General features: G+C 65.0%; 104 protein-coding genes, 1 tRNA gene and 2 pseudogenes (2 of these 107 running past the window's edge). 57 read left to right on the forward strand and 50 right to left on the reverse strand.

Translation table 11 applies throughout. The features are described from left to right. The 8 genes from QCE48_RS04070 to QCE48_RS04105 all read left to right on the forward strand — a co-directional run. Positions 1–176, forward strand: the 3' portion of a protein-coding gene (locus tag QCE48_RS04070) for a DUF883 family protein (RefSeq protein WP_309785966.1). Its footprint begins 142 nt before the window's first position; only the last 176 of its 318 coding nucleotides appear in the window; its start codon lies off the left edge, out of view; the stop codon is at positions 174–176. 76 nt (positions 177–252) lie between these two features. Then, complete coding sequence (locus tag QCE48_RS04075; RefSeq protein WP_309785965.1) at positions 253–492, forward strand: hypothetical protein; 240 nt, start codon at positions 253–255, stop codon at positions 490–492. A 307-nt stretch (positions 493–799) separates the two neighbouring features. Further along, positions 800–2,203, forward strand: a complete 1,404-nt coding sequence (locus tag QCE48_RS04080; RefSeq protein WP_309785964.1) for a sigma-54 dependent transcriptional regulator — start codon at positions 800–802, stop codon at positions 2,201–2,203. 251 nt (positions 2,204–2,454) lie between these two features. Continuing rightward, positions 2,455–2,661: a hypothetical protein gene (locus QCE48_RS04085; protein ID WP_309785963.1), complete on the forward strand. Its 207-nt coding sequence runs from the start codon at positions 2,455–2,457 to the stop codon at positions 2,659–2,661. Positions 2,662–2,912: 251 nt separating this feature from the next. Beyond that, on the forward strand, positions 2,913–3,149 hold the full coding sequence (locus QCE48_RS04090; protein WP_309785962.1) for a hypothetical protein: 237 nt from the start codon (positions 2,913–2,915) through the stop codon (positions 3,147–3,149). 190 nt (positions 3,150–3,339) lie between these two features. Next, complete coding sequence (gene otsA, locus QCE48_RS04095; protein WP_309785961.1) at positions 3,340–4,833, forward strand: alpha,alpha-trehalose-phosphate synthase (UDP-forming); 1,494 nt, start codon at positions 3,340–3,342, stop codon at positions 4,831–4,833. Positions 4,834–4,955: 122 nt separating this feature from the next. Continuing rightward, positions 4,956–5,306: a chemotaxis protein gene (locus QCE48_RS04100; RefSeq protein WP_309785960.1), complete on the forward strand. Its 351-nt coding sequence runs from the start codon at positions 4,956–4,958 to the stop codon at positions 5,304–5,306. A gap of 120 nt (positions 5,307–5,426) precedes the next feature. Beyond that, positions 5,427–6,338 carry a YihY/virulence factor BrkB family protein gene (locus tag QCE48_RS04105; protein ID WP_309785959.1) on the forward strand — a complete coding sequence of 304 codons (912 nt, stop codon included), beginning with the start codon at positions 5,427–5,429 and terminating at the stop codon, positions 6,336–6,338. A 60-nt stretch (positions 6,339–6,398) separates the two neighbouring features. Here QCE48_RS04105 and QCE48_RS04110 read toward each other — a convergent pair whose 3' ends face one another. Next, positions 6,399–7,886 (reverse strand): RNA polymerase factor sigma-54, encoded by a 1,488-nt coding sequence (locus QCE48_RS04110; protein ID WP_309785958.1) that lies wholly within the window; start codon positions 7,884–7,886, stop codon positions 6,399–6,401. A 491-nt stretch (positions 7,887–8,377) separates the two neighbouring features. Here QCE48_RS04110 and QCE48_RS04115 point away from each other — a divergent pair, with 491 nt between their 5' ends. Both QCE48_RS04115 and QCE48_RS04120 read left to right on the forward strand, forming a co-directional pair. After that, positions 8,378–8,713 carry a BON domain-containing protein gene (locus QCE48_RS04115; RefSeq protein WP_309785957.1) on the forward strand — a complete coding sequence of 112 codons (336 nt, stop codon included), beginning with the start codon at positions 8,378–8,380 and terminating at the stop codon, positions 8,711–8,713. Positions 8,714–8,889: 176 nt separating this feature from the next. Beyond that, a complete protein-coding gene (locus QCE48_RS04120; RefSeq protein ID WP_309785956.1) occupies positions 8,890–9,165 on the forward strand; it encodes a hypothetical protein in 276 nt (91 codons plus the stop codon). Between the two features lie 188 nt (positions 9,166–9,353). Here the strand turns inward: QCE48_RS04120 and QCE48_RS04125 are convergent, their stop codons facing one another. Beyond that, positions 9,354–9,806, reverse strand: coding sequence for a PA2169 family four-helix-bundle protein (locus tag QCE48_RS04125; protein WP_116562805.1), 453 nt, complete (start codon positions 9,804–9,806; stop codon positions 9,354–9,356). Positions 9,807–10,031: 225 nt separating this feature from the next. Here QCE48_RS04125 and QCE48_RS04130 point away from each other — a divergent pair, with 225 nt between their 5' ends. Next, entirely contained in the window at positions 10,032–10,301 is a 270-nt protein-coding gene (locus tag QCE48_RS04130; RefSeq protein WP_309785955.1) for a hypothetical protein, read from the forward strand. A gap of 46 nt (positions 10,302–10,347) precedes the next feature. Here the strand turns inward: QCE48_RS04130 and QCE48_RS04135 are convergent, their stop codons facing one another. The 6 genes from QCE48_RS04135 to QCE48_RS04160 form a co-directional block, all read right to left on the reverse strand. Then, entirely contained in the window at positions 10,348–10,932 is a 585-nt protein-coding gene (locus tag QCE48_RS04135; RefSeq protein ID WP_309785954.1) for a hypothetical protein, read from the reverse strand. Between the two features lie 42 nt (positions 10,933–10,974). Next, positions 10,975–11,313 carry a DUF1488 domain-containing protein gene (locus QCE48_RS04140; protein ID WP_309785953.1) on the reverse strand — a complete coding sequence of 113 codons (339 nt, stop codon included), beginning with the start codon at positions 11,311–11,313 and terminating at the stop codon, positions 10,975–10,977. Then, complete coding sequence (locus QCE48_RS04145) at positions 11,310–11,843, reverse strand: DUF4142 domain-containing protein (protein WP_309788274.1); 534 nt, start codon at positions 11,841–11,843, stop codon at positions 11,310–11,312. Before QCE48_RS04145 ends, QCE48_RS04140 begins: the two co-directional genes overlap by 4 nt. An 89-nt stretch (positions 11,844–11,932) precedes the next feature. Continuing rightward, positions 11,933–12,487, reverse strand: a complete 555-nt coding sequence (locus QCE48_RS04150) for a type 1 glutamine amidotransferase domain-containing protein (RefSeq protein ID WP_309785952.1) — start codon at positions 12,485–12,487, stop codon at positions 11,933–11,935. A gap of 155 nt (positions 12,488–12,642) precedes the next feature. After that, positions 12,643–14,010 (reverse strand): MFS transporter, encoded by a 1,368-nt coding sequence (locus tag QCE48_RS04155; RefSeq protein ID WP_309785951.1) that lies wholly within the window; start codon positions 14,008–14,010, stop codon positions 12,643–12,645. A gap of 92 nt (positions 14,011–14,102) precedes the next feature. Beyond that, positions 14,103–14,606: a YbhB/YbcL family Raf kinase inhibitor-like protein gene (locus tag QCE48_RS04160; protein WP_116562863.1), complete on the reverse strand. Its 504-nt coding sequence runs from the start codon at positions 14,604–14,606 to the stop codon at positions 14,103–14,105. Between the two features lie 300 nt (positions 14,607–14,906). Here QCE48_RS04160 and QCE48_RS04165 point away from each other — a divergent pair, with 300 nt between their 5' ends. Beyond that, complete coding sequence (locus tag QCE48_RS04165; protein WP_404982798.1) at positions 14,907–16,430, forward strand: diguanylate cyclase domain-containing protein; 1,524 nt, start codon at positions 14,907–14,909, stop codon at positions 16,428–16,430. 15 nt (positions 16,431–16,445) lie between these two features. On the opposite strand, the gene QCE48_RS04170 is transcribed toward QCE48_RS04165, so the two are convergent. After that, entirely contained in the window at positions 16,446–16,865 is a 420-nt protein-coding gene (locus QCE48_RS04170) for a hypothetical protein (RefSeq protein ID WP_309785949.1), read from the reverse strand. Between the two features lie 164 nt (positions 16,866–17,029). Here QCE48_RS04170 and QCE48_RS04175 point away from each other — a divergent pair, with 164 nt between their 5' ends. From QCE48_RS04175 to QCE48_RS04185, 3 genes are all read left to right on the forward strand, one after another. Further along, positions 17,030–17,710, forward strand: a complete 681-nt coding sequence (locus QCE48_RS04175) for a TetR/AcrR family transcriptional regulator (RefSeq protein WP_309785948.1) — start codon at positions 17,030–17,032, stop codon at positions 17,708–17,710. 282 nt (positions 17,711–17,992) lie between these two features. After that, on the forward strand, positions 17,993–19,885 hold the full coding sequence (locus QCE48_RS04180; RefSeq protein WP_309788272.1) for a TIM barrel protein: 1,893 nt from the start codon (positions 17,993–17,995) through the stop codon (positions 19,883–19,885). Between the two features lie 77 nt (positions 19,886–19,962). Next, positions 19,963–20,127 (forward strand): hypothetical protein, encoded by a 165-nt coding sequence (locus QCE48_RS04185; RefSeq protein WP_309785947.1) that lies wholly within the window; start codon positions 19,963–19,965, stop codon positions 20,125–20,127. A gap of 24 nt (positions 20,128–20,151) precedes the next feature. Here the strand turns inward: QCE48_RS04185 and QCE48_RS04190 are convergent, their stop codons facing one another. Further along, entirely contained in the window at positions 20,152–20,484 is a 333-nt protein-coding gene (locus QCE48_RS04190) for a hypothetical protein (protein ID WP_309785946.1), read from the reverse strand. A gap of 210 nt (positions 20,485–20,694) precedes the next feature. On the opposite strand from QCE48_RS04190, the gene QCE48_RS04195 reads away from it, so the two are divergent. Beyond that, positions 20,695–20,769, forward strand: a tRNA-Arg gene (locus QCE48_RS04195). Positions 20,770–20,972: 203 nt separating this feature from the next. Here QCE48_RS04195 and QCE48_RS04200 read toward each other — a convergent pair. Further along, positions 20,973–22,181, reverse strand: coding sequence for a hypothetical protein (locus QCE48_RS04200; protein ID WP_309785945.1), 1,209 nt, complete (start codon positions 22,179–22,181; stop codon positions 20,973–20,975). A gap of 354 nt (positions 22,182–22,535) precedes the next feature. Here QCE48_RS04200 and QCE48_RS04205 point away from each other — a divergent pair, with 354 nt between their 5' ends. Then, positions 22,536–23,336: a hypothetical protein gene (locus QCE48_RS04205; RefSeq protein WP_309785944.1), complete on the forward strand. Its 801-nt coding sequence runs from the start codon at positions 22,536–22,538 to the stop codon at positions 23,334–23,336. 19 nt (positions 23,337–23,355) lie between these two features. Then, positions 23,356–24,099, forward strand: coding sequence for a class I SAM-dependent methyltransferase (locus tag QCE48_RS04210; protein ID WP_309785943.1), 744 nt, complete (start codon positions 23,356–23,358; stop codon positions 24,097–24,099). A 10-nt stretch (positions 24,100–24,109) separates the two neighbouring features. Here QCE48_RS04210 and QCE48_RS04215 read toward each other — a convergent pair whose 3' ends face one another. Next, a complete protein-coding gene (locus QCE48_RS04215) occupies positions 24,110–24,292 on the reverse strand; it encodes a rubredoxin (protein WP_062634664.1) in 183 nt (60 codons plus the stop codon). 243 nt (positions 24,293–24,535) lie between these two features. Between QCE48_RS04215 and QCE48_RS04220 the strand changes: the two genes are divergently transcribed. The 5 genes from QCE48_RS04220 to QCE48_RS04240 all read left to right on the forward strand — a co-directional run bounded on the left by QCE48_RS04220 (position 24,536) and on the right by QCE48_RS04240 (position 32,885). Then, positions 24,536–24,940, forward strand: coding sequence for a DUF4399 domain-containing protein (locus QCE48_RS04220; protein WP_309785942.1), 405 nt, complete (start codon positions 24,536–24,538; stop codon positions 24,938–24,940). 155 nt (positions 24,941–25,095) lie between these two features. Beyond that, a complete protein-coding gene (locus QCE48_RS04225; protein WP_309785941.1) occupies positions 25,096–27,030 on the forward strand; it encodes an ATP-binding cassette domain-containing protein in 1,935 nt (644 codons plus the stop codon). A gap of 225 nt (positions 27,031–27,255) precedes the next feature. Continuing rightward, the gene (locus QCE48_RS04230) at positions 27,256–29,256 is read left to right on the forward strand and encodes a DNA topoisomerase IV subunit B (protein WP_309785940.1); all 2,001 of its coding nucleotides are present in this window, start codon (positions 27,256–27,258) and stop codon (positions 29,254–29,256) included. Between the two features lie 714 nt (positions 29,257–29,970). After that, the gene (gene parC / locus QCE48_RS04235; protein ID WP_309785939.1) at positions 29,971–32,292 is read left to right on the forward strand and encodes a DNA topoisomerase IV subunit A; all 2,322 of its coding nucleotides are present in this window, start codon (positions 29,971–29,973) and stop codon (positions 32,290–32,292) included. 134 nt (positions 32,293–32,426) lie between these two features. Then, positions 32,427–32,885: a CopD family protein gene (locus QCE48_RS04240; protein ID WP_087629008.1), complete on the forward strand. Its 459-nt coding sequence runs from the start codon at positions 32,427–32,429 to the stop codon at positions 32,883–32,885. Positions 32,886–32,888: 3 nt separating this feature from the next. Here the strand turns inward: QCE48_RS04240 and QCE48_RS04245 are convergent, their stop codons facing one another. Continuing rightward, on the reverse strand, positions 32,889–33,857 hold the full coding sequence (locus tag QCE48_RS04245) for a LysR family transcriptional regulator (protein ID WP_309785937.1): 969 nt from the start codon (positions 33,855–33,857) through the stop codon (positions 32,889–32,891). Between the two features lie 64 nt (positions 33,858–33,921). Here QCE48_RS04245 and QCE48_RS04250 point away from each other — a divergent pair, with 64 nt between their 5' ends. Genes QCE48_RS04250 through QCE48_RS04260 form a run of 3 tightly spaced genes read left to right on the forward strand, consistent with a single transcriptional unit; the run spans position 33,922 to position 37,626 of the window. Further along, positions 33,922–35,304, forward strand: a complete 1,383-nt coding sequence (locus QCE48_RS04250) for an MFS transporter (RefSeq protein ID WP_404982792.1) — start codon at positions 33,922–33,924, stop codon at positions 35,302–35,304. Between the two features lie 23 nt (positions 35,305–35,327). Then, complete coding sequence (locus QCE48_RS04255; RefSeq protein WP_309785936.1) at positions 35,328–36,572, forward strand: Zn-dependent hydrolase; 1,245 nt, start codon at positions 35,328–35,330, stop codon at positions 36,570–36,572. A gap of 19 nt (positions 36,573–36,591) precedes the next feature. Beyond that, on the forward strand, positions 36,592–37,626 hold the full coding sequence (locus tag QCE48_RS04260) for a histone deacetylase family protein (protein ID WP_309785935.1): 1,035 nt from the start codon (positions 36,592–36,594) through the stop codon (positions 37,624–37,626). A gap of 61 nt (positions 37,627–37,687) precedes the next feature. On the opposite strand, the gene QCE48_RS04265 is transcribed toward QCE48_RS04260, so the two are convergent. The 6 genes and pseudogenes from QCE48_RS04265 to QCE48_RS04290 all read right to left on the reverse strand — a co-directional run. Next, positions 37,688–40,126: an EAL domain-containing protein gene (locus QCE48_RS04265; protein WP_309785934.1), complete on the reverse strand. Its 2,439-nt coding sequence runs from the start codon at positions 40,124–40,126 to the stop codon at positions 37,688–37,690. A 450-nt stretch (positions 40,127–40,576) separates the two neighbouring features. Next, positions 40,577–41,473, reverse strand: a complete 897-nt coding sequence (locus QCE48_RS04270; RefSeq protein WP_309785933.1) for a PhzF family phenazine biosynthesis protein — start codon at positions 41,471–41,473, stop codon at positions 40,577–40,579. Between the two features lie 101 nt (positions 41,474–41,574). Beyond that, positions 41,575–42,039: a RidA family protein gene (locus tag QCE48_RS04275; protein WP_309785932.1), complete on the reverse strand. Its 465-nt coding sequence runs from the start codon at positions 42,037–42,039 to the stop codon at positions 41,575–41,577. A gap of 22 nt (positions 42,040–42,061) precedes the next feature. Further along, positions 42,062–43,258, reverse strand: a complete 1,197-nt coding sequence (locus tag QCE48_RS04280) for a PLP-dependent aminotransferase family protein (RefSeq protein ID WP_309785931.1) — start codon at positions 43,256–43,258, stop codon at positions 42,062–42,064. A gap of 127 nt (positions 43,259–43,385) precedes the next feature. Then, positions 43,386–44,348 (reverse strand): DMT family transporter, encoded by a 963-nt coding sequence (locus QCE48_RS04285; protein ID WP_309785930.1) that lies wholly within the window; start codon positions 44,346–44,348, stop codon positions 43,386–43,388. Between the two features lie 250 nt (positions 44,349–44,598). After that, positions 44,599–45,285, reverse strand: a pseudogene (locus QCE48_RS04290) (VOC family protein); the annotation flags it as partial. Between the two features lie 203 nt (positions 45,286–45,488). On the opposite strand from QCE48_RS04290, the gene QCE48_RS04295 reads away from it, so the two are divergent. Next, positions 45,489–46,937, forward strand: a complete 1,449-nt coding sequence (locus QCE48_RS04295) for a PLP-dependent aminotransferase family protein (RefSeq protein WP_309785929.1) — start codon at positions 45,489–45,491, stop codon at positions 46,935–46,937. A gap of 18 nt (positions 46,938–46,955) precedes the next feature. On the opposite strand, the gene QCE48_RS04300 is transcribed toward QCE48_RS04295, so the two are convergent. Further along, complete coding sequence (locus tag QCE48_RS04300) at positions 46,956–47,549, reverse strand: Rhs element Vgr protein (protein ID WP_309788270.1); 594 nt, start codon at positions 47,547–47,549, stop codon at positions 46,956–46,958. Positions 47,550–47,746: 197 nt separating this feature from the next. Here QCE48_RS04300 and htpG point away from each other — a divergent pair, with 197 nt between their 5' ends. After that, positions 47,747–49,651: a molecular chaperone HtpG gene (gene htpG / locus QCE48_RS04305; RefSeq protein ID WP_309785928.1), complete on the forward strand. Its 1,905-nt coding sequence runs from the start codon at positions 47,747–47,749 to the stop codon at positions 49,649–49,651. 61 nt (positions 49,652–49,712) lie between these two features. Here the strand turns inward: htpG and QCE48_RS04310 are convergent, their stop codons facing one another. Then, a complete protein-coding gene (locus QCE48_RS04310) occupies positions 49,713–49,970 on the reverse strand; it encodes a hypothetical protein (RefSeq protein WP_309785927.1) in 258 nt (85 codons plus the stop codon). A 149-nt stretch (positions 49,971–50,119) separates the two neighbouring features. Here QCE48_RS04310 and QCE48_RS04315 point away from each other — a divergent pair, with 149 nt between their 5' ends. From QCE48_RS04315 to QCE48_RS04340, 6 genes are all read left to right on the forward strand, one after another. Continuing rightward, entirely contained in the window at positions 50,120–50,764 is a 645-nt protein-coding gene (locus QCE48_RS04315; RefSeq protein WP_309785926.1) for a chorismate lyase, read from the forward strand. Continuing rightward, positions 50,764–51,240, forward strand: a complete 477-nt coding sequence (locus tag QCE48_RS04320) for a DNA-deoxyinosine glycosylase (RefSeq protein WP_309785925.1) — start codon at positions 50,764–50,766, stop codon at positions 51,238–51,240. Before QCE48_RS04315 ends, QCE48_RS04320 begins: the two co-directional genes overlap by 1 nt. Continuing rightward, positions 51,237–52,151 (forward strand): spermidine synthase, encoded by a 915-nt coding sequence (locus tag QCE48_RS04325; RefSeq protein ID WP_309785924.1) that lies wholly within the window; start codon positions 51,237–51,239, stop codon positions 52,149–52,151. Before QCE48_RS04320 ends, QCE48_RS04325 begins: the two co-directional genes overlap by 4 nt. A gap of 268 nt (positions 52,152–52,419) precedes the next feature. After that, entirely contained in the window at positions 52,420–52,665 is a 246-nt protein-coding gene (locus QCE48_RS04330; protein ID WP_062636783.1) for a DUF3311 domain-containing protein, read from the forward strand. Then, positions 52,665–54,215 carry a monocarboxylate uptake permease MctP gene (gene mctP, locus QCE48_RS04335; protein WP_309788269.1) on the forward strand — a complete coding sequence of 517 codons (1,551 nt, stop codon included), beginning with the start codon at positions 52,665–52,667 and terminating at the stop codon, positions 54,213–54,215. Before QCE48_RS04330 ends, mctP begins: the two co-directional genes overlap by 1 nt. A 114-nt stretch (positions 54,216–54,329) precedes the next feature. Further along, positions 54,330–55,433: an FUSC family protein gene (locus QCE48_RS04340; RefSeq protein ID WP_309785923.1), complete on the forward strand. Its 1,104-nt coding sequence runs from the start codon at positions 54,330–54,332 to the stop codon at positions 55,431–55,433. Positions 55,434–55,543: 110 nt separating this feature from the next. Here the strand turns inward: QCE48_RS04340 and tal are convergent, their stop codons facing one another. The 5 genes from tal to QCE48_RS04365 all read right to left on the reverse strand — a co-directional run bounded on the left by tal (position 55,544) and on the right by QCE48_RS04365 (position 60,738). Beyond that, positions 55,544–56,497, reverse strand: a complete 954-nt coding sequence (gene tal, locus QCE48_RS04345) for a transaldolase (RefSeq protein WP_309785922.1) — start codon at positions 56,495–56,497, stop codon at positions 55,544–55,546. A 302-nt stretch (positions 56,498–56,799) separates the two neighbouring features. Beyond that, a complete protein-coding gene (locus QCE48_RS04350) occupies positions 56,800–58,005 on the reverse strand; it encodes a benzoate/H(+) symporter BenE family transporter (protein WP_309785921.1) in 1,206 nt (401 codons plus the stop codon). Positions 58,006–58,076: 71 nt separating this feature from the next. Continuing rightward, positions 58,077–59,252 carry a VWA domain-containing protein gene (locus QCE48_RS04355; protein ID WP_309785920.1) on the reverse strand — a complete coding sequence of 392 codons (1,176 nt, stop codon included), beginning with the start codon at positions 59,250–59,252 and terminating at the stop codon, positions 58,077–58,079. A 17-nt stretch (positions 59,253–59,269) separates the two neighbouring features. Then, positions 59,270–59,860 (reverse strand): GNAT family protein, encoded by a 591-nt coding sequence (locus tag QCE48_RS04360; protein WP_309785919.1) that lies wholly within the window; start codon positions 59,858–59,860, stop codon positions 59,270–59,272. Between the two features lie 35 nt (positions 59,861–59,895). Then, positions 59,896–60,738, reverse strand: a complete 843-nt coding sequence (locus QCE48_RS04365) for a MoxR family ATPase (RefSeq protein ID WP_309785918.1) — start codon at positions 60,736–60,738, stop codon at positions 59,896–59,898. A gap of 332 nt (positions 60,739–61,070) precedes the next feature. On the opposite strand from QCE48_RS04365, the gene QCE48_RS04370 reads away from it, so the two are divergent. Both QCE48_RS04370 and QCE48_RS04375 read left to right on the forward strand, forming a co-directional pair. Continuing rightward, entirely contained in the window at positions 61,071–61,436 is a 366-nt protein-coding gene (locus QCE48_RS04370; protein WP_062636767.1) for a c-type cytochrome, read from the forward strand. Positions 61,437–61,494: 58 nt separating this feature from the next. After that, positions 61,495–61,872, forward strand: coding sequence for a c-type cytochrome (locus QCE48_RS04375; protein WP_309785917.1), 378 nt, complete (start codon positions 61,495–61,497; stop codon positions 61,870–61,872). A 77-nt stretch (positions 61,873–61,949) separates the two neighbouring features. Here QCE48_RS04375 and QCE48_RS04380 read toward each other — a convergent pair whose 3' ends face one another. From QCE48_RS04380 to rsxB, 3 genes are read right to left on the reverse strand one after another with little or no spacing between them, the layout of a single operon-like run. Further along, on the reverse strand, positions 61,950–62,381 hold the full coding sequence (locus QCE48_RS04380; protein WP_309785916.1) for a DUF1841 family protein: 432 nt from the start codon (positions 62,379–62,381) through the stop codon (positions 61,950–61,952). 57 nt (positions 62,382–62,438) lie between these two features. Beyond that, complete coding sequence (gene nth / locus QCE48_RS04385) at positions 62,439–63,083, reverse strand: endonuclease III (RefSeq protein ID WP_309785915.1); 645 nt, start codon at positions 63,081–63,083, stop codon at positions 62,439–62,441. A gap of 11 nt (positions 63,084–63,094) precedes the next feature. Then, on the reverse strand, positions 63,095–63,979 hold the full coding sequence (gene rsxB, locus QCE48_RS04390; RefSeq protein ID WP_404982783.1) for an electron transport complex subunit RsxB: 885 nt from the start codon (positions 63,977–63,979) through the stop codon (positions 63,095–63,097). Between the two features lie 333 nt (positions 63,980–64,312). Here rsxB and QCE48_RS04395 point away from each other — a divergent pair, with 333 nt between their 5' ends. Next, positions 64,313–64,945, forward strand: a complete 633-nt coding sequence (locus tag QCE48_RS04395; protein WP_309785914.1) for a TetR/AcrR family transcriptional regulator — start codon at positions 64,313–64,315, stop codon at positions 64,943–64,945. Positions 64,946–65,019: 74 nt separating this feature from the next. Here QCE48_RS04395 and QCE48_RS04400 read toward each other — a convergent pair whose 3' ends face one another. Further along, the gene (locus QCE48_RS04400; RefSeq protein ID WP_309785913.1) at positions 65,020–66,291 is read right to left on the reverse strand and encodes a polyhydroxyalkanoate depolymerase; all 1,272 of its coding nucleotides are present in this window, start codon (positions 66,289–66,291) and stop codon (positions 65,020–65,022) included. A gap of 298 nt (positions 66,292–66,589) precedes the next feature. Further along, the gene (locus QCE48_RS04405) at positions 66,590–68,476 is read right to left on the reverse strand and encodes a glycoside hydrolase family 15 protein (protein ID WP_309785912.1); all 1,887 of its coding nucleotides are present in this window, start codon (positions 68,474–68,476) and stop codon (positions 66,590–66,592) included. Between the two features lie 448 nt (positions 68,477–68,924). On the opposite strand from QCE48_RS04405, the gene QCE48_RS04410 reads away from it, so the two are divergent. After that, positions 68,925–69,173, forward strand: a complete 249-nt coding sequence (locus QCE48_RS04410) for a hypothetical protein (RefSeq protein WP_087629107.1) — start codon at positions 68,925–68,927, stop codon at positions 69,171–69,173. A 219-nt stretch (positions 69,174–69,392) separates the two neighbouring features. Here the strand turns inward: QCE48_RS04410 and QCE48_RS04415 are convergent, their stop codons facing one another. Then, the gene (locus tag QCE48_RS04415; protein WP_087135003.1) at positions 69,393–69,545 is read right to left on the reverse strand and encodes a DUF3096 domain-containing protein; all 153 of its coding nucleotides are present in this window, start codon (positions 69,543–69,545) and stop codon (positions 69,393–69,395) included. A gap of 252 nt (positions 69,546–69,797) precedes the next feature. Between QCE48_RS04415 and QCE48_RS04420 the strand changes: the two genes are divergently transcribed. From QCE48_RS04420 to QCE48_RS04430, 3 genes are all read left to right on the forward strand, one after another. Continuing rightward, positions 69,798–71,036: a lactonase family protein gene (locus QCE48_RS04420; RefSeq protein WP_404983319.1), complete on the forward strand. Its 1,239-nt coding sequence runs from the start codon at positions 69,798–69,800 to the stop codon at positions 71,034–71,036. 156 nt (positions 71,037–71,192) lie between these two features. Then, complete coding sequence (locus QCE48_RS04425) at positions 71,193–71,759, forward strand: antimicrobial peptide resistance and lipid A acylation PagP (RefSeq protein ID WP_309794086.1); 567 nt, start codon at positions 71,193–71,195, stop codon at positions 71,757–71,759. 37 nt (positions 71,760–71,796) lie between these two features. Next, positions 71,797–72,885: a transporter gene (locus QCE48_RS04430; protein ID WP_309785909.1), complete on the forward strand. Its 1,089-nt coding sequence runs from the start codon at positions 71,797–71,799 to the stop codon at positions 72,883–72,885. A 13-nt stretch (positions 72,886–72,898) separates the two neighbouring features. Here QCE48_RS04430 and QCE48_RS04435 read toward each other — a convergent pair whose 3' ends face one another. Continuing rightward, positions 72,899–76,189, reverse strand: a complete 3,291-nt coding sequence (locus QCE48_RS04435) for a DNA translocase FtsK (RefSeq protein WP_309785908.1) — start codon at positions 76,187–76,189, stop codon at positions 72,899–72,901. 136 nt (positions 76,190–76,325) lie between these two features. Continuing rightward, positions 76,326–76,889, reverse strand: coding sequence for an META domain-containing protein (locus tag QCE48_RS04440; RefSeq protein WP_309785907.1), 564 nt, complete (start codon positions 76,887–76,889; stop codon positions 76,326–76,328). A gap of 215 nt (positions 76,890–77,104) precedes the next feature. Here QCE48_RS04440 and purT point away from each other — a divergent pair, with 215 nt between their 5' ends. From purT to QCE48_RS04460, 4 genes and pseudogenes are all read left to right on the forward strand, one after another. After that, positions 77,105–78,355: a formate-dependent phosphoribosylglycinamide formyltransferase gene (gene purT / locus QCE48_RS04445; RefSeq protein WP_309785906.1), complete on the forward strand. Its 1,251-nt coding sequence runs from the start codon at positions 77,105–77,107 to the stop codon at positions 78,353–78,355. A 52-nt stretch (positions 78,356–78,407) separates the two neighbouring features. Next, the gene (locus tag QCE48_RS04450) at positions 78,408–78,578 is read left to right on the forward strand and encodes a DUF6726 family protein (protein ID WP_309785905.1); all 171 of its coding nucleotides are present in this window, start codon (positions 78,408–78,410) and stop codon (positions 78,576–78,578) included. A gap of 17 nt (positions 78,579–78,595) precedes the next feature. Further along, complete coding sequence (locus QCE48_RS04455; RefSeq protein WP_309785904.1) at positions 78,596–78,952, forward strand: MliC family protein; 357 nt, start codon at positions 78,596–78,598, stop codon at positions 78,950–78,952. A 217-nt stretch (positions 78,953–79,169) separates the two neighbouring features. Then, a pseudogene (locus tag QCE48_RS04460) lies at positions 79,170–79,372 on the forward strand (thiamine pyrophosphate-binding protein); the annotation flags it as partial. Positions 79,373–79,624: 252 nt separating this feature from the next. On the opposite strand, the gene QCE48_RS04465 reads toward QCE48_RS04460, so the two are convergent. Beyond that, complete coding sequence (locus QCE48_RS04465) at positions 79,625–79,759, reverse strand: hypothetical protein (RefSeq protein WP_309785903.1); 135 nt, start codon at positions 79,757–79,759, stop codon at positions 79,625–79,627. A 101-nt stretch (positions 79,760–79,860) separates the two neighbouring features. Here QCE48_RS04465 and QCE48_RS04470 point away from each other — a divergent pair, with 101 nt between their 5' ends. Beyond that, positions 79,861–81,372, forward strand: coding sequence for a DEAD/DEAH box helicase (locus QCE48_RS04470; protein ID WP_309785902.1), 1,512 nt, complete (start codon positions 79,861–79,863; stop codon positions 81,370–81,372). A gap of 55 nt (positions 81,373–81,427) precedes the next feature. On the opposite strand, the gene gluQRS is transcribed toward QCE48_RS04470, so the two are convergent. Both gluQRS and QCE48_RS04480 read right to left on the reverse strand, forming a co-directional pair. Continuing rightward, positions 81,428–82,309 carry a tRNA glutamyl-Q(34) synthetase GluQRS gene (gluQRS, locus tag QCE48_RS04475; RefSeq protein ID WP_309785901.1) on the reverse strand — a complete coding sequence of 294 codons (882 nt, stop codon included), beginning with the start codon at positions 82,307–82,309 and terminating at the stop codon, positions 81,428–81,430. Further along, on the reverse strand, positions 82,306–83,172 hold the full coding sequence (locus QCE48_RS04480; RefSeq protein WP_309785900.1) for a sulfurtransferase: 867 nt from the start codon (positions 83,170–83,172) through the stop codon (positions 82,306–82,308). The genes gluQRS and QCE48_RS04480 overlap by 4 nt, the downstream gene beginning before the upstream one ends. 206 nt (positions 83,173–83,378) lie before the next feature. Between QCE48_RS04480 and dnaE the strand changes: the two genes are divergently transcribed. Next, the gene (gene dnaE / locus QCE48_RS04485) at positions 83,379–86,924 is read left to right on the forward strand and encodes a DNA polymerase III subunit alpha (protein ID WP_309788267.1); all 3,546 of its coding nucleotides are present in this window, start codon (positions 83,379–83,381) and stop codon (positions 86,922–86,924) included. A 12-nt stretch (positions 86,925–86,936) separates the two neighbouring features. On the opposite strand, the gene QCE48_RS04490 is transcribed toward dnaE, so the two are convergent. Further along, positions 86,937–87,698, reverse strand: a complete 762-nt coding sequence (locus QCE48_RS04490; protein ID WP_309785899.1) for a glycosyltransferase family 2 protein — start codon at positions 87,696–87,698, stop codon at positions 86,937–86,939. Positions 87,699–88,000: 302 nt separating this feature from the next. Here QCE48_RS04490 and msbA point away from each other — a divergent pair, with 302 nt between their 5' ends. From msbA to QCE48_RS04515, 5 genes are all read left to right on the forward strand, one after another. Then, positions 88,001–89,719 (forward strand): lipid A export permease/ATP-binding protein MsbA, encoded by a 1,719-nt coding sequence (msbA, locus tag QCE48_RS04495; RefSeq protein WP_309788266.1) that lies wholly within the window; start codon positions 88,001–88,003, stop codon positions 89,717–89,719. Positions 89,720–89,786: 67 nt separating this feature from the next. Further along, on the forward strand, positions 89,787–90,755 hold the full coding sequence (waaC, locus tag QCE48_RS04500) for a lipopolysaccharide heptosyltransferase I (protein WP_309785898.1): 969 nt from the start codon (positions 89,787–89,789) through the stop codon (positions 90,753–90,755). After that, entirely contained in the window at positions 90,752–91,891 is a 1,140-nt protein-coding gene (locus QCE48_RS04505; RefSeq protein ID WP_309785897.1) for a glycosyltransferase family 4 protein, read from the forward strand. Before waaC ends, QCE48_RS04505 begins: the two co-directional genes overlap by 4 nt. 56 nt (positions 91,892–91,947) lie before the next feature. Then, positions 91,948–92,988 (forward strand): glycosyltransferase family 4 protein, encoded by a 1,041-nt coding sequence (locus QCE48_RS04510; protein ID WP_309785896.1) that lies wholly within the window; start codon positions 91,948–91,950, stop codon positions 92,986–92,988. 161 nt (positions 92,989–93,149) lie between these two features. Beyond that, on the forward strand, positions 93,150–94,364 hold the full coding sequence (locus QCE48_RS04515) for an O-antigen ligase family protein (protein WP_309785895.1): 1,215 nt from the start codon (positions 93,150–93,152) through the stop codon (positions 94,362–94,364). A 19-nt stretch (positions 94,365–94,383) separates the two neighbouring features. On the opposite strand, the gene rng is transcribed toward QCE48_RS04515, so the two are convergent. The 9 genes from rng to upp all read right to left on the reverse strand — a co-directional run bounded on the left by rng (position 94,384) and on the right by upp (position 102,610). Further along, positions 94,384–95,853 carry a ribonuclease G gene (rng, locus tag QCE48_RS04520; protein ID WP_309785894.1) on the reverse strand — a complete coding sequence of 490 codons (1,470 nt, stop codon included), beginning with the start codon at positions 95,851–95,853 and terminating at the stop codon, positions 94,384–94,386. A gap of 7 nt (positions 95,854–95,860) precedes the next feature. Next, positions 95,861–96,475: a Maf family protein gene (locus tag QCE48_RS04525; RefSeq protein WP_309785893.1), complete on the reverse strand. Its 615-nt coding sequence runs from the start codon at positions 96,473–96,475 to the stop codon at positions 95,861–95,863. Between the two features lie 54 nt (positions 96,476–96,529). Next, complete coding sequence (rlmH, locus tag QCE48_RS04530) at positions 96,530–97,000, reverse strand: 23S rRNA (pseudouridine(1915)-N(3))-methyltransferase RlmH (protein ID WP_309785892.1); 471 nt, start codon at positions 96,998–97,000, stop codon at positions 96,530–96,532. A gap of 32 nt (positions 97,001–97,032) precedes the next feature. Further along, positions 97,033–97,476, reverse strand: a complete 444-nt coding sequence (gene rsfS / locus QCE48_RS04535) for a ribosome silencing factor (RefSeq protein WP_087628957.1) — start codon at positions 97,474–97,476, stop codon at positions 97,033–97,035. A 2-nt stretch (positions 97,477–97,478) separates the two neighbouring features. Further along, the gene (locus tag QCE48_RS04540; RefSeq protein WP_309785891.1) at positions 97,479–98,249 is read right to left on the reverse strand and encodes a nicotinate-nucleotide adenylyltransferase; all 771 of its coding nucleotides are present in this window, start codon (positions 98,247–98,249) and stop codon (positions 97,479–97,481) included. Continuing rightward, entirely contained in the window at positions 98,240–99,163 is a 924-nt protein-coding gene (gene hemF / locus QCE48_RS04545) for an oxygen-dependent coproporphyrinogen oxidase (RefSeq protein WP_309785890.1), read from the reverse strand. The genes QCE48_RS04540 and hemF overlap by 10 nt, the downstream gene beginning before the upstream one ends. Positions 99,164–99,278: 115 nt before the next feature. Next, on the reverse strand, positions 99,279–100,568 hold the full coding sequence (gene purD / locus QCE48_RS04550) for a phosphoribosylamine--glycine ligase (RefSeq protein WP_309785889.1): 1,290 nt from the start codon (positions 100,566–100,568) through the stop codon (positions 99,279–99,281). Between the two features lie 264 nt (positions 100,569–100,832). Further along, the gene (locus QCE48_RS04555; protein ID WP_309785887.1) at positions 100,833–101,561 is read right to left on the reverse strand and encodes a YebC/PmpR family DNA-binding transcriptional regulator; all 729 of its coding nucleotides are present in this window, start codon (positions 101,559–101,561) and stop codon (positions 100,833–100,835) included. 395 nt (positions 101,562–101,956) lie between these two features. Further along, complete coding sequence (gene upp / locus QCE48_RS04560; RefSeq protein ID WP_087628953.1) at positions 101,957–102,610, reverse strand: uracil phosphoribosyltransferase; 654 nt, start codon at positions 102,608–102,610, stop codon at positions 101,957–101,959. A 386-nt stretch (positions 102,611–102,996) separates the two neighbouring features. On the opposite strand from upp, the gene QCE48_RS04565 reads away from it, so the two are divergent. From QCE48_RS04565 to QCE48_RS04575, 3 genes are read left to right on the forward strand one after another with little or no spacing between them, the layout of a single operon-like run. Continuing rightward, the gene (locus QCE48_RS04565) at positions 102,997–103,776 is read left to right on the forward strand and encodes an SDR family oxidoreductase (RefSeq protein WP_309785886.1); all 780 of its coding nucleotides are present in this window, start codon (positions 102,997–102,999) and stop codon (positions 103,774–103,776) included. A gap of 49 nt (positions 103,777–103,825) precedes the next feature. Further along, the gene (locus QCE48_RS04570) at positions 103,826–104,218 is read left to right on the forward strand and encodes a methylglyoxal synthase (protein WP_087628951.1); all 393 of its coding nucleotides are present in this window, start codon (positions 103,826–103,828) and stop codon (positions 104,216–104,218) included. A 21-nt stretch (positions 104,219–104,239) separates the two neighbouring features. After that, the gene (locus QCE48_RS04575) at positions 104,240–105,214 is read left to right on the forward strand and encodes a quinone oxidoreductase (protein ID WP_309785885.1); all 975 of its coding nucleotides are present in this window, start codon (positions 104,240–104,242) and stop codon (positions 105,212–105,214) included. A 197-nt stretch (positions 105,215–105,411) separates the two neighbouring features. Here the strand turns inward: QCE48_RS04575 and QCE48_RS04580 are convergent, their stop codons facing one another. The 3 genes from QCE48_RS04580 to QCE48_RS04590 are packed head-to-tail and all read right to left on the reverse strand — an operon-like array spanning position 105,412 to position 108,327. After that, the gene (locus QCE48_RS04580) at positions 105,412–106,095 is read right to left on the reverse strand and encodes a hypothetical protein (RefSeq protein WP_309785884.1); all 684 of its coding nucleotides are present in this window, start codon (positions 106,093–106,095) and stop codon (positions 105,412–105,414) included. Then, positions 106,082–108,007 carry a DUF3274 domain-containing protein gene (locus tag QCE48_RS04585; RefSeq protein WP_309785883.1) on the reverse strand — a complete coding sequence of 642 codons (1,926 nt, stop codon included), beginning with the start codon at positions 108,005–108,007 and terminating at the stop codon, positions 106,082–106,084. Before QCE48_RS04585 ends, QCE48_RS04580 begins: the two co-directional genes overlap by 14 nt. Beyond that, positions 108,004–108,327: a hypothetical protein gene (locus QCE48_RS04590; RefSeq protein WP_309785882.1), complete on the reverse strand. Its 324-nt coding sequence runs from the start codon at positions 108,325–108,327 to the stop codon at positions 108,004–108,006. The genes QCE48_RS04585 and QCE48_RS04590 overlap by 4 nt, the downstream gene beginning before the upstream one ends. Before the next feature lie 482 nt (positions 108,328–108,809). Between QCE48_RS04590 and QCE48_RS04595 the strand changes: the two genes are divergently transcribed. Further along, positions 108,810–111,614: a sensor histidine kinase KdpD gene (locus QCE48_RS04595; RefSeq protein ID WP_309785881.1), complete on the forward strand. Its 2,805-nt coding sequence runs from the start codon at positions 108,810–108,812 to the stop codon at positions 111,612–111,614. After that, positions 111,611–112,148, forward strand: partial view of a two-component system response regulator KdpE gene (kdpE, locus tag QCE48_RS04600; RefSeq protein WP_309785880.1) — the 5' portion only. 161 nt of this gene lie beyond the right edge of the window; only the first 538 of its 699 coding nucleotides appear in the window; the start codon lies at positions 111,611–111,613; the stop codon falls past the right edge of the window. The genes QCE48_RS04595 and kdpE overlap by 4 nt, the downstream gene beginning before the upstream one ends.

A 112,148-nucleotide genomic window follows, 5' to 3' on the forward strand; every position in this document is an offset into this window, starting at 1 on the left:
TGCGCGACCACGTCGATACCGCGCGCGGCGCGCTGGAAGACGCGCAGGCGAATGCGCAATCGCGCTACCGCGCGGGCGTCGACTGCACGGAGAAATACGTGCGCGACAATCCGTGGCAATCGCTCGGCATTGCGGCCGGCATCGGATTTTTCTTTGGGATTCTGATTTCGCGCTGATTGTCAGTTCCGCTCGACACGGTTCGCGATACCGGATTTCTTTGATGCAGATTTCAAGCGATAAGGGAGAAACATAATGGCTCGACCAAGAATCGGAATCTTCGGTGCGCTCTTTGCCGTCGGCAGTGTGCTCGCGTGGAAGTGGGTGCAGTCGCAGGACAGCGCGAAAAAGCGTGCGACGCGCGACCTGAATCGCTGGGAAGACGAGGGCGGCAAGGTCGTGACGCCGTCCAGCGCCACGCCGGTGGCGGGGCACACGAACGGCAGCGGCGTGATCGGCGGAACCCCTGAAGCGTGGCATTTTCCGCGCAGCTAATCCGCGCAATTCCTGTTTTATGTCGGCGAAAGCGCACGTCCTCATGGGCGTGCGCTTTATCTTGATAAAGCCTTATAATCAAAGAACGTTCCGCCATTGGTTCGTTGTATGGCAATTTTTGCCAGCTTAATGCGCATAGCCATTTTGTCCTGCGAACGATCGGCAACTTTTTCATTTTCAGCGGGTTTCGGCGGGTAGTTTAAGGACGCCGATCCGCGTTCGGCCTGGCCGTCGCGACGACTGCCCAGAGAAGCCCGCGCCGCCCCAATGGTGCGTGACCTGACAACGCTTTAAACACTCCAGACGCATGCCACATGTATTGATTGTCGATGACGATCCCAGTACCCGCGAGGCACTAGCCGCGATCATCGGCGAAGACGGACTGACGACTGCCACGGCCGGCGACCTGCGCGAGGCGCGCATCCAGCTCGTGCGGCAGACGCCCGATGTCGTTTTCACCGACCTGAAGCTGCCGGACGGCTCCGGTGTCGACCTCTTCGAAGACCTCGATCCGCGTTCCGGTGTCGAGGTGATCGTGATCACCGGCCACGCGACGGTCGAATCGGCGGTGAGCGCGCTCAAGATGGGCGCGACCGATTACCTCGTCAAGCCGATCAACATGCAGCGCGTGAAGGCGATCCTGTCGCGCCTGCCGCGCCCTGGCGACCTGAAGGCGGAAATCGGCACGTTGCGCGGCGAGTTGCGCCGCATGGGGCGTTTCGGCCTCATGCTCGGCAATTCGCCCGCGATGCAGACCGTCTACGACCAGGTCGGCCGCGTCGCGCCGACGGCAGCTTCCGTGCTGCTGATCGGCGAATCGGGTACGGGCAAGGAAGTCGCCGCGCAGACGCTGCATGAGCTGAGCCTGCGCCGCAAGCATTCGTTCATCGCGGTGAACTGCGGTGCGATCTCGCCGAACCTGATCGAATCCGAAATGTTCGGGCACGAGCGCGGCTCGTTTACCGGCGCGGATCGCCAGCACAAGGGCTATTTCGAGCGGGCGAACGGCGGCACGCTGTTCCTCGACGAAATCACCGAAATGCCGATCGAACTTCAGGTGAAACTCCTGCGCGTGCTGGAAACCGGCATGTTCATGCGCGTCGGCACGACGAAGGAACTCGAAACCGACGTGCGCCTGATCGCCGCGACCAACCGCGATCCGGAGCAGGCGGTGCTCGAAGGCAAGTTGCGCCTCGACCTGTATCACCGGCTGAACGTGTTTCCGATCAACCTGCCGCCGCTGCGCGAGCGTGGCAAGGACGTCGAACTGCTCGCGCAGGCGTTTCTCGACGAACTCAATTCGCGTTACAACACGAAGAAGACCTTCCCTGCGGCCGTGCGCGAGATGCTGGCGTCGTACCCGTGGCCGGGCAACGTGCGCGAACTGAAGAACTACGTGCAGCGCGCGTACATCATGTCGGGCGCCGAATCGGACAGTACCGCTACGGTGCCGCTCCAGATCTCGCTCTCGAAGCCTTCGGCGGGAACCGCGGTGACGATCGCGTTCGGCACGTCGCTCGCGGAAGCCGACCGCCAGCTCATCCTCGCGACGCTCGAACAGTGCGGCGGCGTGAAGACGCGCGCGGCGGAGATCCTCGGCATCAGTCTGAAGACGCTCTATAACCGGCTCGTCGAGTACGGAGAGGACGCGAACAAGGCCGCGGTCGGCGAGGCGAGCGAACTCGGCGATACAGGTCCCGGAAGCGCCTAGTCCGTTCAATCGACAGACGAAAACCGCCCGCAGAACCAACGCCCGCGCATGAAAATGCGCGGGCGTTTTCTTTGGCAGTCCGGCGTTTCACGCCGATAATGAGACGAGGACGCGACGTCGGCTGCGTGCTTTGGGCAGCGCGGACGTTGAAGGGCATGCCCCTTGCTGTCGCAGTAGTCAGGCTCGCTCGATGGGCAATGATGCCCTTGCCGCAACGAGTCCGACCATCACTACAACGACCAGGAGCCGCCATGTCCGATTCCGCTTTCGATCGCACGATTCACGCGCAGACGCCGCAGGTGCCCGACCCGCCCGTGACGCCGCCCGACGAGCCGACTCCGCCGCCGCAGGTTCCGCCCGACACGAACCCGGACCCGACGCGCGAGCCGCCGACGCCGCCTGTACAACCGATCGGCGATCCGCCGCCCGGGCCGAACGAGGCGCCGCACGTTCGCTAAACATGGCGGCATTGCACTGAACAACGCGATAAACAAGACGCGATAAACACGACGCATCGACCGCTACAACGCGAAAAAGGGCGCATTCCCCTAAAACGTGCAAGTGTTGAAGAAATTTCCAAGGATGCTGTAGGCATTACAACGAAAGACGTAACAATGACCGGCGCGCGCGAGCGATGCCGGTCGTTTTTTCGCCAGAACACGGGTCGCCGCCGACCCTTTCCTACGACGGCCTTCGCCCTGGAGGCACCATGAGGCACCCCGCACTCCGACGCTCCGCACGTCATTCGTCCAAGCGCGAAGCCCGCGCCGAGGCGGTCAAGGAAACGCCCGCGCCCGCGGCATCCGCCGACGCCCCGCCGCACGATCCGGCCGGCCAGAACCGCCCCGCGCCTGACGCTCCGCCCGATGGCGAGCACAATCAGGGCGGCGTGCGCCGCGAAGGGATCGACTATCAGCGTGATCTCGGCTCGGAGCAGGACGCCTGATCGGGCGACCGTGTCCTTGACCGGACCGATGCAAATTCTTCTCCGCGGCGCGTGGTCGTCGCGTGTTTTCGTTCGTCGGTAACATCCAAATACAAATTTTATTTCACCCATCTCAAAAATCGGCATGGGTTTTGCATCCCTTCTTTCGCCAATTCGAGCATGCAACGACAACTGATGAGGTGACGCTGTAATGAGCAGATTGATCGTGGTATCGAATCGCGTCGCGCCGATCCAGGAAGGCAAGCCCGCCGCCGGCGGCCTGGCGATCGGAGTCCTGGACGCGCTCAAGGAGACAGGCGGCGTCTGGTTCGGATGGAGCGGAGAAATCGTCGGCGAGGCGTCCGCGCCCGTGATCGAAAAGCGCGGCAACGTGACCTACGCGACCGTCGGGCTGACGCGCCGCGACTACGACCAGTACTACCGCGGCTTTTCCAACGCCACGCTGTGGCCGACGTTCCACTATCGCAACGACCTCTCGCGCTTCGACCGCGAGGAATACGCGGGATACGCGCGCGTGAACGCGGGTCTCGCCGCGAAGCTCAAGGCGCTCATCGAGCCCGACGACATCATCTGGGTGCACGACTATCACCTGCTGCCGTTCGCGCAGGAATGCCGCGCGCTCGGCATCACGAATCCGATCGGTTTCTTCCTGCATATTCCGTTTCCCGTGCCCGAAGTGATGCGCACGGTGCCGCCGCACGAGGAACTGATCCAGGCGATGTGCAGCTACGACATCGTCGGGTTCCAGACGCAGGCCGATCAGCAGTCGTTCGTCGACTATATCGAGCGCGGCAAGTTCGGCCACGCGACCGACGACGGCATGGTGCAGGCTTTCGGCCGCATGCTGAAGGTGGGCGCGTATCCGATCGGCATCTATCCGGACGCGATCGCCAAAGCCGCCGAGCAGTTCTCGAATCGAAAGCCGGTGAAGAGCCTGCGCGACGCCTTGCGCGGCCGCAAGCTCATCATGAGCGTCGACCGGCTCGATTATTCGAAAGGGCTCGCCGAGCGCTTTCAGGCGTTCGAGCGCCTCTTGCTGAACGCACCCGGCTGGCATGGCCGCGTGTCGCTCGTGCAGATCGCCCCACCGACGCGCTCCGACGTGCAGACCTATCAGCGCATCCGTCAGAACCTGGAAGGCGAGGCGGGGCGCATCAACGGCCGCTTCGCGCAGCTCGACTGGACGCCGATCCAGTACCTGAACCGCAAATATGACCGCAATCTGCTGATGGCGCTCTTCCGGTTGTCACAGGTGGGCTACGTGACGCCGCTGCGCGACGGCATGAACCTGGTTGCGAAGGAATACGTGGCGTCGCAGGATCCGGCCGATCCGGGTGCGCTCGTGCTGTCGCAATTCGCGGGCGCCGCCGATCAGCTGCCGGGCGCGCTGGTTGTCAATCCGTTCGACCTCTCGCAGATGTCCGAGGCGCTGGAGCGGGCGCTGTCGATGCCGCTCGCCGAGCGTCAGGCGCGTCACGCCGACATGATGGCGCCGCTGCGCGAGAACAATCTCTCCGTGTGGCGCGATTCGTTCCTGAGCGATCTGAGGAGCGTCGCGACGGCGGCGTCGATGACGCAAAAGACCGTGAAGCAGGTCGCCGGCGTTAAACCCGAGGCGAAGTCCGAAGCGAAATCCGATGCGAAATCCGGCGTGAAAGCGCGTCCGGCGAAGGTTTCCGGCTGACTGTCGGCCTTCGCTGCAAAAAGCCCCGCGCCCGGCGATCCGGCGCGGGGCTTTTTCGTTCCTGGGCGGCCCGCGCGGCACGCCCCTTGCGATCGAAGAAACCGGACGATCAACGGAGGTCAATGATGAGCGGAAGCACACTGAACCCGCCCGACGAGGGCGGCGTGGAAATCGGCAAGGGACACGGCACGGGCGCGCTCGGACCGAGCGACTCCTCCGACAGCGGCTCGGACGTGCAGGGCGAGAAGCGCTATCCGGGCGACATCGAAGACGAACTTGACGCGCACGCGCTCGGCCAGTCGCAGGCGGAGCTGGCAAGCGACACCGACCGCTACGGCACGGGCGAAGCGGCATCGGCGGATGGCGACAACAATCTCGAGACCGACGCCGACATCCTGCCCGACGAAGTGCAGGACGAAACGCGCGGCATCGGCGACGAAACCGCCGATCCGGCGGACGACGAGAACGTCTGATTCCGGGCGAACGCAGAGCCGGGCGGCGTCGTTCCTTGCGGAGCGACGCCGCTTTTTATTGAAGTGGCGTTAGGATCGGCGTTTCGAGTAAAACCGCGCACCCCGCGCCGACGCCCACGCATGAACGACGACACATCGCCGAAACCCTCGCCCGTCGCAGTGGGCAGCACGTCGACATGGCGCGGCTGGCTCGCGTGGGCCGTCGACCCGATCGTGCACTGGTCGCAGGATCACTGCCTGATGTTTTCGGCGTCGATCTCGTTCTTCGCCGCGTTTTCGCTCGCGCCGACGCTCGTCATCGTGATCGCGGTCGCGAGCATCTTCTTCGGCGCCGACGCCGTCCAGGGGCGCCTCTTCGACGAAATCAGCGGCGTCGTCGGCGCGGACGCGGCGCGCGCGCTCGAAGCGATCGTTGCGAACGCGTGGCACGCCGACATCGCCCGCAGCACGGCGCTGCTTTCGGGCGCGGGCGTGCTCGTCGGCGCATCGGCGACGTTTTCGTCGCTGCACAGCGCGCTCAACGTCATCTGGCCGACGCCCGCCGTGAGCACGCGGGAGAGCATCGTCGGGCTGCTGCGCGTGCGGGTGATGTCGTTCGGGCTCGTGGTCGGCGCCGGGCTGATGGTCGTCGCGCTGCTGGTGCTGGATGCGTCCGTCGAACTCGTCGGGCATCTCGTCTTCGGCGATGGCAGTCCGTTTCTCGTGCTCGCCGGCGCGACGCAGCGGGCCATCTCGCTCGCGATGCTGACGCTCGCGTTCACGGTGCTGCTCAAGTTCCTGCCGACCGCGCGCATGATGTGGCGCGACGCGCTGCTCGGCGCGGTCGCGGCGGCGCTGATGTTCGAAGGCGGCAAGCGGCTCTTCGCGTTCTACCTGAGCCACGCGGGAACGGCGAACATGTTCGGCGCGGCCGGATCGCTCGCGGTCATCCTGATGTGGCTGTATTACTCGGCGGCGGTGTTCCTGCTCGGCGCCGAACTGTCGGCGACGGCGGCGAGAAAGCGCACGCATCGCGAGGCAGGCTGGCGATAAAAAAATGCCTTCGAGTGCGACCTCGAAGGCATGTTCAGCATCAGGCGACCAAGCGAACGATCACGCCTGCCGGCGCAACTCCGCAGGCGGCACCTTCATCAGATGCCGGTACTTCGCGACAGTCCGTCGCGCGACGATCACGCCCTGATCCGCGAGCATCTTCGCGAGGCTCACATCCGACAGCGGATCGGCCGCGTTTTCCTTCGCGATCATTTCCTTCAGGAGCGCGCGCACGGCCGCGGCCGAGCAGGTGCCGCCGCTCTCGGTGCTGAGTTCGCGCGGGAAGAAGTGCTTGAACTCGAAGATGCCGCGCGGCGTCGCCATGTACTTGTTGCCCGTCGCGCGCGAGATCGTCGATTCATGCAGTTCCAATTCGTCGGCGACATCGCGCAGCACGAGCGGCTTCAGCGCGATCTCGCCGTAATCGAAGAACGCTTTTTGATGCGACACGATGCATTCCGCGACGCGTTGGATCGTGGTGAAGCGTTGCTGCGCATTGCGGATCAGCCAGCGCGCTTCCTGTAACTGCTGCGCGAGCGGCGAACGGCTCGCGCCCGCCGACTGCGCGAAGAGTTCCGCGTACATCCGGTGGATGCGCGCGCGCGGCAGCACCGCCGGGTTGATCGTCACGACCCAACTTTTCTTCACCTGACGCACGATCACGTCCGGCACCACGTAGTTGTCCTCGGCCTGGCCGTAGTTCTCGCCCGGCTTGGGATCGAGCTTGCGCACGAGCGCGCAGGCGATGCGCAGTTCGTCCGCGCTGCAGCCGATCTTCTTCTGCAGTTCGGCCTGTTCGCGTCGCGCAAGGCGCTCCAGATGATGATTGACGATTTCGAGCGCGACCGTGCGTCCCGGCGTGTCGGACGGCATCGCCTCGAGTTGCAGCGACAGGCATTCCGACAGGTTGCGCGCACCGACGCCCGGCTTATCGAGCGACTGCACGAGCTTGAGTGCGATGGTCAACTCGTCTTCGGTGAGTTCGGGCTCGATATCGACGAGCGCCGCGAGTTCCGAGAGGTCTTGCCGCAGATAGCCGTCGTCGTCGAGCGCTTCGATGATCAACTGGGCCGTCGCGCGGTCGCGGTCGTTCAGCGGGTAAAGGCGCAGCGAATCGTGCAGGGTGTCGTGCAGCGAAGGCTCGATGCGGACCCAGTCGGCCGGATCGGAGCCTTCGCCGTCGCCGCTCGTGCGCGACGCTGACGTGCGGCCGAACGGATCGGAGGAGAACTCGCTGCCCGCATCGTCGTGGGACGAGGAATCGCCGCTGTCGACCGAATCGACGGCGCTGTCGGCAGCAAGCGGCGCTTCGGCCGTCTCGCTCGACGCGGCGGGCGTCGTTTCGCTCATCGAATTGCCGTTGTCGTTGCTGAGGGCGTTGTCCTCGGTTTGCGACTCGTCGTATTCGAGGAACGGGTTGGTGTCGAGGGCATTGCGCAGTTCCTGCTGAAACTCGAGCGACGAAAGCTGCAGCAGGCGAACCGACTGTTGAAGACGCGGTGTAAGCGCAAGGCTTTGCTTGGTGCGAAGTTCTAGGGAAGGCGGCATTGCGTGGTAGTCCTCGTTTGTTCTTGAACAGAATCGGCTTTCGTGACGCCCTAATAAGCAACGGTCGTGCCATGTTGTGTTAAAGCCGCATGGCGCCGGGCTTTTGCGATGCGTGCACGCGGATTGCGGAAGGCTGCGAGGGCCGCTTCCACGCAGTTTTTACACGTCGTCCGACAAAACCGCAGCGCATGGACAACTCGTCCGGGCAGATACCCACATGTTGAAAAACGCACGGAACAACACTATCTCGGCGACCTGCGAAACCGCGTCGCGACAGGGCGTCGAGCGCTTTATCCGAGGTCGCGCGCGGTGTGTTTCATATGACCCGGCACGCAAGTTGCGGTAGTCGTTGCACGATCGCGTTGCTACGGGGCGCGACGTACACAAAGTAACGACAGACAGTACCAATGAACCGGTCCCCCGCGCTCTCAAGCGGTACAGGCAGTCAGGGCGAGACCGTACTTTTAAAACTGAAAAGAAGGAGAGTTTCCATGAAGACGACCCAATTCCTGAAGGCAGCCGGCGGTATCGCAGCAGTCGTGTTTGCCCTCAACGCAACCGCTCAGACGACGGCAGCATCGGACTCGACGGGCACGTCCGTCGGCCAGAAGGTCGATGACAGCGCCGTCACCACGAAGGTGAAGGCCGAGCTGCTCGGCGCGAAGAACGTCAAGTCGACGCATGTGCACGTCAAGACGGTGAGGGGCGTCGTTTCGCTGACGGGCACCGTGCCGTCGGCTGAGGACCGGACGGCGGCGGAGGACGTGGTCTCGAAGGTCTCGGGCGTGACCCACGTGAAGAACCATCTCAAGATCGCAGCCGAATAAGCGGGAAGGCCGCGACGCCGGTTTCGACTGGCGCCGCGGCTCGACGATGCAAGCGCCTTCAGCAGCAACGACGCACAAGGAAGTACGACCTCGAAACACGTTGAACAGGGACGTCACTCATCGCGGTTTGGCACGGCATGTCGCCGATGCAACGGCCGCACTACAAGGAGATTCCGATGAAGAACACGAAGAAGTTTGCCTTGATCGGTGCGCTCGCGATGGTTTGCGCGGCGCCGGCGTTCGCGCAGAATGCGGGCGGCGCAGCGGGCGGCGGTCAGTCGAACGGCACGTCGGCGGGCGCCGATTCGATGAACATGGCATCGGGCGCGATGACGAAGCCATCGAAGGGCACGACGCTGCATCAGCAGAACAAGGCGCATAAGCTGAAGGGCGCGTCGGCGGCTGCGGCGGCGTCGTCGCTCGGCACGAACGACAAGGGCCAGCCGCAGTAAGTTGCGCGATTCCCCGACGAAACACGAAGCCCGGCCGCGCAAGCGGCCGGGCTTTTTTGCGTCATTCGCCCGCAGCCGATAAAAAGCCGCCACTCGCTTGCGCGAGCGGCGGCTCTGGGGGAAGCAATCAGCCGGGCCAACGAACGACCGTCGATGACGGCCGCGCCAGGCCCTTCGTCACCGGCGCATTACGACTTTGCAGCGGCGTACTGATCGCGCAGATCGCGGATGCGATCGTGATTCTGGATGACGCCCTGATACTGGCGCTCCACGACTGCGCGCACATCGGCCGGCAGATCCTTGTCGAGCGCATCGCGATAGTTCTTCTTCGCGACGTCCTCGCCGCGCTCGCATTCGGCGAGAATCGCGTGATCGTCGCGGCCCGTGACCGCCGACTTCACGTCGACCCAGCCGCGATGCAGCGCGCCTGCGACCGTGCCGCCGGTTTCGGGCGTGCCGCCCAGGCGCTGCACGACGTCCTGCAGTTCGCGCGCGCCGCGCTGGCAGTCTTCCGCGCGATTCTGGAACAGGAGCTTCAGGCTCGGGTCACGCGTATCTTCGGCTGCCTTGAGAAAGCCCTTTTCACCGTCCTTCGACGTTTCTACGAGATCATTGAGTACCGATACGATATTCGTGCTCATGTAATACCTCCTTGTTGATCGAAGTTCCCCGCAGTCAGATCCCGGTGCGGGATGCGGTCCCTTCCGCTATCGCATGCGGCGTGCCCGGTGCATGCTCATGCAGCCGACACCGCTTGCACGCGATGCGTGTTGCGCGGCACGCCGCTTGCTTTTCCGGTCGTTCGACGAAGCATCCAACAGCGCGCGGCATCGACCGCGACGCGCATAACGACTTGGGAGAATCAGATGAGCATCAACTTTCGCGAGCTGCTGATCTTCGTGGCGATCGTCACGGCAGCGCTCGTCATGCAGGTCCGGCAACACACGATGGACATGCGAGATTCGCGTGGCGAAGCGCAATCCACGCGACCCGTCGAGGGCAAGGCCTGCGATTCCGCCGGCGAGCGCCACTCGACGCACCTGCTACGCGCCACCTGCCACATGCCGCGTGAGGAACAGCCAGTCGACGAACGGAACGCGATGCCGCGCGCGCGGCGCGATCCGCTTTTCGTCTAGGACCGCAGCACAAAAAAACAAGGCCGCCCTCGGGCGGCCTTCGTGTTTATGCGCGTCGCTGCGCATACTCGCCGACAGGATGCGGCGGCTGCAGCGGATCGAAGTCGCTCCAGCGACCCTGCTGCCAGCGTCCCGACGCACGTTCGATGTCCATGCCGCCGGCCTCGCGCAGAATCGACGCCGCGTCGTCCTGCGACTCCGGCGACACATGCACGGCAACCAGCACGCCCGCGTGCCGCGCGTTTTCCTCGTTGGCCGTGGAGGTGGTCGACCCCGGCTTCGACTTGCGCGTATGGGACATCGCGCCCGCGAGCGAGCCGATATACGCACCGACGCCCGCCGCCACCGCCGACACGAGCAACGGCGCCTTGAAGACCGCGAACACCGCCGCGCCGATGACCGCGCCGATCACTGCGCCGATCGTCACGCCGCGACCGGCGCCCTTGGGCGCGGCCTGCGCGCCCGCATCGGTGCCGACGTCGCCGCCGATCGGATGCCGGGCGTGCTGCCCGCTCGGATTGACGAAAAAGAGCGTGACGTCTTCCTCGACGAAGCCGCGGGCGAAGAGCCGTTGCGCGGCGGACTCGGCGGCCGGAAATGTCTGGAAACGGCCCGCGATGATGAGCGACATGGTGCCTCCGTGTTCGAGTGGGTCAGGTAGAGGGCGGTGCGCCTATTTCGGTTCCATGCCCGCGACGCGAAAGAGGCCGCTGCGCAGCACGACCGGCTCTCCGCCGTTCTCGTCGAGCGCTTCGGCACAGACCGCGCGGATGCGCGGCCGGCCCTGTTCGTAGGCAGGCATCAGGTCCTCCTCGCGCGCGGAGGCCGCGGCGAAATGGTCCTCCAGCGCCTCGGCGGAAATCGAGCAGACGACCGGCTGGCCGTCGACGAGTGCGGTGAAATTGATCACCAGGTCGACGCCGTCGAAAACGGGCGGATCTTCCGCGAAGGTGATGTGCATGGTCGAGTCCTCATAGGCCGGACGATGGGAGAAAGCGGGAAGGGCGCTCATGTCTTGGCCTTCGCGAGCTGCTGCGCCATCTGGTAGTGGTGCTCGATGATCGGCAGCGCCTTGGCCGCGGCGCCTTTCAGCTGCGCGTCGTTGCCGTTCTCGCTTTCCTGCTTGAAGAGCTCGACGGCCTTCTGATGGCCGCCGACCGCCACCTTTTCAATATATGCCTTGTCGAAGTCGGCGCCTTGAAGATTTTGCAGGCTGCCGACCACCGACGAATCCGCGCTCGCCGGCGCGGTGATGCCGTGGCGCTTCGCGACGACGTCGAGATTGCGCGCGAGTTTGGTGTGGTCCGCGATCATGCGCTCGGCGAAGCGCTTGACCTGCGCATCGCTCGATTTCGAGAGCGCGAGCTTGCTCGCGGCGATTTCGGTGGCGCCGGCCGTGCCGGCGTCCTGCACGAACTGCTGGTCGGTCGCCGACAGTTTCTCCGATGCCGCGCTCGCCGGGGCGTTCTGCGCGGACGCGAGCGGCACGAGCCCGGCTGCGAGTGCGAGCGCCGCGACGCTCTTCTTCACCCAGCCGCGCATCGACGGCTGCGCCGTGGACGGTGTTTCACGTCGGCGGTTAAAAGCGGAATGGTTCGGCATGCATCCTCCTGTTCCTGCGATTTTCACGCTCACGCGGCCTGTTTAGCCTTTACGAGCGCGTCGATCAGCGCCTTGCTGAAGGCGGGCAGGTCGTCGGGCTTGCGGCTTGTGATCAGATTGCCGTCGATCTGCACTTCCTGATCGACCCAGCTTCCGCCCGCATTGCGGATGTCGTCCTGCAGGCTCGGCCAGCTCGTCATCGTGCGGCCCGAGACGATGCCCGCCGAGATCGGCAGCCAGCCGCCGTGGCAGATCACCGCAATCGGCTTTTTCGCCTGATTCATGGCTTTGACGAAGCCCTGCGCCTGCGCGTCGAGACGGATCGCGTCGCCGTTCACGACGCCGCCCGGCAGCACGAGCGCGTCGTAATCCGACGCCTTGACCTGATCGAACGTGGCATCGACCGCGACGGTGTCGCCTTTGTCGACGTGCTTGAACCCTTGGATCTGTCCCGGTTTTTGCGAGATCACGTGGACCTCGACGCCGGCTTCTTTCAGCGCGCGCTGCGGCTCGACGAGTTCGGCCTGTTCGAAGCCGTCGACCGCGAGAATCGCGACCTTGCAATCATTGAGCGAAGTAGCCATGAAAACACTCTCCTTGTTGCTGGGTAAGCCTGTGGGACGGGTTCCGGGCGTGCGGAACCCCCGACTCGACGGCAGCAAGGGGTGTGCCCAGCAGAGCGGGCAGCCGACGCGGGGTGCGTGGCGTGCGTGTGCGCGTGGGCGGGACGCGCGTGCGCTCAGACGGCTTCAGCGCGGCGTTTGCCCGCGAGCCGCATGAGGCTCACGATCGCGGCCGCCGCCGCGAACGCCGCCGCCGCGTACAGCGTGATGACCGCGCCATGCTGCGGCGCGACGCCGAAGATCAGCGCGACGAGCGCGGCGCCGAGCGTCTGTCCGGAGAGGCGCGCCGTGCCGAGCATGCCGCTCGCGCCGCCGCTGCGATGACGCGGCGCGGAAGACAGCATCTGCCTGTTGTTCGGCGACTGGAAGAGCCCGAAGCCGAGTCCGCAGACGGCCATCCGCCAGGCGATGTCGACGGGCGCCGGATGCATGCCCGTGGTCGCGAGCAGCAGGAGTCCGCCGGTCAGGATCGCAAGCCCGATGCCGCCGAGGATGCCCGCCGAGTAGCGATCCGCGAGCACGCCCGCGAGCGGCGCGACGAACACGATGACGAGCGGCCACGGCGTCATCAGGAAACCTGTCTGGACCTGCGTCATGCCGAAACCGTCCTGCAGCAGGAACGGCAGCGAGACGAACGCTAGCATCTGCGCGACGAACGAACAGAACGACGTCGCGACGGAGAGCGCGAACACCGGAATGCGCATCAGGTCGACGGGCAGAAGCGGCGCGCGCTGCGTCAGCTGGCGGCGCACGAAGAAATAGCCGATCACGCCCGCCACCAGAAATTCGGCGATCACATAAGGGCGGTGCTCGCCGTGACCGAGGCCGTCGACGGCCGTGATCGCGAAGCCGAAGAAGAGCGCATTCATCAGCGCGCTCACGTAGTCGTAAGGTTCGCGATGGCCCGGCGTGCGCGGCAGCGCGTGCGTGCAGATCGCGAGCGCGGCAAGTCCGATCGGCACGTTGATCGCGAAGAGCCACGGCCACGGCGCGACGGCAAGCACGCCCGAGGCGACGGTCGGCCCGATCACCGAGGAAATCGCGACGACCGTCGCGTTGATGGAGACGCCGCGGCCGAGCTGGTCCGGCGGATAGATCATGCGCACGAGCGCCGTATTGACGCTCATGATGCCGGCCGCGCCGAAGCCCTGGATCACGCGCGCGACGGTCAGCGTCAGAAGCGAGTTCGACAGCGCGCAGCCGAACGACGCGAGCGTGAAGAGCGCGAGCCCGGTCATGTAGATGCGCCGGTAGCCGATGCGGTCGCCGAGCGAGGCGAGCGGCAAGAGCGAGATGGTGATCGTGAGCTGGTAGGCGTTGACGACCCAGATCGAATCGGCGGGCGCCGCGTTCAGCGTGCGGGCGATGGTCGGCAGCGCGACGTTGGCAATGGCGCCGTCGAGCACCGCGAGCGTGATGCCGAGCGCGATGACGAGGATCGCCCAGAAGCGTTGCGGATACGGCAGACCTTGTTCTGCTTCCATCGATCGGGGCGTCGGGCGGCGTGGAGCGTGGATGAAGCGCGCGGCAGGCCTCGCGGGCCGCCGCACGTCGCGGATCGCGTCAATTCATCGCGTCACTTCAGTTCGTACAGACCCGTGTAGGTCGCCGAATCGATTTCGTTCAGATGCACCATGAAGCGCGCGACCGCGTTGGTCGCGCCGGCGTCGAGCGCGAGATTGCCCGCCTGCAACGCGTGGATGCGGAAGATGTAGCGATGCGTCTTGTCGCCGCGCGGCGGCGCCGCTCCGCCGAAGCCGACCGTGCCGTAGTCGTTCCTCAACTGCAGCGCGCCCGCGGGCAGGAGGCTGCCGTCCGCCTTGCCGGCATTGCGCGGCAGCGACCGGACATCGGCCGGAATGTTGACGATCACCCAGTGCCAGAAACCGCTGCCGGTGGGCGCGTCGGGGTCGTAGACGGTGAGCGCGAAGCTCTGCGTATCGGCGGGCGGGTCTTCCCACTGCAACGCGGGCGAAATGTTCTCGCCCGCTCCGCCGAAGGCTTGCTGATCGAATTCCTGCGACTTCGTCATGAAGCCGTTCGCGGGAAACTCGTCGGACCAGATGCGGAAATCAGCCATGAGAATCTTGCCTCCATTCAACAGGTTGAAATAAGCGGCGCACGGCGCCCGCCCGGATGTTTCGCGCCCTGCCGCAGCAAACATGCCCGGCGGAGCGCACAGGTGAAGCGAGGCGGGACAGGGCGCGAAGGGCTCGTCGAGTGTAGCATCCGGCCCCGCTTAACGACGCGTCGCGCGACGCACGGCAGACCCGCGGCGGCCACGGAACCGGCGCTGAAAAATGACGGGCTAGAATATTGAGATAAACACGATGAATACGTCGAGATAAATACGGAACCGGCGCGAGCCGGATTAACGACCATGCCTAATGACGAGCGGCGCGCCGTCCGCGCAGCCATCCAGCCATCCGAGCGGCCCAATGCCGACGGGAGCGCCCCCGCCGACGACGCCGACATGTTCGATCTCGCGCCCGTGTCGCTCTGGCTCGAGGACTTCAGCGCCGTGCGCGAACTGTTCGAAAGCTGGCGCGCGGCCGGCGTCACCGACCTGCGCGCGCATCTCGCCGAAGACCCGGCGCGTATCGCCGCGTGTTCGTCGCGCATCCGTGTGATCAAGGTGAACCGGCGCACGCTGTCGCTTTTCGGCGCGAAGGACGTCGATCATCTCATGCAGAACCTCGCCTGCGTGTTTCGCGACGACATGCTCGCGACCCACGTCGACGAGCTCGAACAACTGTGGGCCGGCAAGCCGCAGTTCGTGAGCCAGACGGTGAATTACGCGCTCGACGGCCGGCGGCTCGACGTGCTGCTCAAGGCGGTGATTCTGCCGGGCCACGAATCGCGCTGGGACCGCGTGCTCGTCACGATCGAGGACATCACCGAACTCGAAGGTGTGCGCCGCCGCGCGGCCGAGAGCGAACTCTATGCGCGCGGGCTCTTCGAGCATTCGCCGGTATCGCTGTGGGTGGAGGATTTCAGTTCCGTGAAGGCGCTGCTCGACGACGTGCGCGAGCGCGGCATCGTCGATTTCCGGACGTTCACGAACGTGCATCCGGAGTTCGTCGAGCGCTGCATGCAGGAAATTCACGTGCTCGACGTCAACCAGCACACGCTCAGGATGTTCGCCGCGCCCGACAAGCCGACGCTCTTCGCGAACCTCCAGACCATCTTTCGCGACGACATGCAGCATCATTTCCAGGAACAGCTGATCGACCTATGGGATCACAAGCTGTTTCACCAGCGCGAAGTGATGAACTATTCGCTCGACGGCGCCGAGCTGCACGTGCACCTGCAGTTTTCGGTGTTTCCGGGCCACGAGCGCGACTGGGATCTCGTGCTCGTCGCGCTGACCGACATCACCGCGCGCAAGAAGGCGGAGGCGTACCTCGAATTCCTCGGCAAGCACGACGTGCTGACGAAGCTCAAGAACCGTTCGTTCTGCATCGACGAAATCAACCGGCTGGAGCGCAAGGGCCCGTACCCGGTGACGGCGATCGCGGTCGACGTGAACGGACTGAAGAGCGTGAACGACCAGCTGGGCCACGCCGCCGGCGACGCACTGCTGCGCCCCGCAGGCGAGGTGCTCGGCAAGGCGCTGGAAAAGCCGTTCCAGGCGGCGCGCATCGGCGGCGACGAATTCGTCGTGCTGCTGCCGGGCACCGACGAGCGCGGCGGCGAGGCGGTCATGGACAGCATCCGCCAGCTGGTGGAGGTGAACAATCAATTCTACTCGGGCATGCCGCTCAGTTTCGCGATGGGCGCGGCGACCGCGCAGGAGGGCGAGCGGCTGGAAGCGATGCTGCATCGCGCGGACACGGTCATGTACGCCGAAAAGCGCGCCCATTACGACAATTCGCAGAACGACCGGCGCGCGCAGCGGGACTAGCCGGGCGCGTGTTCGCTACTTGCCGTTCGTCACTTCGTCGATGCCGCGGTTGAGCGCCGGGCAGGCTTCGTGGATTTCTTTCGCGTATTCGGCGGGATCGGTCGACTTGAGGCGCGCGAAGCGGTCGACGGCCGATTGCGCTTCGGTGTAGCCGAGCTTCCAGGCGCCGTCGAAGTCGGGCGCGGCGGCGAAGTTCTGCCGGGCCGCCGTCTTGAAGCGCTCGATTTTCGCGGCATCGATATGGCAGACGTCCGCGGCGCCGCGCGCGATATTGCCGCAGGTGCGCGCGCCTTCCATCGCGAGGCTCTGGGGCGAGGGTGCCTGCTGTTGCGCCTGCTGCTGCACGCGTTCATGCGCTTCTGCGCACGCCGCGAGCGGCGCGGCGAAGGCGCTGGCGGCAACGATCACGCCGGTCAGAACGGTCTTGAGCGTCATGCGATTCCTTGTGGTTTGCCGCGCGAATTATAGGCGAACGGCCGGGCGGGCGAGGGCGTCTGCGTGGCCGGAAAGGGCGGCTGAAATCACGGCCGGACGTGCGTTTTCACCGTGCTAGAATCGATTTTCACATGCCGCTTTCAGCTAAAAATTTGACCAGAACAATGAAAAAAGCAAGTAAGGCTGCGACGCCCGGCAGTGCTGCGCCTTCGCCGGAGACGCGGCGCAAGTACGATCCGGAGGAGACCAAGCGCAATATCCTCGAAATCGCCAAGCAGGAGTTCTCGGCGATGGGGCTGGCAGGCGCGCGCGTCGACGCCATCGCGGAGCGCACCAACACCACCAAGCGGATGCTGTATTACTACTTCGGCAGCAAGGAAGGGTTGTACGAAGCCGTGCTGGAGCAGGTCTACGGCGACATCCGCGCGCTCGAGCAGGAACTGCAGCTGGGCGAGATGGAGCCCAAAGCGGCGCTGCGCCATTTCGTCGAATTCGCGTTCGACTATCACGACAAGCATCGCGATTTCGTGCGCCTCGTCACGATCGAAAACGTGCACGCGGCGAAGTACATCGAACAATCGAAAACCTTCAAGAACCGCAATTCGAGCGTCGTGCGCACGATCGAAGACCTGATCGCGCGCGGCGTCGCGGCAGGGGAATTCCGCGACGACGTCGATCCGATCGACCTGCATCTGATGATCAGTTCCTTCTGTTTTCACCGCGTCGCGAACCGGCATACCTGGGGCGCGGCGTTCGGGCGCGATCCTTCCGGGCCGCGCTCGCGCGTGCGGCATCGCGAGATGATCGTCGATGCGGTGTTGCGGTTCATGCGCCGCGACGGCTGAAACGAGTGCAGGAAACGGCGGCTTCGGCCGCCGTTTTGCTTTTTTGCGCGCTTCATGGCGAAGCGCTGCTGCGCTGCGACAGAAACGCGTGTCGGTACTTGTCCGAATTTGTACGATCTAGTTAGTTTCCTGTACCATCGCCGGGCAGGATCGAGAATATCGAATGCGAACGCCGTGGCCGCTTCGCGCGTCCTGTGGGATTGGCCTACACTGGACGGGTCTTGCAGGCCTGGTCGCTACGCATTTCCACTGCATTACAAGGAGGCAGCGATGCTGCGTTCCATCCGGACTTCCATCGCGACGGTCTCGATCAGCGGCACGCTGGTCGAGAAGCTGAACGCGATCCGCGCGGCAGGTTTCGACGGCGTCGAGATCTTCGAGAACGATCTGCTCTATTTCGACGGCACGCCCGCCGACGTGCGGCGCATCTGCGCGGACCTGGGTCTCGCCGTCTACCTGTTCCAGCCGTTTCGCGACTTCGAGGGCGTCTCGCCCGAGCGCCTCGCGCGCAATGTCGAGCGCGCGAAGCGCAAGTTCGAGCTGATGCACGAACTTGGCACGGATCGCATGCTGGCGTGCAGCAACGTGTCGCCGGAGACGATCGCTGACGATGCGCTGATTGCCGACCAGCTCGGCGTGCTCGCGCGCGCGGCCGAAGAGGCGGGCGTGATCGTCGGCTACGAGGCGCTCGCGTGGGGCCGGCACGTGAACTCGTACAAGCACGCGTGGCGGCTCGTCGATGCCGTCGATCATCCGAATCTGGGCCTCGTGCTCGACAGCTTCCATACGCTGTCGATCCGCGATTCCGTCGACGAAATCGCGTCGATTCCGGGCGGGAAGATCGCGTTCGTGCAGATCGCCGACGCGCCCGTGCTCGCGATGGACGTGCTCGAATGGAGCCGCCATTACCGCTGCTTCCCGGGCCAGGGTGCGTTCGACGTCGCCACCTTCACGGCGCGCGTGCTCGAAGCGGGTTATACGGGGCCGCTGTCGCTCGAAATCTTCAACGACGGCTTTCGCGCCGCGCCGACCAACGTCACCGCCGCAGACGGCCATCGGTCGCTGCGCTTTCTCGAAGAACAGACGCGCGCGGTGCTCGGCGACAAGGCGTCCGACATCCTCTTCGATCCGCCCGCGCCGCCCGCGCACATCGGCTTCCAGTTCCTCGAATTTGCCGTCGACGACGCGACGCGCGGCGAAGTCGCCGGCTGGCTCGGCAAGCTCGGCTTCCGGCTCGCGGGTCGGCATCGCTCGAAGGATGTCACGCTGTATCGGCACGGGTCCGGCTCGATCGTGCTGAACGCCGAGATGGATTCGTTCGCGAGCGCGTTTTTCCAGCAGCACGGGTTGTCGCTGTGCGCATCGGCGTTTCGCGTCGACGACGCCAAATGCGCGTTCGAGCGCGCCGCCGCCTACGGCTACACGCCGTTTTCGGGGCGCGTCGGCCCGAACGAGCGCGTGCTGCCCGGCGTGCAGGCGCCCGACGGCAGCCTCGAATATTTCGTCGATGAAGCGCCCGGCGCGCCGACGCTGTGGGAATCGGACTTCATCCTGACCGACATCGACGGGCCGTATGAAGTCGGGCCGCTCGAACGCATCGATCACGTGTGTTTGTCGCTGCCGGCCGACGCGCTCGACACCTGGGTGCTGTTCTTTCGCACCGCGTTCGGCTTCGAGACCGAGCCGAGTGTGCTCGTGCCCGATCCCTACGGGCTCGTGCGCAGCCGCGCCGTGCGAAGCCGCGACGGTTCGGTGCGCATCGCGCTGAACGCGTCGGTGGACCGCTACACGGCGGTGGTGGAATCGCTCGCGACGTATCGCGGCTCCGGCCTGAACCACGTGGCGTTCAGCACGCCCGATATCTTCGATGCGATTCCGCGTCTTGCCGCGGACGGCGTCCAGTTCCTGCGCATTCCGCGCAATTACTACGACGATCTGGCGGCGCGCTACTCGCTGCCCGACGAGCAGATCGACGCGATGCGCGAGCACAATATCCTCTACGACCGCGACGAGCGCGGCGGCGAGTTTTTTCACGCTTATACGGAACAGCTCGATCAGCGGTTCTTCCTGGAGATCATCGAGCGGCGAGGCGGCTATGACGGCTACGGTGCAGCGAACGCGGCGGTTCGGCTCGCGGCGCACGCGCAGTTGCAGAAGGCGCGGCGCGGAGCCTGAGGCGTTTGAAGGCGGGTCGGGCGGCGGCCTTCTGACCTATGATGAAAGCATGGCTGCAATCGGACGAGGAGGGCGCCATGTATGACTTCTCCAGCCTGTTGGCCGGGCTTGCCGCGCTGCTGGCCGTGGCGATCGTCGCATGTGCCCACGACTGGCGCGACGAACACTGCCAGCGCTTGCTGATGCGCCCCGCGGCGCACCCTCATTTAATGCGCGACTGGTGGATACGGCACCGGCATTAGAGCGCACTGGCTTGTCGACTGCACTCAGGCGCTGCGCGGCTTCCTGACGCGGACGGCATCGGCGGTTGTCTCGGCTGCATTCGCCGCACGCGAGCGTTCTTCGTCCCGTTGCCGCTCGGCGGTTTCGAAGGCGTCGATCCGCAGATAGAGCCGGTGGACCGTCTGGATTTGCGTGTGCGACAGGTGCGACGCGCGCGTGACCTCCGCGAGCCGCTCGCGCCAGTACCGCGGCGGCAGGATCGGACCGCCGAAATCGCATTCGAGCGAGCGCGCCAGCACCAGTTCGAGGTGCGTGAGGTCCTGGTCTGCCAACAGCGCCGAAAACGCGCCTTGAGGCTTGGTATCGGGGTGGTCCATCACTGTCTATCGGCGGCGACGGCGCATGCTTGATCAGTACTTTCCCTTAAGCCGTTTGTTTTCTCGCAAGCCGGATGGCGCATGACGGTGTTTGATATACTCTGCGCTCGCTGGCGATGCCTGTCAGAGCCAGCGCCGGCGCTTCGTTTAGGAAGAAGCATCGAAGCCGGCTGCACACATTGATCCCGCGCCGCTCGCGCGACCGGATCGCTCCCCGTAGTTCAATGGATAGAACGAGTGCCTCCTAAGCGCTAGATGCAGGTTCGATTCCTGCCGGGGGGACCAGGGTGTTGAATACGTGCGTGTGAAGAGGCCCGCAGAGATTTCCGGGTCTCAAACAAAAGACCTTCGCAAATGCATGCAGTCCGGCGCGAACCGAGGTCTATTTGTGGAGAATGGCCTCCCGTTGCAACGTAAGGGACCCGCGTGAGGCCCTTCCGGCGTGATCTGCGTTCGGCCAAGGCCCCACTTGAGCGATCCGCCGGTTGCTAGTCGACTGTTACGCGAAGTGAGCTGAGCAATGACGAAGTCCAGGCGTAGGCGTCGCTTCTTAACGCGAGCGAAGGAACTCCGCTACGGACGAGCACTCCCCCACGGGTCGTGCCAATAAAAAAGAATTCCTCGTCCAATATGACTTGAGCTGTGACCGCCTTATCGCCCTGCATGGACGCTGTCGGTAGCACCATCTGAGTGCGCAGATACCAGACATTGCCTTTCTTTTGAGTCGCAACGACTTTGAGCGATCCCCCAGCGAAAGTGGACAGTTGTAGCCGCGAGAGAAGCGCATCAACCAGCAGGAATCCGGCAAGGTCCTCACGCGAAGTTGCCGACAGGGCGTCCAGAACGCCCTGCTCTAAATCGGACTTTTGAAGGACCTCGTTTTTTGCGGCCGCTAGTGGCGCCGCATTCGTCGCCGAAGCGTTTTTATCCTTTCCGCCATCCGCCGTGCGGAGTTGATCCAGTACTGCAATTGATTTAGCTATCTCGGCAGCCTCGGGCGGCTTTTCTGCGAAAATACCCTTAATCTGTTTAAGCGCATCATTAACATAGGCCTGATCTATTCCCATTATAAAAAGGTAGGGGTGAAATTGAAACTTGTCGTTGCCCAGCATCTGAGTGAATGCCGACGGTGCAAGTTGCGACGTGATCACCTCGGAACTTTTCCAGAGGAATCCCTTGTATTTGACCGTTACCGGAAGAGCTTGTCCAACGGCATCAACCATCTTGCGGGCGCTGTCACCGAACATAGAGATGGCCACATCGAGCTGCGTCGCCGCGCTGCCGGTCCAGGTTCCGGATGCGGGAACTGAGACAAAAAAGTATCCCGAATCAAAACTCGAATACGAGGCCGGAAGTGCATTAACGTCCGAAGCCGTAATTGGTATCCGAAGGACGTCAAGATAGAGCTTCGTATCGCCGACACGCCGTTCTATAGACGCCAACCGCAAACTTAAATCCGATATCTTTGCCTCGAATTTTGCACTGGTGGAACTCAGTTCGGTTTTGAATTGAATGTCCTGTAAATGATCGGACTCTTTCCAAAACCAACCGATGACACCTGCCGTCAACGTTGCTGCGGCGATTACTACGCCTGCCAGGACCGCCAGTGGATGGTTTTCTATTGTCGCCTTTAGCTTGCCTGGTGAAGGCTGCGCTTGCGGATCAGTCTCACTGACAAATTTCCTCTGCCTGTTCATTTTTGTCTCCAGCCAGCGAGTTGACCGTTCCATTCCATAGAAGACTATGTTAGGACGTCCAACGGGCGCCATCGGACAAATTAAATACTGCGACGCGAAAATGTGCACTTGTCAGTAGACGGTCCGTCTGAGTCCAATCCGCATGACATGGAAGTATTAGGTCCTTGAAAGGGACGGGGCCCGATTATGAAAGTTCTGTAGTTGGTGTGGGACTGTCAAAGCCTTGAAGTTTCCTCGCCTCCTCGCTCATCCCGCAGCCCCTCCTCAAAACGCGCGTTGCACGCACGCCTCGCCGCGCCCCCGCCGATCATGCGACACTCCGCCCGTCGCCCTTCGATCCGTCCGTGAATCGCCATGACCGAAATCGAATCCGCCGCGCTCGTTTTCGTCCTGCTTCTCGCCAGCACCGCCGTCGGCGCCATCGTCCGGCCGCTCCTGCCCGAAGAGCACAAGGCGCAGGAAACCGTGCAGCTCGTGCAGCTCGTCGTCGGCATGCTGGTGACGTTCGCGGCACTGGTGCTCGGGCTGCTGACGGCATCGGCGAAAACCGTCTTCGATACGACCAACAACGACATCCGCACCTACGCCTCCTCGCTGATCCAGCTCGATCATGCGCTGCGCGAATACGGCCCGGACGCCGATGGCGCCCGCACGCTGCTGCGCAGCTACACCGCCGCCGCGATCGCGAGCACCTGGCCGAACGAGACGCCGCCGCCGGGCGACTATCCGAAAATCGCCGGCAACCAGCCGCGCACCGACAATCTCGACAGCCCCATGCTCGGCGCGATGCTCGATCGCGGCCAGTTGTTCGTGCGCCAGCTCGAACCGCGCGACTCGTTTCACGTCAACCTGGCCGCCGAGAATCTCGCGCGCTTCGAGCGCCTCATCGCGCAGCGCTGGAAGCTGATCGAAGAGGCGCACGGCTCGATTTCGTATCCGTTCGACCGGATCCTGATCGGCTGGCTGATGATCATCTTTCTGTGTTTCGGGCTGATCGCGCCGCGCAATGCGCTTTCGCTCGTGACGATCACGCTCGGCGCGCTCTCGATCGCGCTCACCGTGCTCGTGATCTTCGACCTCGACACGCCGTTCTCCGGCCCGATCATGATCGCGAGCCAGCCGATGCGCGAGGCGCTCGCGTACCTGAGCCGCTAGCCCCACGCCGATGCCACAGATGCTCTATACCGATCCGCGCCTCGTTGCGCTTTACGATGCGCTCAATCCCGCCGGCCCCGACACGGCGTTCTATCTGCAGCTCGCGCAGGGCGCGGCGCGCATCGCCGATTTGGGCTGCGGGACGGGGCTGCTCGCCTGCGCGCTCGCGCAGCAGGGACACCGGGTGACCGGGATTGATCCGTCGCGCGAGATGCTGCGGGTCGCGCGCAAGCGTGCGGATGGCGACGAAGTCACCTGGATCGAAGGCGATGCGAGGGCGCTCGCGTTCGCCGGCCCGATGGATCTCGTGCTGATGACGAGTCATGTGGCGCAGGTTTTTCTCGACGATGACGTGTTGCTCGATACGCTTCGCGCCGCGCGCTACGCGTTGCGCAACGGCGGGCGGATCGCGTTCGACAGCCGCGATCCGGCAGCGCGCGCGTGGGAGCGATGGACGAAGACGGAATCGGTGCGGCGTATTGAGGTGGCGGGCGTCGGCGGCGTGGAAGTGTGGCAGGAACGCATCGACGCGCCCGATCCGCGAGACGCGCTATCGGACGGCCGGGTGCGCTTCAATACGCATTACCGGTTCGAATCGACGGGGGAGACGCTGGTCGCGGCGAGCGAACTGCGCTTTCGCGACCAGGACGAACTCTCGGACCTGCTGACGAAGGCCGGCTTCGGAGCGGTCCAGTGGTTTGGCGACTGGGACGGCTCGGGCGTCAGCGCGGCAAGCCGCGAACTGATCGCGGTGACTTCTTAAGCGGCGGAAATCAGAATTCGACGGCCGCGAAATCTTCCTTGCCCACGTCGCAGAGCGGGCAGCGCCAGCTCGCGGGGATATCGGCGAAGCGGGTGCCCGGCGCGATGCCTTCGTCCGGCAGGCCGTCTTCTTCGTTGTAGATCCAGCCGCAAATCAGGCAGACCCAGCTTTTGTATTCCAGAACTTCACTCACGACAGACTCTTTTGTTTCGTTTTGCGGATTGCAACGGGCGCCGAGACGGCGCGGCGAAAAATGCAGCGAGCCGGCATCTTACCGGAATCGTGAAAATGCTTCCCCGCCGCGCGCGCCCGGCGTTCGACCCAATTTGCCCGGTTGCAAGCGCGGTGTATCCTCGGTCGAGTAGCGTCGCGATGCGCGCGCTGCGTCCGGCCGGCGAAAGGCGCGCTTCGGCCGCTTTCTTCCAAGGAGAAAACGATGTTGAAAAAAATGGTGGGGACGGTGCTCTCGGCAAGCTTCCTGTTCGCGCTGGCGGCACACGCGCAGACGCCCGCGCGCGTCTATTTCATCGAGCCGAAGGACGGCGCGACCGTGTCGAGCCCGGTGCATGTGAAGTTCGGCATCGAAGGCATGCAGGTCGCGCCCGCCGGCACGATGGGCGACAACTCCGGTCATCATCATCTGCTGATCGACGGCGGGCCGGTGCAGAAGGGCGTCGTGGTCCCGGCCGACGACAAGTCGATCCACTTCGGCAAGGGTCAGACCGAAACCGACGTGAAGCTGCCGCCCGGCGACCACACGCTGACGATGCAGTTCGCCGACGGCGCGCATCGCTCCTACGGCCCGGAAATGAGCCAGACGATCAAGGTGCACGTGAAGTAGCTTGCCCGTGTGCGTATCTCGAAAACGCGGTTTCGGCCGCGTTTTTCACGTCCGGGGGCGCCGGCGCCTTGTCCGAATGACCGACGCCACGGGCCGCGACGGGTAACACCGGTACAATGGCCGCTTCCTGTTTTTGCACTTTTCCGGCTGCCCTCATGTCGCTTTATTCCATCTCGGACGCGCAACTCGCGTTCGGCCACGTCGCGCTGCTCGATCACGCGGATTTCTCGCTCGAAGCGGGGGAGCGCGTCGGACTGATCGGGCGCAACGGTGCGGGCAAGTCCTCGCTGCTCAAGATCGTCGCCGGCCTGACGAAGCCCGACGACGGCCTCGTCACGCGCCAGAGCGAACTCAGCACGGTCTACGTCCCGCAGGAACCCGAATTCGAACTCGACGCGCCGGTGTTCGACGTCGTCGCGTCCGGCCTGACCGAGGCCCGCGCGCATCTCGACGAATACGACGAAGTCGCGCACCAGCTCGCCGACACGCCCGAAGGCGCCGAACACGATGCGCTGCTCGCGCGCATGAACGCGCTGCAGTCGTCGCTGGACCTGCACGACGCCTGGAACTGGCGCACGCGCGTCGCGACCACGCTGGATCAAATCGGCCTCGACGGCGACGCGCGCGTCGGCGCGCTGTCCGGCGGCATGCGAAAGCGCGTCGCGCTGGCGCGGGCGCTCGTCGTGCAGCCGGACGTGCTCTTGCTCGACGAACCGACCAACCATCTCGACTTCGACGGCATCCGCTGGCTCGAAGACCTGCTCGTGACGCTGCGCACGGGCCTGCTCTTCATCACCCACGACCGCGCGTTTCTCGACCGCGTGGCGACGCGCATCGTCGAACTGGATCGCGGGCGGCTGCTTTCGTATCCGGGCAACTTCAGCGCGTATCAGACGAGAAAGGCGCAGCAGCTCGAAGTCGAGCAGGTGGAAGCCGCGAAGTTCGACAAGCTGCTCGCGCAGGAAGAAGTGTGGATTCGCAAGGGCGTGGAGGCGCGGCGCACGCGCAGCGTCGGGCGCATCGCACGGCTCGTCGAGATGCGCAACGAGCGCGCCGATCGACGCAACGTGCAGGGCAACGTGAAACTCGATGTCGGGCAGGGCGAGAAATCGGGCAAGATCGTCGCGGAGCTGACGGACGTGACGAAGCGCTACGGCGAGCGCACCATCGTCGACAATTACACCGCCACCGTGATGCGCGGCGACAAGATCGGTCTCGTCGGCCCGAACGGCGCGGGCAAGACGACGCTGCTCAAGCTGATTCTCGGCGAAATCCAGCCCGATGCCGGCCGCGTGCGCACCGGCACGAACCTGCAAGTCGCGTACTTCGACCAGATGCGCGCGCAGCTCGATCTCGGCAAGACGCTCGCGGACACCATCAGCCCGGGCAGCGAATGGGTGGAAGTGAACGGCGTGAAGAAGCACGTGATGAGCTATCTCGGCGACTTCCTGTTCGCGCCCGAACGCGCGCGCTCGCCGGTGCAGTCGCTGTCGGGCGGCGAGCGCAACCGGCTTCTCCTCGCGCGTCTTTTCGCGCGACCGGCGAACGTGCTCGTGCTCGACGAGCCGACCAACGACCTCGACATCCCCACGCTCGAACTGCTCGAAGAACTGCTGACCGATTACGACGGCACCGTGCTGCTCGTGAGCCACGACCGCGCGTTCCTGGACAACGTCGTGACGTCCGTGTTCGCGTCGGAAGGCGGCGGGAAGTGGCGCGAGTATGTCGGCGGCTTCTCCGACTGGCAGATCCAGCGCGAACGTTCGGAACAGATCGCGCAGGACGCCGCACGCCAGAACGCGAAGGAATCGCAGAAGGAAGACGCGCCGAAGGAAAGCGCGGCGGGCCGCAACGCGCAGCGCACCGTGAAGCTGTCGTTCAAGGAGCAGCGCGAACTGGAAGCGCTGCCCGAGAAGATCGCCGCGCTGGAAGCGGAGCAGAAGGCGATCGGCGCGCAACTCGAAGACGGCTCGATCTTCGCGAAGGACGCGAACGAAGGCACGCGGCTGAGCGAACGGCACGCGGCCATCGACGAGGAACTGCTCGCCGCGCTCGAACGCTGGGAAGAACTCGAAGCGAAGCGCAAATAAGGCCGCCGTCACCGCGCCGTCATTGCCCGCCATATCGAAAACAGTAAAATACGTCGCGTTTTCCGGATGTCCGCGTTTGACGGGCACCGCATTGCAGCGATTCTCCAGGCAGCCCGGCGCGTTCGGCCGGGCGAGCCCGATGTGTTTACGCATTCGCCGGTGCCCCGGCCGCCTTTCGCGCAGCGACGCCGGAAGGACCGGCGGACACCGGACCAACGTTCAGTCATGTCCACGAAAAAACCCGACAGCGGCAAAAGCAGCGGATACAGCGAAGCATCGATCAAGGTGCTGAAGGGCCTCGAGCCGGTCAAGCAGCGGCCCGGCATGTACACGCGTACCGAAAACCCGCTGCACATCATTCAGGAAGTCATCGACAACGCCTCGGACGAAGCGCTCGGCGGCTACGGCAAGCAGATCACGGTCACGCTGCACACCGACAACTCGATCTCCGTCGAAGACGACGGCCGCGGCATCCCGTTCGGCCTGCATCCGGAAGAAGGCGTGCCGGTCGTGGAGATCGTGTTCACGCGCCTGCACGCGGGCGGCAAGTTCGACAAGGCCGCCGGCGGCGCGTACACGTTCTCGGGCGGCCTGCACGGCGTGGGCGTCTCGGTGACGAACGCGCTGTCGACACGGCTCGACGTCACCGTCTGGCGCGACGGCAAAGTCGCCGAGATCGGCTTCTCGAACGGCGATGTCATCGCGCCGCTCACGACGCGTCCTGCGGAGCGCGGCGCCGCGAAGAAGACCGGCACGCGCGTGCATGCGTGGGCCAATCCGAAGTACTTCGATTCGCCTAATCTGCCGACAGGCGAGCTGCAGCGGCTCTTGCGCTCGAAGGCGGTGTTGCTGCCGGGCGTCGAAGTGGTGCTCGTCATCGAGAAGACCGGCGAGCGGCAGGTCTGGAAATACGAAGACGGCCTGCGCGGCTATCTGCTCGAAGGCATGGGCGGCAGCGACCTTCTGATACCGCTTTTCGAAGGCGAGCGTTACGCGGAAAGCTCGCGCTCCAACGAGGAAACCTTCGCGGAAGGCGAGGGCGCGTCGTGGGTCGTCGCGTGGAGCGAGGAAGGGCCGCTGTTGCGCGAATCCTACGTCAACCTGATTCCGACACCCGCCGGCGGCACGCACGAATCCGGCTTGCGCGACGGTCTCTTTCAGGCGGTGAAGAGCTTCGTCGAGTTGCACAACTTGCAGCCGAAGGGCGTGAAACTGCTCGCCGAGGACGTGTTCGCGCGGGTGTCGTTCGTGCTGTCGGCGAAGGTGCTCGATCCGCAGTTTCAAGGGCAGATCAAGGAGCGGCTGAATAGCCGCGACGCGGTGAAGCTCGTGTCGTCGTTCACGCGGCCGGGGCTCGAACTCTGGCTGAACCAGCACGTCGAGTATGGCAAGAAGCTCGCCGAACTCGTGATCCGTCAGGCACAGGCGCGCACGCGCGCGGGGCAGAAGGTCGAGAAGCGCAAGAGTTCGGGCGTGGCCGTGTTGCCGGGCAAGCTGACCGATTGCGAATCGACCGATATCGCGCGCAACGAGCTTTTTCTCGTCGAGGGCGATTCGGCGGGCGGTTCCGCGAAGATGGGCCGCGACAAGGAATTCCAGGCGATCCTGCCGTTGCGCGGCAAGGTGCTGAACACGTGGGAAACGGAGCGCGACCGGCTCTTCGCGAACAACGAAGTGCATGACATCGCGGTGGCGATCGGCGTCGATCCGCACGGTCCGGACGAGCAGATTGACCTTTCCAATCTGCGCTACGGCAAGATCTGCATTCTGTCGGATGCAGACGTCGACGGTGCGCACATCCAGGTTCTGCTGCTGACGCTCTTCTTCAAGCACTTCCCGCAACTGATCGAGCGCGGGCATGTGTGTGTCGCGCGTCCGCCGCTCTTTCGCGTCGATGCACCCGCGCGCGGCAAAAAGCCCGCGCAGAAGCTCTATGCGCTCGACGAAGGCGAACTCGAAGCGATCCTCGACAAGCTTCGGAAGGACGGCGTGCGCGACACCCAATGGACGATCAGCCGGTTCAAGGGACTTGGCGAGATGAGCGCGGAACAGCTCTGGGACACGACGATGAACCCGGACACGAGGCGGCTCTTGCCGGTCCGGCTGGGCGATCTCGGGTTCGATCGGACCGTCACGCGCATGACCATGCTGATGGGCAAGGGCGAGGCGGCATCGCGGCGCAGTTGGCTCGAAGAGAAGGGCAACGAGGTCGAAGCGGACATTTGATTTTGCTGGCGCTTTTTGAAAACCGTTTGATGCGCTCGGGCTTGTGCTGAACGTGTTTTCTTTTCGGTCTATTGGCTCTGCCCCTGTGCGGGGCGGCAGTCACTTTCTTTGCTGCTGCAAAGAAAGTGACCAAAGAAAGCAGCTTTTTCAGGCAGCAGTGTTAGCAGGACAACGCACTTGAAATACTGAGTGGACATACCGCCTAAGTGTCGCCCTCAAAGAACCACCGGGCTTGGTGCGATTAACCACTGTGTCATCGCGCAGCGAAGAGATTGGTAAGGCAGTCATCCATCCGTCTTCGCTTCGCTCAGACGGGAGGTGCATTGGTCGCGTGGTTGATGTTTGCGGTTGCGGTCGCGGTCGCAAACCGAGTGTTTTCGGTTATGCCTGTCGTCCGCGAAGCGTGGACGGATAGATGACTGTCTTACCAAGCAGTTCACTGTGCGATGACACAGTGGTTAATCGCACCAAGCCCCTCTGGTCCCTTGAGGGCGACACTTAGGCGGTATGTCCACTCGGTCTTGCAACGGTGGTCACGTCCTAACACTGTGGGCCGAATAGCTGCTTTCTTTGCAGCAGCAAAGAAAGCAAGTCCCGCCCCGGACAGGGGCAGAGCCAATAGACCGCTAAGAAAACAAGTTCAGCACAAGCCCGAGCGCATCAAACGGTGTTGGAACCCCTTTGCAGACCAACGCAAAAAAACATGGAAACCCAATGGGAATCACAGACGATCTCTTCGCCGAACAGGAAGCCGCGCCCGAAGGCGAGCAACTGACTCTCGGCGACTATGCGGAGCGCGCCTACCTCGACTACGCGGTGAGCGTGGTGAAGGGCCGCGCGCTGCCCGACGTGTCGGACGGGCAAAAGCCCGTGCAGCGTCGCATCCTGTTCGCGATGAACGAAATGGGCCTCGCCAACACGGCGAAGCCGGTGAAGTCGGCGCGCGTCGTCGGCGACGTGCTCGGCAAGTATCACCCGCACGGCGACCAGTCCGCGTATGACGCGCTCGTGCGCCTCGCGCAGGACTTCTCGATGCGTTATCCGCTAATCGACGGCCAGGGCAACTTCGGCTCGCGCGACGGCGACGGCGCGGCGGCGATGCGCTACACCGAAGCGCGCCTGACGCCGATCGCAAAACTGCTGCTCGACGAAATCGACCAGGGCACGGTCGATTTCATGCCGAACTACGACGGCTCGTTCGAAGAGCCGAAGCTCCTGCCCGCGCGCCTGCCGTTCCTGCTGCTCAACGGCGCGTCGGGCATCGCGGTCGGGATGGCGACGGAAATTCCGTCGCACAATTTGCGCGAAGTCGCGTCGGCGGCGGTCGCGATGATCCGCGATCCGAAGATGGGCCACGGCGGCCTGATGGAGAAGATCCCCGGGCCGGACTTTCCGGGCGGCGGGCAGATCATCTCGTCGCAGGCGGAAATCTCGGCGGCGTATGAAACCGGGCGCGGCAGCCTGAAGGTGCGCGCGCGCTGGAAAATCGAAGACCTCGCGCGCGGCCAGTGGCAACTCGTCATCACCGAATTGCCGCCGAACACGTCGGGACAGAAGGTGCTCGAGGAAATCGAGGAACTGACCAACCCGAAGATCAAGCTCGGCAAGAAGGCGCTCACGCCCGACCAGTTGCAGACCAAGCAGACGCTCCTCGCGCTGCTCGACACCGTGCGCGACGAGTCCGGCAAGGACGCGCCCGTGCGGCTCGTGTTCGAGCCGAAGTCGAGCCGCATCGACCAGACCGAGTTCGTCCATTCGCTGCTCGCGCATACGAGCCTCGAATCGAACGCGGCGATCAACCTTGTGATGATCGGCGCCGACGGCCGGCCGCGCCAGAAGGGCCTCGTCGAGATCCTGCACGAGTGGGTCGGCTTCCGCTTCACGACGGTTACGCGGCGCACGCAGCATCGCTTGGGCAAGGTCGACGACCGCATCCATATTCTCGAAGGGCGGATGATCGTCTTCCTGAATATCGATGAAGTCATCCGCATCATCCGCGAGGCCGACGAGCCGAAAGCGGCGCTGATCGAGCGCTTCGGGCTCTCGGAGCGTCAGGCCGACGACATCCTCGACATCCGTCTGCGGCAGCTCGCGCGGATGGAAGCGATCAAGATCGAGCAGGAATTGAAGGAACTGCGCGCAGAGAAAGAGAAGCTCGAAGAACTGCTCAACAGCGACTCCGCGATGAAGCGCCTGCTCATCAAGGAAATCGAAGCCGATGCGAAGCAGTACGGCGACGAGCGCCGCACGCTGATCCAGCAGGAAAAGCGCGCGACGTTCGAAGCGCGCGTCGTCGACGAACCGGTGACGGTGGTCGTCTCGCAACGCGGATGGGTGCGCGCGCTGAAGGGCCACGGGCTCGATCCGGCGGGCTTCCAGTTCAAGGCCGGCGACAGCCTCTACGCCGCGTTCCAGGCGCGCACGCCCGACATGCTGATCGCGTGGGGCAGCAACGGGCGCGTGTATTCGGTGCCCGTCGCGATGCTGCCGGGCGGGCGCGGGGACGGCGTGCCGGTCACGTCGCTGATCGAACTCGAATCGGGTTCGCATCTGCTGCATTACTACGCGGCGTCGGTGGACCAGCCGCTCCTGCTCGCGTCGAACAACGGCTTCGGCTTCATCGCGAAACTCGGCGACATGGTGAGCCGCGTGAAGGCGGGCAAGTCGTTCATGACCATCGACGACGGCGCCGCGCCCCTCGCGCCGATGCCGGTCGTGCCGAACGCGTCGCATGTGGCGTGTCTGTCGTCGGGCGGACGGCTGCTCGTCTTCGGCATGGACGAGATGAAGACGCTCTCGGGCGGCGGCCGCGGCGTCACGCTGATGGCGCTCGATCCGAAGGAAACGCTCAAGCAGGCGCTCGCCATCGACGCGAAGGGCGTGCTGCTGATCGGCACGGGACGCGGCGGCAAGGCGCGCGAGGAAAAGCTCGGCGGCGCGGCGCTCGAACCCCATCTCGGCAAGCGCGCGCGCAAGGGCCGTGCGCCGGATTCGTCGCTGAAGGTGAGCGAACTGCGGCCTGTCTTCGAAGGCTGATTTCGTTCGCTCTGCCACGCGCCCCGTTACGCGAAAGCGCAACGGGGCGCTTCTTTATCTCAAAACGCCGGAACTGGTTCGGCGGGCTTCAGTCGAAAGCCCAAGCCGCATTCGACAACCCTTCCGGAAACACAATGACCAAAGCCATCGAAGTGGCGCTCTTTCTGCATCTGCTCGGCGTGGCCGTGTGGATCGGCGGAATGGTGTTCGCAAACTTCTGCCTGCGCCCCGCGCTCGGCGACCTCACGCCGCAATTGCGCCTGCCGCTGCTCGAAGGCGTCTTCGCGCGCTTCTTCAACTGGGTGGCGGCGTCGGTGCTCGTGATCCTGCTGACGGGCGGCTTCCTGCTGACGCAATACGGCGGCGCGCACGCTGCGTGGCCGCTGCATGCGATGGCCGGTCTCGGCATCGTGATGATGCTGATCTTCGGGCATATCCGCTTCGCCGTGTTCCCGCGCATCCGCCGCGCGGTGCAGGCGCAGAACTGGCCCGATGGCGCGCGTGCGGTCGGCACGGTGCGGCGTCTCGTCGTCATCAATCTCGTGCTCGGCGTCGTGACGGTCGGCACGGCGGTGCTGTCGCGCGGATTCTGACCTTCAGCGCGGCGCGAGCCGCTCCGTCAGCGAATAGCGCTGCATCGTCCTTTCCATCGCGTCGAGAAACGCCTGCTCGGCCGCATTCATCTTGCGCGCGCGGTGCCAGAGCAGATGGATGTCCACATCGGCCAGTCCTTCTTCCGGCGGCAGCCGCCACAGACGCTGCTGCGCGATGTCGTCGCGCACGATGTGCTCCGGCAAACAGCCGATCCCGAATCCCGCGAAAATCAGCCGGCGCACTTCATCGAGACTCGGCGACGCCGCCACGATCCTCCCCGTGAAGCCGCGCTGATCGCGAAACACGGTGAGCGGCGAGAGGCTGTCGCCGATCTGGTCGCTCGTGAACGACACGAAATTCTCCGCGAGCAAATCGTCCATCGTGAGCGCCTGCCGTCCGAACAAGCGGTGATGCCGCCCGCAGAAGATCGCGTAGCGCTGGCGCAGAAAACACCGCTGCTCCAGCTTGTCGACCGGCGTGCGGCAGAGGCCCAGACCCGCCGTCGCGGTCTTTTGCAACAGCGACGAAATGATGTCGGACGAGCGCATGATCTCGATATGCAGATCGATGCGCGGATACGTTCGATGAAACTCCGCGAGAAACTCGTCGTACACGGCCGATTCGATCCGGCTCACCGTCAAGAGGCGAATGGAACCGGTGATGTCGTCGGTGCGGTCGTCGAGTTCGGTTTCGAGCCGCGACATGTGGCCGTAGATATCGCTCGCGATCCGGTACACCTCTTCGCCCGCGCGCGTCGGCTCGAAATGCGGTCCGCGCCGCTGGATCAGGTTGCGCCCGAGCGTGTCTTCCAGGCGCTTCAGCGCCTGACTGACGGCGGGCTGCGTCAGATGCAGCCGCGCGGCGGCGCGGCTCACGCTGCGCTCCTGCATGATCACGAGGAACGTGCGCAGCAGGTTCCAGTCGAGGCGGTCGTTCAGGAAGCGCGCGACGTCAGCGCGAAGCTGGGTCATTCTTGCCCTCGTTATTAGCCAGATTTATACAGAAGATAATAAACCGAAATTTGACTAATGTTTTATGGCTGGCGATAAAACGTTCACACCGCGCGGTCGCAACGCAGGCGCGGACCGGCCAACCAAGGAGACTCCGGTGATTTCGACCCAGCACACAACCCGCCAGCCGGTGCGCGCCGCCGCCGCAGCGTTCATCGGCACGATGATCGAGTGGTACGACTTCTACATCTACGCGACCGCCGCCGCGCTCGTGTTCGGCGAACTGTACTTTCCGTCGCACGATCCGTTCGTGAGCACGATGGCGTCGTTCGCGACCTTCGCGGTCGGTTTCTTTGCGCGGCCGCTCGGCGGCATCGTGTTCGGCCATCTCGGCGACAAGATCGGCCGCAAGAAAGCGCTGATGACCACGCTGATGATGATGGGCGTCGCGACCGTCTGCGTCGGCCTGCTGCCGAGCTACGCGAAGGTCGGATTGCTTGCGCCCGTGCTGCTCGTGCTGCTGCGCGTCGTGCAGGGCATCGCGGTCGGCGGCGAGTGGGGCGGCGCGGTGCTGATGGCGGGCGAGCATGCGCCCGAAGGCCGCCGCACGTTCTTTGCGTCGTTCGCGCAGCTCGGCAGCCCGGCCGGGCTGATTCTTTCGCTCGTCGCGTTTCGCGCGGTGACGTCGATGAACCACGCCGACTTCATCGCCTGGGGCTGGCGGGTGCCGTTTCTCGTGAGCGCGGTGCTGCTCGTCGTCGGCATCTTCATCCGGATCGGCGTGAACGAGTCGCCGGAGTTTCAGCGCGAGAAGGACAAGAAGCGCACCGTCGAGCTGCCGATCGCCGAAGTGTTCCGTTCGTCGGGCTGGCTCGTGGCGCTGTGCATCGGCGCGAACACGATCGGCATCGCGGGCGTCTACTTCACCAACACGTTCATGATCTCGTACACGACGCAATACGTCGGCGTGACGAAATCGCTGATCCTCGACTGCCTCTTCGCGGTCGCGATCATCCAGTTCCTCACGCAGCCGCTCGCCGCGTATCTCGCCGAGAAGCTCGGCGGCGCGCGCTTTCTCAAGCTCGCCGCGCTCTGCGCGATGGTCTCGCCGTACCCGATGTTCATCCTCGTGCAGAGCGGCGACAGGCTGTCGATGATCGTCGGCATCGCGCTCGCGGTGATCTGCATGTCGAGCTTCTATTCGGTGATCGCGGGCTTCGTGTCCGGCGTCTTTCCGACGCGCGTGCGCTACTCCGCGATCTCGCTGTCGTATCAGGTGTGCGGCGCGATCGCGGGCGGCCTGACGCCGCTCGTCGGCACCTGGCTCGCGCACAAGTTCGTCGGACAGTGGTGGCCGCTCGCCGTGTTCTATACGTGTCTCGCGGGGCTGTCGCTCGTGTGCATCGTCGCGCTCGACGCGCTCAAGCACCGCCGCGCCGATGCGCTCGACGCCGTGCCATCGCATTGAATTGCCAGGAGGATTTTGAAGCCATGCTGCAAGTCAACGGCCCGCGACTGTGGGCAAGCCTGATGGAAATGGCGCAGGTCGGCGCCACGGCGAAGGGTGGCGTGCGCCGCCTCGCCCTCACCGAAGACGATAAGCGCGGCCGCGATCTCTTCGCGACGTGGTGCCGCGAGGCGGGCATGACGGTCGAAGTCGATGAAGTCGGCAACCTGTTCGCGCGGCGCGAAGGCGCGGATGCGTCGCTCGCGCCCGTCGTGATCGGCAGCCATCTCGACACCCAGCCGGAAGGCGGGCGCTTCGACGGCGTCTACGGCGTGCTCGCCGCGCTCGAACTCGTGCGCACGTTCAACGATGCCGGCATCGTCACGGAAAAGCCGATCGAGATCGTCTCGTGGACCAACGAGGAAGGCGCGCGCTTCACGCCGGCGATGCTCGGCTCGGCGGTGTTCGTCGGCGCGACGCCGCTTGCCGCCGCGCTCGACACGCAGGACGCGAACGGCATCCGCCTGCGCGATGCACTCGCGCACTGCGGCTACGCGGGCAAGCGCCGCGCGAACGGCCAGCCGGTGGATTCGTACTTCGAGGCGCATATCGAACAGGGGCCGATGCTGGAAAGCCACGGCAATCCGATCGGCGTGGTGACGGGCGGGCAGGCGATTCGCTGGCTCGACGTGAGCGTGACTGGCGTCGCGGCGCATGCGGGCACGACGCCGATGCCGTACCGCCGCGACGCGCTGTTCGCGAGCGCCGCGATGGCGCTGCAACTCGAAGCGATCGCGGAGCGTTTTGCGCCGCTGGGGCTCGTCACGATCGGTCAGGTCGCGATTCCGAATTCGTCGCGCAACACGATTGCCGGACGCGTCGCGTTCACGGTCGATTTGCGTCATCCCGACGATGCGCAAATCGACGCGATGGAGCGCGACGTGCGCGAAGCGTTCGGCGAGATCGCGAAGGCGCGCGGACTCGAAGTCTGCATCGACACGTACTGGAAAAGTCCCGCGACGCCGTTCGACGCCGAATGCGTCGCGCTCGTGCAGGACGCGGTGACGCAGCTCGGCTACGCGCACGAACCCATCGTGAGCGGCGCCGGACACGACGCGATCCATCTCGCGCGCCACGTGCCCACGGCGATGGTGTTCATCCCGTGCGTCGATGGCCTGTCGCACAACGAGGCCGAGGACGCGCTGCCCGAGGACGTCACCTGCGGCGCGAACGTGCTCGTGAACGCAGTGCTCGCGCGGGCCGTCGCGCACGCGCACGTCGAAGCATGATTCAACAGGAACGAACCCGATGCTGACTTACTTTCATCCTGAGCAACTGAAACACCATCCGCGCAGCTATCTGTCGCGCGGCCAGATGCGCACGCCGCAGGAAGTGCCGGAGCGCGCGCTTGCGCTCGTCGAGGCGGCGAAATCGCTCGGCTTCGACGTGCGCGAGCCGGCCGATTTCGGCACGGCGCCGCTTGCCGCCGTGCACGGCATGAACTATCTGCGCTTTCTCGAAGAGGCGCACGCCGAGTGGAAGAAGGTCCCACAGGACTGGGGCGACGAAGTGATGTCGAACATCTACGTGCGCGAGGGCAATCCGCTGCGCGGCGTGCTGGCGCAGGCGGCGCGCTATCTCGCCGATGGCAGTTGCCCGGTCGGGCCGGATACTTACCGGTCCGCGTACTGGTCGGCGCAATGCGCGGCGGCGGGCGCGGCGGCCATCGCGGACGGCGCGCGCGAAGCGTACGCCGTGTGCCGGCCGCCGGGTCATCATGCGCGCGCCGAGGCGGCGGGCGGTTTCTGTTACCTGAACAACGCGGCAATCGCGGCAGAGGCGCTGCGCGCGCGGTTTGGCCGCGTCGCGATTCTCGATACCGACATGCACCACGGACAGGGCGTGCAGGAGATTTTCTACGGACGCGACGACGTGCTGTACGTCTCGGTCCACGGCGATCCGACGAATTTCTATCCGGTTGTCGCGGGCTACGAGGACGAGCGCGGCGCGGGCGCGGGCGACGGCTACAACGTCAATCTGCCGATGCCGCACGGGTCGAGCGAGGCGGTGTTCTTCGAACAGGTCGATGCCGCGTTGCGCGCGCTCGGGCGCTTTCAGCCGGACGCGCTCGTGCTGGCGCTGGGCTTCGACATCTACAAGGACGATCCGCAGGCGATGGTCGCGGTGACGACCGAAGGCTTCGGACGGCTGGGGCGCGCGATCGGCTCGCTCGGATTGCCGACGCTCATCGTGCAGGAAGGCGGATATCACATCGAGAGTCTCGGCGATAACGCGCGGGCGTTCTTTGGCGGCTTCATGGAGCCGCGCGGCCCGGGCCGCTAAAGCGCGCGGGGCGTGCTCAAAAGTCGAACGATGTTCGACGATCGGCCGATCGCGCCGTCGATTACCGCCCGCCGCGCTCGTCGGTGAGCGCCGTCGGGAAAGGCTCGTTCCCATGCCCGGCGAGGCGCTTCGGCGCTTTGCCCTTCGGCCATCCGCACACGCCGAACCGGTCGAGCAGCGCCTGCACGCCGTCGGCGGGCACCGGGCGCGAAAAGAGAAAGCCCTGCGCTTCGATCGGCCCGAGCGCCGCTAGCCACGCAATCTGCTCTTCCTTTTCCGTCCCTTCGACGACGACCGTCAATCCGAGCGAACGCGCCAGATTGATGATCGCCGAGACCATCACGCAGACGCTGCGATCCTCGGGAATCGCCTGGATGAACGAGCGGTCCACCTTCAGCGTATCGACGGAAAAACGGTTCAGATACGACAGCGACGAATACCCCGTGCCGAAATCGTCCAGCGCGATCCGCACGCCGAGGCGCTTCAACGCTGCGATCTTCTCCTGCACCAGTTCCGGATATTCGACCATCACCGTCTCGGTGATTTCGAGTTCGAGCTTGTCGGCGGGAATGCCGCTTTCGGTGATCGCGCGCGCCACCGTCTCCAGCAGGTCGCCGCGCCAGAACTGCACTGCCGAAATGTTCACGGCGAGCGACAGCCCCGTATAACCGTCGCGCTGCCACTGGGCGAGCTGCATGCAGGCGGTGTGGATCACGAAGTCGCCGACGGGCACGATCAGTCCCGTCGATTCCGCCACCGGAATGAACTCGTTGGCCGGAATCAGTCCGTGCTGCGGATGGTTCCAGCGCACGAGCGCCTCGAAACCGGTGATGCAGCGCCGCGCGAGATCGATCTTCGGCTGATACGCGAGGAACAACTGCCGCTCGGTGAGCGCGACGCGCAGTTGCTGCTCCCACTTCATCAGATGATCCGCGCGATGCGACAGGTGCGGCGAATAGAACTGATAGCAGTTGCGGCCCGCGTCCTTCGCGCTATACATCGCGAGGTCGGCCTTCTTGAGCAGGTCGATCTCGCTCTCGTTGGACACCGAAAAGAGCGCAATGCCGATGCTCGCGTGCAGCACGAATGCGCTGCCGCGCACGTCGAAGGGCGTCGCGAACATCGTCGAGATCGCTTCGGCGAGTTCCACCGCACGCCGCTCGACCTCGTCGCCCTTCACCACGACGACGAACTCGTCGCCGCCGATCCGCGACAGCCGGCCGTTCTCGCCGACCGTCTCCGCAAGCCGCGACGCCGTCATCTGCAACACGATGTCGCCGGCGTTGTGACCGAGCGTGTCGTTCACCGTCTTGAAGTTGTCGAGGTCGATGAAGAGCAGCGCGAGGCGCCCGAGATTGTCCGCCTGCGCCACGTCGTGGCGCAGCGCCTGCAACGTCGAATAACGGTTGCGCAGGCCCGTCAGCAGATCGAACTCGACGAGATGCGTCATCTCGCGCTCGCGCCCGAGCAGCTTGCCGATCAGCCCCGTCGCCACGCCGAAGAAGCCGAGCATCGCCAGCGAGATGAACGTCGCCATCAGAAGATAAACGTTGCGCGTGTGGTTGTAGTCGATGAACTCTTCCTTCTCCGACAAGCCGACCAGCACGCCGAGCGGATAGCCGTCGATGTGCCGGTACGACACGATGCGCTTCACGTTGTCGATCGGATCGACGTAGATGCCGGATGCGTGGTCGGAGGTCGGGTACACGCCGCTCGCGGTGAAGTCGCCGCGGGCGCGTTCGGCGGCGCTCTTCGCGTCGTTCTTGCTCGTGACGGAGGTTCTCGCGCCGGTGCCCTCGGACGCGCCCGCGCCGGTGTTGCGCGCGAGCACCGAGCCGTTGTCGGAGACGACGGCGATCACGCCTTCGCGCCCGATCGAGGCGACGTTGTAGAAGTCGCTCGTGAAGTAGGTCGGGTCTTCCGACACGACGACCACGCCCGCGAACGAGCCGTCCGGATGATTCAGGCGCCGGGTGATCTGCAGCGTCCAGAGGCCCGACACGCGGCCGCGCACCGGACGGCTGATGTAGAGCAGGTCGTCGTTGGAATGCGCGTGGACCTTGAAGTGCTCGCGGTCGGAGAGGTCGATCGGCTTCGGATGCGGGTCGGCGGTATTCGCGACGAGCGTGCCGTATTCGTCGATGAGCGACACCTGCACGAGCGTATCGCTCTGAACGACGCCTTTTTCGACGGTCGAGATGAGGTTGAAGTTTTCCGGCGACTTCTCGTACTCGTATTTGACGAAGCGCGTCACCTGGTCGACCTGATGGATCGCCTTGATCGTGTGCTGTTCGAGCGCCGACGACAGGATCGCGGCGGAGGCCATCGACTCGTGCGTGGTCGCTTCGCGCTCGACCGCGAGCCGCGCGAAAATCACCGTCCACAAGAGGACGAGCACGAGTGTCCCGAGCACGGGGATGACGAAGAGCGCTCGCCGGCGGCGGGGCGGCAAACCGCTGTGCTGGCCGTCGCGTGACACTTTTGGCCGGGTTCGATTCATGTGCTCGCTGATATCCGTGGGCAATTCAGCGCGGCGTGCCTGACGCTCGACTGCGCTACTGGGTAAAGCCGATCAGGCCGGGGAAGAATCGGGCCAGCGACAGAAGTGTGCCCGATCGTGTGCGCTGACGCATGCGGAACGGCTGCCGGGGACGCTCTTTCGGACAACGCGCCGGGCACGCTGCTCGAATCCTGCTGACATCCGACATCCATTGTTGCCCCATTGGACGGCCGCCACCGGCCGGTATGCATACGTTTGCGCCCTGGCGCGCACGCACGCCGCCTCATTTCGGGGTCGGCCAAGCTTGCCGTTTTGCTGCCCCGTTTGTCTTGTCTAATAATCCGGTCACTGATTGTTCAGATATTACTTAAGGCTTCAGAATTAAGGAAGCACAGTCGCTGCGGGTATACACGTCCCCGCGCCGGATCGAAAACACGCACCGGCGGTGCATCAAAGGCGGAACGTCCCCTCGACGACCGTCACCGTATGGCCGCCGATCCACGCGCGCGCATCGGCGCCATCGTGATCGTAATCGACGAAAATCCGGCCGTCTCGTCCGATTACGGTCCCTTGTCGAACTGTAAACGAGTGGCCCGGCCGCCGGTTCTGCGCGCTGAGCAGGCAGGCGAGTGCGGCGTTCGCGCTCCCCGTGACGGGGTCTTCGCCGTTCTCGGCCCCGTACAGCAAGGCGCGCAGCTCGAACGTGGCGGGCGCGGCCGGGTCCTTTTGCGCGCCGTCGTGCGGACCAAAAGCCGCGAGGCCGAGCGTCGCGGTATCGGCGACGAGGGCGGTCATGGCATCGCGATGCGGCGCGAGCGCGAGCACGTCGGCGGCGGTGTTCAGGCGCACGACGAGCCACGGCACGCCATTGTCCACCGCGCACGGCGGCGCGCTGAAATCGATTACGCCCGGCGCGAAAGCCGCGTCGAGGCGTTGTAGCTGCGCATCGCCGAGCGGCTCGATGCGCGCGGGCGGCGCGGCGAACGCCCACGCGCCGGTGTCGCGTTCGACGATCGGCACGAGTCCGACACCGCATTGCTGCACGAGCCGTCCCGGCTGCTTCGGCGTGTAGCCGCTTTCGAGCAGCGCGTGCGCGGTGCCGAGCGTCGGGTGCCCGGCGAACGGCAGTTCCCTCGACGTCGTGAAGATGCGCACGCAATAGTCGGCGGCGGGGTCGGTGGGACGCAGCAGGAACGTGGTCTCGGAGAGATTGGTCCAGCGCGCGATCGCCTGCATCGCGTCGGCCGACAGATCGTCGGCATCGAAGACGACGGCAAGCGGATTGCCCTTGAAGGCCACGGAAGTGAAGACGTCGACCTGTCGGAAACGAACCGTTCGTGCTGGCATGGGAAGTGAACCGTAAGAAGCGTGAAGGGAAAGCGACGGAACGACGGCGCGCAAAAAAGCCCGGGACCTCGCGGCGCCGGGCTTCGGTCGACCTGCGCCGTTCAGGCGACTTCGGCGATCAGCTCGATCTCGACGCACGCGCCCATCGGAATCTGCGCGACGCCGAAAGCCGAGCGCGCATGCTTGCCGCGCTCGCCGAAGACTTCGGCGATCAGTTCCGACGCGCCGTTCGTCACGACGTGCTGCTCGGTGAAGTCGGGCGTGGAGTTGACGAGGCTCATCACCTTGACGATGCGCTGCACGCGGTTCAGGTCGCCGACGTGCGCATGCAGGGTGGCGATCAGGTCGATCGCGACGGAACGCGCGGCGGCACGGCCTTCCTCGGTGGCGAGCGTGTCGCCGAGCTTGCCGGCGTGGACCTTGCCGTCCTTCTTCGCGATATGGCCCGACAGGTACACCGTGTTGCCGCTTTGCGCGCTCATTACGTAGGCGGCGGCGGGCGCGCCCGCGCTGGGCAGCTCGATGCCGAGTTCCTTCAGCTTGTCGTACACATTCGATTCGGCCATCAAAGGCTCCTGGTTCAGTTGATCAGAGACGCGCGCGGATCAGCGCGCCGAGCTTCGCGACGCCTTCGTCGATCTTCGCCGGCGGCACGGTCACGAACGACAGCCGCAGCGTATTGTGCTCGGCCTCGTTCGCGAAGAACGGGCCGCCCGGCACGAACGCGACATGCTGCTCGATCGCCGCTTCGAGCAGCGTCATCGTGTCGATGTGCTTCGGCAGCGTCACCCACACGAACATGCCGCCCTCCGGCCGGTTCCATTCGACTCCGGCGGGCATGTGATGTTCCAGCGCCGCGAGCATCGCCGCGCACTGGTCGCGATAGAGCGCGCGGATGGTCGGCACGTGCTGGTCGAGGAAGCCGTCCTTCACGACTTCATGGACGATACGCTGCGTGAGGCTCGGCGTGTGCAGGTCGGTGGCCTGCTTCGCCTGCACCAGTTTGAAGTGCAGTTCCTCGGGCGCGATGATGTAGCCGACCCGCAGACCCGGCGCCAGCACCTTCGAGAACGAGCCGAGATGCACGATGTGGTCGGGCGCCATCGAGAGCATCGTGGGCAGCGGGGCGCCCGCGTAGTCGAGCGCGCCGTAGGGATCGTCCTCGATGATCGGGAACGCGGCGCGCTGCGCGAACTCGGCAAGCGCCCTGCGACGTTCGAGCGGCAGGCGCCGGCCGGTCGGGTTCTGGAAGTTCGGCTGCGCGTACAACAGGCGCGCGCCCGCGGTGAGCGCGGCGTCGAGCCGCTCGGGGATCAGGCCGTGCTCGTCGGTCGGCACCTGCACGTAGTCCGGCTCGAAGAGCGAGAACGACTGCAGCGCGCCGAGGTAGGTCGGCGTCTCGACGAGCACGCGGCTCGCCGGATCGACCAGCACCTTGCCGAGCAGGTCGAGCGCCTGCTGCGACCCCGTCGTGATCAGCACCTGCGATGCGCGGATATGCGCGCCGCCGACCGAATACCGCGCCGCGACCCATTCGCGCAGCGGCATGAAGCCTTCGGTCGCGCTGTATTGCAGGGCGGCGGACGGCTGGTCGCGCAGGATGTGTTCCGACGCGCGGCGCATCTGCTCGACCGGGAAGGTCGCCGGCGAGGGCAGGCCGCCCGCGAACGAAATGACTTCGGGCCGCTCCGTGACTTTCAGGATCTCGCGGATCGCCGAGCTGGTCAGCTTGCGGGCGCGTTCGGAAAGTTGCCAGTGCGTGGCGCGAAGGTCGGCTTGATTCATGGGGTCCTCGGTCGTCTCGATTGCAGCGGGGCTGCGTTTTTTCAATGGGCCTGGTCGGCGGGTTTCGGGGCGTTCAACGATGGGCGTCGACAAGCGGCGCCAGGAATCCGATTATCGCTCGCTCGGGTCATCTTGAGTTCGTCGGGCGCACCGTGGGGCGGGCGGAAGCCGCGCCCGGCGCCGTCGAAGACGGCCCGAGCGGCGGCGGCGCCGTGCGCACGGCAGCCTTGCGGCCGAGCACGACGGTCGCGATCACGGCGGCGGCGTAGATCCACGTCGACGCCTCCACGTGCTCGCCGAAGAAGAGCGCCGAGAATGCCATCGTGAAGAAGATTTGCAGGAGCTGCACCTGTCCGACGCGCGCGATGCCGCCCATCGCGAGCCCCGCGTACCACGCGAAGAAGCCGATGAACTGCGAAAAGAGCGTGACGTAGCCGAACGCGAGCCACGTGCGCCACGCGAGCGGTTCCGGATGCGCCGCCTGATGCGCCCACCAGAGCCCGCCGACCGGCAGCAGCAGAAACGGCGCCGACAGCACGAGCGCCCAGCAGATCACCTGCCAGCCGCCCATCTGGCGCGCGAGGCGCGCACCTTCCGCATAGCCGAGCGCGCCGATGCCGACCGCGACGAGCATCAGCAGGTCGCCGGCCTGCACGCCGCCGCCCGCTTGCAGCGCGAACGCGACGACGATCGCGCTGCCCGCGAGCGCGCTCGCCCAGAACGCTTTCGACGGCCGCTCGTGCGAAAGCCACGCCGCGTAAATCGCGACGCACAGCGGCTGCAAGCCGTTCACGACCGCGCCGTGCGACGCCGGCACGGTCTTCATCGCCCAGGCGGAAAACACCGGAAACGCGATGATCACGCCGAGCGAGACGACCGCGAGGCTCTTGACCTGCGGCCAGGTCGGCCGGCGTTCGCGGCGCCAGACGAGCAGCGCGGCGGCCGGAATCGCCGCGACGAGCGCGCGGCCGAGGCCGTTCAGGAGCGGATGAACTTCCTGCACGACGATGCGCGTCATCGGCAGCGTCAGGCTGAAAATGATCACGCCGATCAGGCCGAGCAGCATGCCCTCGGTTTCGCGGGTCTTCATCGGGACGAATCTCCTGTTGTATGGGGCGGCGGGATGAAGACCCGTCGACCGGTTATTCGGGTTGTCGCGAAAGCGCGTGGGCCGGGTCTTGCGCGGTGTCGGGCGCTTCGTCCGGCGCATGCGCCTCGCTTTCGTCGTCCGGCTTTTTGCTCTTCGCGCGCCGGCGCGATTTTTTTGCTTCGTCCGCTTCGGCCATTGCATGCCGCGCCGATTCCGCCGCTTCCGCCGATTCGCCGAGCGTCACGATCGAACCGTCCGGCAGTTCGAATTCCGCGACGATGCCCGGCGCGCCGGAGGTCGGCTCGATGCGCATCAGATGCGCCGCGCCGAGCCACGCGAGCTGTTCCGCAATCGTCTCGGCGCGCGGGTGGTAGCCCGTCAGCGAGCGCAGCGCGATGCCCGTCTCCGGCAGCGCGGCCGACGGATGCCGGGTCGTGTCCCACTGGATCAGCGAGGGCACGACGCCGTCGCCCGCGCCTTGCCACGCGGGAAACGCGCCGTCGTCCGGCACGGTCAGCGCCCAGGTGCTCGCGCCGCGCGACATCGGCACGACGGGCGCGATGCGCTCCGGGTACTGCGCCTGCCAGCGCGCGACGAGCCGCGGCCGGTCGACGCGCACGACCCAGTGCACGAGCTGCGGCCCGCTTTCGATGCGCGCCTGCATCGCCGGATCGTCGAGCGCGAAAAGACGCGCGCGCGGCGCATCGGCGGGCGGCGCGTCGGGGTCGATCGCGATCACTTCCAGATACGCGCCGCCCCACAGGTTGAGGAGCCGGTTATGGGTGCGCATCAGCGGATGCGCGCCGCCGCCGGCCGTCCCGACGCCGAACTTGCCGGCGACGAACCGTTCGCCCTCTTCGAGCGTGCGCGCGGCGACGACGAGATGATCCAGCTTCAGGGCGCGTTGAAACGCGGGGGCGGACGTGTGAACGGTCATGACGATTCAGGCAAGGGAAATCAGGGCCGACAGCATAACCGTTCGACTCTGCGCCGGTGGCCGCGCCATGTCGAGCACATTCCCGGAAGGACGAATGTAGCGCCTATCACCTGCACAGTAACGGTACAATCGGACCCATACTATTCGGTACAGTTTTCACCAAAATCAACGCGCCGATCCAACGCAGCGAACCGGAGCCGCCGATGTCCGTGCCTCTCGACCTGATTCCCGCGCCGCACGACGCGCCGCAACTGACGCTCGTCGACCAGCTCGTCCAGTGGGGACGGCGGCGCATCGACGAACGCGTGTTCCGCCCCGGCATGCGCATGCCGTCGATCCGCAAGCTCGCGCTCGACAAGGGCGTGTCGCGTTTTACCGTCGTCGAGGCGTATGAGCGGCTCGTCGCGCACGGCTATCTCGATTCGCGGCGCGGCTCCGGCTTCTATGTCCGCGACCGCGCGGCCGCGACGCCGGTCGCGAGCCCGCTTGCCAGCGCCGAGCGCGAACCGGTACGGAGCACGATCGACGTCGTCTGGCTGTTGCGCAACATGCTGCAGACGTCGAGCCCGGTAAAGGGGCCGGGGCTCGGCTATTTGCCGACCCAGTGGCTCGACGGCGAACTGATCACGAGCGCGCTGCGTTCGATGAGCCGGCAGAGCGGCGCGCAACTGCTCGGTTTCGGCACGCCGCAGGGTTTCCTGCCGCTGCGCCAGCAATTGCAGACGCGGCTCGCGGAACTGGAAATCGGCGCATCGACGCAGCAGATCGTGACGGTTTCCGGCATCACCCAGGCGATCGACCTGATCGCGCGCCTCTACGTGCAGCCGGGCGATACGGTGATCGTCGGCGATCCGGCGTGGTTCCAGATGTTCGGGCGCTTTGCGTCGCAGGGCGCGCGGCTCGTCGGGATGCCGTACACGCCCGACGGCCCCGATCTCGACGCGCTGGAGACGATGGTCCAGACCTGGCGGCCGAAGATGCTCGTCGTCAATTCGGTGCTGCAGAACCCGACGGGCACGTCGCTGACCGCGGCGCAGGCGTTCCGCATCCTGCAACTGGCCGAAGCCTACGACTTCATCGTCGTCGAGGACGACGTCTACGGCGATCTCGCGCCGCCCGGCTACCCCGCGACGCGCCTCGCGAGCCTCGATCAGCTGAAACGCGTGATCTTCCTCGGCAGCTTTTCGAAGACGCTCGCGGCGAACCTGCGCGTGGGTTACGTGGCGGCGTCGGCGGAGGTGGCGAAGGCGCTCGCCGACCAGAAGATGCTCGTCGGCATGACGAGCCCGGAACTGAACGAGCGCGTGCTCTACAAGGTGCTGACGGAAGGCCATTACCGGCGCCACGTCGAACGGCTGCGCGCTCGGCTCGACGGCGTGCGCGAAAAGACCGCACGCATGCTGGAATCGACCGGTTTCCGGCTCTTTTCCCAGCCGTTGGCAGGGATGTTTTTCTGGGCGGACGCGGGCGTCGATTCCGAAGCGCTCGCGGCCGCGGGCCACGAAGCCGGCTTTTTGCTGACGCCGGGGAGCCTGTTTTCGCCGCATCAGTCGCCAACGACGTGGATGCGCTTCAACATCGCCAATTGCGGCGATCCGGCGCTGCCTGCGCTCTTCGCGAGTCATCTCGACAAGGCCGGACGGCGGGTTTAGGCGGCGCGCGCGCTCGGATCAGATCGTGCGGGTCAGGGCGCTGCGCGGCAGATTCCGGCGGCTGGACGGATCGGCGATGAAGTCGGCGAGCACCGTCTCGAAGCGCGCGAGCGCGTCGGGATGGCTCCGGTATTTGTGCTCGTAGAGATGGCGCCGTCCTTCGCCGCCCCGATGCGCGAGCGCGAAATAATCGGCGATCAGGTTGCCCTGCGCTTCCATGTTGTAATCGCGAAGGCGTCTGTGCGGCGCGAGCGTGTAGCCGTAGCGAAGGCCGATCCGCACCGCGCCGCGCAGCCTCACCCAGTAGCCCAGCTGATGCTGCCAGACGTGCGTCATCTCGTGGATGAACCACATCTGCGAGGCGAGGTCGGTCGAGAAATCGTCGCGGAAGCAGGCTTTCGGAAAATACAGCTGGCCGTTCGGCGCCATCGCCGTGTGCGCGGGTTGTAGGCCGAACGGCAGATAGCCTGTGTCGTGAACGCGGACGGTCGAATAATCGATCGAATCGGCGAACACGAGCCGCGCGATCGCGATCTCGCCGCGCGTGAGCGGGCGCGCGTCGCGCGGGCGGCCGAGCGCGCGCGAACAGGCGGCGCGCAGCGCGACGGACATTTTCACCGGCGGGCTCCGTTGGGGTCATCGGCGGGGGTCATCGGCGGAATTGTTCCACACGGCGGACGGTGAGGGAAAATACGCTTTCGGCTCTTGAAATTGTCCCGAGGCGCCCCATCTGACGCCAATTCGCTCGAGGCGATGGCGCTTCCCGGCGCGCTCCGACATCATCGAAAACCCAACTAGAGGACCCGACCATGGCACAAGAAACCATGAGCTTTCAGGCAGAAGTGAAGCAGCTTCTGCATCTGATGATCCATTCGCTCTACAGCAACAAGGAAATTTTCCTGCGCGAGCTGATTTCGAACGCGTCCGACGCCGCCGACAAGCTGCGCTTCGAGGCCATCGAAAACAGCGCGCTGTACGAAAACGACTCCGACCTGCGCATCCGCGTGTCTTACGACAAGACCGCGCGCACCATCACCATCGACGACAACGGCATCGGCATGAGCCGTGAAGAAGCGATCTCGCATCTCGGCACGATCGCGCGCTCGGGCACCAAGGAATTCTTCTCGAAGCTCTCCGGCGACCAGCAGAAGGACGCCGCGCTCATCGGCCAGTTCGGCGTAGGCTTCTACTCGGGTTTCATCGTCGCGGACAAGATCACGGTCGAAACGCGGCGCGCCGGCTTGCCGGCGAGCGCAGGCGTGCGCTGGACGAGCGCGGGCGAGGGCGATTTCGAAGTCGAGGACATCGAGCGCGCGCAACGCGGCACGACCATCACGCTGCACCTGCGCGCCGACGAAGACGAGTTGCTGTCGACCCACAAGCTCAAGTCGATCATCCAGAAGTACTCGGACCACGTCGCGCTGCCGATCCTGATGAAGAAGGAAGAGTGGGACGCGGAAAAGGGCGAGATGGTCGAGAAGGACGAGGACGAGACCGTCAACCAGGCGAGCGCGCTCTGGACGCGCGGGAAAAACGACATCACGGAAGAGCAGTACAAGCAGTTCTACCAGCACCTTTCGCACGATCACGACGATCCGCTCGCGTGGACGCACAATCGCGTCGAAGGCCGCAGCGAGTACACGCAACTGCTGTACGTGCCGAAGCACGCGCCGTTCGACCTGTGGAACCGCGATCACAAGAGCGGGCTGAAGCTCTACGTGAAGCGCGTGTTCATCATGGATGACGCCGAGCAACTGTTGCCGCAGTATTTGCGTTTCGTGAAGGGCGTGGTCGATTCGGCCGATCTGCCGTTGAACGTCTCGCGCGAAATCCTGCAGGAAAGCCGCGATGTGAAGGCGATCCGCGAAGGCGTGACCAAGCGCGTGCTCTCGATGCTGGAAGATCTGGCGACGTCGTCGGCGGAAGCCACCGAAGACGCCGACAAGCAAAAGTACGCGACCTTCTGGAAGGAATTCGGCCAGGTGTTCAAGGAAGGCATCGGCGAGGACTTCGGCAATCGCGAGCGTATCGCGAAGCTGGTGCGCTTCGCCTCGACGCACAACGACACCGACGAGCAGAACGTCTCGCTCGCCGAGTACGTCGCGCGCATGAAGCCCGAGCAGACGAAGATCTACTACGTCACCGCCGACAGCTGGCAGGCCGCGAAGAACAGTCCGCATCTCGAAGTGTTCCGCAAGAAGGGCGTGGAAGTGCTGCTGCTGACGGAGCGCGTCGATGAATGGATGCTCTCGTTCCTCAACGAATTCGACGGCAAGCCGTTGCAAAGCGTCGCGCGCGGCGATCTCGACCTCGGCGCGCTGAACGACGAGGAAAAGCAGCAGCAGGAGAAGGTCGGCGAGGAAATGAAGCCGCTCGTCGAGAAGATGAAGGAAGTGCTCGAAGGCAAGGCGAAGGACGTGCGCCTCACGTTCCGTCTCACCGATTCGCCGTCGTGCCTCGTCGCCGATGAAGGCGACATGAGCGGCTACCTCCAGCGCATGCTGAAGGCAGCGGGCCAGCAGGCGCCGCAGATGCAGCCGATCCTGGAAGTGAATCCGGAGCATCCGCTGGTGAAGGGGCTGAACGCCGAGAATGCCCATTTCGGCGACTGGTGTCATCTGCTCTTCGATCAGGCGTTGCTCGCGGAAGGCGGATCGCTGGAGGATCCGGCGAGCTTCGTGAAGCGCACGAACGCGTTGCTGCTGACGCGCTGAGCGATTTCGCTTCGTGATGCAAGGCGCGCTGCCGGCTGTTGCCGGCAGCGCGCTTTTTTTATTACTTGAGCTTGCGTTCCTTGTTGGCCTGCGCGAGCACTGACGCGGCCAGCGTCTTCGTGTCCTTGGAATACTTGCCGCTATGAAGCACTTCGCTTGCCTTGTGTTCCATCCCGGCGCTCGTCTGCTTGTTCGAATGCGTCTGCGACAGGGCCGACGCCGCGAGGCTCTTCGCGATTGCCGATGCCTTCGGATCGTTCAGCGTTTCCGCCGCGAGATGGGCGACCTTCTGCGATGTTTGTTTCTTGTTTTCCGACATTGCACTTCCTCTCAGAGTTAGGTAGCTCGCGTCAGCACAGGCCGCGAGTCCGGCCATATGTCCCATGACCGGCTCAACAGTTTTCATCGCCGAAATCCGCATTTCCACACGATTCGTCCTAACCCGATGACGGTTTTATAATCACCGCCATGCCGATTCCCCACGATCCCGCCGATGCCCACTGGCGCGTCGCACCGCGTGCCACCTTCACCCGCGATCAGAAAGACTGGTCGACGCGCGGCGGCTCGCTCACCGCGCATCTGCGCACGCTCGGGGCGGTGAGCGTGACGGTTACGCGAGAAGCCGTCGACGTGCCATTCGCCGACGAGTCGCGCGCGCTGCGCATCGGACCGCGCACGCCGTGCTGGGTGCGCGAAGTCGTGCTGAACGTGGACGGCGTGCCGTTCGTCGCGGCGCACAGCATCGTGCCGCTCGCCGGGAGCGCGGGCGTCTGGCAGGCGATGCGTTCGCTGCGCACGCGTCCGCTCGCCGAACTTCTCTATAGCGACAGCAGCGTCGCGCGTTCGGCGCTCGTGAGCCGCAGGGTGACTGCGCGGCATCCGCCGTACCGGCTCGCGCGCGGGTTGTTCGACGAAGCCGCCGTGCACGCGCTCGTCGCGCGCCGCTCCGTGTTTGAGCGATACCGCGCGCCGCTCATGGTCACCGAATGCATGTTGCCGGCGCTGTGGTCGCGCTTGTCGTCTTCATTGCACGAATCGCATCGCGAACATTCGCGGCCGCTCGAGCATCTGGTTTCGCATGTGAAGCGTCCCGCGCGCGCCGAGGCGAAGTGATGCTCCAGGGCTTCCCGCCGATCGCCGACGAAGCGACCCACACGCTGATTCTCGGCAGCTTTCCCGGCGTCGCGTCGCTCGCGGCGACGCAGTATTACGCGCATCCGCGCAACCAGTTCTGGCGGCTCGTCGGCGCGGTCACGGGCGAGGCGCTGCACGAACTTCCATACGATGAGCGGGTCGCGCGCCTATTGGCACACGGCATCGGTCTGTGGGACGTGCTCGCCGCCTGCGAGCGCGAAGGCAGCCTCGATGCCGCGATCCGGCACGCGAACCCGAACGACTTCGCGTCGTTTCGCGTGCATGCGCCGCTTCTGAGGAAAGTCTGCTTCAATGGCAAGACCTCGGGCCGCTTCGAGCCGCTGATCCAAGCGGCGGGTTACGAGACGCTCGTGCTGCCGTCGTCGAGTCCGGCGAATGCTATTCTCTCGTTCGACCAAAAATTGCGCTTCTGGCGCGAGATCCTCACGACATGACGAAACTCATCAAGCGCGCGTCCGCCGAAGCGCGCGCGTTCAGCGGCAAAGATCGCGACGACAAGCATTCCAAACGCTCGAAGCGCGAGCGCGAAGACGACCTCGACGACGCCCCGCGCATCGAAACGCCGCGCAAGCCGCGCTTCGCGCCCGTGACGTTTTCGGAAGAGGGCGGCGTGCGCTTCCTGCATTTCGGCACCGAATGGGTTCAGGGCGCGATGCGCCTGACGAAGCCGAATCACATCGAACTCGAATACGCGCAGCAGATGATGTCGTGGCTGCTCTTCATCGAGACGCCGAAGCGCATCGTGCAACTCGGCCTCGGCGCGGCGGCGCTGACGAAGTTCTGCCACGCGTTTCTGAAGCGCGCGAAGGTCGAGGCGGTCGAACTGAACCCGGCGGTCGTGATCGCCGCGCGCACGATGTTCGAACTGCCCTCCGACGACGCGCGTCTCACCGTCAACGAACAGGACGCGTGGGAGTTCGTAAACGATCGCGCGAATCACGGCACGATCGGGGCGCTGCAGATCGACATCTACGACGCGACGGCGCGCGGTCCCGTGCTCGACAGCGTGTCGTTCTATCGCGCCTGCCGCACGTGCCTGACGCCGGAAGCCGGAATCGCGACAATCAACCTGTTCGGCGATCATCCGAGCTTCGTGCGCAACATGAAGCGCCTGTCGGAGGCGTTCGACGGCCGCGTGATCGCGCTGCCCGAAGTGCACGACGGCAATCGCGTCGCGCTCGCATTTTCGGGTCCCGCGCTCGAGCTGCCATTCGCGGCGCTCGAAAAGCGGGCGAAGCTGATCGAAAAGGAATTGAAGCTGCCCGCGCGCGAGTGGGTCCGGGCGCTCGCGATCAGCGAGCATGAGCGCACGGGCGAAAGCGCGCCGGAACGCTTCGTCATTTGAGCGCCGAAGCCGCGCACCCAGGCGCGCCGCCGTCGCGCGCCTGACTACGGAACACTTTCACATCAGTCGAATCCCTCGGGTTCGCCCTGCTTGACCCTGTTTTAGGCGTCCATATACTCCTCGTGTTATTTTCGAGATGCTTTTCCGCGCGCTCCGTCTCTACCCGGCGACCGGCGCGCGGCGAGCCCATTCAAAGAACAACGACCATCTTGCATGGGACCCGAGGAAGGCGCGCAAACGCCGACTCGGGTCGACAGAGGAGACCGTCATGGCTCACGAAGCTGCGACTGGCACGGGGCAACCCCGCAACAAACATTGGCTGTGGCTCCTGATCCTGCCGTGGATCGGCGTCGTCTGGGTGCCGTTCTACAACAAGCTCGAACCGGTACTCTGGGGCTTTCCGTTTTTCTACTGGTACCAGTTGCTGTGGGTACTGATCAGCGCGGTCATCACCGCCGTCGTCTATAAAAAGACCAAAGCCATCGGCACGAAGGGCAAGGGGACCGCGCGATGATGAATTCCACCGCAACTTTTGTCTTCGTCCTGTTTTTCGTCGGCGTGACGATTCTCGGTTTCGTCGCCGCACACTGGCGCAAGGGCGATCTCGCGCAACTCGACGAATGGGGCCTTGGCGGCCGGCGCTTCGGCACGATCGTCACCTGGTTCCTGCTCGGCGGCGACCTCTATACCGCGTACACCTTCATCGCCGTGCCCGCGCTCGTGTTCGGCGCTGGCGCGACCGGTTTCTTCGCGCTGCCGTACACGATCCTGATCTATCCGTTTGCCTTCGTCGTGTTCCCGAAGCTCTGGAGCATCGCGAAGCGCCACGGCTACGTCACCGCCGCCGACTTCGTCCATGCGCGCTACAACAGCCGCATGCTCGCGCTCGCGGTCGCCGTGACGGGCATCGTCGCGACGATGCCGTACATCGCGCTGCAACTGGTCGGCATCGAAGTGGTGATCGGCGCGCTCGGCTTCGATACCAAGGGCTTCGTGGGCGACCTGCCGCTCATCATCGCGTTCGCGATTCTCGCGGCGTACACGTACACCTCGGGCCTGCGCGCGCCGGCGATGATCGCGGTCGTGAAGGACGTGCTGATCTACGTGACGATCATCGCGGCGATGATCGTGATTCCGGCGCAACTCGGCGGCTTCGGGCACATCTTCGGCGCGGTCGAACCGGCGAAGCTCCTGCTGAAGGCGCCCGATGCCGCGAGCCTGAACGGCTACAGCGCCTACGCGACGCTCGCGGTGGGCTCGGCGCTCGCGCTCTTCCTGTATCCGCACTCGGTGACGGCGATTCTGTCGTCGAACTCCGGCAACACGATCCGCCGCAACATGGCGCTCTTGCCGGCGTACTCGCTGGTGCTCGGCCTGCTCGCGCTGCTCGGCTACATGGCGCTCGCCTCGGGCGTGCGCGACATGCCGGAATTCGCGCCGTACTTCAAGGCGTATGGCTCGAATTTTGCGGTGCCGGCGCTCTTCCTGCACTACTTCCCGTCGTGGTTCGTCGGCGTGGCGTTCGCGGCGATCGGCATCGGCGCGCTGGTGCCGGCGGCAATCATGTCGATCGCGGCGGCGAACCTCTACACGCGCAACGTGCATCGCGAGTTCGTGAACCGCAGCATGACGCCGGAGCAGGAAACCAACGTCGCGAAGATGGTGTCGCTGCTGGTGAAGGTCGGCGCGGTCGTATTCATTCTCGCGCTGCCGCTCACCTACGCGATCCAGCTGCAACTGCTCGGCGGGATCTGGATTATCCAGACGCTGCCCGCGCTCGTGCTCGGCCTCTATACGCGCGTGCTCGACCATCGCGGCCTGTTGCTCGGCTGGGCGGTCGGCATCGGTGTCGGAACGTGGATGGCGGTGTCGCTCAAGCTCGCGGGCTCGATCTATCCGATCCATCTCTTCGGCTACACCATCCCGGGCTACGCCGCCGTGTGGGCGCTGATCGTGAATCTGGTGGTGTCGATCGTCGTGAGCGTGCTCGTGCGCTTGCTTGGCCTCAAGCGCTCGGACGATCGCACGCGGCCCGAGGATTACCTCGATGTCGTCGAAGGCTGATCGGCCGTCGCCACGCTGATCGATGTGCAAAACGCCCGCAACGGAAGTTGCGGGCGTTTTGCTTTGGGCGGCCTTAGAATCGACGACACACCCAGGCCCGACCTCATCGACGCCATGCCCTCACTCGACACGCCCACGTCCCGCCGCAGCCACGCAAGGCGCATGCTGCACGTGCTGGCGTCGCCTTATTTCCGCTACCGGCACGCGAAGCTGCTGCACGCGCTGCGCGTCTCGCTCGCGATGCTGGCGTCGATCGCGCTGACGTCGGGCATCGACATTCCGCATGGCGTGTGGGCGTCGGTGACGCTGCTCGTCGTGATCGGCGGGCTTCAGCATCACGGCAATATCCGCAAGAAAGCGGCCGAACGCGCGCTCGGCACGCTACTCGGCGCGAGCTTCGGCCTCACGCTCATCATCGTGCAGAGCGTGTTGGGGTCGCTCATGTTGACCTTCCTGCTGATGTCGGCCATCGCGGGCGCGTGCGCGTACTACGCGATCGGCAAGGCGGGCTATGTCGCGCTCCTGACCGCGATCACAATGGTGATCGTCGCGGGCCACGGCGACTTGCCGATCGACGTCGGCCTGTGGCGCACGGCGAACGTGCTGATCGGCATCGTGATCGCGCTCGGTTTTTCGTTCGTGCTGCCGCTCTACGCGACGTACTCGTGGCGCTACCGGCTCGCGGACAACATGCGCGAATGCGCGCGCCTCTACGCCTCGATCATCGAAGGCAGGCCGATCGACCCCGACGAACTCACGCAGCGCTTTCTCGTGATGAGCCGGCGCCTCGTGCAGTCGCGCTCGCTGATGGAATCGGTGGCGAAGGAAATCGACGTGCCCGCGGCGGCGCTCGATGAAATCCAGCGCCTGCACCGGTCGATCCTCGCGGCGCTGGAAATGCTGGCGAGTTCGGGTCCGCTCGACGCGCACATGGCACCCGACGAGAAAGCCGCCTGCACGGCGGAAGAGCGCGCGGTACGGCAGACCTTGCTGCTGATGGCGCGAGCGTTGCGTTTCGGCCGCGTCGGGCTGCTGCACGCCGCCGCCTACACGCTGGACGTGAAACCCGGCATGGATGCCGCGCATCCGGACCCGGACGCGCACGGCATGCACTGGCTCGCGATACGGCTCGCGGAACAGGTGAACCGTCTGCGCCTGCGGCTGATCGAGATCGAGCGGCACTGGAATATTGAAGGCGCGCAGCCGTTTTTCCGCTGAGCGTCTGCGCCGGGCCACCGCGCATGGCCGAATCGCAAAACGGGCCCCGATGCGGCGACGCATCGGGGCCCGTTTATCAAAGGCAGCAGGGCGAGACGCCCCGCGCAGCCTTATTGCAGCGCCGCGATCACCTTTTCGAGCTTGATCGCATCGGCGGCGAAGGTGCGGATGCCTTCCGCGAGCTTTTCGGTCGCCATTGCGTCGTCGTTGACGGCGAAGCGGAAGCTCGGTTCATCGACGGCGATCTTTTCGATCTGATCGTTCTTCACCGCTTCCGGCGAGAGCTTGCGCTCGATCTTGTCGTTGCTGTCGGCGAGCTTCTTCAAGAGGTCGGGACTGATGGTGAGCAGGTCGCAGCCGGCGAGTTCGGTGATCTGGCTGACCGTGCGGAAGCTCGCGCCCATCACTTCTGTGTGGTAGCCGAACTTCTTGTAGTACGCGTAGATGGTGCGCACCGACTGCACGCCCGGATCGTTCGCGCCGCCGTTTTTCACCTCGTCCCATTCGGCGCCCGCCGACTTCTTGTACCAGTCGTAGATGCGGCCGACGAACGGCGAAATCAGCTTCGCGCCGGCCTCGGCGGCGGCGGCCGCCTGCGCGGGGGCGAATAGCAGCGTCATGTTGCAGTTGATGCCTTCCTTCTGCAGCACTTCCGCCGCGCGCACGCCTTCCCAGGTCGAGGCGAGCTTGATCAGCACGCGCTCGCGCTTGATGCCGGCGTCTTCGTAGAGCTTGATGAGTTCGTGGCCCTTGTCGATCGACGCCTTCGTGTCGAACGAGAGACGCGCATCGACTTCGGTCGACACGCGGCCCGGGATGATCTTGAGGATTTCCGTGCCGAACGCGATCAGCAGGCGGTCGATGATCTGGCCGACCGGCTTGCCCGCGTGTTCCTTGACGGTCTTCTCGAGCAGCGGCTTGTAGTCGTCCTTCTGCACGGCCTTCAGGATCAGCGACGGGTTGGTCGTCGCGTCTTGTGGCTTGAACTGTTCGAGTTGCTGGAAGTCGCCCGTATCGGCGACGACGGTGGTGTATTGCTTGAGCTGGTCGAGAGCGGTAGTCATATCGGGTCGTCGGCGCTAGCGCCTTGTCAAAGTTGCGGACGCCCGCGCAGCTTGCGCGCGTTCAGCGTGTTCCGCGTTGAACATCATCTGCGATGCCGCCCGCGCCCTGCCGGGCCGGCGGCTCGCCCCTCGGTGTCCTTCTGTCACCTTTCCTCACTCATTTTAGACCCGCGCGCACCGTTCGCGCAGCGACCCCCGCGGAGCACGGCCGTTCGACCCATGCTCGCAGCATGCGTTCAACGTGTGAAGATTTCGGGGCGGAACAGGATTTCGGGCGTTTCGCAGGTGCGGTGCGCGGGAAATCAGCGCCGCGCATTCAGCACGACCTGCGTGACGACGCCCGCGACTAGCCCCCAGAACGCCGGGCCGATCGACGCCAGCGTCAGGCCCGAGGCCGTCACCATGAACGTGACGAGCGCTGCTTCCCGCTGGCGCGCGTCGTGCATCGCGTTGGCAAGGCCGCTCATGATCGAGCCGAAGAGCGCGAGGGCGGCCACCGAGACGACCAGCGCCTTCGGAAACGCCGCGAACAGCGCGGCGATCGTCGCGCCGAAAATGCCCGCGAACAGATAGAAAATGCCGCACCAGACCGCCGCCATGTAACGCCGGCCACGGTCCTCGTGGGCTTCGGGGCCGGTGCAGATCGCCGCCGTGATCGCCGCGAGATTCACGCCGTGCGAGCCGAATGGCGCGAGCACGAGCGACGCGAGACCGGTCGTCGCAATCAGCGGGGCGGCGGGCGTCGAATAACCGTCGGCGCGCAGTACGGCGACGCCCGGCACGTTCTGTGACGCCATCGCGACGACGAAGAGCGGGATTCCGACGCTGATCGTGGCCGCGAGCGAAAAGGACGGCATCGTCAAGACGGGATGCGCGAGTGCGACGTGAAAGCGGCTGAAATCGAGCAGTCCGAGCGCGCCCGCGACCGAGATGCCGGCGACGAGCGTCGCGGGAATCGCGTAGCGCGGCGCGAGGCGTTTCGCGAGCAAGTAGGTGAAGAACATCGCGAGGACGAGCGCCGTCTGGAACTGCGCCGCGCGGAAAATCTCGATGCCGATCTCGAACAGGATGCCCGCGAGCAGCGCCGAGGCGATGCCGGCGGGAATCTTTTTCATCAGCGTGTCGAAGAGGCCGGAAAAACCGACGACCGTCAGCAGCACCGCGCAGACGACGAAGGCGCCGATCGCCTCCGAATACGCGACGTTCGGCAGCGACGTGACGAGCAGCGCCGCGCCGGGCGTCGACCATGCGATCACGATGGGCGCGCGAAACCGCAGCGACAGGCCGATCGTGCAGAGCGCCATGCCGATCGAAAGCGCCCAGATCCAGGAGGAAATCTGTGCGTCGGTGAGGTGCGCGGCGCGGCCCGCCTGGAACATCAGTACGAGCGAACTGGTGTAGCCCGTCATCATCGCGACGAAACCGGCGACGAACGCGGAGAGCGAACTATCGGAGAAAGGGCGCAGCGGCTGCGGCGCGAGGGCAGGGGCGTTCGGCGGCGGATTCATGCGTCGGGATCGATGCGAAGCGGCGAAAGCGCGATGTTACGCGCTCGCCGCGCGTGCGGGCAACGTCCGGCTTACTTCGACAGCGCTCGCATCGCGGCTTCGAGGCCGGCCATGGTGAGGCCGTACATCCGGTTGCCGAGCACCTGCCGGATCACCGAAATCGACTGGCGGTATTCCCAGAGCCGCTCCGGCTCGGGGTTGAGCCACGCGTGACGCGGGAACTGGTCCGCGAGACGCCTCAGCCACACCGCGCCGGCTTCCGCGTTGTTGTATTCCACCGATCCGCCCGGCTGCAGCACTTCGTAGGGGCTCATCGTCGCGTCGCCGACGAAGATCAGCTTGTAGTCCGCTGTGAACTTGTGCAGCACGTCGAAGGTCGGCGTGCGCTCGCCGTGACGCCGGCGGTTGTTCTTCCACAAATAGTCGTAGACGCAGTTGTGGAAATAGAAGAACTCCAGATGCTTGAACTCGGCCTTCGCCGCCGAGAACAGTTCCTCGACGCGCTTGATGTGATCGTCCATCGAGCCGCCGACATCGAGCAGCATCAGCACCTTCACGTTGTTGTGCCGCTCGGGCACCATCTTCAGGTCGAGCCAGCCGGCGTTCGCGGCGGTGCTGCGGATCGTGTCGGGCAGGTCGAGTTCCTCGGCCGCGCCTTCGCGCGCGAAGCGGCGCAGGCGCCGGAGCGCGATCTTGATGTTGCGCGTGCCGATCTCGACCTGATCGTCGTAGTCGCGATACGCGCGTTCGTCCCACACTTTCACGGCCGTGCGGTTCCCCGACGTTTCTCCGCCGATGCGGATGCCTTCGGGGTTGTAGCCGCCGTGCCCGAACGGCGACGTGCCGCCCGTGCCGATCCACTTGGTGCCGCCTTCGTGGCGCTCCTGTTGCTCCTCGAACAGCTCCTTCAGGCGCTCCATCAGCTTGTCGAGGCCGCCGAGCGCCTCGATCTTCTTCTTCTCCTCCGGCGTGAAGTCGCGCTCGAGACGCTTCTTCAGCCAGTCGAGCGGCACGTCGAACGCGGTTTCGTCGATCTTCGTCACGCCGTGGAAGTACGCGCCGAACGCCTGATCGAACTTGTCGAAATACTTCTCGTCCTTCACGAGCGTCATGCGCGCGAGGAAATAGAACTCGTCGAGCGACGGCGCGATCACCTGCGCCTTCAGCGCTTCGAGCAGCGTCAGGTATTCCTTCACCGACACCGGCAGCTTCGCGCCGCGCAACGAGTAGAAGAAGTCGATCAGCATGGCGTGAACCTCACGGGTTAGCCTTCGAGCCGGTACTTGAGGTGCGTGCGCACGGCGGGCCATTCCGACTGGATGATCGAGAACACGACGGTATCGCGAAACACGCCGTCTCTGCCGACCTGGTGATTGCGCAGGATGCCGTCCTGTTTCGCGCCGAGCCGCGCGATGGCGGCGCGCGACTGATGGTTCATGAAATGTGTCCGGAATTCGACGGCGATCGCGTTCAGCTTCTCGAACGCGTGCGTGAGCAGGAGCAGCTTGGCTTCGGTGTTGAGCGCCGTGCGCTGCACGCGTTTCGCGTACCACGTATGGCCGATTTCGAGCCGGCGGTTCGTTTCGTCGACATTGAAGTAGCGCGTCGATCCGACGACATCGCCCGTCTTCGCGTCGATCACGGCGAACGGATGCGCGCCTTGCGTGTCACGCATCGCGAGCGCGGCGTCGATCCAGGCGCGCGTCTTCGCAGGCTCGGGCACGCTCGTGTACCACAGCTTCCACAGCTCGCCGTCGGCGGCAGCGGCGGCAAGCGCCTCTTCGTGCTCGACGGACATCGGAGCGAGCTTGACGTGTTCTCCGGACAGCGTGACGGGTTCGATCCAGCGGCTCATGCTTTCAAACTCTCTCAGAAAGTAAAGGAAGGCGCTCAGCGATTATTGCGGTTCATGTACAGGAGCCGCTCGAAGAGATGCAGATCCTGTTCGTTCTTCAGCAGCGCGCCGTGCAGCGGCGGCACGACCTGCTTCTGGTCGGTCGAGCGTAGTGCTTCGGGCGGGATGTCTTCGGCAAGCAAAAGCTTGAGCCAGTCGAGCAGTTCGGAGGTCGACGGCTTCTTTTTCAGCCCCGACACGTTGCGCAGTTCGAAGAAGCTTTGCATCGCGGCGGCGAGCAGCTCCTGCTTGATGCCCGGAAAATGCACCTCGACGATCTCTTTCATCGTCGTCGCTTCGGGGAACTTGATGTAGTGGAAGAAGCAGCGGCGCAGGAACGCGTCGGGCAACTCCTTCTCGTTGTTCGACGTGATGATGACGAGCGGCCGGTGCAACGCCTTCACGAGCTGATGCGTCTCGTAGACGTAGAACTCCATGCGGTCGAGTTCGCGCAGCAGGTCGTTCGGGAATTCGATGTCGGCCTTGTCGATCTCGTCGATCAGCAGCACGCACTGCTCCTCGGCCTCGAACGCCTGCCACAGCACGCCCTTCACGATGTAGTTGCGGATATCCTTCACGCGCTCGTCGCCGAGTTGCGAGTCGCGCAGACGCGAGACCGCGTCGTATTCGTAGAGGCCCTGCTGCGCTTTCGTCGTCGACTTGATATGCCATTGCAAAAGCGGCATGCCGAGCGCGGCCGCCACTTCCTCGGCGAGCATCGTCTTGCCGGTTCCGGGCTCGCCCTTGATGAGCAGCGGGCGCTGAAGCGTCATCGCGGCGTTGACCGCGAGCTTGAGGTCGTCGGTGGCGACGTATTGCGATGAGCCTTCGAAACGCATGGCAAAGAGTCCGGTGGAAGAAAAAACCCAGTATAAGTCAGATGGGGTGTTGCCATTGACCGCCGCCGCTTATCCTGTGAGCCGCCGTCGGGAGCGCTCGCGAGCCGCTTTCGGTGCGCCGCCGCGGGCGGTGGGTCGAGCACGCGTGTACGCCCGTTCTGTGGACGGGGGGTAGGTCGCGCGGTACAATTAGCGCGATTTTTTTGGTCTAGATCAAGGCCTGGAAACAAAGAACAGTCCCGAGAAGGTTGTGATGAACTCGGCGTGGGTCGTGGGCCTCGGGTCGGGCGGCGGGCGCGTCGAATTTCCCCTCATGCTAGGTTAGAGAAGCTATGAACAAATTCATCGGCAAATGTGCCGTGATCGCAGCGCTGTCGGGCCTCGCCGGCTTCGCGACCCAGGCATCGGCCGATGTCGTCGGCAACGCGAAGGCGGCCGAGGGCAAGGTGGCGATGTGCATCGGTTGCCACGGCATTCCGGGCTACCGCACGGCGTATCCCGAGGTCTACAACGTTCCGATGCTGGGCGGCCAGAACGCCAAGTACATCGAGAACGCGCTGCATGCGTACAAGAAGGGCGACCGTCACTTCGACACCATGCGCGCCATCGCCACGACGCTGACCGATCAGGACATCGCCGACATCGCCGCGTATTACGCCGCGCAAACCCCCTCTTCGAAGAACAATCCCGACAAGTGATCCGCGCACCTCAGGCGCCAGTCACTCGGCAATCCAATTTCGCGGGATAGGAGAATTCATGAAGCCATTCAAGGCACTTCAGGCAGTGTTCAAGGCAGCGTGCGCGGCGGCGCTCTTCGGCATTGCATCGATGAACGCGGCGCACGCCGCCGATGCCGCCAACGGCAAGGCGCTGTCCGACAGCCACAATTGCGCGGCCTGCCACGGCCCGAACCTCAATCAGCCGGTGAGCGGCGAATATCCGAAGCTCGCGGGCCAGCATGCGACCTATATCTACTGGGCGCTGCGTCAGTACCAGACGGGCAACGGCAATCCGAACTTCGGCCGCAGCAACGCGATCATGGCCGCACAGGTGCAGAACCTGTCGCAAAGCGACCTGAAGGACCTCGCGGCCTACATAGAATCGCTGAACGGCAGCCTCGTGCTGAAGAAGTAAGCGCGTCTTTCCCCGGCTTCAAACGACGACACCCCGCATCGCGGGGTGTCGTCGTTTACGCCGCCTGCGTGTGAACCTCAGTCGCGCGAAGCTCGCCGCTCGATCAGCGCGAGGTAGGCGTCCGTGTCGGGCGGCGTGCCGGTGCGCTGCGCATCCCAGATGATCTGGCCGAGGCATTCCATGATCGCGTGCTGCGCGTCGTGCGTCGAGCCGAGCCGCGCGATGAGTTTTTCGTGCGCGCGCCGGATGCCCGGCGGCTGGTCGATCGACAACTGTTCGCTGATCGCGAGATGCATCGACAGATGCAGGAACGGATTCGTCTGGCCGCGTTCGGGCGAATAGTCGGCCTGGCTCGCGTCGGGATCGGCGAGTTCCTGCTGGTATTCGGGATGCTCGACGATCCAGTCGGCGGCGATGCTTTCCAGCGGCGTCAGGATTTCGCCCGCGCGCTGTTTGCGCCAGGTCTCGGTGAAGAATTGACGGACTTCGTCGCGGCTGGGATTGAACATGCGGCAGGGCTTTTAAGGTTTCAGGCCGCCATTTTAAGGCGCGGCGCGGGTCTTCGCTCAGAGCACCGGCGCGGGCGTCTTCGGACGGAATTCACACAGCGGTTCGATCGCGCAATGCCAGCATTCGGGCGTGCGCGCCTTGCAGACATAGCGGCCGTGCAGGATCAGCCAGTGGTGGGCGTCGTGCAAATACTCCTTCGGCACGAACTTTTCGAGCGCCGTTTCGACCGCGCGCACGTCCTTGCCGGGCGCGAGTCCCGTGCGGTTCGCGACGCGGAAGATATGCGTGTCGACGGCGATCGTCGGATGGCCGAACGCCGTGTTGAGTATCACGTTCGCGGTCTTGCGGCCGACGCCCGGCAGCGATTCGAGCGCTTCGCGGTCGTCGGGCACGTCGCCGCCGTACTGGTCGATGAGAATGCGGCACGTCGCGATCACGTTCTTCGCCTTCGTGCGATAGAGGCCGATCGTGCGAATGTAGTCGGCGACGCCCTCCTCGCCGAGCGCGAGCACCTTCGCCGGCGTGTTCGCGACGGGGAACATCCGGCGCATCGCCTTGTTCACGGAGACGTCGGTGGCTTGCGCGGACAAGAGAACCGCGATCAGCAGTTCGAACGGCGAACTGTATTCCAGTTCGGTCGTCGGGTGTGGGTTGAGGCTCCTGAGCGTCTCGAAGATGGCACGGCGCTTGTTCGCGTTCATCGCACGCCCGGTCAGTGGTCGGATTCGTTCTTCTCGCTGCCGTGCGCGAGACCGAGGCGCCGCCGGCGTTCTTCGGCGGCCTCGATCTGCGCCTGCACGTCGGCGCTCACGCGCTCGGTATTCTTCGGCCCGGCGCCGAGCCTTGCGAGCTCTTCTTTCTTCTTGCGCGCGCGCTCGAGCGCGGCCTGGATAATCGCGCGTTTTTTGGCTTCAGCATCGTCGGCGACGGCGGGCGCGGCGGCCGGCGCTGTCTGCGCATCGCCTGACACGTGCGATGCGGGGCGCTCGGCATGCCGTTGCGCCTGCCGCGCGGCGGCGCGCGCAACGGCTACCTCGCGCTCACGCGCCTGACGCGCGAGGCGCCGGTCGTGACGCTCGCGCGCGGCGTCGGCCTGATCCTGCGTCCAGGCATCCCAGCCGGTTGCATCGAGGGTGACCGGAATCATCGCGATGCAGTCGACGGGGCAGGGCGGCACGCACAGGTCGCAACCGGTACAGAGCGCCTCGATGACCGTGTGCATTTGCTTCGCCGCGCCGACGATCGCATCGACGGGACATGCCTGCATGCACAGCGTGCAGCCGATGCACACATTCTCGTCGATCACGGCAAGCGGCCGCGGCCGCTCGACGCCGTTCTCCGGGTTCAGCGCGATCACGGGCTTGCCGAGCAGGTGCGCGAGCCGCGCGACGCCTTCGATTCCGCCCGGCGGGCACTGGTTATAGCCCGCATCGCCCGCCGCGATGGCTTCGGCATACGGGCGGCACGCGGGATACCCGCACTTGGTGCATTGCGTCTGGGGCAGCAGATCCTCGATGCGGTCTGCGAGCGTCTCTCGGGCGGTTACGTTCACGTTCACGTTGGGGCGGTCGCCAGGCGCGCGGGCGCATGGGCGCATGGGCGCATCTGGAACAAAAGGGCATCGACATGCATTGCCGCGATCGACGCGTATCGACTTGCATCGGCGTGCAAGCTTCGCGTTCGTGTTGACACTGCGGGGAGCGGCGCGGGCTCTTGCTCCCGCGCTCGGGCTAAAGGCGCCATTATCTACCAATTCCCTTTCAATCCCAATTGCCAATAAGCAATCGATGTGCGCATAATCGAAGCGCTTTTCCGATTGACCGCAGGACGGTGTTCCCCAATAACCTTGGCGCGCCCGTTCACGTCATGTCTCCCTCGACACGGGCCGCGTGACGCTATTCGGATAACGCGGCTCTCGAATCATGCCACCATGAATCAGCCGAAAATCAAAAGAGATCCTGAAGGCACCCGCCGCCGCATATTGCTGGCAGCCGCGGACGAGTTCGCAGCCGGAGGTCTGTTCGGCGCACGCGTCGATCAGATAGCCCGCCGCGCCGAAACCAACGAGCGGATGCTCTATTACTACTTCGGCAGCAAGGAGCAACTGTTCACGGCCGTGCTTGAACATGCGTTCGGCGCGCTCGTCGATACGGAGCGCTCGCTCGACCTCGACGGCATCGCACCCGTCGAAGCCATGACGCGGCTCGCGCATTTCGTCTGGGATTATTATCGCGATCACCCGGAACTGCTGCGCCTGATCAACAACGAAAACCTGCACGAAGCGAGATATATCAAGGGGTCGACGCGCATCCGCGAATTGATCTCGCCGCTTGTCGCAACGCTCGCGGGCATTCTTGAACGCGGCGCAAAGGCCGGCCTGTTCAGGAGCGACGTCGATCCGCTCAAGTTCTACGTGACGCTCTCAGGTCTCGGCTATTACATCGTGTCCAACCGCTTCACGCTCGAAGCGACTTTAGGCCTCGACTTCAGTCAGCAGGAACAGCGCGATGAGGTCGTGAAGATGAACACGGAGCTTTTGCTCGCGTATCTGATGCGGCGCTAAGGCGCTCGCAGGCTCAAAAAACAAACGCCGCGCTGGGAAGAGCGCGGCGTTTGTCTTACACAGGCCTTGAGCAATTACGCGGGTACCGCCTCGCGTTTCGGCGCCTTGTCGTGTTCGAGAATGAACTCGCGCAACTGCGGGTACACCATCGTCCGCCAGCGGCGTCCCGAGAAAATGCCGTAGTGACCGGCTTTTTCGGCGGTGAAGTGCTTCTTGTTTTTCGCCGGGATGCCTGTGCACAGGTCGTGCGCGGCACGCGTCTGGCCGCAGCCGGAGATGTCGTCGAGTTCGCCTTCGATCGTGAAAAGCGCCGTCGTCTTGATGTCCTGCGGACGCACGAGCTCGCCGTTCACATCCCACGTGCCTTCCGCCAGGCGGAATTCCTGGAACACGATGCGGATTGTTTCAAGGTAATACTCGGCGGCCATGTCGAGCACGGCGTTGTATTCGTCGTAGAAACGGCGATGTTGCTCGGCATCGTCGTCGTCGCCGCGAATAAGGTTCTGGTAAAAGTCCCAGTGCGCCGTCAGGTGGCGCTCCGGATTCATCGCGACAAACCCGGCATGCTGCAGGAAACCCGGATAAACCTTGCGTCCGACCCCTGGATAATTTGCCGGTACCGTGTAAATCACGTTGTTCTCGAACCACTCGTAGGAGTGCTCGTTCGCCAGCGAATTCACCGATGTCGGGCTGCGGCGCGCGTCGATCGGACCGCCCATCATCGTCATCGTGCGCGGCGTGTCTTCGCCGCGCGACGCCATCAGCGAAATGGCGGCGAGCACCGGCACGGTGGGCTGACACACCGAAATCACGTGCAGATCCTTCGCGCCGATGTGCCGAATGAATTCCTGGATGTACTCGACGTAATCGTCGAGATGGAACGCGCCGTCCTCGAACGGCACCATGCGCGCGTCGATCCAGTCGGTGATGTAGACCTTGTGATCCTGCAGCAGCGTCTTGACCGTGTCGCGCAGGAGCGTCGAATGGTGGCCGGAAAGCGGTGCGCAGACGAGCACGACGGGTTCGTCCTTCATGCTGTTCACGGCCATGCTGTCGTCGGCGTAGCGCTTGAAGCGCAGCAGGCGGCAAAACGGCTTCTCGACGACCGTCTGCTCGACGATCGGAATCTTGTGGCCATCCTTCTCGATCTGATGGATGTCGAACTCGGGTTTCTCGTAGTCCTTGCCTAGCCGGTAAAGCAGTTCGTAGCCGGCGGACAAGCGACTCGCGCCCGGCACATACGCTAGCGGACTGGCCGGATTGAGAAACGACTTCGATGCGGCTTGAGCCCATGCCGTCAGGGGATACAGCATGGCTCGCTGGAATTCGTGAAATTGATAGAGCATGTTTGCCCCGTGTAAAACCGGTGACGCCCGTGTTACCCGCTCATCGCGGTATGCGCCCGGCGATTAGCCTCTTACGGCAGTCAATGATGCAGCGGTAACCAACAAACTACAGGTCCAACGTGACTCCTGGTTATCGGCAGTGCAACTGAAGACGTGTGAAATCGGAAACATTGACTTCATTCGCGTCTTCAACTATACGCCGGTCGGAATTTATTCCGCATTATCAACTAAGCCATTGTCATTGTGCAATGCAACAAATCATTCCACAACTGGCGATTTCCCTTTCCTGTGGTTAGTCTTACAGTCTGCTTTCCGGAGATGGGGCCGATTCGGGCGCCGATTCGCCGGATTCAGCCGGTCGATCGTGCTGACCGGCTGGCTGACCGGTCGCGCGGGCGATTTCCTGTTCATGGCGCATGAGATTCATGCCGGTGTGAACGAGCGCAACATGGGAAAACGCCTGTGGGAAATTACCGACAAGGCGTTTCGCCACCGTGTCGTATTCCTCCGATAAAAGTCCCACGTCGTTCGACAGCCCGACGAGCCGCTCGAACATCGCGTGCGCTTCGTCGAAGCGGCCCTGCAGCGCCAGATTGTCGACCAGCCAGAAGCTACAAGCTAGAAACGTGCCTTCACCGGGCGGCAGGCCGTCGTCGACTTCGGTCGTGTGGTAGCGCTTGACCAGCCCATCATGGGTGAGATCGGTTTCGATCGCGTGTACGGTACCGACCACACGCGGATCATCCGGCGGCAGAAAACCGAGCAGCGGAATCAAGAGCAGGCTCGCGTCGAGGGCGTCGCCGTGGTAGGCCTGCACGAACGAGTTCATCGATGCGTTCCAGCTTTTGTCGCAGACATCCGCGTGAATCTGCGAGCGCAACGCGCGCCAGTGGTCGAGCGGGCCGGGCAGATCGAACATTTCCGCCGACTTGATCGCGCGGTCGTACGCGACCCACGCCATTACCTTCGAGAACGTGAAGTGCTGGCTTCCGCCGCGCACTTCCCAGATGCCTTCGTCGGGTTGCTGCCAGACGGTTTCGAGGTGCTTGAGCATCGCACACTGGATCGACCAGGCGGTTTCGTCGCTCTGCAGGCCGCCGACGCGCGCGAGATGCAGCGCGTTCATCACTTCGCCGTAGACGTCGAGTTGCAACTGGTTGACCGCGCCGTTGCCGATGCGCACGGGCGCCGCGCCCTCGTAGCCCGGCAGCCAGTCGACGATCCATTCCGGCAGACGCCGCTCGCCCGCGATGCCGTACATGATCTGCACCTGCTCGGGCGAGCCCGCCATCACGCGGCCGAGCCACGCGCGCCACGCGCGGGCTTCGTCGTAGTAGCCGCCGCGCATCATCGCGAGCAGCGTGATGGTCGCGTCGCGCAGCCAGCAATAGCGATAGTCCCAGTTGCGCGTGCCGCCGAGCTGCTCGGGCAGCGAGGTCGTCGGCGCGGCGACGATGCCGCCGGTCGGTTCATACGCGAGCGCCTTCAGTGTGATCAGCGAGCGGCGGATCGCGCCCGCCCATTTGCCTTTCAAGTCGCTTTGCGCCGACCATTCGCGCCAGTGGTTTTCGGTGCGCGCGAGCTGCGTGTTCGGATCGTGCGCGGGCGGCAGCCGCAGATGCGATTGCGAATAACAAAGCGAGAACGGCACGCGCTCGCCTTTCGCGACGGTAAAGCGTGCGACGGTCTTCATGTTTTCGCCGACGAGGTCCACGGGCGTGCGCAGCACCGCGAGATCCGGGCCGGCGATCGCCTTGATCCCGCTCTCATGCGTGAGGCGGCTCACCCACGGCACCGACGAACCGTAGTCGAAGCGCAGGACGAGTTCGGTTTTCATCGGCACGACGCCGCGCCGGCCGATCACGATCCGCACGAGTTCCGAATGCCCGTTTCTCGACGGCATGAAATCGACGATCGTCACGGCGCCTTCGGGCGTGTCGAAATCGGTTTCGAGGATCAGCGTGTCGCCACGATAACGGCGCTTGATGACGGGCTGGGGCGCATCGGGCGGCAGGTCCGGCGCGATCAGCCAGCGGCCGTGTTCGGCGGTGCCGAGGAGCGCGGCGAAGCAGGCGCCGGAATCGAAACGCGGCCAGCAGAGCCAGTCGACCGAACCGTTGCGGGAAATCAGGGCGGCCGTGTGGCCGTCGCCGACCATGGCGTAGTCTTCAATCGGTGCGGGCATGGCGGTACGAGCTCTCTTCTTCTTGCGGCGATACGCAGACAAAGCGCGGCGCCACGGATTGTTCGACGCGCCGGCGAAGCGAGCCGACGCGCATGAAACGCCTTTCGAGCCGCATTCTGCCGCAATAGTTCGGAGTCGGCTGCAAACCCGCGCGAACCGTGCGTGACGAAGCGTCACGAATCTGACGCACAAGTGCTTGGAAAATAATTGGACAGCACTTTAGAATGAAGATTGGCAAGGACGTTTTGCGCGCGCGCTTTCTGCTCGCCTCCCGCACGCTTTTTAGCTTTTCGCGCGCTCCGGGCCGCTTCATATACCGCGTCACCTACCGCTTTTCATGCGCATGCCTTTTCGAAGCATCGAAAATTCCTGGCGGCGCATCGCTGGTCTTCAAATCGTCGTTTGGACAATCCGTCTTCAGCGTACCGTTTTCGAGGAACAGAAAGCCATGCTCAACCCGTCGAAATCCGACTGCATCGCGATACTTTCCGCAGCGAGCCGCGTCTCCGACGCCGACCCGCTGCTTCCGCTCGATTACACGAATCTGGGTCTTTCCCGTAACGCCATGCAAACGGCGGCGGCCTTTCTGACCGAGCGCGGATGCTTCACGCGCTATACCTATGACGTCGGCGGCATTGCTGTCGGCTGCCTTTCGCTGCAGGGACGCCTGCGGCTCGATCAGCTCGCGAACGGCTGATTGCGGCGCCGCCTCACGTTTCATCGCACGACGACGCATACAGATCCCGCGCGACGCCGAAAGGCGCCGCGCGGGTTCTGCTCGTCCGCGCTTTCGCTCCTGACGCGCACGCCGGCGTCCGCCCGACATTCCCCTGACGCTTCCTTACACGCGGAACCCGGCCGCCGAATCGGCGTCAGAGGCAGGACGCGCGTGAGGGCGTGCGCGACTCCGGCGCGCTCAGAAATGCGACGCGCCGAGCCCGAACAACCCGATGAGGCCGATCACGATCAGGTAGATCGCGACGATGAAGTTGAGCAGCCGCGGCATGATCAGGATGAGAATGCCGGCGATGAGTGAAACGAGCGGGCCCAGGCTGACGTGGATGTTCATCGCGATTCCTTTGTTGGTATGACTGCTTTGGCTGAAGTGAGGTCGGGTTGGCGGATTGCTGGCAGCGGAACCCGCGCCGCTGATCGGTGATACGGTTGCGGCGTACCGCGGCGCTCGCCGACAGCGACAACATAACCTGAAAAATCTGAGAACAAGCCGCAAAACAAACGATCAGGAGGTCACATGTATTCCGTTCCGCCGTCGACCACCATCGATGAACCGCGTACCAGGACCTCGCGCTCATCGGCTGGCATCGCAGTTAGGCCCGTTGCATGGGCAAAAGGTTTCGCGACGATCGTTTCGATTCTCGCAGCGCAGGCCCTTTCGGCGTCAGCCGCCGTGGCGCAGACGTCACCGGCTTCGTCCGCGAGCGCATCGGTCTCGGCCGACGGCGTCTACGATCTCCTGATCGGCACCTACACCGGCAGCGGCAAGAGCGAAGGCATCTACGTCTATCGTTTCGATACCAAGAGCGGCGAACTCACGCGCATCTCGTCGGCGCAGGCGGTGAACCCGTCGTATCTCGTCGTGAGCCGCGACCGGCGCTTTGTCTACGCGGTCAACGAACTGCCCGGCGACAACGGCCCGGCCTCGCAGCGCGGCAGCGTGAGCGCGTTTCGTTTCGACGCGCAAAGCGGCCAGCTCACGTTTCTCGACAAGGTCTCGGCGGACGGCAACGATCCCTGCTATCTCGCGATCTCGCCCGACGGGCAGTATCTGCTGACGGCCAACTACTCCGTCGCGGCGAATCCGGGCGGCAGCTTCGCCGTTTTCCCGCTGCAGGCGGACGGCCAGGTCGGCAAGTCGGTGCTGACGGTGCATCACGAAGGCGGCGGGCCGGTGAAGGGCCGGCAGGACAACTCGCACGTCCACTCGACGGTCTTTTCGCCCGACGGACGCTATCTCTTCGCGCAGGATCTCGGCGCCGACAAGGTCTACTCGTATCGCTACACGCCCGACGGCAGCCGCGGCCTGCTCGGCCCGACCGACACGCGCTACACGACGATCAAGCCCGGCGCCGGTCCGCGCCACCTGATCTTCGACCCGAGCGGCAAGCACGCCTACCTGACGACGGAGATGAACGCATCGGTCATCGTCTTCGACTATCGCGACGGCAAGCTCACGCAGGTCCAGAGCCTGCCGATGACCGCGCCGGGCTTCAAGGGCAAGATCGGCGGCGGCGCGATCCACTTCTCGCCGGACGGGCGTTTTCTCTACGCGACCAATCGCGGCGACGCGAACGAACTCGTCACGTTCGCCGTCGATCCGGCGAGCGGCCATCTGAAGCTCACCGGACGCACGTCGACGCTCGGCAAGACGCCGCGCGAATTCACGATCGATCCGGGCGGGCGCTGGCTCATCGTCGGCAATCAGGAAAGCGACAGCGTCTATTTCTTCCGACGCGATCCGCAGACGGGCGAACTCGCGTCGGACCCGAAGCGCCTCGATATCGGTTCGCCGGTGGATTTCAAGCTGGTGTCGCCTTCGTAGGCGCCGGCGGAAAGCCGCATCCGGATCTTCGATAACGATGCGGCGCGGGATTTGCTGGCGAGTCGGCGGGCAGGTGCACGATAGCCCGCCACGATCGCCAACCAACGACCACGACCGGCGCGCAGCCTGTGGACGACGCCGGGCGCCACAAGAATGATGAGAAAGAGTCTCCTCGGCACGGCACTGGCCGTCGCGGCAGCGGCGCAGGTGGCATTCGCGGGCACGGCGCACGCCGCGTGCGACTATTCGTGGAACTGGGTGGCGTCCGCGTGTCAGCGCGTGAGCCGGGTCGCGAACGAAGGCACCTGGGACGGCTATCTGACCGGCTACGGCTGGCATATCGACGGCTACGAGAACCGCAGCCAGCTCAACGCGAAATCATGGGGCGGCGGCGCGGGCAAGCACTGGACCGACGCCAGCGGCAACGAGGATATTCTGTTTGCGATGGCGTTCCTGGATTCTCACGATCACGTCCAGCCCATCGGCGGGTTCGCCCGGCAGTGGTACACGAATCCGGTGGCGGGCGGCCTGTCGCTCGGCGGCGGCTATTTCGTCGGCATTACCGCACGCAATGACATCGCGCATTACGTGCCGATACCGATCGCGTTGCCGGTCGCGTCGGTGCGCTATCGCAAGGCGTCGGTCATGGCGACGTTCATTCCGCGCGTCCCCGGTCTGAACGACGGCGACGTCGCGTTTTTCTGGGGGCGCTACGAGTTCTGATTCCCAGGGTTCCCGCAGTGTGAAAGGAAGTGAAACGTTGAACAGCATCAATTCCGATATCGACAGTAACAAGACGCAATCCGCGCATCAGGCAGGCGCTCCGCCGGAGCGCGGCGGGCCGGTGCCCGCCGGGTTCATCAGCGCGTTTCGCTTTGCGGGCGCCGAGGCGATCCGGCTCTCGTGGGACGAAGCGCGCAAGGAAATCGCCGGCGACGGCCCGACCTGGCTGCACCTGAGCGCGAACGACGACACCGTCGAGAACTGGCTGACCGGCGTCACGTCGATGCCCGACGTCGCGCGCGAATTCCTCAACGGCGAGGACAAGCGGCCGCGCGTGCACATGGGGTCGAACTTCCTGTACGGCGTGGTGGCCGATGTGGAGCGCGCGGCGGTGTCGCCGGCGGGCGGCAGCGAAGCCGATCCCGCCGCGCGCGCGTCGCGGCGCGCGACGGGCGCGCTGCGCTTTTACGTCGACAGCCACCGGATGATCACGGTGCGCGCGCAGCCGCTGCAGTCCACGGACCGCCTGCGCCACGCGGTGCTCGAAGGCGCGCTTTTCCGCGATACCGTCGATCTGTTCGCGGGCCTGATCCGCGCGCTGAACCAGACCTTCGCGGACCGCATCGACGAACTCGGCGACCGCCTCGACGACGTGGAAGAGGGCGTGATCGACGGGACGCATCCGAATTCGCGCGTCGAACTGGGCGAGGTGCGGCGGCGGCTCGTCGAGGTGAAGCGCTTCATCGATCCGGAGCGCAATGCGCTCACGCAGCTCGTCACGCGGCGGCTCGACTGGGCCGAACCGCGCTCGATGGAGGCGCTGATCCAGGCGATCCAGGTGCTCAACGGCCTCGCCGCCGGGCTCGAAGGGCTCTATGAACGCGCAAAGCTGCTGCAGGACGAGATCGCCGCCCAGCTTTCCGAGGAGATCAACGGCAAGCTGCTGTGGCTCGCGGTGATGTCGGCGTTGCTGATGCCGGCGACGCTCATCTCGGGCATCTTCGGGATGAACGTCGCGGGGCTGCCCGGAACGCACGGACCGCATTCGTTCTGGGTCGTGATCGGCGTGATGGGGGTGTGCGCGGCCGGCACGCTGGGCTATTTGCGCAAGCTGCGGCTCTGGTGAGGCGCCAACGGTCCTACTCCGGCTGCGCCGGCGCGAGCACTTCGCGGTTGCCGTTGTTGCCCATCGGCGAGACGAGACCCGCCGCCTCCATCTGCTCGACGAGCCGCGCCGCGCGGTTATAGCCGATCCGCAACTGCCGCTGCACCGACGAAATCGACGCCCGCCGCGTGCGCAGCACGAACGACACGGCTTCGTCGTACAGCGGATCGGCTTCCGCGTCGGGCGCATCGCCGAAGAGGTCCTGCGAGCCGCCTTCGGACGCCGGCCCGGACAGGATGCCTTCCTCGTATTCCGGCTCGCCGAACTGCTTCAGATATTCAACGACGCGATGCACTTCGTCGTCCGCGACGAATGCGCCGTGCACGCGTTGCGGATAGCCCGTGCCCGGCGGCAGGAACAGCATGTCGCCCGCGCCGAGGAGCGATTCGGCGCCCATCTGGTCGAGAATCGTGCGCGAATCGATTTTCGAGGACACCTGGAACGCCACGCGCGTCGGAATGTTCGCCTTGATGAGGCCGGTGATCACGTCGACCGACGGGCGCTGCGTCGCGAGAATCAGGTGGATGCCGGCGGCGCGCGCCTTCTGCGCGAGCCGCGCGATCAGTTGCTCGATCTGTTTGCCGGCGACCATCATGAGATCGGCGAGTTCGTCGATGACGACGACGATCATCGGCAGCGTGGAGAGCGGCTCGGGCGCGTCGGGCGTGAGCGAGAACGGGTTCGTGAGCTTCTTGCCGGCGGCGTCGGCGCTGCGCACCTTCTGGTTGAAGCCCTGCAGATTGCGCACGCCTACCGCCGACATCAGCCGGTAGCGCTTCTCCATCTCGCCGACGCACCAGTTGAGCGCGTTCGCCGCGAGCTTCATGTCGGTGACGACGGGCGCGAGCAGATGCGGAATGCCTTCGTACACGGAAAGCTCCAGCATCTTCGGGTCGATCATGATGAGGCGCACGTCCTCGGGTTTCGACTTGTAGAGCAGCGACAGGATCATCGCGTTGACCGCCACCGATTTCCCCGAACCCGTCGTGCCCGCGACCAGCATGTGCGGCGCGCGCGCGAGGTCGGTGACGACCGGATTGCCGACGATGTCCTTGCCCATCGCGATCGTCAGGTTCGACTTGGAATTGCGATAGACGTCGGCTTCGAGGATTTCCGACAGGCGGATCATCTGGCGCTTCGCGTTCGGCAATTCGAGACCCATGCAGGTCTTGCCGGGAATCGTCTCGACGACGCGGATCGAGGTGAGGCCGAGGCCGCGCGAGAGGTCCTTCATCAGCCCGACGATCTGGCTGCCGCGCACGCCGAGCGCGGGCTCCACTTCGAAGCGGGTGATGACCGGCCCGGCCGACGCGCCGACGACCGTCACCGGCACCTTGAATTCCTGCAGACGTTGTTCGATCAGCTGGCCGGTTTGGGAGAGACGTTCCTCGGAGACGGGTTCGACTTCGCCGGAAGCGCGTTCGAGGAGATCGAAGCCGGGCAGTTCGACCGCCGAAGCCGCCGGCGCGTGGAACTCGAATTCGGTCGGGACGAAGCCGCGCACGGGCGGGCGCGCGTCCTGCGCTGGCGCGGCGGCGGGCTGCACCGGCGGCGCGGCGCTCGTCGTGCCGGGGAAGCGCACGACGTTCGACGGCGCAGGTTCCTCTTCGATCACGGGCGGCGGGGCAGGGCGGTCGGGCGCGGGCGGCGGCGTGACGGCTTGCGTGGGTTCGGGTGTGTCGAACGCTTCCGGCGGCGTGTCCGTGGCGTCTTCGGTGGCGTCTTCGGTGGCGTCTTCGGTCGCGCCTTCGATTGCGGCTTCGATTGCGGCTTCGATTGCGGCTTCGATTGCGGCTGGCTCGTCGGGAGCGCTTCGCGTCGTCGTCGCCGCGGTCGATGCCATCGCAGTCTGCGGCAACGCGGTCGCGGCGGGATCGGGCGTTGGCGAGGCCGCAGCTTGCTCGACGCGCGCTGTGACGGGCCTGTCGGCCGGTTCCTCCTTCGAAGCGAGCGCGTCGCGCGTCGGGAAACTTTCGTCCGTGCGCGGCGACTGCGGCGACGCGACGTGCATCGCATCATCGTCCGCTCGCGCCGGTACGGGCTCGGGCCCGGCCGAATTCGCCCGCATCGCCTGCGATTCATGCTGACGCGCGAGGCTCGCGCCCGCAAGCGACGTCCACAGCGCCGCATTCTCTTCGATCGAGCGCAGCGTCGCCTGAATGGTGGACGGGGCCGGCGGCGGACCGGCGGGCTCGGCCGGACGCGAATACGCCGGCGGACGCTGTCCCTGCGGTCGCGCACCCGACGGCGACGTTGCGCTTCCCGGCGCCGATCCCGGCCGACTCGCTCCCGACGAGCGCGGCACTTGCGCGTGACGGTCAGCGTTCGCGGAAATGGTGGAGCGCGACGCGGCACCGGCCGTCGCCGCGGCGGATCGCGTCGCGTTGTTCGCACGACTGGAGGTGTGCGGCGAAGCGCCGGACATCGCGCGAGATGCAGTCTGATCCATCGGTGCGGCGGACGCGGCACGCGTCGGCACGCCTGCGTCGCTGCGCGAACGCGTCCGTGCGTCCAGAGCCTCGCCCGGCCAGCTTGCAGGCGCAACCGGTTCGACGAAATCGCGTCGCATCGTCGCCGCATCGGCGCGCGCGAACTTGCCGGCGAACGCATCGGTTGCCGGCGTGGGCGTCGCGGTGTTCGGTTTCGAATCGCCGCGACGGATCGCGGGCGGACGCCACACGGTCGGCCGTCGATAGCGTCCGCCTTCGCGGTTCGTGGCGGCAGGCAGTCCGAGCGTCGGCGCATCGTGCGACGCGAGGCCCACAATGCCGCCCGCGCGATAGGTTTCGTCCGGCGCGCTTCGTTCGCGACCCGGCTTCGGGCGCGGCGCCCGTTCGCGCGGCCTGGGTTCGCGCGCCTCTTTCTCGCGCGGCGCGAACCACGCGGAATTCAACCCGAGCCCGAATGCGACGTTCGCCCAGCCCATCGCCGAGCGCCATTGAAAATCGCAGAGCCAGGGCAGGCTCACGAACAACGCGACGGCCGCGATCGCTCCCGCGCCGGGCGTGCCGGCGAACGCCGCGAGCGCGCCTGCGAGCGCGTGCCCGCAGCGATTGATACCCGACGCCGCTTCGAACGAACCGAGGAGTGCGGCTTCGAGCGTCGCACTCGCGAGGATCACGCAGACGAAGCCGAGCCACAGCCGGATCGTCCCGGGGCCGCGCACGCCGACGCCGCCGGGGAGCATCGACTTGACGAGCCGCCACAAGAGAGGAAGAAACCAGACGACTGACCCGCCGAACCAGCCGAGAACTACCGTGTGCATGCTAGGAACCAACTATTGAGGGATGCGGCGAAGACCGGGCCGTCGAGTTTAACCGCTGACGCAGGCGAAGGAGAAAGCGCGGCGCCGATCGGCTGCGCGCCGGACTGCGCGGCACTGTCGAAGGCGATTCGCCGCGTCACTTCGAGCGGCTTGCGAAGGCGAGCACCTGCCCGTCGTCGAGCGTCAACAGGAGTTCCTTCGGCGGCTTCATCTGCACGCCCGATTTTGCGATGTGCGTGAGTCCGCTCAGATACGGCTGCTCGAGCGCCGCTCCCGCGCCCGACGTGCACGCCATGCGCGTGCCGGCGAGCGGCCCGAACGCGAGCTTGCCGTCCTTCACGTCGTAGCTGCCCATGTAGCGATTGCAGCCCGAGAAGCCGCTCACGCGCCGCTGGCCGCCTTCCGTGGACAGATTCAGCGTGATCGGCTCGCCGTTGTCGCCGTGGGGAACGGTGCGCGGCTTACCGGATGCATCGCTCCAGCGCGTGAGTTCCCATTGCGTGTCGTCGAGCAGTTGCGTGGCCGCGGGATTGTAGGGATCGGTCGGCGGCGCCGACGCATCCGGATGGGTCGGCAGCGCGCACGCTGCGAGCGTGGCGGCCAGCGCGAACGCGGCGCCGATCGAAGCGAAGCGCGCGGCGCGCCGCGCGTCAGAACGAGCACGCGACGGGGAACGGGAAGGCTGCGGGGGAAGCTGCATGAGCATCGAGGGTCCTGAAGCTGGCGAAACCGTAAGGGTATCGCACTCGTCCTACGATTTGTCCAGCGGCGATGTGCAACACGATGTCGCCCGGATCGCGACGAGCGCCTGCGCCGCCTGCCGCGCACCTGTCAATATGCCGACCGGACGAGCCTTCGTGCGCGAACCCGCGTGTTAACATCGCCGACTGTTCGGATCAAACCCAGGAGCACCCCATGCAGAACGCCAGTCAGGGCGCGGGCCCCATCGAAACGGGCGCCGCGCGCCGCATCGGCACGCCGGGCTCGGCGAGCGCCACGCGCGTGATGCTGCTCGGCGCGGGCGAGCTCGGCAAGGAAGTGATCATCGCGCTGCAGCGGCTCGGCGTGGAGACCATCGCCGTCGACCGTTACCCCGACGCGCCGGGCCATCAGGTCGCGCATCGCTCGCACGTGATCGACATGACCGACGGCGCCGCGCTGCGCGCGCTCGTCGAACAGGAAAAGCCGCATTTGATCGTGCCCGAGATCGAGGCGATCGCGACCGACATGCTGGCCGAAATCGAAGCGGCGGGCCTCGCGGTCGTGATCCCGACCGCGCGCGCGACGCAGCTCACGATGAACCGCGAAGGCATCCGGCGTCTTGCCGCCGAAACGCTCGGCCTGCCCACGTCGCCTTACGCGTTCGCGCAATCGCTCGACGAGATGAAAGCCGCCATCGCGACGATCGGCTTTCCGTGCGTCGTGAAGCCGGTGATGTCGTCGTCGGGCAAGGGGCAGTCGGTGCTCAGAAGCGATGCCGACATCGAGCCGGCCTGGAACTACGCGATGGCCGGCGGGCGCGTGAACCACGGGCGGGTGATCGTCGAGGGCTTCGTCGACTTCGACTACGAGATCACGCAACTGACCGTGCGCGCCGCGAACCCGCAAACGGGCGCAACCGAAACCTATTTTTGCGAACCGATCGGCCATTTGCAGGTCGCAGGGGATTACGTCGAATCGTGGCAGCCGCAGCCAATGAGCGCGACCGCGCTCGACCGCGCGCGCGACGTCTCGGCGAAAGTGACGGCGGCGCTCGGCGGGCGCGGTCTCTTCGGCGTGGAGCTTTTCGTGCGCGGTGACGATGTCTGGTTCTCCGAAGTGAGCCCGCGTCCGCACGATACTGGCCTCGTCACGCTCGCCACGCAGCGTTTCTCCGAATTCGACCTGCACGCGCGCGCGATTCTCGGTTTGCCGGTGGATACGTCGCTGCGCGCGCCGGGCGCGTCGGCGGTGATCTACGGCGGGCTCGACGAAGCGGCCATCGCGTTCGAAGGCGTCGCGGAGGCGCTCGCGGTGCCGGATTCGGACCTGCGCCTCTTCGGCAAGCCGGAAAGTTTCAAAAGGCGCCGCATGGGCGTGGCAGTGGCGACGGGGCGCGACATCGACGAGGCGCGCGAGCGGGCGAAGTGCGCGGCATCGAAGGTGAGGCCTGTTTCAACGAAGTGATGTCTGGCGGTTCGGCGCGCTTTGCGCGGAACGCCGCGCAAGGAGTGGCTGGATGAAATCGTGTTTGCTGGCGGCGCTTTGCGCGGCCTGTTTGGGATTGAGCGGTTGCGGTGTCGCGGCGGCGCCGTGCCGGATCACCTCAGCGGTGATCAAGATCGTGCCGGTGGTCGGACACGCCGCGGCGTTACCGACCGATGCGTGCGCGGAAGTCATCGATCCGTGATCGAACAAGGATCAACGATGAAAACCATTCTCGCGGCATTCGCCGCATCGACGCTCGCACATGCCGCGTGGGCGATGCCGCTGACCGTGCCGCAGGTGCAGGAAGCCTCGTCGCAGACCGTCAAATACGATTGCGATGGCGACAAGACCCTGTCGGTTCGTTACGTCAACACGAAGAACAACCAGAGCTTCGCGCTCTTGACCGTCGACGGGCGCAAGCTGCTGTTTGTCAACGTGATGTCGGGTTCCGGCGCGCGCTACGTCGCGGAACAGTACACGTGGTGGAACAAGGGGCAGGAAGGCAATCTCTACACCGGCATGGGCGGACCCAACGCGCCGCCGGTCATCGGCAACTGCAAGGCACGCGACAAATAAGCGCCGCGCGCGGGTCCATATGAACAGAAGACAAAAAGCCGTTCCGAAGCGATTCGGAACGGCTTTTCTCCTCCGCCGCGAGGACGCGCAATGCCCCGACGCTCCCTGCACGCGTCAAGCATCCGGAGTAATGTTCCAGGCGCGGGTTCGGCGCGCGGCCGAAGCCGCGCCGCGCCATCCTTGACCCGACCGGACCGTCAACCAGCCGAAACCGCCCATCAAAGCATCGGATCTGTTCGTGAAAGCCCTCGAAGCCGAGCAAGGCGAATATGTGTTCGACATTCCTGTCGAGAAAATTTCGATCTGCTCGAATCGCTGTGGCGCTCGAAAATCCGGCTCGTCCTCACGCGCCACGAGCAGGCCGCCGGCTTCATGGCCGCCACCTACGGGCGCCTCACCGGCAAGACCGGCGTCTGTCTCAGGTACGCGATCGAGGACGTGACCGAACCGCGGCACATGATCGTGAAGGACGTGCCGCAGCAGCGCTGAATCGCGGCCGGGCCCCGCGTGGCGGCCATAGGGAAAGCTTGGGCGGAAGACGTGCCCGTCGCGGACGGAGTGCTACAATGTGCGGTTTTCGGCGCCCGGATTTGCTGCCGGACCCGGGCCGGGCCGACGTGCCACGGATCACGGCCATGAAGCGCGGCTACGAAGCTCGCGATCGCGCGCATCTTAAGAAGCCTGTCGCGCAATATCGGGCAGCAGTGCGTTCCAGAGCGCGGTGCGGGGCACGAACGACGTATGCATCGCGCCCAACAATCCCCGGCGCCAGAGCGCGAAATCCGCGCCGGAGCGTTCCAGCGCCATGTGTCGCGCACCGAACCGCCGCGCAGCCGACAGATTTCACGCATATTCACCGCTTCACGCGCCGCCTCCGGCGCATTTTTAGCGAAAGCCAGATAGTCACCATGTCCGATTCCGTCGTCACGAACACGTCCGCCGCCGCGCCTGAAGCCTCCGGAAAGCCGGGGAGCGCCGCCGCGCCCACGTTCGACCAGTTCGGTCTCGCCGCCGACATCCTGAAGGCGGTGACCGAGTCCGGCTACACGACGCCCACGCCCATCCAGGCGCAGGCGATTCCCGTGGTGCTCGCCGGGCGCGACGTGATGGGCGCGGCCCAGACCGGCACCGGCAAGACCGCGAGCTTCTCGCTGCCGATCATCCAGCGCCTTTTGCCGCAGGCGAATACGAGCGCATCGCCCGCGCGCCATCCGGTGCGCGCGCTGATCCTCACGCCGACGCGCGAACTCGCCGATCAGGTCGCCGCGAACGTGCAGGCCTATTCGAAGCACACGCCGCTGCGCAGCACCGTCGTGTTCGGCGGCGTTGACATGAATCCGCAGACCGAGGCGTTGCGACGCGGCGTCGAAGTGCTGATCGCGACGCCGGGGCGGCTCCTCGACCACGTCCAGCAAAAGACGCTCAATCTCGGCCAGGTGCAGATGCTCGTCCTCGACGAAGCGGACCGCATGCTCGACATGGGCTTCTTGCCGGACCTGCAGCGCATCCTGAACCTGCTGCCGAAGGAGCGTCAGACGCTGCTCTTCTCCGCCACGTTCTCGGGTGAAATCAAGAAACTCGCGGCTACGTACCTGCGCAATCCGCAGACGATCGAAGTCGCGCGCAGCAATTCGACCGCGACGAACGTGCGCCAGATCGTGTTCGAAGTGCACGAAAGCGACAAGTCGGGCGCGGTGGCGCAACTCATCCGCGAGCGAAACCTGAAGCAGGTGATCGTATTTTGCAACAGCAAGATCGGCGCGAGCCGCCTCGCGCGCGTGCTGGAGCGTGACGGCATCATCGCGACGGCGATTCACGGCGACCGCACCCAGGGCGAGCGCATGCAGGCGCTCGACGCGTTCAAGCGCGGCGAAATCGAAGCGCTCGTCGCCACCGATGTCGCGGCGCGCGGGCTCGACATCGCCGAATTGCCGGCCGTGATCAACTTCGACCTGCCTTTCAACGCCGAGGACTACGTGCACCGCATCGGCCGCACGGGGCGCGCGGGCGCGTCGGGCGACGCGCTGTCGCTGTGCAGCGCGAACGAGAAGAAGCAGCTCGCCGATATCGAAAAGCTGATCAAGCGTCCGCTCGAAGTGGAAACGCTGACGGTCACGACGCCGGCGCGCCGCGAAACCGGACGCCGCGAACGCGACGAGCGGCCGGTCCGTGCCGAGCGCGGCGAACATCGGCATGCACGCGAGGAATCGGGCGGCCGCCGGCGTGCGACGTCGTTCGAGCGCTCGCACGCGCGGCAGCAGCCGGTCGACGAATTCTTCCTGAAGCCGTACGAGCCGTCACCGGCATCGGTGAAGCGTCATGACGAAGCGGTCGAGCACGAACGCAAAACCGCGCCGAAGCAGCCGCTGGCCGCGTTGCTGGGCGGACTGGGTATGCCGAGGAAGACGACTTCGTCGTGATTCGTGGCGGTTCTGCGTGGGAAAAGCGGCAGCGCGTCAAGCGAAGCCGCTTTTTTTATTGCGGCGGTCCGAAGCGCTTCGCCCACTCGGCGGTCGCGGTGGAATGGAACGCGTCGAGCGAACCGGGCGGCGTCATTTCGATGCCGAGATGCCGTGCTGCCGCCGCGAGTGTCGCGACCGGGTCCTCGAGATTCAACGCCATCGCGCCCGTCTGCTTGCTGAGCTTTTCACCGTCCGCGTTCGTGACGACGGGCACATGCAGATAGTCCGGCGTCGTCACGTGGAGACACTGCTGAAGATAAATCTGCCGCGCGGTGGAGTCGAGCAGATCGGCGCCGCGCACGATGTGCGTGATACCCGCTTCGTGATCGTCGACGACGACCGCCAGTTGATACGCCCACTGTCCGTCCGCGCGCTTCAACACGAAATCGCCGACTTCGGTCGCCAGATCCTGCGACTGCCCACCCTGCCACCGATCGACGAAACTCACGCGCGCGGCGTCGCCGTCGGGCACGCGCAGGCGCCACGCGCGGGGCGCGCGCCCGTGCAGACCGTCGCGGCAGGTGCCGGGATAGGCGAGCGTCGCGTGGCGCGCATGCGCGTTCAAAAGCGAATCGGCGATTTCGCGGCGCGTACAGCCGCACGGATAAACGATGCCGGTCGCCCGCAGGCGTTCGAAGGCCGCTTCGTAGGCCGCAAGGCGCCGGCTTTGCCAGACGGGCGGCTCATCCGAATGCATGCCAAGACGCGGGAGCGTCGCGAGGATGTCGTCGGCGGCGCCGGGCACGGTGCGCGGACCGTCGACGTCCTCGATCCGCACGATCCACGCGCCCCGATGCGCACGCGCATCCAGAAAACTCGCCAGCGCGGCGACCAGCGAGCCGATGTGCAGCGGCCCGGTCGGCGAGGGCGCGAATCGGCCGCGATAGGTGCTCACGCGGCCTTTGGTTCCTTGCGGGCTTCCGGATGGCACGCGGGACACGTCTTGCCGGGCACGTAATGGGGGGACTTCTGCTCCTCGACGCTTACTACCGCACGGCAGCCGAAGCATTGCGACGTGGCGGTCGGTTCGAGGTTCGGGTTGAGTGCGGTGCGGTAGTCGAACACGAAACACTCGCCGTTGTAATGCGCGCCGCCGACTTCCTCGAAATACTTCAGGATGCCGCCTTCTAGCTGGTAGACGTGGTCGATGCCGACTTCCTTCATGTGGATCGCGGCTTTCTCGCAGCGAATGCCGCCCGTGCAAAACGAGACGACCGTCTTGCCGTCCAGATCGGCGCGATTTTGCTCGATCACGTCCGGGAACTCGCTGAATTTCGTGATGCGGTAATCGAGCGCGTTCTCGAACGTGCCGACATCGACTTCGAACGCATTGCGCGTGTCCAGCATGACCACGGGGCGGCCTTCGTCGTCGTGACCGCGGTCGAGCCATGTTTTGAGTGTCGGCGCATCGACGAACGGCGCGCGGCCCAGTTCCGGCTTGATCGCCGGCTTTTTCATCGTGATGATTTCGCGCTTGAGCTTCACCAGCATGCGGCGAAACGGCTGTTTCGCGGAAAGGCTTTCCTTGAACTGCAGTTGGGCAAACTTGCCTTCGAAGAGCGCATCGCCGCGCATGTAGTTGATGAATTCGCGCACGTTCTCGATTTCGCCCGCGACAAACAGGTTGATGCCCTCCGGCGCCAGCAGGATCGTTCCCTTCAGGCCGAGCGCGTTGCAGCGTTCGGTGACGAGCGGGCGCCACGCGGCGGTGTCGTCGATGGTGACGAATTGGTAGCTGGAGAGATTGAGGATATTCATGTTCAGGTTGCTTGATGACAGGCGCCGCCGGAAAGATCAGGCGGATCGCGAAACCCGTATTATCCCGCATTCGGCGCCGCCGCCCGGGTCGGCCGACCAGCCAGTCTGACGCAGATCATCGCGCGCTCTTTTTGAGACAATTCGTGACCTCGTCCGAACGGTCAACGCGGGCGCGGGCGAGAATTTCGCGAAGAGGCGCATGTACAATATCGCCCATGTCAGATCCCCGCTTCGTTCATCTCCGCGTCCACTCTGAGTTCTCGATTGCCGATGGCATCGTGCGTCTGGACGACGTCGTCAAAGCCGCAGCCAGTGACGGTCAGGGCGCGCTCGCGCTCACCGATCTCGGCAACGCGTTCGGTCTCGTGCGCTTTTACAAGGAGGCGCGCGGCAAAGGGGTCAAACCCATCGCCGGGTGCGACGTCTGGATCACGAATCCCGCCGACCGCGACAAGCCGTCCCGATTGCTGCTGCTCGTCAGGAGCAACGTCGGTTATCTCAACCTGTGTGAACTGTTGAGCCGCGCGTGGCTGACCAACCAGTATCGCGGCCGCGCGGAGGTCGAATTCGAATGGCTCGAAGGCGGTCTCGCCGAGGGCCTGCTCGCAATCTCCGGCGCGCAGCAGGGCGACGTCGGCATGGCGTTCGCCGCGGGCAACGACCAGGCCGCGGAACGCAACGCCCAACGCTGGGCGGCGCTCTTTCCGAACGCGTTTTATCTCGAATTGCAGCGCGCCGGGCAGCCGGGCGCGGAAACCTATGTGCAGCAGGCGGTCGCGCTAGCGGCGAAGCTGAAGCTTCCGGTTGTCGCGACGCATCCGCTGCAATACATGACGCCCGACGATTTCACCGCGCACGAAGCGCGCGTGTGCATTTCGGAAGGCGACATCCTCGCGAATCCGCGCCGCCAGAAGCGCTTCACGACCGACCAGTATTTCCGCACGCAGGACGAAATGTGCGCGCTCTTCGCGGACATTCCCTCGGCGCTCGCGAACACGGTCGAGATCGCGAAACGCTGCAATCTGACGCTCGAACTCGGCAAGCCGAAGCTGCCGCTCTTTCCGACGCCCGACGGCATGTCGCTCGACGACTACCTCGTGCAGTTGTCGAAGGAGGGGCTGGAGGTGCGGCTCGCGCAGCTTTTCCCCGACGAAGCCGAGCGCGAAGCGCAGCGCGAGACTTACTACGCGCGGCTCGATTTCGAGTGCGGCACGATCATCAAGATGGGCTTTCCGGGCTACTTCCTGATCGTCGCGGACTTCATCATGTGGGCGAAGAACAACGGCGTGCCGGTCGGTCCGGGGCGCGGTTCGGGCGCGGGTTCGCTCGTCGCCTACGCGCTTGGCATTACCGATCTCGACCCGCTGCGCTACAACCTGCTGTTCGAGCGCTTCCTGAATCCGGAACGCGTGTCGATGCCCGACTTCGACATCGACTTCTGCCAGGAAGGCCGCGACCGCGTTATCCAGTACGTGAAGCAGAAATACGGCGCGGACGCCGTTTCCCAGATCGCGACTTTCGGCACGATGGCGGCGAAGGCGGCGGTGCGCGACATCGGCCGCGTGCTCGATCTCGGCTACATGTTCACCGACGGCATCGCGAAGCTGATTCCGTTCAAGCCGGGCAAGCACGTCACCATCGCCGACGCGATGAAGGAAGAACCCGCGTTGCAGGAGCGCTTCGACAACGAAGACGAAGTGCATCAGTTGCTCGAACTCGCGCAGCGCGTCGAAGGACTCACGCGCAACGTCGGCATGCACGCGGGTGGCGTGCTGATCGCCCCCGGCAAGCTGACGGATTTTTGCCCGCTCTATACGCAGGGCGAGGACGGCGGCGTCGTCAGCCAGTACGACAAGGACGACGTGGAAGCCGTCGGGCTGGTGAAGTTCGACTTTCTGGGTCTGACCACGCTCACCATTCTCGACTGGGCCGAGCGCTATATCCGCCGGCTCGATCCGTCGAAGGAAAACTGGAATCTCGCGCAGGTTCCGCTCGACGATCCGGCGTCGTTCTCCATTCTCAAGAAAGCGAACACCGTCGCCGTGTTCCAGCTGGAAAGCCGCGGCATGCAGGGCATGCTGAAGGACGCGCAGCCGGACCGCTTCGAGGACATCATCGCGCTCGTCGCGCTGTATCGTCCGGGCCCGATGGACCTGATCCCGAGCTTCTGCGCGCGCAAACACGGGCGCGAGATCGTCGAGTATCCGGACCCGCGCGTCGAATCCGTCCTGAAAGAGACCTACGGCATCATGGTCTATCAGGAGCAGGTGATGCAGATGGCGCAGATCATCGGCGGCTACTCGCTCGGCGGCGCGGATCTGCTGCGCCGCGCGATGGGCAAGAAGAAAGCCGAGGAGATGGCGGAGCATCGCGAACTGTTCCGGCAGGGCGCGGCGAAAAACGGCCTGAGCGCCGATAAGGCCGACGAAATCTTCGACTTGATGGAGAAGTTCGCGGGCTACGGCTTCAACAAGTCGCACGCGGCGGCCTACGCACTGCTCGCGTACTACACGGCGTGGCTCAAGGCGCATCATCCGGCGGAATTCATGGCAGCCAACATGTCGCTCGCCATGGACGACACCGACAAGGTCAAGATCCTCTTCGAAGACTGCCTCGGCAACGGCATGTCGGTGCTGCCGCCGAACATCAACGAATCGGCGTATCGCTTCGAGCCGGTCGCGGAGCCTGATGGCAAGCGTTCGAAGACCATCCGCTACGGCCTCGGCGCCGTGAAGGGCAGCGGCCAGAACGCGATCGAGGAAATCCTGCGCGCGCGGAGCGACGGCGCGTTCACCGATCTCTTCGATTTCTGCGACCGGATCGACCGGCGCGTCGTGAACCGCCGCACCGTGGAAGCGCTGATCCGCGCGGGCGCGTTCGATGCGCTGCACGAGAACCGCGCGCAACTGATCGCGTCGGTGCCGCTCGCGATGGAAGCCGCCGATCAGGCCGCCGCCAACGCGATGCAGGCCGGTCTCTTCGACATGGGCGACGCGCCGCAACAAGGTCACGAACTCATCGACGAGCCGATGTGGCCGGACAAGAAGCGCCTGCAGGAAGAGAAGACGGCGCTCGGCTTCTATCTGTCCGGGCACTTGTTCGACGCCTACAAGGGCGAAGTGCGCCGCTTCGTGCGGCAGAAAATCGGCGAACTGAAGGAAGGGCGCGACAAACTCGTCGCGGGCGTCATCACGATGATGCGCACGCAGATGACCCAGCGCGGCAAGATGCTGATCGTCAATCTCGACGACGGCTCGGGCCAGTGCGAAGTCACCGTCTTCAACGAGCAGTTCGAGGCGAACAAGGCGCTCTTCAAGGAAGACGAACTGCTCGTCGTCCAGGGCCAGGCGCGCAACGACGCGTTCACGGGCGGCATCCGCTTCACGGTCGAATCGGCGATGGATCTCGAACGCGCGCGCAGCCGCTACGCTCAGGGCGTCAAGGTCGAGATGAACGGCAACGCCGACGCGTTGCGCTTAAAGCGCGTGCTCGAAGCGCATTGCGCCGGGCCCGAACAGCAGGCGAGCGCGCCGGTCCCGGCGCCTTCGCGCGGCCCGCGCGGCGAGGGTGGCCGGCCGCCGCGCCAGCCGGTGCACATTCCGAACGGGCTGAACGTGAGCATCGTGTATCGCAGCGAGCACGCCGAAGGCGAAGTGCGTCTCGGCGACGCCTGGCGCGTCAAGCCCACCGACGACCTCATCACGGCGCTGCGCGGCGAATTCGCCGGCAGTTCGATCGAGATCGTCTATTGAGCGGGCGGCGGGTCAGCGGAACGCGTTCAGATGCGCGAGCTTCAGGAACCGGTAGTAGACGGTCTGCCCGTTGAACACCGCGATCATGAAACCCGAGCGGCCGTCGAGAAACCCGCGTCGCAGGAAGTACGTCCGCAGGAATGCCCACAGCCCGCGCGTCACCGCGATGCCGAAGCTGCCGCGCTTGCCCGCCGCGTGGCGTTGCAGCGCGCCGGCGGTCGAGTAGGCGTCGAGCTTGCGCAGCACGGTCTCGAAGTCCTCGTAGGAATAGTGCATCAGCCTGCCTTCGAGCCGCGCGGGCGGCGCCGCCGTCGAAAGCACGAGCCGCTCGTGCACCAGGTCGTCGGAGAAGCGCGCCGCACCGCGCCTGAACAGGCGCGGGATCCAGTCGGGATACCAGCCGCTGTGCCGGATCCATTCGCCGCAAAAGCTCGACAGCCGGTCGACCGCATAGACGTCGGCGAGCGGGTCGGCGATCGCGGCGCGGATCGACGCCGCCAGTTCCGGCGACACGACTTCGTCCGCGTCGATGGAGAGCACCCAGTCGGTCGCGAGCGCATCGAGCGCGCGGTTCTTCTGCGGGCCGAAACCCGGCCATTCGCGCTCGACGATCACGCGCGCCCGATGCGCTTCGGCGATGCCGGCGGTCGCATCGGTGCTGCCGCCGTCGATCACGACGATATCGTCCGCGAAGGAGACGGCCGCGAGGCATTGGGCGAGCCGCGCCGCCGCGTTGTAGGTGATGATGGCGATGCCGAGTGTCGGTTGGGTCATGTTGCCGTTCGAAGCGTGCGCTGCCACGTTGAGCGCGTGCCGTATTCTAAGTCGACCGCGCCGCCCGCCGCAGCGCGCTCGCGCCGCGACAAACTTGACGCTTCGTTAATGAGATGACGATACGTGACGGATTACAATAGCGGATTGGCGCGCACCGTGCCTGGGCGCTGCTGCACGGGCCGCCTGCATGGGCCATCACGTGCACGCTGCGCACATCGCACCGACAGAGGATTGATTTGACCCAGCAACAGACACTGAGCAAAACCATCGGCGGTGGCACCACCACATCGCCCACGGCCGTGATGAGGCGCCTCTGGCCGTACATCAAGCCGCTGATGGGCATTGTGATCCTCGGCTTGATCGCGATGGGTTTCGTCGCGGCGAGCGAGGCCGGCATTCCGATGCTGCTCAAGCCGCTGCTCGATCACGGCTTCGGCACGAAGGGCAGCGACAAGGCGAAATGGGTCGTGCCGGCCGCGGTGATCGGGCTGTCGCTCGTGCGCGGCGTGGCGCAATACGCATCGGGTTACCTGCTGTCGTACGTGTCGAACAAGATTCTGCTGCAACTGCGGCTCAAGATGTTCGAGCGCATGATCCACACGAGCGCGGGCTTCTTCCAGCGCGAGACCGCGAGCACGGTTATCAACGCGATCGTCTTCGAGGTCAACCAGATCCTTCAGGTGCTATCGAGCGTCGTCGTCACGCTGGTGCGCGATTCGCTCACGGTCGTGTTCCTGCTCGGCTATCTCTTCATCCTGAACTGGCGCCTCACGCTGATCGTCGCGGTGATCCTGCCGGGCATCGGCTGGCTCGTCTCCAAGATCAACCGGCGCTTGAGGCGCCTGAACCGCGAGCATCAGCTGCTCACGAACGAGCTGTCGTACATCGTCGAGGAGACGGTCGGCGGCTACAAGGTCGTCAAGGTGCACAACGGCGAACCCTACGAGATGGGCCGCTTCAACGAGATGAGCAATCGCCTGCGCGGCTATTCGATGCGCATGCAGGTGTCGGGCGGACTCGCGCAGCCGCTCACGCAGTTCCTCGCGTCGATCGCGCTCGCCATCGTCATCACGATCGCGGTCGTGCAGTCGGCGAGCGACCAGACCACGGTCGGTGGCTTCGTCGCGTTTGTCACGTCGATGCTGCTCGTCATCTCGCCGCTCAAGCACCTGATCGACATCAACCAGCCGCTGCAACGCGGCATGACGGCGGCCGAGCTGATCTTCGGCCTGATCGACGAGCCCGCCGAGCCGGAAGGCGGCGGTCGCCCGCTCGCGCGCGCCGAGGGCAACGTCGAATTTCGCAATGTGTCGTTCAGCTACGGTTCGCCCGAGCGGCCGACGCTCGACCGCGTCTCGTTCAAGGTCGCGCCGGGCGAGATGGTCGCGCTCGCGGGCCCGTCGGGCAGCGGCAAGACCACGCTCGTCAACCTGCTGCCGCGCTTCTTCGATCCGGCAGAAGGCGAGGTGCTTGTCGACGGCGTGCCGCTTCCCGAATACCGCCTGGCCGATTTACGTTCGCAGATGGCGATGGTGAGCCAGGACGTCGTGCTCTTCAACGACACGATCGCCGCCAACGTCGCCTATGGCACGACGCCCGATCGCGAGCGCGTGCTCAAGGCGCTCGCCGCGGCGAATCTCGCGGACGTGGTGAGCGCGATGCCCGACGGCATCGATACGCTGATCGGCGGCAACGGCATGCGCCTGTCGGGCGGCCAGCGCCAGCGGCTCGCGATTGCGCGCGCCATCTACAAGGACGCGCCGATCCTGATCCTCGACGAAGCGACCTCCGCGCTCGACTCCGAGTCGGAGCGGCACGTGCAGGCCGCGCTGGAAACGCTGATGAAGGGCCGCACGACGCTCGTCATCGCGCACCGGCTCTCGACCATCGAGCGCGCCGACCGCATCCTCGTGATGGAGGCGGGACGGATCGCCGAGCAGGGCAGCCATGCCGAACTGCTCCGGCAGGACGGCCTCTACGCGCACCTGCATCGCATCCAGTACCAGCAGCAGGCCGCGTGAGCCTCGTCGTCCTTTCCATGTTTTCCTTGATCAACCCGGCGGATACCGCTCGAAACGTGCTTGCAGAATGAAGCGAATCTTGGTCGTGAAGGTCACCTCGCTCGGTGACGTGATTCAGGCGCAGGCGGTGGTGGGGGACCTGCATCGCGCGTTTCCGGGCGTGCAGATCGACTGGGCCGTCGACGACGCCTTCGCCGACATTCCGCGCTGGAATCCAGGCGTTGCCCGCGTGCTGTGCGCGCCGCTCAGGCGCTTCAAGAAGATGCGCAACCTGAGCGATTTGTCGGCGATCGCATCGTCGATTTCAGACTTGCGGCAGGAAAAGTACGACGCGGTGCTCGACCTGCACGGCGTCTACAAGAGCGCGATCATCTCGTTTCTCACGCGCTCCAAGCGCCGTTTCGGATACGCGCGGGTGAATCTCGGCGAGCGCGGCGCCGCGTTCGCGTACACGCACCGGTTCGCGCCGCGCCATGACGCCAATGCGTGGGACGGCATGCGGCGCGCACTCAGCGAAACCTTCGGTTATGCGATCGAGCCCGTGCCGCCCACTGTTTTTTCGATTCCGAAGCCCAAGACGGCACCCGACGCCGCGAAGGACGCGCCGTTCGCGCTGCTGTTTCACGCGACGTCGAAGGAAGAGAAGAAGTGGCCGGCCGCAAACTGGATCGCGGTGGGCCGCTCGCTCGTCGAGCGCGGCATCACGCCGCTTTTGCCGTGGGGTTCGGATGCGGAGCGGCGCGAAGGCCAAGCCATCGCCGAGGGCGTGCCCGGCGCGCGCGTACTGCCGAAGCTGACGATCGAGGAGATGGCGCAGCACATCGACCTGGCAGCGCTCGTCGTGGGAACCGACACGGGTCTCGTGCATCTCGCCACCGCGCTGCGCAAGCCGACCGTGATGATTTTCACCGCGACCTCGCGGCCGCTCTTCGGCGTGCAGATTCCGGGCGTGTGCGTGTCGATCGGGGACGAGGGCCGCGCGCCGACCGTCGACGAAGTGCTCGACGCGATTGCATCCGTGGAGCGCCGGCTATGAAGATCCTGTTCACCAATTTTCACTATGGCCGCGGCGGCGGCCACGACACCTATATCGTCGCCATCGCCCGCGCGCTCGCGAAGCGACACCGGGTTTTCGTCGCGGCGCCCGGGTCGAGCCGGCTGTTCGACCATGCGAGCGCGTTGCGCGACGTGACGACCCTGGCGATGGAGTTTCCCGCGAAGCTGAAGGACGTGGCGCGCATGCGCGCCGCGTGGCGGGCGCTGCGCGACTTGCTCGAACGCGAGCGGTTCGACGTCATTCACGTAAACGGTTCGCCGGATCATCGCCTGCTGTTGCTCGTCATGCTGTTCTGGAAGGGCCCGCGGCCGCGCATCGTGTTCACGAAGCACAATTCGATCGAGATCAAGGGCGACTTGCTCACGCGCGTGCGGGCGAAACGTGCCACCGACGACGTGATCGCCGTGTCGGATTCGACCGCCGAACTCGTGCGCCGGTCCGTGTACGCTCATTGTCCGCTCACGGTCATCAAGAACGGTATCGACATCGCGAAGTTCGAGCCGCGGGATGCAGAGGCGACGGCCGAGGCTCGCCGCGCGCTCATCGGCCCCGACGCTTCCGGGCGGCTCGTGTTCGGTACGGTGACCGGCTTCGATTCGTACAAGGGCACGATGGACCTGATCGCCGCCGTCGCCGCCTTGCCCGAGGCGTTGCGCGAAGCGGTGATGGTCGTCGTGGTCGGCACCGAGCCGAACGCGGAGCAGCGGCAGACCATCGACGCGCTCGGCATGCGCGACAAGGTGCGGGTCGTGGGATTCGTGGAAAACGTGCCGGATTACATCGCGACCTTCGATGTCGGCTTCGTGCTGTCTTACGCGGTCGAGACCGTGTCGTTCGCCTGCCGGGAAATGATGGCGATGGGCAAGCCGGTGATCATCACGCGCTATGCGGGTCTGCCGGAGAACGTCGACGACGGCGTGGACGGCTGGATCGTCGGTCCGCGCGACGTCGGCCAGATGACCGCGATCGTGCAGAAAATCATCGAAGATCGCGCGATGCTGCCGGACATCGGGGCTCGGGCGCGCGAGCGGGCCGTGCGCGAGTTTTCGAGCGAGCTTTTCATCGAGCAGACCGAAGCGGTGTATCGGCGCACGGCATCGGGCCGGGCTGGCTGACCGCGGCGCCGTCCCGACCGTGCACGCCAGCGAAGCCTTTTCTTACAGATAGCGAGATGTCCAACCCAGTGTCGAATCCCGTCATTCACATCGTCAACGGATTTCTCAACCCGCACGGCGGCAGCGAACAAGAAGCGCTGTATCTCGCGCGCCTCCTCAGCGAACGAGCCGACGTTAAGTTGTGGGCATCGTCGTCGCGGTGTTCGCCCGAACTGGCAAGCCAATACGGTATCCGCAAGCTCGGACTCGGTGCGGGAAATCGTCCGGATGGCGGTGTCTACGTGTTCGTGGGCGCGCACTGGCGTCACCGGCTGTGGCCTTACCTGAGCCGTCCGCCCGCGCGCCTCATCTACGTCTTCAACACGTTTCATCCGAAAATCCTCTCGCTGACGTCGGCGCATCCGCCCCTGCTGCGCTGGCCGAAGACGGAATACGTGTTCATCTCCGAGTTTCAGAAGCAGCTGCTCAGCGTCGAGGGCGAAGTCCAGCCTTCGCCGATCGACATCCGGCTGTTCGCTCCGGCGCCCGGGCCGCACGCGCCGCGCACGTCGCTCGCGATCGGACGCCTGAGCCGCGATACCGCCGACAAGCACGATCCCGAAGATCTCGCCCTGTACCGGAGTTGGGCGCAAGAAGGGGCGGAGGTCCGCCTGCAGGGCGCGACCTGCCTGCGCGATGCATTCGATGCGGCCCGCGGTGCCGTCCCGAACGTGCAGTTGCTGGCCGAAGGCGCGATGCCCGCGGTGGATTTTCTTCGCAGCCTGGATGTCTTCTACTACCGGACGGGCGCGCATGTCGAAACTTTCGGGCGCGTCGTGCTCGAGGCGATGGCGTGCGGGCTGCCCGTGGTGTGTCATCGGCGGGGCGGCTATGCGGAGTGGATCCGGCATGGCGAAAACGGCTTTCTGTTCGATACGACCGACGAGGCTCGCGGGATCGTCAGAAGCCTGATGGCCGATCCCTCGCTGCGCGCGTCCATCGGCACGCGAGCCCGTGAAACGGTCGAGTCGATGTATTCTAGCGAGGCCGTCGAGCGGCGCACGCGCTTCTATCTGAGCGGACCACACGCGCAGGATCGCGGCGCGTCGGACCATTGAAACGAAGGCCCGCGGGCGGCGGGCGACATCGAGGCAAAAAGGCAGCATCCGAAAAGAAGGCGGGGCGTTGAACCAATAATATGCAAGCGACATTACTTTCCCGGCTGCGCGGGTCCCGCACCAGTTCCTATCCGTTGATTCTCGCGAGATCGTTCGCTCTCTTGACGTTGTGGCTCGTGCCGATCTCGACGGCCGGCGTGAACCTCGGCTCCGCGCTCTTCACGCTGTGCGCGCTCGCGTCTCCCGAGGCGTGGCGGCGCATGAGAACGATGCGCGCCGGATCGAGCGCGAGCATCGCCGCGCTGATCCTGTTCGTCGCGCTGGCGTTGAGCGTCGCCTACAGTTCGGCGCCGGCGCGCGAGGCAGTCGACTTCCTGCTGAAGTACCGCAAGCTGCTGTTCTTCCCGCTGCTTTTTCTGGTCTTCCAGAGCGACGACGACACGAACTGGGCCGCAGGCGCCATCTGGGGACTCTTTGCGACGCTCGTGCTCTCGATGGTGCTGACTTATACCAACGCCTTCGGATGGACGGCGTTCGGTCCGATGCACGGCGCGGAACCGGTGCAGAAGCCGTGGGTGTTCAAGGACCATATCTCCGGTGGCCTGATGATGGCCTTTTTGGTCTGCATGTCATTCGCGCTCGCGCGGGCGACAAGGAAGAGTGCGCTCCGGGTCCTGCTGTATGGCGTCGGCACGCTCGCGCTGATCAACGTGCTCTTCGTGCTGAAGGGCCGTACCGGGCAGGTCGTCGCGATTGCCTACATGGCGATCTATGTCGTCGTTCAGGCGACGCGGCTGCGTCAATACCACGGTCCCGCGCGCTGGGTCGCCGTGCTGGCGGGCGTCGCGGTATGCGCAGCGCTGGTGTTCTTCGCGCTGCACGGGAAGGATTCGCGGCTGGGCGAAACGACCCAGGAGATTACGCAATACGAAACGCAGAACAAGAACACATCGATGGGCGTGCGCATCGAGTTCTATCGACGCAGCACGGAACTGCTCATGGAGCGGCCAATCGCCGGATACGGCGCCGGCAGCGTGCGGACCCAGTTCGAGCGGCTCGTGAGCGCGAGCACCGGCGGTCGCGCGGCGATGGCCGGCAACCCGCACAACGAGTTTCTCCTGATGGGCGTGCAACTCGGACTGATCGGCGTGGCGCTGTTCGTCTGGCTGCTGGTGACGATCCGACGCGAGTGCCAGCGCCTGGCGGACCCTGAACGATCGATTGCCTACGGGTATCTGTTCGCGTTCGTGTTCGGATGCCTCGCGAACTCGCTGCTGCTCAATTTCACCGAGGGAAACCTGTTCGTGTTCCTGATCGGGATATTGATCTACGGCGCGCGACGGCGGGTGGACGACAGAAGCGCCGCGCCGTCGTGATGCGGGCGGCGTGGGTGGGCTACATCAGCACGATGTCGTACTGTTCCTGGCTGAGATTCGACTCCACCTGCAACGACACCGGCTTGCCGATGAAATCCATCAGCATCGCCAGATGCTGCGATTCCTCTTCGAGAAACAGGTCGATGACCTGCTGCGAAGCCACCACCCGAAACTCGCGCGGATTGAACTGCCGCGACTCGCGCATGATCTCGCGCAGCACGTCATAGCATACGGTGCGCGGCGTTTTGACCTGCCCCTTGCCGTCGCACACCGGGCACGGCTCGCACAGCACATGCGCGAGCGATTCGCGCGTGCGCTTTCTCGTCATCTCGACCAGGCCGAGTTGCGAAAACCCGTTGACCGTCACGCGCGTGCGGTCGCGCGACAGCGCCTTCTTCAGTTCGCCCAGCACCTGATCGCGATGCTCGACATTCTCCATGTCGATGAAGTCGATGATGATGATGCCGCCGAGATTGCGCAGCCGCAGCTGGCGTGCGATCGTATGCGCCGCTTCGAGATTCGTCTTGAAGATCGTGTCGTCGAAATTGCGCGCGCCGACATAGCCGCCCGTATTGACGTCGATGGTCGTCATCGCTTCGGTCTGGTCGATCATCAGGTAGCCGCCCGACTTCAGATCGACGCGCCGCGACAGCGCCCGCTGGATCTCCGCCTCGATGTTGTACAGGTCGAACAAGGGCCGCTCGCCCGTGTAGTGATGCAGGCGCGACGCCACCGCGGGCGTGAACTCCGCGGCGAAGTCGGCGAGCATCTGATAGGTCTCGCGCGAATCCACCTGGATGCGCGTGGTCTCGTCGTTGACGAAATCGCGCAAGACGCGCTGCGCAAGATTCAGGTCCTGATAGAGCAGCGTCGTGGGCGGCACGCGCTGCGCCTGAGCGACGATCGTCGCCCACGTCTTGCGCAAATACGCGACATCGGCGGCCAGTTCTTCGCTCGTGGCGTCTTCGGCGATGGTGCGCACGATATAGCCGCCTTTTTCATCGGCGGGCAGGACCGCCGTGAGCCGCGCGCGCACGGCCTCGCGTTCCGCCTCGCTTTCGATCTTCTGCGAAATCCCGATATGCGGTTCCTGCGGCAGATAGACGAGCGTGCGCCCGGCGATGCTCACCTGCGTCGAGAGCCGCGCGCCCTTGGTGCCGATCGGGTCCTTCACGACCTGCACCATCAGCGCTTGTCCTTCGAACACGATCTTCTCGATCGGCGTATGCGGCGCATTGGAATGCGACACGCCCGGAATGCGCGGATGCCAGATGTCGGCGACATGAAGGAACGCAGCGCGTTCCAGGCCGATGTCGATGAACGCGGACTGCATGCCCGGCAGCACGCGCACGACGCGGCCGAGATAAACGTTGCCGACGCGCCCGCGTGAAAGCGTGCGTTCGACGTGAAGCTCCTGCACGGCGACTTGCTGAACGAGTGCGACGCGGGTTTCCTGCGGTGTGACGTTGATCAGGATTTCTTCGTTCATGGCCTGTTTAGAATTCGACGCGCGCCACGCGCAAGAGAGCTGCGGTTTCGAAAAGGGGCAGACCCATGATACCCGAATAGGACCCCTCGATCCGCTCGATGAACGCAGCCGCGCGTCCCTGAATGCCGTATGCGCCGGCCTTGCCGAGCGGCTCGCCCGTCGCCGCGTAACGCTGCAATGCAGCACGATCGACGGCGGCCATGCGCACCTTCGAGCGCGACATCGCGGGCGGCAACACGGCGCCTTCAGCATCGACGACGGCGAGCGCCGTCAGCACTTCGTGCTCGCGTCCGGCGAGCCGTTCGAGCATCGCGACGGCTTCGTTGGCATCGGCGGGCTTGCCCATGATTGCGCCATCGACGGTGACGGTCGTATCGGCGACGAGAATCGGTGCGGCCGGATGATGCCCCGCCACGCGGCGCGCATGCGCGGCTTCGGCCTTGAGCGTGGACACGCGCACGACATAGGCATCGGGTGCTTCGCCGGGAAGCTCGGCTTCGAGCGCTTCGGCGTCTTCGTCGGGACGCGGCAGCAGCAGCTCGAAACGCACGCCGAGTTGGTGCAGCAACTCCTGACGACGCGGGCTTTGGGAGGCGAGGTAGATGAAGGAATGAAGCGGCATCGGAAGCGGATCTCTTAAGACGTGCCCAAGACCGCTTGCGAACGTGACAGGGCCTCAGGCGCGATGATAGGGATGATTCTGCGTGATGCTCCACGCGCGGTAAAGCTGTTCGGCGAGCAGCACGCGGACCATGCCGTGCGGCAGCGTGAAACTCGACACGCGCAGGAGCAGTTCCGCGCGCGCCTTCAGTTGGGGATCGAGCCCGTCCGCGCCGCCGATCACGAACGCGACGTCGCGCCCGTCCTGCTGCCAGCCGGGCAGCGCCCCCGCGAGTTGCATCGTGCTCCAGTCGCGGCCGCGTTCATCGAGCGCGACGAGACGCGCGTGCTTCGGCAACGCGGCTTCGATGCGCTGGCGCTCGGCGGCCATCACGCTCTCGGCGTTGCGGCCCGACGAGCGCTGTTCCGGCTTGATCTCGCGAAGCTCGATGCGCAGTTCCGGCGGCATGCGCTTCGCGTACTCGTCGAAGCCGGCGGCGATCCAGTCGGGCATCTTGTGGCCGACCGCGAGGATATGCAGTTTCATGATGCGCCAACCGATACGCTAACGCCGGCGCGTCAGCGGCGCGTCGTCTTGCGTGCGGGTTTGGCGGCCGGCGCATCGTCCTCGTCTTCGTCGAGCGGCTCGCTCGCGCGCGCGCCGCCGAACGTGTTCGGATTTTGCAGCTTGACGCGCACCGGCTTGTCGCCCCAGACCTCTTCGAGGTTGTAATACTGGCGCAGCGCCGGCTGCATGATGTGCACGACCGCGTCGCCGCAATCGACCAGCACCCATTCGCCGATCTCTTCGCCTTCGGTCGAGATGACGTCGCCGCCCGCGTCCTTGACCTTTTCGCGCACGCTGTTGGCGAGCGCCTTGGTCTGCCGGTTCGAGGTGCCGCTCGCGACCACGACGCGGTCGAAGAGGGCGGTCAGGTGCGTCGTGTTGAACACCTTGATGTCGTGCGCCTTGACGTCTTCGAGACCGTCGATGATCGCGCGCTGAAGTTTTTGAATTTCCATGGTTACCGTTGGTACAGGTGATGTTGAACAATATAGTCCCAGACGGCGGGCGGGACCTGGCTTCGCAGGTCCGTCCGGTTTGCCGCCGGGACTTCGGTCGTGTTGTCGTTGGTCGTGCTGGTTTGTGCGTACTGGTCGCGGAAATACTCGCGGATCGCGGTCGCCGACACATCGACTGCCAGCGACTGATCGATCAGCAGATGGCCGTTCGGCGTCGCGCGCAGCGTTTCCGGCGCGGCGCCGCGTGCCGCGACTTCGGCCGCGACGGCATCGGGCAGCACCGAGAGGTCGAAACCCGGCCGCGTTTCCACGCAGACGTGAGCGAAGTCGAAGAGGCGCTTCCAGTCGTGCCATGAATCCAGGCGCACGAGTTGGTCCGCGCCGACGAGCAGCGCAAGCGACGCCTCAGCGCCTTCGCGCTCGCGCCAGCGCGCGAGCGTGTCGACGGTGTAGGTCGGGCCGTCGTGCTCGATTTCATCGGTGGCGACCTTCACCTCGACGCCCGCGAGGCGCATCGACCCGGCGGCCGCGCGTGTCATCGCGAGGCGGTGCTGCGGTGCCGAGACGCACGCCTTCTGCCACGGCTGGCCGGCGGGCAGGAACACGAGCTCGGTCAGTTGCAGCAAGTCGACGAAACGCGCCGCCAGCGCGAGGTGACCGTCGTGAATTGGGTCGAACGTGCCGCCAAGAAGGCCGACGCGCCGGGCGCAGAGCGGGTTCGAATTCAGTATTCGGTCCTTTTTCCGGTGAGTGGCGGGCGCGCTCAGACCCATTCGCGCGGCACGAGGAAATCGGTGTACAGCCGCGCTTCCGGCGTGCCCGGCTCAGGCTTCCAGTTGTAGCGCCAGTTCGCGACGGGCGGCATCGACATCAAAATCGATTCCGTGCGTCCGCCGCTTTGCAGCCCGAAATGCGTGCCGCGATCGAAGACCAGGTTGAACTCGACGTAGCGGCCGCGCCGGTAGGCCTGGAACGCGCGCTCGGCCTCAGTGTACGGCGTGTCGCGGCGGCGCTCGACGATCGGCAGGTACGCCGCAAGGAACGCATCGCCGACGCTTCGCATCATCGCGAACGAGCGCTCGAAACCCGGCTCCGCGAAATCGTCGAAGAAAATCCCGCCGATGCCGCGCCGTTCGTCGCGATGCTTCAGATAGAAATAGTCGTCGCACCACGCCTTGAAGCGCGGATACAGCTCGGCGCCGAACGGCGCGAGCGCGTCGCGGCATACGCGATGGAAATGGCGCGCGTCATCCTCGTAGCCGTAGCAGGGCGTGAGATCCATGCCGCCGCCGAACCAGAAGAGCGGCGCCTCGCCTTCCTTCGTCGCCATCAGGAGGCGCACGTTCATGTGCACGGTCGGGCAGTGCGGGTTCTCCGGATGCATCACGAGCGACACGCCGAGCGCCTCGAAGCCGCGTCCGGCGAGTTGCGGACGCGCCGCGCTCGCGGACGGCGGCAGCGCGTCGCCCGCCACGTCCGAAAAGCCGATGCCGCCGCGCTCGAAAAACTGCCCGCCTTCGAGAATCCGCGTGCAACCGCCGCCACGCAGGCGCTCGTCGGGGCCGCGCTGCCAGCGGTCGGTCGCGAACGGGACGCCGTCGAAGGCGCCGAGCGTTTCGGCGATCTGCGTTTGCAGGCCGGTGAGATAGGTGCGCACAGCTTGTACGTCGAAAGTCGTGTCGGTCATCGTTGCTGCGTTATGCGATGCGTTGGACGCCGGTTATCAAGCGTCCCCTTAAAAAACGCGCTGCCGGACGCGAAGGTCCGGCAGCGCGGGTCATGCCTTGAGCGGGTGGACCGCTTCAGCCGTGACGGTCGTTCTGCTTGCGGTTGACCGCGCGATAGCCGATGTCGCGGCGGTACTGCATGCCGTCGAACGAAATCTGGTTGACTGTATCGTAGACCACGGATTGCGCGCCGCGAACCGAATCCGACAATCCGACGACGCACAGCACCCGTCCGCCCGAGGTCGTGAGCTTGCCGTCGGCAAGCGTCGTGCCGGCGTGGAAGGTCACGGCGGTGTCGGTTTCGGCCGGAATGTCGCTGATGCGGTCGCCCCGGCGCGGCGTGTCCGGATAGTTGTGCGCGGCCAGCACCACGCCGAGCGCCGTGCGGCGGTCCCATTCGAGCACCGCGGAATCGAGCGTTCCGGCGATTGCCAGTTCGACCACTTTCGAGAAATCGCCCTTCAGGCGCGCCATGATCGGCTGCGTTTCGGGGTCGCCCATGCGGCAGTTGAATTCGAGCGTCTTCGGGTTGCCTTGCGCGTCGATCATGAGGCCGGCGTACAGAAACCCTGTGTAGCGGATGCCTTCGCCTTCCATGCCGCGCACCGTCGGCAGGATGATTTCGCGCATCACGCGCGCGTGCAGTTGCGGCGTGACGATCGGCGCGGGCGAGTACGCGCCCATGCCGCCGGTGTTCGGACCGCGGTCGCCGTCGAGAAGGCGCTTGTGGTCCTGGCTGGAGGCCAGCGCCAGCACGTGCTTGCCGTCGACCATCACGATGAAGCTCGCTTCCTCGCCTTCCAGGAATTCCTCGATCACCACGCGCGCGCCGGCGTCGCCGAGCTTGTTGTCGGCGAGCATCGAATCGACGGCCGCGTGCGCCTCGTCGAGCGTCGTCGCGACGACCACGCCCTTGCCGGCCGCGAGCCCGTCCGCCTTGATGACGATCGGCGCGCCTTTCGCGTCGAGGTACGCGTGGGCGGCGGCGGCGTCGGTGAAGGTTTCGTACTCGGCGGTCGGGATGTGGTGGCGCTTCATGAACGCCTTCGCGAAGTCTTTCGAGCTTTCGAGCTGCGCGGCTTCCTTCGTCGGCCCGAAGATCTTGAGCCCGCGCGAGCGGAACAGGTTGACGATGCCGGCCGCGAGCGGCGCTTCGGGACCGACGACCGTCAGCGCGACGTTTTCGCGCTCGACGAAATCGGCGAGCGCGGCGGGATCGGTGATGTCGATGTTGCGCAGACGCTCGTCCTGCGCGGTGCCACCGTTGCCGGGCGCCACGTAGACGAGCTGGACGCGCGGCGACTGCGCGAGCTTCCACGCGAGAGCATGTTCACGACCGCCGGAACCGACGACGAGTAACTTCATTTGATTCCCCGAATACGTATAAAACCAGTGACGGCGCGAACCGGGCGCCGCTCGACGTGCGAAACACGAGAAATGCACAGAACGCGCGAGTCGAAGAATGCGGGCCGGTCCAGCGGCCCCGCGTTCGATCCCGTCGGCAATTGGGAAGGCGGTTCGCGCGGGCGTCTGCGGCGTCACGCACCTTCCGGCAGCAAATCTTTCGATGGCGCGCTTCGCCTGAATCAAGCGAAACCCGTTCCACGCGCGCGCCGCGCGGCAACGGCCTTACTCTTCGTTGATCGCGGCGTTTGTATAGACTTCCTGCACGTCGTCGAGATTTTCGAGCGCATCGAGCAGTTTTTGCATTTTGGCCGCGTCGTCCCCGGTGAATTCGACTTCGGTCTGCGGCTTCATCGTGACTTCGGCGAGTTCGGCCTTGAAGCCCGCGCCTTCGAGCGCCGCTTTCACCTTCGGGAAGTCGTTCGCGGGGCAGATCACCTCGATGCTGCCGTCATCGTTGGTCACGACGTCGTCGGCGCCGGCTTCGAGCGCCGCGTCCATCAGCTTGTCTTCCGGCGTGCCGGGCGCGAACAGGAACTGGCCGACGTGATCGAACATGAACGACACCGAGCCGTCCGTGCCCATGTTGCCGCCGTGCTTCGAGAACGCGTGGCGCACTTCCGCGACGGTGCGGGTGCGGTTGTCCGTCATCGTATCGACGATGATCGCCGCGCCGCCGATGCCGTAGCCTTCGTAGCGGATTTCCTCGTAGTTCGCGCCGTCGACGCCGCCCGTGCCGCGCTGGATCGCGCGGTTGATGTTGTCCTTCGGCATGTTGGCGTCGTAGGCCTTGTCGACGGCGAGCCGCAGGCGCGGGTTCGTGTCGGCGTCGCCGCCGCCCATGCGGGCCGCGACCTGGATTTCCTTGATGAGGCGCGTCCAGACCTTGCCGCGCTTGGCATCGGCCGCCGCTTTCTTATGCTTGATGTTGGCCCATTTCGAATGACCCGCCATTACCTTTCTCCGTCCGCGCGCATGGGCGTTGAGCCGCGCGCCTGTGTTTCAGTGTGTTCGCCCGGCTCGAAAGCGTGTCCGGCCTGGGCGACGGCGACCGATGCGTGTTCCGGCCGCCTTGGTGCCGGTCGTTTCGGCGACGTAACCGGCGTCTTGCTCAGGTGTTTTCGCCCGGAAAAAAGCCGGCTGCGCGGCGCGTCCGGCGGCTTGAACGCCGTCCGGGTAGCAATCCAGGGCCGTGAACCGGGCAGACAGGAATTTTATCATGGCGCCCGCGACCGGCAGACGCCGCGCGGCGGGAAAACGCGCGCGCGGCAAGCGCAATGCGCCGAAAAGAGTGGATTTTCGGGGCGGTGCGGTGCAATCGCCGAGCTGAAAGACGCTGCGACGCGCGGTCAGTTTCTCGTGCCGAACAGCCGGTCGCCGGCGTCGCCGAGACCGGGCACGATATAAGCATGGTCGTTCAGGTGCGAATCCAGGGACGCGACGTACAGTTTCACGTCCGGATGCGCATCGGAGAACACCTTCACGCCTTCGGGCGCGGCCACGAGCGCGACGAACACGATGTTCTCGCCCTGCACCTTGCGGCGCTTCATCACATCGACGGCGTGAACCGCCGAATAACCCGTCGCGACCATCGGATCGCACAGGATGAACACGCGCTCCTCCAGATCGGGCGGCAGGCGCACGAGATATTCGACCGGGCGGTGGTCGTCGTCGCGATAGACGCCGATATGGCCGACTCGCGCCGACGGCACGAGATCGAGCAGGCCGTCCGACATGCCGATGCCCGCGCGCAGTACCGGCACGATCGCGAGCTTCTTGCCGGCGATCACGGGCGCATCGATGTCGACGAGCGGGGTCGCGACGCGCTTGGTCGTGAGCGGCAGGTTGCGGGTGATTTCATAGCCCATCAGCAGCGTGATTTCGCGCAGCAGCTCGCGAAACGTGCGCGTCGACGTGTCTTTGTCCCGCATGTGCGTGAGCTTGTGCTGAATCAGCGGGTGGTCGAGGATGAAGAGATTGGGGAAACGGCTGTCCTGGGTCATGGGAGTCGCGCGAAGGGCGCATGGAGTGTTGTTCGGCCGACGGCTCGCGCCGGGTCGCGCGCGAGGGCCCGGCGCCGCGACACGGCTCGGGTAGCCTGACGCGCCGGGCTCAGACGATCCCGCCAGTTTACCGAAAACGCATCGGTCATAAGGAAGATTCGAAGGCGCAGACGGCGCGAAGCGAGCCGCCGACGTCCGCGCCCCGATTCTTCTATCATTGCGCGAACGGACCGTCATGCCGATGTGTTCACGCAACCGCTTCACGGCGGCGACGGACCGCCATAGCAATCGAACTAGAACTCGAACGAGAACCGCCAACTTTCTTACATGAGACCCGAGCGGGGCGCAGGTCGGCTGCGCCCGTTGGGCTCGACCAAGGAGCAACGATGGATATGGGAATCGCAGGGCGCACGGCCCTGGTGTGCGCGGCCAGCAAGGGGCTCGGGCGCGGTTGCGCCGAGGCGCTCGCGGCCGAGGGCGTCAATCTCGTGATCGTCGCGCGCACGCAGGCGACGCTCGACGCCACCGCCGCCGACATTCGCGCCAAATACGGCGTCGACGTGAAGGCGCTCGCGTGCGACATCACCACGCCCGAAGGCCACGCCGCGGCGCTCGCCGCGTGCCCTTCGCCGGACATCCTCGTGAACAACGCGGGCGGCCCGCCGCCGGGCGACTTCCGCGAGTTCACCCGCGACGACTGGATCAGGGCGCTCGACGCCAACATGCTCACGCCGATCGAACTCATCAAGGCGACGCTCGATGGCATGATCGATCGCGGCTTCGGGCGCATCGTCAATATCACGAGTTCGTCGGTGAAGGCGCCGATCGACGTGCTCGGTCTCTCGAACGGCGCGCGCTCCGGGCTGACGGGTTTCGTCGCGGGCGTCGCGCGCAAGATCGCCGCGACGGGCGTCACGATCAACAACCTGCTGCCGGGCACGTTCGATACGGATCGCATCGCGGACACGCTCGCGGCGCAGGCGAAGGCGCAGAACATCTCGCTCGACGAAGCGCGTGCGCGCCGGGCGAAGGCGCTGCCGGCGGGCCGCTTCGGCACGCCCGACGAGTTCGGCCGCGCGTGCGCGTTCCTGTGCAGCGCGCACGCGGGCTATATCACGGGACAGAACTGGCTCATCGATGGCGGCGCCTATCCGGGCACGTACTAGCCGTCGCTTTTCATAACCACAACCATCGATAACGACAGGAGCCACCTTGATGAGCACACGCGTCGCGCTGATCGCGCACGACATGAAAAAGGACGACATCGTCGCGCTGGCGGGCGAATACGTCGATACGCTCGCGCAGTGCCGGCTCGTCGCGACGGGCACGACCGGCACGCGGATCGCGGCGGCGCACGGACTCGACGTCGAGAAGAAGCTCTCCGGACCGCATGGCGGCGACCTGCAGATCGGCGCGGAACTGGCGGAAGGGCGTGTCGATGTCGTGATCTTCCTGCGCGACCCGATGACGCCGCAGCCGCACGAGCCGGACATCAACGCGCTGGTGCGCGCCTGCGACGTGCACAACGTCCCGTGCGCGACGAACATCGCGACCGCGCGCATGATTCTCGACGAACTGCGCCTGCGCCTGGCACGCGCGGCGTCCTGAGCGACCGACAAGGAGACTCGCATGATCAAAGCAATCCGATTCGACAAGACCGGCGGCCCGGAAGTGATGAAGTGGGTCGACGTGACCGTCGGCGAGCCGGGCAAGGGCGAAATCCGCGTGAAGCATCATGCGGTGGGCCTGAATTTCATCGACGTGTATTTCCGCAACGGCCTTTATCCGATGCCGCTGCCGGGCGGCCTCGGCATGGAGGCGGCCGGCGAGGTGACGGCGGTGGGCGAAGGCGTCACGCGGTTCAAGCCGGGCGAGCGCGTCGCCTACGCCTCGCGGCCGCCGGGCGCCTATGCCGAGGAGCGCGTGATGTCGGCGGACTACGTCGTCGCGCTGCCCGAGGCGATCGGCTTCGAGGAGGCCGCGTCGATCATGTTGCAAGGCCTCACTGCGCAATATCTGCTGCGGCGCACCTACCGCGTGAAGGCGGGCGATACGGTGCTGATCCACGCGGCGGCGGGCGGCGTCGGCATGCTCGCGTGCCAGTGGGCCAAGGCGCTCGGCGCGACGGTGATCGGCACGGTCGGTTCGGACGAAAAGGCGGAACTCGCGAAGGCGCACGGCTGCGACTATCCGATCGTCTACACGCGCGATAACTTCACGAAGCGCGTGCGCGAGATCACGAATGGCGCGGGCGTGCCGGTGGTGTACGACTCGATCGGCAAGGACACGTACACGGCGTCGCTCGACTGTCTTGCGCCATTGGGGCTTTTCGTGAGCTTCGGCAATTCGTCGGGACCGCTGCCGCCGATCGATTCGTCGGAATTCGCCGGACGCGGCTCGCTCTATTTCACGCGGCCGACGCTTTTCAGCTATATCGCAAAGCGCAGCGATCTCGACGGGATGGCCGCTGAACTGTTCGATGTCGTCGGATCGGGCAAGGTGAAGACGAACGTGCGGCAGCGCTATGCGCTGAAAGACGCGGCGCGGGCGCACGAGGATCTCGAAGCGCGCAAGACGACGGGGTCGACGATATTGCTGCCTTGACGTTCCCTGGATGAGTTCCGCTGAGGCGGCGTAATGGCAAAGTCAAGCCAGGGCGGGGCTTTGCAGCTAGCTGCTGCTCCGTCTGGCGCTTCCTCGTTTGTCTTCAGCATCGTCGGGCTCCTATGCATTCTGGCGCTCAGGCGTCGAATCGATACGTTGATGAGGCCATTTTCACGACGCCGCCGTGTCAACACGGATCATTTCGACTTTTCAAGGTTCGACGGACGAATCGATGCGTCGCAAGTGAAACGTTCTTGACCGGAAGGGGAGCGTAGGCCAGACGGCATCTGTACGTCGAATTCAATGCGCATTCCACCGGGGAGGGGCTGATTTGTACCATATGTGAAGCCTTGAACCAACGGGTAGCGAATGACGTAGAGTGAGACTTGACCCCGCTTTAAAACATACAACGCGTCTCTGGTCGTTGCCATCGTATAGTCCCTCGATCTATTAAACGGGTCGAAGGTTTTCATGTACACCATGCCCTGAAAGGTCCGTCCACTGTCAGTCGAGTAAATCAAAGAAATAGAACAGCCGCGGTCGCTACACGCACGTTCGGGCGGCTGAGACGACGGAATCACGATGTTCCTACCGGTCGGATCGGCGTTTATCAGTCGGCCCTGAAAGTTCTCGATACCATTGCGGCCAAGCTTCTTGCGGATGCCTTCCTTCGTATCGTTGTAGTAGGTGTCGCCGTGGTTGCAATCGCTGTAATTTTCCAGCGAGATGAATCGATGGTCATCGATACGATAGATGACTTGTGGCGCCACGTCGTACGTCGGAGTCGGCTGCGACTCCGAATACCGGGCGCGCTCGGCGTCCGAGACACATGCGGTCAAGAGCGCCAGGCTCAGTAAAACGGCAAGCTTAGTGGCCTTCATATTCGCCTTTCCTTTGCAGACGTCGAGCGTCGGCTTCGCTTTTCTCAAGTGCCACCGTTTGTTTGTCGACGAGATCAGGCATCGCGTAATCGCCTAAATCCCCAGTGTTGAAATAAGAGTCGTAGCCGTAGGTCCAGTCGGCCTTGTTCAGAAGCCTGAACCAGAATTCCCGGTTGTCGTACGCGTCGCAGAATCCGATTGGCAGATCAAAGGCGACCACGCGCTTCATGAATTCCACATTGCCCGGTACGCTGCTGTGATCAGTGGGCTCGGGTGAGTATTTGAAGATGCGCGTTTGCATTTCCTCCTGGGTCTCTCGTGAACGCGAACGGCCGCTCGTGGCATAGATGTCATCCCGCTCTTCGTATTCTTCCGGTTGATAGATCGACGCCATGTAGCGGAACGTATCGTCAACCGGTTTGCCGTCGTCAGGATCAATACCGCCCCATGCAAGCGCGGCTCGCCGTGGCTTGTCGAACTCCTTCATCTCCTCAGCCGTCAACGGCTCGGGCACCTTCTCCGCGTTGATCGTGACCGTCTGGTTGGGGTTGGGCGTCGCCCAAATATCCGTCACGCCGAGCAAGCCGCCCAGCACGCCCCGGTTGCCGTCCCAGAAGTCGGTCGGTTTGACACCCGGCGGCGGGTTCGGGATCGGCGGCAAGGTGCCGAACTTCTGCACGCCGGGTTCGTCGCCGCATGGCGTGCCACGCGCGAGCATGCGCTGCTTGACGGTATCGCCAAGCTCGGCCAGTAGCTTGTGATCCAATCCTTGCCAGCCGATGCTTTGCAGCGGCGTTGCGCCCATCACGCGGTCGTGCGGACTGAAGTACACGTAGACGCGTCCGTGGTTGTCGCGCTCGGGCAAGCCCCAGTGCAGCTTCAGGTCGGGCCGCCAGAAATTCATGTCCTCTGTCGCGCCGCATTGCAGTTGCTGCATCAACGATTCGGTGAAGACGAGTTTGTCCTGCTTGATCCGGTTCGCGATGTTGCGAAAGGTATTGACGCGCGCCTCTGCGGTCGGACGCTCGCCGCCGCATGCCACGGCATCGGTGATCTTGTCGTCCATCGCGTAGGGCGAGTTCATCACGAACAGCGCGTCGGGCGCGCGTTGCTTGCACAGCGTGGTCGCCGCCATTGCGATCATGGTTCCCTGACTATGCGACATCAGCGTGATCGTATCGTGTGGACACTTGGCGCGAATCTCATCGACTAGATCGGCCAGTCGTTGAGCGGCGTGTGCGTAGTAGAGGCGTGGCGGGGCGTCCTGCAACTGGCGGTCGGTCTCGGTGTTCAGATGCTGAAGGTCGAATCCGAAGACGTGACGCTTGAGGCCGCCTTGGCTCCAGCACTGTTGCAGGTTGTTCGTACCGTTCTGGAACGGGCCGCCGCCCCAATACCAAGGGCCCGACTCTGCTATGCATTCTGGCGCCCACGCGTCGAATCCGTGATAGTTGCGCAACGGAATGCGCCATTTTTTCTCGGTGCCTTCCTTTGCGCTGTATCCCCAGTAGAAGCGAATCACCGGCGAGTTCCCTAACTTGGTGAGCCGGCGAGGTGTGGGGCGTCTTGTCGTTTCGTCGACACTCGAATATTCATTCGCCTGTAAGTCCAGACGGTTCAACCGCTTGTTAAGTCCTTCACACAACGCCGCCTCCGCATCGTCATACCACTCCCCCTCCGAGTTCACCCCATGCACAAAGATGATGATCCCCGGCAGATGTGGCGGAACCCGGCACTCTGCATAAACCTGATAACTGGCTGGCGTCTGATAAGACTCCCAAAACGGCTGCCCCAGATGATCCCGTTGCATCGGCACGACGTTCGTTGCCACCTTGAGCTTGTGACGTTTCGACGTGCGGTCATCCGGTTGCGCGCCGTCCGCGCTATCTGCCTGATTCACGGTATCACTCACTGCCACACTCCTTCTTTCGTTTCGACAGCAGCATCAGCACGTCGTGCGCAACCTCGCTCCGACAGCGACATTTCGTCCGGATTAACGGGCTGAAGCGTAAGCGTCGCCGGCCGGCCCAGATAATCGGCGCGGCGCAGATCGGCTAACGGATGAGTGAATGCGATATTCAAACGCCGCGCCTCGCCGATGGCTTCGACGCCAGAAAATCGAGGAATGCTGATGTCTTTGGCGCCAGGTGCGCGCGGTACGTCGAGGAAATACGCTTCGTGATGCGGTGCTGCCAATCGAAGCGCGCCGGTTCGTTCAAGCGGCGAAATCAAGTTTTGCTCCCGTTCGTTATTTTTAGCTAACCGAAGCTTATTGATCGCGCATTGCATTGCGATACACGACTAGTCTTAAACTGAGCAGCTATTGAATGTGCCACGGGAAGCTTCAAAGGAGCCCGCGCTCCACATAGCATTTGCATTTCACACACTCCTTACGATTTGTGGAAACGACGTGATGGCGAAGGCGTTTAACGAGCCGCAACCGAAATCGCCGAGCCGCACCAGGACCGCCTCGGACTTCGGCGCCGCGACGTGATGGTGCTCGATACCGCGACACGATTCCCGCCGACGGCGATGTGACCGAAGGCGTCGCGGCGGTGCAGGCGCGCGTCGACCGATACACTGAAGACCGCCGGTCCGGCATACTAGGAGAACCGCGCGTGAACCGTGCTGGCGCTCGACGAAGCGCTGCCGCGAAGTTGCACTTCGTCTCGAACACGACGAGCGGCTGACCGAAAGCCGATTAATATCCGACCATGAGCCGCCCCGACCCCGACCAACTGCTCGACAAGCTCCAGCGCGACGAGCAACAGCGCCAGCGCGGGCGCCTGAAGATCTTTTTCGGCGCGTCGGCGGGCGTCGGCAAGACCTACGCGATGCTGCAGGCCGCCCGCCGGCGCCGCGACGAAGGCGACGACGTCGTGGTCGGCTTCGTCGAGACGCATGGCCGCGAAGAGACGCAGGCGCTCCTCGACGGGCTGGACATCCTGCCGCGCGCGTCGTTCGACTATCGCGACCGCGCGCTGGCCGAATTCGATCTCGATGCAGCGCTCGCGCGTCGTCCGCGACTGATCCTCGTCGACGAACTCGCCCATTCGAACGTGCCCGGCGCGCGGCACCTGAAGCGCTGGCAGGACGTCCAGGAACTGATCGACGCGGGCATCGATGTCCATACCACCGTCAACGTCCAGCATCTCGAAAGCCTGAACGATGTGGTTGGGCAGATCACCGGTATTCGCGTCTCCGAGACGGTGCCCGACCGCGTGTTCGATCGCGCCGACGAAGTGACGCTCGTTGACCTGCCGCCCGAAGAGCTGCTCGAACGCCTCGGCCAGGGCAAGGTCTACCTGCCGCAGCAGGCCGAGCGGGCGGTGCGCAACTTCTTTCGCAAGGGCAACCTGATCGCGCTGCGCGAACTGGCGCTCAGGCGCACCGCGGATCGCGTCGATGCGCAGATGCGCGAATATCGCGCCGACCGCTCGATCGAGCGCATCTGGCAGGCGCGCGAGCGGCTGCTCGCGTGTATCGGTCCGGGCGACGCGGCGCCGGGCGTCGTGCGTGCCGCCGCGCGTCTCGCTGCAAGCCTAAGAGCCGACTGGATCGCGGTCTACGTCGAAACGCCGCGTCTGCAACGGCGCTCCGACGCCCGCCGCGAACGCACGATGCAGGCGCTCAGGCTCGCCGCCGAATTCGGCGCGGAAACGGTGACGCTCGCGGGCACGGACGCCGTCGCGACGCTGATCGGCTATGCGCAGACGCGCAACGTGTCGAAGCTGGTGGCGGGCGCGTCGTCGAGGCGCGGCTTCGCGCGTTTCGTCCGAAGGCCGTTCGGCGAGCGGCTCGCCGAACGTGCCGGCGACCTCGATCTCACGCTGATACGCGCGCGCGAAGGCGCGGGCCGCGCGTTCGCCGAGCCGCCCGATGCCGGCGCGCGCGCGTGGCGCGACGCGTTTTCAATGCCGCGCGAGCATCCTTCGCAGCCCCGTGCATACGCGATCGCCGGCGCGATCGGCGCGGCCATCACGCTCGTTGCGAGCGTCGTGAGCGAGCGCATCGATCTGGCGAATCTCGTGATGCTGTATCTGCTGGGCGTCGTGTTCGCGGCGGTGCGGCTCGGGCGGGGGCCGAGCGTGATGCTGTCGTTTCTCTCGGTCGCCGCGTTCGATTTTTTCTTCGTGCCGCCGCGCATGTCGCTCTCCGTGTCGGACACGCAGTATCTACTGACTTTCGGCGGCATGCTGCTGACGTCGCTCGTGATCAGCCATCTGACGTCGAGCCTGAAGCGCGAGGCGCGCATCGCCGAGAAGCGCGAGCGGCGCACGAGCGCGATGTACGCGATGGCGGGCGAACTGGGCGCGGCGCTCTCGACCGAGCAGATCGTCGGGATCGGCATGCGGCACGTGAGCGAGGTGTTCCGCGCCGAGGTCGCGATCCTGCTGCCCGACAGCGCCGATCAGGTGCGCCAGAAAATCGACGCTTCCGACAGCGCGTCACAGGCGCTCTTGCTCGATGCCGGTTCGCTCGATTCCGATGTCGCGCAGTGGGTCTACGACCAGCAGAAGCCCGCCGGGCGCGGCACCGGCACGCTGCCCGCCGCGGCCGCGCTGTACCTGCCGCTGAAGGCGCCGATGCGCACGCGCGGCGTGCTCGCGGTGCTCACGCGCGAGCCCGCCGAACTCGACGTGCCCGAGCAGAAGCGCATGCTCGACACCTTTGCCGCGCAGATCGCGCTTGCACTCGAACGCGTGCACTACGTCGACATCGCGCGCGATGCGCTCGTCAGCATGGAGTCCGAGCGTCTGCGCAATTCGCTGTTATCGGCGGTGTCGCACGACTTGCGCACGCCGCTCACCGCGATCGTCGGCTTTGCGTCGATGCTCGCGCAAGCCGACGGCGAAGCGCGGTCCGCGGCGAACGCCGAACTGATCGAAGGCATTCACGACGAGACGCTGCGCATGACGAGCATCGTCACGAATCTGCTCGACATGGCGCGGTTGCAGGCGGGCGGGGTGCGCCTGAACCGGCAGTGGTCGCTCCTGGAGGAAACCGTGGGCGCGGCGTTGCGCGCGTGCCGGCGCATGCTCGCGGGGCGCGCCGTCGACGTGCGTCTTCCCGCCGACCTGCCGCTTCTGCAACTCGATGCCGTGCTGATGGAGCGGCTCTTTTCGAACCTGCTCGAGAACGCGGCGAAGTACACGAGCGCCGATGCGGGGCTCGCGATCGGCGCCGCGCGCATCGAAGTGGACGGCAAGCCGTTCGTGCGCGTCGTCGTCGACGACAGCGGTCCGGGCTTGCCGCCCCGGCTCGCGGATCGAATCTTCGAGAAGTTCACGCGCGGCGAGAAGGAATCGGCGAAACCGGGCATCGGGCTCGGACTCTCGATTTGCCGGGCGATCGTCGAAGCGCACGGCGGTACAATCGGCGCGGCCAATCGCATCGACGCAAGCGGGCGGACCGAGGGCGCGCGCTTCTGGTTCACGCTGCCCGTCGATGCACCGCCGCCCGCGCCGGGCATCGAGGACGAGGAGCATGACATCGCCCGCATCGACGTTAAACCATGAGTGAGCCGACCGTTACCGTCGTCCTGATCGAAGATGAAAAGCAGATCCGGCGCTTCGTGCGCGTGTCGCTGGAGGCAGAGGGCATCGCGGTGCACGAGGCGCCGAGCGGCAAAGAGGGGCTCATCGAAGCTGCGACGAGAAAGCCCGATCTCGTGATCGTCGATCTGGGATTGCCCGACACCGATGGCATCGACGTGATTCGCGAGTTGCGCGGCTGGACCGACTTGCCGGTGATCGTGCTTTCGGCGCGCACGCAGGAGGAAGAGAAGGTCGCGGCACTCGACGCCGGCGCGGACGACTACCTGACCAAGCCGTTCGGCGTGTCGGAGTTGATGGCGCGGATCCGGGCGCATCTGCGGCGGCGCAACCGGGCGTCGGCGAACGAGTCGCCGCGGATTTCGTTCGGAGCGGTGGTGGTGGATCTCGCGCTGCGGCAGGTCACGCGCGATGGCGCGCTCGTGCATCTGACGCCGATCGAGTATCGCCTGCTTTCGACGCTCGTGCGGCATGCGGGCCGCGTGCTCACACATCGAC

It is taken from the genome of Caballeronia sp. LZ024 (assembly GCF_031451455.1).
Taxonomy (GTDB): domain Bacteria; phylum Pseudomonadota; class Gammaproteobacteria; order Burkholderiales; family Burkholderiaceae; genus Caballeronia; species Caballeronia telluris.

What these genes read in the sequence shown, in the direction of transcription:
- QCE48_RS04130 (WP_309785955.1), top strand. Translation starts at nt 10,032, where the DNA reads ATGAGCATCAACTTTCGCGAGCTGCTGATCTTCGTGGCGATCGTCACG.
- QCE48_RS04210 (WP_309785943.1), top strand. Translation starts at nt 23,356, where the DNA reads ATGCTCTATACCGATCCGCGCCTCGTTGCGCTTTACGATGCGCTCAAT.
- QCE48_RS04155 (WP_309785951.1), bottom strand. Translation starts at nt 14,010, where the DNA reads ATGGAAGCAGAACAAGGTCTGCCGTATCCGCAACGCTTCTGGGCGATC.
- rlmH (WP_309785892.1), bottom strand. Translation starts at nt 97,000, where the DNA reads ATGAAACTGCATATCCTCGCGGTCGGCCACAAGATGCCCGACTGGATC.
- QCE48_RS04220 (WP_309785942.1), top strand. Translation starts at nt 24,536, where the DNA reads ATGTTGAAAAAAATGGTGGGGACGGTGCTCTCGGCAAGCTTCCTGTTC.
- QCE48_RS04085 (WP_309785963.1), top strand. Translation starts at nt 2,455, where the DNA reads ATGTCCGATTCCGCTTTCGATCGCACGATTCACGCGCAGACGCCGCAG.
- QCE48_RS04325 (WP_309785924.1), top strand. Translation starts at nt 51,237, where the DNA reads ATGACGAAACTCATCAAGCGCGCGTCCGCCGAAGCGCGCGCGTTCAGC.
- QCE48_RS04380 (WP_309785916.1), bottom strand. Translation starts at nt 62,381, where the DNA reads ATGTTCAATCCCAGCCGCGACGAAGTCCGTCAATTCTTCACCGAGACC.
- QCE48_RS04270 (WP_309785933.1), bottom strand. Translation starts at nt 41,473, where the DNA reads ATGCCAGCACGAACGGTTCGTTTCCGACAGGTCGACGTCTTCACTTCC.
- rng (WP_309785894.1), bottom strand. Translation starts at nt 95,853, where the DNA reads ATGAACGAAGAAATCCTGATCAACGTCACACCGCAGGAAACCCGCGTC.
- QCE48_RS04300 (WP_309788270.1), bottom strand. Translation starts at nt 47,549, where the DNA reads ATGTCCGTCGCGCTGCGCGCCGCCTGTTCGCGCGCGCTCGGCCGCCCG.
- QCE48_RS04565 (WP_309785886.1), top strand. Translation starts at nt 102,997, where the DNA reads ATGGATATGGGAATCGCAGGGCGCACGGCCCTGGTGTGCGCGGCCAGC.
- QCE48_RS04225 (WP_309785941.1), top strand. Translation starts at nt 25,096, where the DNA reads ATGTCGCTTTATTCCATCTCGGACGCGCAACTCGCGTTCGGCCACGTC.
- QCE48_RS04410 (WP_087629107.1), top strand. Translation starts at nt 68,925, where the DNA reads ATGCTCAACCCGTCGAAATCCGACTGCATCGCGATACTTTCCGCAGCG.
- QCE48_RS04255 (WP_309785936.1), top strand. Translation starts at nt 35,328, where the DNA reads ATGCTGCAAGTCAACGGCCCGCGACTGTGGGCAAGCCTGATGGAAATG.
- QCE48_RS04440 (WP_309785907.1), bottom strand. Translation starts at nt 76,889, where the DNA reads ATGCAGCTTCCCCCGCAGCCTTCCCGTTCCCCGTCGCGTGCTCGTTCT.
- msbA (WP_309788266.1), top strand. Translation starts at nt 88,001, where the DNA reads ATGAGGCGCCTCTGGCCGTACATCAAGCCGCTGATGGGCATTGTGATC.
- QCE48_RS04080 (WP_309785964.1), top strand. Translation starts at nt 800, where the DNA reads ATGCCACATGTATTGATTGTCGATGACGATCCCAGTACCCGCGAGGCA.
- QCE48_RS04395 (WP_309785914.1), top strand. Translation starts at nt 64,313, where the DNA reads ATGAATCAGCCGAAAATCAAAAGAGATCCTGAAGGCACCCGCCGCCGC.
- purT (WP_309785906.1), top strand. Translation starts at nt 77,105, where the DNA reads ATGCAGAACGCCAGTCAGGGCGCGGGCCCCATCGAAACGGGCGCCGCG.
- QCE48_RS04165 (WP_404982798.1), top strand. Translation starts at nt 14,907, where the DNA reads ATGCCTAATGACGAGCGGCGCGCCGTCCGCGCAGCCATCCAGCCATCC.
- QCE48_RS04125 (WP_116562805.1), bottom strand. Translation starts at nt 9,806, where the DNA reads ATGAGCACGAATATCGTATCGGTACTCAATGATCTCGTAGAAACGTCG.
- QCE48_RS04230 (WP_309785940.1), top strand. Translation starts at nt 27,256, where the DNA reads ATGTCCACGAAAAAACCCGACAGCGGCAAAAGCAGCGGATACAGCGAA.
- QCE48_RS04355 (WP_309785920.1), bottom strand. Translation starts at nt 59,252, where the DNA reads ATGCTGATCGACTTCTTCTACTCGTTGCGCGGCGCGAAGCTGCCGGTG.
- tal (WP_309785922.1), bottom strand. Translation starts at nt 56,497, where the DNA reads ATGACTACCGCTCTCGACCAGCTCAAGCAATACACCACCGTCGTCGCC.
- QCE48_RS04295 (WP_309785929.1), top strand. Translation starts at nt 45,489, where the DNA reads ATGTCCGTGCCTCTCGACCTGATTCCCGCGCCGCACGACGCGCCGCAA.
- rsxB (WP_404982783.1), bottom strand. Translation starts at nt 63,979, where the DNA reads ATGCGCCCATGCGCCCGCGCGCCTGGCGACCGCCCCAACGTGAACGTG.
- QCE48_RS04110 (WP_309785958.1), bottom strand. Translation starts at nt 7,886, where the DNA reads ATGCCGCCTTCCCTAGAACTTCGCACCAAGCAAAGCCTTGCGCTTACA.
- QCE48_RS04455 (WP_309785904.1), top strand. Translation starts at nt 78,596, where the DNA reads ATGAAAACCATTCTCGCGGCATTCGCCGCATCGACGCTCGCACATGCC.
- parC (WP_309785939.1), top strand. Translation starts at nt 29,971, where the DNA reads ATGGGAATCACAGACGATCTCTTCGCCGAACAGGAAGCCGCGCCCGAA.
- QCE48_RS04465 (WP_309785903.1), bottom strand. Translation starts at nt 79,759, where the DNA reads ATGGCGCTGGAACGCTCCGGCGCGGATTTCGCGCTCTGGCGCCGGGGA.
- QCE48_RS04185 (WP_309785947.1), top strand. Translation starts at nt 19,963, where the DNA reads ATGTATGACTTCTCCAGCCTGTTGGCCGGGCTTGCCGCGCTGCTGGCC.
- QCE48_RS04170 (WP_309785949.1), bottom strand. Translation starts at nt 16,865, where the DNA reads ATGACGCTCAAGACCGTTCTGACCGGCGTGATCGTTGCCGCCAGCGCC.
- QCE48_RS04375 (WP_309785917.1), top strand. Translation starts at nt 61,495, where the DNA reads ATGAAGCCATTCAAGGCACTTCAGGCAGTGTTCAAGGCAGCGTGCGCG.
- QCE48_RS04555 (WP_309785887.1), bottom strand. Translation starts at nt 101,561, where the DNA reads ATGGCGGGTCATTCGAAATGGGCCAACATCAAGCATAAGAAAGCGGCG.
- QCE48_RS04575 (WP_309785885.1), top strand. Translation starts at nt 104,240, where the DNA reads ATGATCAAAGCAATCCGATTCGACAAGACCGGCGGCCCGGAAGTGATG.
- QCE48_RS04505 (WP_309785897.1), top strand. Translation starts at nt 90,752, where the DNA reads ATGAAGATCCTGTTCACCAATTTTCACTATGGCCGCGGCGGCGGCCAC.
- QCE48_RS04115 (WP_309785957.1), top strand. Translation starts at nt 8,378, where the DNA reads ATGAAGACGACCCAATTCCTGAAGGCAGCCGGCGGTATCGCAGCAGTC.
- QCE48_RS04320 (WP_309785925.1), top strand. Translation starts at nt 50,764, where the DNA reads ATGCTCCAGGGCTTCCCGCCGATCGCCGACGAAGCGACCCACACGCTG.
- QCE48_RS04425 (WP_309794086.1), top strand. Translation starts at nt 71,193, where the DNA reads ATGAGAAAGAGTCTCCTCGGCACGGCACTGGCCGTCGCGGCAGCGGCG.
- QCE48_RS04190 (WP_309785946.1), bottom strand. Translation starts at nt 20,484, where the DNA reads ATGGACCACCCCGATACCAAGCCTCAAGGCGCGTTTTCGGCGCTGTTG.
- QCE48_RS04450 (WP_309785905.1), top strand. Translation starts at nt 78,408, where the DNA reads ATGAAATCGTGTTTGCTGGCGGCGCTTTGCGCGGCCTGTTTGGGATTG.
- QCE48_RS04275 (WP_309785932.1), bottom strand. Translation starts at nt 42,039, where the DNA reads ATGGCCGAATCGAATGTGTACGACAAGCTGAAGGAACTCGGCATCGAG.
- QCE48_RS04570 (WP_087628951.1), top strand. Translation starts at nt 103,826, where the DNA reads ATGAGCACACGCGTCGCGCTGATCGCGCACGACATGAAAAAGGACGAC.
- QCE48_RS04365 (WP_309785918.1), bottom strand. Translation starts at nt 60,738, where the DNA reads ATGCGTTTCGAAGGCTCATCGCAATACGTCGCCACCGACGACCTCAAG.
- mctP (WP_309788269.1), top strand. Translation starts at nt 52,665, where the DNA reads ATGAATTCCACCGCAACTTTTGTCTTCGTCCTGTTTTTCGTCGGCGTG.
- QCE48_RS04360 (WP_309785919.1), bottom strand. Translation starts at nt 59,860, where the DNA reads ATGAGCCGCTGGATCGAACCCGTCACGCTGTCCGGAGAACACGTCAAG.
- QCE48_RS04135 (WP_309785954.1), bottom strand. Translation starts at nt 10,932, where the DNA reads ATGTCGCTCATCATCGCGGGCCGTTTCCAGACATTTCCGGCCGCCGAG.
- QCE48_RS04310 (WP_309785927.1), bottom strand. Translation starts at nt 49,970, where the DNA reads ATGTCGGAAAACAAGAAACAAACATCGCAGAAGGTCGCCCATCTCGCG.
- QCE48_RS04150 (WP_309785952.1), bottom strand. Translation starts at nt 12,487, where the DNA reads ATGGCTACTTCGCTCAATGATTGCAAGGTCGCGATTCTCGCGGTCGAC.
- QCE48_RS04075 (WP_309785965.1), top strand. Translation starts at nt 253, where the DNA reads ATGGCTCGACCAAGAATCGGAATCTTCGGTGCGCTCTTTGCCGTCGGC.
- waaC (WP_309785898.1), top strand. Translation starts at nt 89,787, where the DNA reads ATGAAGCGAATCTTGGTCGTGAAGGTCACCTCGCTCGGTGACGTGATT.
- QCE48_RS04140 (WP_309785953.1), bottom strand. Translation starts at nt 11,313, where the DNA reads ATGAGCGCCCTTCCCGCTTTCTCCCATCGTCCGGCCTATGAGGACTCG.
- purD (WP_309785889.1), bottom strand. Translation starts at nt 100,568, where the DNA reads ATGAAGTTACTCGTCGTCGGTTCCGGCGGTCGTGAACATGCTCTCGCG.
- QCE48_RS04175 (WP_309785948.1), top strand. Translation starts at nt 17,030, where the DNA reads ATGAAAAAAGCAAGTAAGGCTGCGACGCCCGGCAGTGCTGCGCCTTCG.
- QCE48_RS04245 (WP_309785937.1), bottom strand. Translation starts at nt 33,857, where the DNA reads ATGACCCAGCTTCGCGCTGACGTCGCGCGCTTCCTGAACGACCGCCTC.
- QCE48_RS04370 (WP_062636767.1), top strand. Translation starts at nt 61,071, where the DNA reads ATGAACAAATTCATCGGCAAATGTGCCGTGATCGCAGCGCTGTCGGGC.
- QCE48_RS04205 (WP_309785944.1), top strand. Translation starts at nt 22,536, where the DNA reads ATGACCGAAATCGAATCCGCCGCGCTCGTTTTCGTCCTGCTTCTCGCC.
- QCE48_RS04240 (WP_087629008.1), top strand. Translation starts at nt 32,427, where the DNA reads ATGACCAAAGCCATCGAAGTGGCGCTCTTTCTGCATCTGCTCGGCGTG.
- nth (WP_309785915.1), bottom strand. Translation starts at nt 63,083, where the DNA reads ATGAACGCGAACAAGCGCCGTGCCATCTTCGAGACGCTCAGGAGCCTC.
- QCE48_RS04265 (WP_309785934.1), bottom strand. Translation starts at nt 40,126, where the DNA reads ATGAATCGAACCCGGCCAAAAGTGTCACGCGACGGCCAGCACAGCGGT.
- QCE48_RS04400 (WP_309785913.1), bottom strand. Translation starts at nt 66,291, where the DNA reads ATGCTCTATCAATTTCACGAATTCCAGCGAGCCATGCTGTATCCCCTG.
- QCE48_RS04100 (WP_309785960.1), top strand. Translation starts at nt 4,956, where the DNA reads ATGATGAGCGGAAGCACACTGAACCCGCCCGACGAGGGCGGCGTGGAA.
- QCE48_RS04250 (WP_404982792.1), top strand. Translation starts at nt 33,922, where the DNA reads ATGGCTGGCGATAAAACGTTCACACCGCGCGGTCGCAACGCAGGCGCG.
- upp (WP_087628953.1), bottom strand. Translation starts at nt 102,610, where the DNA reads ATGACCCAGGACAGCCGTTTCCCCAATCTCTTCATCCTCGACCACCCG.
- QCE48_RS04595 (WP_309785881.1), top strand. Translation starts at nt 108,810, where the DNA reads ATGAGCCGCCCCGACCCCGACCAACTGCTCGACAAGCTCCAGCGCGAC.
- QCE48_RS04145 (WP_309788274.1), bottom strand. Translation starts at nt 11,843, where the DNA reads ATGCGCGGCTGGGTGAAGAAGAGCGTCGCGGCGCTCGCACTCGCAGCC.
- htpG (WP_309785928.1), top strand. Translation starts at nt 47,747, where the DNA reads ATGGCACAAGAAACCATGAGCTTTCAGGCAGAAGTGAAGCAGCTTCTG.
- QCE48_RS04480 (WP_309785900.1), bottom strand. Translation starts at nt 83,172, where the DNA reads ATGAATATCCTCAATCTCTCCAGCTACCAATTCGTCACCATCGACGAC.
- otsA (WP_309785961.1), top strand. Translation starts at nt 3,340, where the DNA reads ATGAGCAGATTGATCGTGGTATCGAATCGCGTCGCGCCGATCCAGGAA.
- QCE48_RS04120 (WP_309785956.1), top strand. Translation starts at nt 8,890, where the DNA reads ATGAAGAACACGAAGAAGTTTGCCTTGATCGGTGCGCTCGCGATGGTT.
- QCE48_RS04415 (WP_087135003.1), bottom strand. Translation starts at nt 69,545, where the DNA reads ATGAACATCCACGTCAGCCTGGGCCCGCTCGTTTCACTCATCGCCGGC.
- QCE48_RS04315 (WP_309785926.1), top strand. Translation starts at nt 50,120, where the DNA reads ATGCCGATTCCCCACGATCCCGCCGATGCCCACTGGCGCGTCGCACCG.
- QCE48_RS04285 (WP_309785930.1), bottom strand. Translation starts at nt 44,348, where the DNA reads ATGAAGACCCGCGAAACCGAGGGCATGCTGCTCGGCCTGATCGGCGTG.
- QCE48_RS04260 (WP_309785935.1), top strand. Translation starts at nt 36,592, where the DNA reads ATGCTGACTTACTTTCATCCTGAGCAACTGAAACACCATCCGCGCAGC.
- QCE48_RS04090 (WP_309785962.1), top strand. Translation starts at nt 2,913, where the DNA reads ATGAGGCACCCCGCACTCCGACGCTCCGCACGTCATTCGTCCAAGCGC.
- QCE48_RS04200 (WP_309785945.1), bottom strand. Translation starts at nt 22,181, where the DNA reads ATGAACAGGCAGAGGAAATTTGTCAGTGAGACTGATCCGCAAGCGCAG.
- rsfS (WP_087628957.1), bottom strand. Translation starts at nt 97,476, where the DNA reads ATGGAAATTCAAAAACTTCAGCGCGCGATCATCGACGGTCTCGAAGAC.
- QCE48_RS04510 (WP_309785896.1), top strand. Translation starts at nt 91,948, where the DNA reads ATGTCCAACCCAGTGTCGAATCCCGTCATTCACATCGTCAACGGATTT.
- QCE48_RS04280 (WP_309785931.1), bottom strand. Translation starts at nt 43,258, where the DNA reads ATGAATCAAGCCGACCTTCGCGCCACGCACTGGCAACTTTCCGAACGC.
- QCE48_RS04490 (WP_309785899.1), bottom strand. Translation starts at nt 87,698, where the DNA reads ATGACCCAACCGACACTCGGCATCGCCATCATCACCTACAACGCGGCG.
- QCE48_RS04405 (WP_309785912.1), bottom strand. Translation starts at nt 68,476, where the DNA reads ATGCCCGCACCGATTGAAGACTACGCCATGGTCGGCGACGGCCACACG.
- hemF (WP_309785890.1), bottom strand. Translation starts at nt 99,163, where the DNA reads ATGACCGACACGACTTTCGACGTACAAGCTGTGCGCACCTATCTCACC.
- QCE48_RS04470 (WP_309785902.1), top strand. Translation starts at nt 79,861, where the DNA reads ATGTCCGATTCCGTCGTCACGAACACGTCCGCCGCCGCGCCTGAAGCC.
- QCE48_RS04580 (WP_309785884.1), bottom strand. Translation starts at nt 106,095, where the DNA reads ATGAAGGCCACTAAGCTTGCCGTTTTACTGAGCCTGGCGCTCTTGACC.
- QCE48_RS04340 (WP_309785923.1), top strand. Translation starts at nt 54,330, where the DNA reads ATGCCCTCACTCGACACGCCCACGTCCCGCCGCAGCCACGCAAGGCGC.
- QCE48_RS04350 (WP_309785921.1), bottom strand. Translation starts at nt 58,005, where the DNA reads ATGAATCCGCCGCCGAACGCCCCTGCCCTCGCGCCGCAGCCGCTGCGC.
- QCE48_RS04540 (WP_309785891.1), bottom strand. Translation starts at nt 98,249, where the DNA reads ATGGGTCTGAGCGCGCCCGCCACTCACCGGAAAAAGGACCGAATACTG.
- QCE48_RS04105 (WP_309785959.1), top strand. Translation starts at nt 5,427, where the DNA reads ATGAACGACGACACATCGCCGAAACCCTCGCCCGTCGCAGTGGGCAGC.
- QCE48_RS04330 (WP_062636783.1), top strand. Translation starts at nt 52,420, where the DNA reads ATGGCTCACGAAGCTGCGACTGGCACGGGGCAACCCCGCAACAAACAT.
- QCE48_RS04160 (WP_116562863.1), bottom strand. Translation starts at nt 14,606, where the DNA reads ATGGCTGATTTCCGCATCTGGTCCGACGAGTTTCCCGCGAACGGCTTC.
- QCE48_RS04525 (WP_309785893.1), bottom strand. Translation starts at nt 96,475, where the DNA reads ATGCCGCTTCATTCCTTCATCTACCTCGCCTCCCAAAGCCCGCGTCGT.
- QCE48_RS04435 (WP_309785908.1), bottom strand. Translation starts at nt 76,189, where the DNA reads ATGCACACGGTAGTTCTCGGCTGGTTCGGCGGGTCAGTCGTCTGGTTT.